Here is a 109,292-nt window from a genome sequence, read left to right as displayed (position 1 = left end):
CTCGATCTTCTCCTGCGGCAGCGAGCCGCGCCGCACCGACACCATGCGCCCGGCAAGGCCGGCTTCATCGTGTACCGCGGGGCGGTCCCCGCGTCCGACCAGCACGTAGTCCACGTCGCGCAGCGCGGCCGACCATTTCAGCGGCAGGCGCTCGTTGCGCGCCAGGCCGGCCGCGGCCAGATGCGCCCGGCCGTCGATGACCGCGCGCAGCATCTGGGGGAGGTCGGGATAGACGATGAAGTTCACCGGCACTTCCAGCCGTTCGCCGAGCTGCAGCAGCAGGTCGTGTTCGAAGCCCGAGCTGCCCTCGTCGCCCTGGCGGAAGGCGATCGCGTCCTGCCGGGTGGCCACGCGCAGTTCGCCGAGCGTGCGGTAGTCGGCGATGCGCGGCGTTTCCTCCGGCGTACAGCCGGCGAGGATGGCGGCGAACAGGGTCAGGATCGGCAGTCGCACAGATATCACATCCGGATGAAAGGCGACGCGATTGTCCACGAGCAGCGCGCTACGGGCAACCTCCAAAATCAAATTTACGCCACGCCGCAACGCGGAACCGGGCACTCGTTCGCGACCAGTGGTAAATTAGCATTTTCTTAAGTAGTGGAGATCTCCCCATGTCCGGCAAGTCCTTCGTCCAGATCACCAACGACGTTTCCAAGGGGCTCGAAGCCTTGCGCAGCGAGGTGCCCGAAGCCATGCAGGGCTTCGGCGCCATGGCCAAGGGAGCGCTGAAGGACGGGGCGCTGTCGGCGCTGCACAAGGAACTGATCGCGCTCGCCATCGGCGTGGCCTCGCGCTGCGACGCCTGCATCGGCTTCCACGTGAAGGCGCTGATCCGCCTCGGCGTGACCCGCGAGCAACTGATGGAAACCCTGGCCGTGTGCGCCTACATGGGGGGCGGGCCGACGCTGATGTATGCGGCGGAAGCAGTGCGCGCCTACGACGAACTGCTGGTGCGCACCGCCAAGCCGGCCGTGGCCGCCTGAGCGCCTGGCAGATGGCCGGACTGGTGCATTCCGCCACGCATGTGCGTATAATGCGCCCTCCCGGAAACGCCGTAGCGCCGGGAAGCGGAGAGGTACCGAAGCGGTCATAACGGCGCCGACTCGAAATCGGATGGTCAGGGAAACCTGGCACGGGGGTTCGAATCCCCCCCTCTCCGCCAGCAACAAAAGCTTTGAAAAGAGCTTGACGAAGCAGAATCCGCTGCTAAAATCTCGCTTCTTTCGCAAGCGCCCGTAGCTCATCTGGATAGAGTACCTGGCTACGAACCAGGGGGTAGGAGGTTCGAATCCTTCCGGGCGCGCCAAATACCAAGGGTCGCAGAGATGCGGCCCTTTCTTTTTGTGCTATTCGTAGCGCTACGTGCTATTCAGCCCACGCCTTTTGCCGGCTTGACTACCTCGGCGCGGCGCCGATAGATGCGGTTCGTCGTGCGGCTGTCGGCGTGCGAGAGCAGGGCGCGGGCACGCTCCAGGCTCTCCGCGTCGCTGGCGCACTTGGCGCGCAGGTCGTGCTCGGTGAAGCGTTCCTTGACCTCGGTCTCGTCCAGCACGCGCGCCATGAACCGCTGCCACATACTGTCCCAGCCGTGGCACTCGCCGGTCTCCTCGTCGAAGTAGCCGGCCCCAGTGCGCCGACAGAACAGGAACGGTGAGAGGGCAGGACGGACGGATTTGGCCGTCTCCACCGCGGTGCGCAGCTCCGGTGTCCATTCGTAAATCGTGCGCTTGCCCGTGCTGTGGGCGGTCTTGTGGCGCTGAATGTGGATGCCGTCGTCGCGCAGGTTGGCGGCCGTGAGTCGCAACAGGTCGGAGCGTGATAGGCCGGTCATCAGCTTGATGCGGATGTAGGCCTGGATCGCCAGCACGCTGCCCTTCTTGCGGCGCGATTCGAGCGCCAGGGCCTCGATCACTTCCCAGTCTTCCACGTACCTGTCCCGCGACTTCTCGCCCTGCAGGCGCACCTCGCCCTTGAACGGATGGCGGGCGATGTAGCCCCACTCCACCGCCTTGGTGTAGGCGTGCGAGAGCACTTCTGTCTCTCGATGGGCGACGATCCGGCCGCCGTGGCCCTTGTCGTCCTTTCGGCTGCGCCGATCCACGTACTGGTAGACCATCTGCGGGGTGATCGCGGCAAGCGGCAGGGCGCCGAACACGGCAATCAGCTTCGTGATGTAGCGGGCGTTCTCGGTGCGGCTCTTCGGCGCTTTGGTCGGGACGACCTCCAGCGCGTAGCGCTCCAGCAGGTCACGCACGGTGCTGGCCGCGTCCTGCTGGCCCAGTCGGTCGGCCCACGTTCTATATGCCTCTGGCAGGCTCTTACCGAGGCGGAATTTGCGCTTGCCGTCCCACAGGGCCTCCAGTCCCGGCGGCACCTGGTAGTAGTAGGCGCCGTGCGTGTGCTGCCAGCGGCGGGGTAGGCCGGCGTTCTCCGGGTTGCGCCTGCGCGGCATCAGATCGCACTCCAGTTCGGCTGCGGCTCGCGCTTCGGCCTGGCGGTTGGCGCAGCGAATTGCTGCTCGACGTGCGTGCGCAGCACGGCCACGGTGCCGTCCGGGCGCACGCGGTGTTCGATGCCCATGCCTCGGAGCGCACGTGCCTGGGCGCCGTGCCGGATGCGGCCGGTGAGTTCGCGCAACTCATCTGGCGTGAGGAAGAGGGGCTGCTGGCCGTGCATCGGGCGCTCTCAATTCTCGTCCAGCACGCGCATTGCGCGCCGGGTAACGTCCTCCGCAGCCGGGGCCTCTGCTGGAACAGCGGCCACAGGCGCGGGTTGTTGGACGGCAGCGCCCTCGGCGATGGAGTCGGGGAGATTGTCCGATGCGCTGCTGCCGGTGTTGTTGAGCCCGCCTTCGGCTGGGGCTGCGCCGTCGCAGCGCGGGTGTTCGTTCGCGGTCATCCGTGCTTCGATAGCTGTCCATGTCGGCTCGTACTCCGGCCAGTCATGCTCGACCACTACGCATTGCAGGCACGACTTTCCTGCGCCAATCCGGCCGAATTCGACACGCTGAGCGATCTCGTCAAGAAGGTGCTGATCTTGCGCATCGAGATATTCGCGTGCGTCCTTGATCTTGATGACTAGATAGCGCTCCTCGCGCACGAACGATGCGGCCATTTATGCGACCCTCAACTCACTGCCCAGCACCTCCACCAGCGCCGGCAGCAACTGGCGCAGTTCGCCGGTCATCAGTGCGAAGCCGGCATCGAACAGCACCTGGGCGTCGGTGTCCTTGTCATCGAGCTGCTCCTTGACCACGTCCAGGAAGTCCAGGCGCTTGATCTCGGTCTTCTCGGTCAGCACGAAGCTCACCCGGTCGTCGAAGGTCAGCGCGAGGCGCGTGGGCAGCTTGCCGGCCGCCAGGTGGGCGCGTACATCCTCGCCGTCCAGGGCGTGGCGCACGTAGCGCACGGCGGCCTTCTCGTCGGCCACGGAGCGCAGTTCGCAATCCTGGTCGATGGTGAAGTTGCCCGCCGCCTCGCCGCCGGCCAGCCAGTCGGCCATGGCCGCCACCGGGTTGCGCTCGGTGCGCACGAGCGCCAGCGGCAGGCTGTCCAGGGTCTGGCGCAGCACTTCCAGCAGGTCCTCGGCGCGGGTCTGGCTGGGAGCGTCGATGCCCAGCCAGCCGCCCTCCGGATCAATCCAGGCGTACATCTTGCGGCGGCGCGTGAAGGCGCGCGGCATCAGCTCCTGTTGCACCGCTTCGCGCAGTTCCTTCATCTGCTTGCGGCCCGGCTTGTAGCCCTGCTGGGCGGCGATTTCCTCGGCGCGCTCGTCGGCCACCTGGCGCACCACCGAGGGCGGCAGCAGGCGCTGTTCCACGCCCAGACTGATGAGCCACTGGCCGCCCACGGCATGCACCAGCCGGTCGTCACCGGTGGGCGAGACCCAGCCGCGGGACTCCGGGTCCTGGCTGCCGCAAGGCGCGAAGCGCCGGCGGGCGAGCTGTTCGTCGAGGGTGTCCGCGGTGATGTTCCACGGGGCGGGGAGGCGATAGATCTGCAGGTTCTTGAACCACATGTTTAGGATTCCTTGGTATGGGTGCCGGATTCTCTCCATCCGGCGTAAGTCACGCCTGCTTCCCCACGCGGCTTTCCGGCGAACGGGCGTTCTCGACCTGATACGTGCGTGGCGTCCAGCCGTCAGCGGTCCCTGGCTGGCATTCCGGAGTTGATTCGACCGCGGAAAATTCTGAATCACATGTTCAATCTTGAATCTGACGCCAGCCTTCGGGCGTGTATTCGCGCTGCCGACGTACCTCGAACACGCCCGGAGGGATGGCAATGGTCTCGTGCGTGTCGTAGCTGCGCAGGTGCTCCAGCAGCGTTTCGGCGGCGTCCGTCGCTTCGACCACTTCCAGGTAGCTCACCATCGGATCGCCGGTCGTGTAGAGCTTGACGTTCGGCCGCTCGGCGATGATGTGGTTGTGGCCGGTTTCGCTGTGGGCGACGACGAACTTGCCGTCCTCGGACTGGATCGGCGTGGCCCCGGCCGGGATGGCATTGATGCGACGAATGAGCAGATCGCCTTGGGCGGCGCAGTCGGTGAAGGTCTTCATGGGGGCTTCTCCTTTTCAGGTACGAACTTCGGGGGTGAATTCGGCCGGATTGAGGCCATATGTCCAGGCGTTCGACTGGATTGCGGTTTTCATCTCGCGGGGTACAGGTAACGCGAATTGCCGGCCCGTACCACAACGCACAACCAGAAACCGCTCAGGCCCAGAGTCGGGGATGTGCGCTTCAACAAGCGTGCCGATTTCCGGGTCGCCGTCCTCATCAATAACGCGTGCGTCCAGTTCGCGCAGGATGTTGGCCCAGCCGACAATTTCGCAGGCTGCTCGGCGCTGTTCGATGTTGGGCCACGTCAGAGCGTCCTTGGCCGAGGGAGGATTGCCGGTCACCCACTCTCCGGGGATCGACACACCATGCCAGTGGTACAGCGCCCAGCCGTCGCGCCAACGATGTGACGGGCCGTTCTCGCAGTGCGGACGGTTTTCCGCGTCGATCTTGATGATCTCTGGACGGTCACTGACGATGCAGAACTCCTCGTGCATGACACGGAATCCGCCCTCGATGGCGCACGATTCCCATGCGCTGAACTTCTCGTGCTCGGGCAGTACGAGGCCGATCACATCGCGGAATGCGGCCAGATAGCAGGCCCACGCAGACCACATGTTTCCGCCCTGATACATGCGCGACCAGTTACTCGCGCAGCGCAGCATGAATACCGGATTGGCGCCGAACTCAGCACCGATTGCGAGCGCGAGCGAAGCGAAGCGCTCGTCGGTGGCGGCGTAGGTGGCGGCGCGGGTGGCGGCTTCGGTGGCGGCGTAGGTGGCGGCGCCGGTGGCGGCTTCGGTGGCGGCGTAGGTGGCGGCGTAGGTGGCGGCGCGGGTGGCGGCTTCGGTGGCGGCTTCGGTGGCGGCGTAGGTGGCGGCGTCGGTGGCGGCGCGGGTGGCGGCGCGGGTGGCGGCTTCGGTGGCGGCGTAGGTGGCGGCGTCGGTGGCGGCGTAGGTGGCGGCGCCGGTGGCGGCTTCGGTGGCGGCGTAGGTGGCGGCGTAGGTGGCGGCGCCGGTGGCGCTGCCGAATGCCAGCCCATCGCGCAGCGCCTTCGCATTGTTCTTGCGCGCCCACAAAATCGCCGCCGCGAAACCGCCGGCAAACGCCATCACCACCGGACTCGGCACGATGACGACGCGCGGCGCCTTCATGTCGGCAGCGGCGTACAGCGACTTGATGGCAGGCACCAGTCGATCAGGATCAACCGGATCGGTGCGCAGCGCGTTAGTGGTCCATTTCGCTGCGTGTGCGTCCAGCACAACCTTCTCTGCTTCCGTGATGCCACCCAGGGCCTTTCTGGGCGTGCGGACGATATTGGTCATGTCGATGTTCTCCTCAATCGGCAGCCGCGAACGTCATGCGGCGATAGATGTTGCGGGCGCGAATGACGTCGCCCTCGCAGTAAGTTGCAACGTCGGCGATGCGGCCGGCTTGCACGAAATCCCACACGCGGCTGCCGTCGATCTCGTCTTCGATCTCGCTACCCTTGGCCGAGAGTCCGAGCGCAGAGCAGAGTTTGTCCATGCTCACGCGGTTGCCGACGCCGGCCCACGACGTCATCGTGTCGAACACGGACTCGTCCCAGGGGCGGGCAGAAAACGGGATGAAGATCGGCGGCCGGACTCCGAGCACGACGCAGCGCTGGAAGATGAAGCGCAGGTCGAACCCGACGATGTTGTGGCCGACGAACACGGGGCGCGTGCCGCTGGACTCGACGGCGGTGTTCAGGTAGGTGAAGAGGCTGCGCAGGACGAAGGGCTCAGCGCCAGGGTCATCCCAGTCCTTGCGCCAGAACGAGACCGGTTCGGCATCGTTGATCGCGACCGCAGCGACCGCGATCTGCCCGCGCGCACCGTCGAGCGCGGTCTTGCGCATGCGCTCGTCGGCCGAAGCGTTGATCTCGGCATGCTTGGCGGCGATGTACTCGGCGATCTTGGCCGAGTCCTTGTAGTTGGCCGGCGCGGTGACCGCGGCTTTCTCGGCGGCGGCTTCGGCGAGCAGGGCGTCCAGTACTGCAGGCGACCTGCTGGGGATCGTCTCGATGTCCAGGGTGATGATCATGTGGTGACTCCTCATGCGGATGCGAGCGCGGCTTTTTCCAGTTCCTGGACAAGGATCTGGATGCGGGAATGCTCTTCGTTTGTTGATGCCTTCCGGTATGCACTTCGCGCGCGCTGCTTGACCTCGTCGATGGTCTGTCCTTTGCTGATCCAGGCCAGCGCGGCGTCCAAGTCGAACGGCTTCTGAGCCTGCGGCGGCGCGGGTGGCGCAGCCGACTTGTTCTTGCCCGAGGCGGCGTTTCCGTCGTCGTCTTCCGGCGCGATGCCGCATGCGGCCATCAACGAGTAGCGGCGGGCGTAGGTCAGCGCGGAGCCGTACCCCTGCGGGTCCGCCTTGGATGCCGGCACGTGCAGTTTGCCGGCATCCATGGTCTCGCCGGACTCATGCACGAATACGGTCTCCACGATCACGCCGTCATCGCATTCGTGGCAGCGCTGCATCAGCGCGATGCCTGCACCGTTCAGCGCATCGACTACCGCCTCGACGCAGGCCGCGAGATCGGCGTACTTAGAACGGAAGTGCGGGTTCGAGCTGGTCTTGAGCGCAGGGGCGAAGTTCTTCTGCGCCTTCACAAGCGCGGATGCGATGTTCTTCATGGATTCCCTCTTCTTGCTGTCCGGCCTGCTGGAACCACTGCAGGCCGCCGTCGTTGTCATCGTCGTACATGGTCAGTACCCGGCCAGGCGCAGCGCGATCACCGGCAGCGCGCCGGCCACCATGACGGCCATCACGATCCGGTCGGCCGACACCGGCCGACACCGTTTGGCGCGATTCGCAACGAGGTCCAGTTCCCGCTCGATTTCCGCGATCTCGGCGAGTTTGCGGGCCTCGCCGGCCGGCCAGTCGAGCGTCAGGATCGTGTCGAGGTCAGCCATGGCGATGCGCAGGCGCAGACGGAGCCACGCGCGGTAGATGTAGAGGATGGCTCGCATGATCAACTCTCCGTCTGCGAGCGCGAGTCTTCCGCTGCGTCCTCGCGCTCCATGCGGTCGATCTGCTGCCGGGCGCGCTCCATGCAGTCTGCGAGCCAGTAATCCCGGACCCGCTCTTCCAGCACGCGGCCGAACTGCTCGACGTTGCCGGCGGCCAGTTGCGCCAGCTCGGCAATCTCGTCGTCGTCCGCGGTGCCCATCACTTCGGTGATTCCCTCGCGCAGCCGGTCGGGCCGGACGAACTCCGGCTTGCCGGGCATGGCGATGCGCTTGCGCCAGATCAGATCTGCGGCGGCTTCGATGGCCTCGTTGCGGCGCTCCGTTTCGTCATCGCGCGCCAGGTGGGCGTCGATGGCCGTGAGGTTGTGCGCGATGACAATGCGGCTCAGTTGTTGCGGCGTGATGCTCATTACACGCCCTCCGCCTTGGCGAGGACGGCGCGGGCACGCTCGAACTGCTGCGCGACCTCGGTAGCGTCGAGAGCCCCGGCGGACACCGCCTCGTCGATGAAGGACAGCGCGTTGCGGAGTTCGGACAGCAGATCCGGCGCGGCCGCGATCAGGCGGGCGTTGGCGTCGCGTTCTTCCCGACTCACCTGCCAGTAGCTCGGGATATCCGCAACAAGGGCTTCCCAATTCCCATTGGACTCCAATCCCGAGACGACGCTGCGGCCGTCGAGGGACCAAGGTCCCGGTGTGTGCTTTTCCACGTTCGACTCTCCTCGTTCGATAGGTACTGCCTGCCAAGCCCCGTGCGGTCTCTCCGTAGATATGCCGCTTCACTGTGCCCGCTTGGACTTGCGCTGCTTCGCGCCGGGCTGCCGGGTCGCAGCGGTGTACTGCGATGGGTGTAATTTAGCGCAACGCGAACATCCGAGTCAATAGCGTTACGCGAAAATTTCGCGCAATGCGTTTCCTGCGTTCGACATGTGGGCGCAAAAAAGCCCGCTCAAGGCGGGCAATGGAAGGGGGGGCGAGAGGCTGCTAGAAATAGTCGATCTGTGCCGGCTTGGGGCTACCGCTGGACGGCACGGGAGGCAGGCGCGGGGCGCTCTTTGCTTCTCCTACGCACTGATACACGATCCGATAGGTCTTCGACCAGCACGGACTGATACCCTGGGCGTGGCAGACCACTTGAACCGGGAAATCGTCGCGGAACGTTTCCGCTCCTGTATATCCCCAATTCTTGCATCGCCGTTCGGCCTCTGCATTTGCCTGGTGCTCATCCCATTCGACGAGCGTTTCCCGAACTCCCATCTTCGCGGGAACGTCGATGCCGAGGATCACCGCGCCGTCCGCCTTGCTGCCGCCAACGGCAACCCAGCGCATCTTCTCCGTGGTGCTGCAGGCGGATGTCAGTGCCGCGAGCAGTGCGGCGGATAGCAGTCCAGCGGTTCTTGCCATCGCGGCTACTCCTTTCGCTTGAAGTAGGTTTCGCGGACGATCTTGCCCGCCCCATAGTTCGCGAAAACAGACCGCTCTTCGAGTCGGGCGTCTTCGCGCTGTGCATGTGCCTCGCGGCGGTCGTGGTATCGCCGCCACGCATTGCGGTAGGCGAGCACTCCAGCCCATGCCGATACCAACAACAATACTGGCCACAGGCCGACCCACGCTCCCCAGTGCTCATAGGCCGGGGACTCAACCTTGCGCCAAGGAAGTGCGATCACGGCAGCGAGGATGCCGGTTGTGAAATAGATAACCCATATCGTGCTCATCTGTACCTCTTCACAGATTCCCGCACCACGCCGACGATGGTCGAGTCGCCCAGCGGCTTGATGGGATAGCGGGGGTTGAGGGGCTTCAAGTATAGGTCTGCACCATCGCGCACGAGTTGCTTGAATGTAGCTTCCTGGTCGCCATTCTTCGCGATCACGTAGTCGCCGGGCTGGGCCGCGATATCTGGTTCCACCACGAGGATGGTGCCAGCCATGAACTCCGGCTCCATCGAGTCCCCTTCGACACGTAGCGCGAACGTGTGCGCGCGAACCGGCGTACTGGTGTCGATCCACTCATAGGCGTCGCCCGGCTGAAGTAAGTCCGCCGCGGAGGCGAATTCGCCAGCACGCACCCAGGAGATCAGCGGCACGCGGCCGGTGCGCTCCAAGGCCGGCGATGTGTTGCCGTCTTCACCGTGATCTTCGTCCAGCCAGCCGGGCGGTTTCCCGGCCCCGGCCTCTATTTTACGGGCGGTGTCCTTCCGCATGCCGCGTGGCTTTCCTGTCTTGCTGTCCGCAGCACCAGCTCGCAGGTTCGACCACTGTGCTTGCGACATCTTGACGAGCGCGGCGGCGGCTGTCGGGCCGCCAACTTCTTGCTCGATTGCGGTCATGTTGTCCCGGCGGATTTGATCGATGTCTTTCATGCGTCCCATTAAATAGCAAAACGCAAACGCACGGAATGCGCGCAACGCTATTGCTTTAACGTTCGCGTTTCGCTAGTCTGTAGGGGAAATTAATCATCCCTACGCTAATGGACCTCAAGACCTACTGCATCAATAGCGGCCCCGGCACGGCAGCTTCTCTGGCGCGACAAATCAACGTTTCGCCGGTGCTCATCAGTCAGTGGAGTGGAGTACGGCCTGTGCCGCCCGTCCGCGCCGTCGCTATCGAGCGCGCCACCGGCGGCGCTGTGACCCGCCGCGACCTGCGACCGGACGACTGGCAAAAAATTTGGCCGGAACTGGCCGATGCTCCGGCGGATGATGCCCAGCCCGCTACCGCGAGCGAGGTGCGGTGATGATCTCCTACGACGAGTTCATCCGCCGCAAGGAAGTGCGCGCGCCGCTGGCCGGCATGGATCGCGTGCCGGACTTGCCCGCTCACCTCTTCCCGCACCAGCGCGATACCGTGGAATTCCTGCTGCGCGCTGGCCGTGGCGCCGCATTCCTGGACACTGGACTCGGCAAAACGGTTGTGGAGCTGGAGTACGGCCGGCGCGTGGTGGAGCACACGAACCGGCCCGTGCTGATGCTGTCGCCGCTGGCGGTGGGCAAGCAGCACATCCGCGAGGCGGAGCGATTCGGGGTGGATGCGACCATCGCCCGCGACCAGTCCGACGTGACAGGGGCGCGGGTGTATGTGGCGAACTACGAGCGGCTGCACTTGTTCGACCGGCACGCGTTCGGCGGGCTGATCCTGGATGAGTCCTCCATCGTCAAGAGCTTCACCGGCCGGACCTCGCGTGCGCTGATGAACTTCGGGCGCGACATGCGTTGGAGGCTGGCGGCCACGGCCACGCCGGCCCCGAACGACCACATGGAGCTCGGCCAGCACTCGCAGTTCTTGGGCGCGATGGATTCCTCCGAGATGCTGGCGCGCTGGTTCATCGCCGACCAGTCCGAGATGGGCCGCTACCGCCTGAAGCGCCACGGCGTCAAGCCGTTCTGGTCTTGGGTGGCGAGCTGGGCCCGGTGCGTCTGCAAGCCGTCCGACCTGGGCTATTCGGACGACGGCTTCGAGCTGCCGCCGCTCAACATCCATCAGCAAATCGTCGAGACGGACATGTCGGCCGGCGCTGACGGGATGCTGTTCCGCATACCCGATACGTCGGCCACGGCGATCCACATGGAAAAGCGCCTCACCGCGAACGACCGCGCCGCCCGGATTGCCGAGATTGTGCATGGCGAACCTGGCGAGCAGTGGATGGTGTGGGTGGAGACCGACTACGACGCGGACGCGATCATGGCCAGTCTGCCGGGCGCGGTGGAAGTTCGTGGATCTATGCGGACGGAAATGAAGGAAGAGCGACTCGACGCATTCACGCGCGGCGACATCCGCATCCTCGTCAGCAAGCCGAGCATCGCCGGATTCGGCCTCAATTGGCAGCGCTGCTCGCGCACGGCCTTCGTCGGGTTGTCCTTCTCCTACGAGATGTTCTACCAGGCAGTCCGCCGTTTCTGGCGCTTCGGGCAGAAGCGGTCGGTAGATTGCCATGTCGCGATGGCGGAGACCGAGCTTGCCATCTGGCAGACGATCCAGCGCAAGAAGGCTGATCACGAGGCGATGAAGCGCGAGATGTTCGAGGCCATGCGCCGCGAGGTGCTGGTCAAGCATGTGAAGCACGCCTACCAGCCGACGAGCGCCGCGCGCTTGCCGGCATGGCTGCAAACTGAGGAGATGGCATGAACAACATCATCGAGCAGGCCTTCGGCGAAGGCTGGGCCGCCTACAACGCAGACTGCGTGAAGTTCGCACAATCCCTGCCGGACAACTCGATCGACATCAGCGTGTATTCGCCGCCGTTCTCATCTCTCTACGTGTATTCGGAGTCGGTAGCAGACATGGGCAACGTGGCAAGCGATGAGGAGTTCATCGAGCAATACCGCTACTTGGTGCGCGAGAAATTCCGCGTGCTGCGCCCCGGCAGGCTGACAGCGATCCATGTGAAGGATCTGGTCTTCTACCAGAATGCCAGCGCTGATGGCTCCGCCGGCCTGCGTCCGTTCTCTGACCTCTGCACGCAACTGCATCTTGAAGAGGGCTTCACATTCCACTGCCGGATCACGATCTGGCGCGACCCGGTACTGGAGCGCGCGAAAACGAACGCACACGGGCTGTTGTGGAAGACCTTCCAGCGTGATGCGAGCTTCTGCCGCGTGGGGATGCCGGAGTACCTGCTGGTGTTCCGCAAGTGGGCGAAGCCGGGCGAGGAGGATCTGGTTCGGCCGGTAGTGCATCCGAAGAGCCGCGTGCCGCTGGAGGCATGGCAGGAACTGGCATCGCCGGTGTGGAACTACCAGCCTGGCCAGTCCGGGCGCGGAGACTTTGACCTGCCGGCCACGGACGTGCTGAACGCGAAGCAGGCGCACGATCCGGACGCGGAGAAGCACCTTTGCCCGATGCCGCTGAACATCACGAAGCGGGCGTTGGCGCTGTGGAGCAACGAGGGCGAAGTGATGTTTTCGCCATTCGGCGGGATCGGATCGGAAGGCGTCGCGGCGCTTTCGATGAACCGCAGGGCGATACTCACCGAACTGCATCCGGCCTACTACCAGCAGGCCGTCAAGAACCTTTCCGCCGCCGAAACGAGCGGCCATCAGGCCGACTTGTTCGGTCTGCTGGACATCGCGCCGCCGCCTGCCGCACTCGAAGCCGAGGCAGCGTGATGCGCACGGTAGCCGTCCTCTTCGCTCGTGCAGACAGCATCTACAAGACGCTGCCCGGCTGCGACGTGTGGGATGCGGAGCGGGAACACACTCCGCCAGCACTGGCCGAGTGGCTCTGCGAGGTCGCGCGGCGGTCTTCTGTCGGTGGCCGTAGGGAGGTCGCATAGTGTCCGGCGGCATCGACTGGTTCCGCTGGCACCACGGCAGCGTGACGGACCCTAAATTCCGCGTCATCGCGCGGCGGTGTGGTCATTCGCTGGCAACCGTCATCGCCGTGTGGGCGGCGATGCTGGAGTGCGCGTCAGCATCTTCTGAGCGCGGGACGCTGGTCGGGTGGGACGACGAGGATGCCGCCGCCGGGCTGGATATGGATGCCCAGGCTGTTTCAGCCATCAGGGAGGCAATGCAGGGCAAGACGCTGGACGGATTGAGCGTCACCGGATGGGGTAGAAGGCAGCCGAAGCGGGAGGATGGATCTGCTGCACGTGCCAAGGATTGGCGCGAACGCAAGGCGCTTGAAAAGGCAGCCTCTTCCGAAGAGCGAACGCAAACGAACGCAAACGAACGCACCCCGAACGAAGAGCGAACGCAAACGAACGCTAGAGAAGAGGAGAGAAGAGTAAACCCCCTCCCTTCGGTCGGGGGTGCAGGGGGTGTGCAAGCCGACCTGCTGACCGAACCGCCCGATGCGTCGCCTCCGGCTCCGCCCCTCGACGAGGACGAGCTTCCTTTCGCTGCAGACCACTCCGCCGGGTATGGACCTGGCGCAGAGGCTGCACCGCCCCTGCAGGGTATGGACCCGCCGCGGCGAACACGAGGAGCACGCCTACCTGCCGACTGGGCGTTGCCGAAACCATGGGGCGAATGGGCGCTGGCCGAGCAGCCGACATGGACGCCGGAGCACGTGCGCTGGGTGGCCGACAACTTCCGCGACTACTGGCTCGGCCGAGCCGGAAAGGACGCCGTGAAGGTGGATTGGCAGGCGACCTGGCGGACCTGGGTGCGAAAGGAAGCGCCGCTGATCAACGGCGCCCGTGCGTCTCCCGGCAGGCCTGGGCGACGGAGCTTGCTGACGGAAATGGGGCTGATCGGAGGAAGCCATGGGCAGTGAAAAAACCGCGGAGCAGAGGGCAAACGAGGTCATCGCCCTGCTGGACGCCGTGACGATGGGCGCGGTGACGAACCGCATCCAGGACGAGGGGGTGCTGGCGAACGTTCGCAGGGTGTGGGGCGAAGAACTGTCCTCGCTCTCCGCGCAGCAGTACGCCCTGCTGCTGCGCCGCATCCGCACCGATATCCGCGGGCATGGCGTGCCAACCCTGGGCGACATCATCGCGCTGGCGCGCTCCGTGTTCGACGGGTGCGTGCAGTGAGCCGGGCGCTGGACCTGCTGTCTCGCCGCCGACACGCCGGGCAGAAGCCGTCGTGCGTGTTCGTCACGCTGGCCGATGCGCCGGAGGCACGGCAGTGGCCCGACTCGTTCCCGGACGTCGTTGTGCGCCCGACCGCGGCCGCGCTGCGGCTTGACTGGCGTGCGCTGGTCGGGTGCGCCGTGGTGCTGATCGCTGACGAGCGCACGGACCTGCTGCGCCGGCTCGCGGAAAAGCTCTGCGCGCTGGCCAACTCGGTGATGGTGTCGATCATCTCCGAGCTGCAGGACGGGCCGGGGTTCATGTGGGTGCGCGGCGCGGGTTGGAGGAGGGTCTGATGGCGAGCTTTATCCCCGACGACATCGACTTCTCGGCCTACGCGGACTTGACCGAGCACGACCAGCGAGTCATCTCGTCCGGCGAGTATGCCGATGATGTGGTGGGCTACTTCTGGGATGACTCGAAGCCGCGCGGCGAGGCGTTGCCGTGGGATCGCACTGACGGCAAGCTGCTGTTCCGGCCGGGAGAAGTCACGCTGTGGGCCGGGTACAACGGCCACGGCAAGAGCCTCGCCCTGGGGCAGTTCGCCGTCGGGCTGGTCGCGCAGGCCTCGACGTGCTGCGTTGCCTCTCTGGAGATGAAGCCGGTCGTCACGTTGGCGCGAATGTGCCGGCAGGCCTTCGGGACGAGCAAGCCGGACCCGGACAGCATCCGCATGTTCCACCAGCTCACGGATCGGCGCATCTGGATGTACGACCAGCAGGGCACCGTCTCCGCGGACAAGATGATCGGCGTGATGCGCTACGCCGCGACGGTGAAGCAGTGCGCGCACTTCGTGCTTGATTCGCTCACGAAGTGCGGCTTGGGTGAGGACGACTACACCGCGCAGAAGATCTTCGTGGATCGCATCTGCACCGTCGCCAGGGACACCGGCCTGCATGTGCATCTTGTCGCCCACAGCCGGAAGGGGAAGGACGAGAACAGCCCGCCAGGGAAGATGGACGTGAAGGGTTCCGGTGCGATCACGGACCAGGTGGATAACGTCCTCACATGGTGGCGAAACAAGGCCAAAGAGGACGCCATCCGAAAGGGCGGCGACTTCTCCGAGCTGGACCCGGACGCCGTGCTGATCTGCGACAAGCAGCGCAATGGCGACTGGGAGGGCCGCGTCGGCTTCTGGTTCGACCCGGCGAGCATGCAGTTCGTCGAGACCTCAAGCCGCGCACCGATGAACATGCTGCAGCCGAGGTTCCAGCCATGAGCCTGACCGATCAACTGGCCGCGTGCGCCGCTCGGGCCGACATCGCAGAACGTGCCGCTGGCATGGAGCAGTTCCGCGCCGACTTCAAGTCCGTCTGGCGCTGGCGGCGCGAGTGCGGGGAGATCAGCGCTGCGGAGTTCGAGTCGAGCTACGCGCAGGCGAGCGAGGCCGTGCGGGAGCACGCCGGGGACGCCGAATGGATGCGGTGCGCGATGGCCGACTACCGGCAGCAGGCCCTGCAGCGGGAGCGCGACACCGAACGTGCGGAGCGCATCCGCGCCGCGGTGCGCGCTGAGAATGAAGCGAAGAGGAGGAAAGCCGCATGATCATTCTTCCGTACCCCATCAGCGCGAACCGGTACTGGCGCGTGTTCGGCGGCCGCGTCGTGCGCAGCGCCGAGGCGGTCCAGTACCGCAAGGACGCCGGGTTCCTGTTCGCGCTCTCGCGTCGCCGCCCGCTCGCAGGCCCTGTCAGTGTGCATCTGGCGCTGCACCCGCGGGAGAACAAGGACGGCACGGCCAGCCGGTCGCGCCTTGACTTGGACAACTGCATCAAGGTCGCCCTGGACGCATTGAACGGTGTCGCCTACCTGGACGACAAGCAGGTCGTGAGGCTGTCCGCGGTGATCGCCGAGCCGATCCAGCGCGGTGGGCTGGGCGTGATCGTGACCGAGGAAGAGCGCAAACGGAATGCGGAGCAGAACCGCTTCTACTGGGGCCCGGTACTCACGACCATCGCAGAGCAGGCCTGGGTGAATGGCCGGCGTTTCGACAAGGACGTGTGGCACGAGCACTACGCGCGCCTGTTCGGCGTGATGGAGGAGATCGTGCTGCCGTCCGGCGAGATCGTCACGCGCAGGAAGAGCACGACGCAGATGACGGTGGGCGAGTTCAGCGAGTACCTGGACCGCGTGCAGGCCGATGCGTCGCAGGAGATGGGGGTGTGCTTTGAGTAACGGAGGCAGCATGAGGCGAGGCAGCAAACACGGCATCGACTGGCGCGAGTATCTTTCGCGCGTCCATGAATTCACGAAGCGCGGCGAGGACTTGCCGCAGTCGAAGCTCAATGCGGAGATCGTGCGCAAGTTGCGGGAGACGACATGGGTCATTCCGGCTCACGAATGGGCGCGGCGGTTGGGTGTGAGCAAGTCGGCCATCGAGCGGGCCCGGCAGGGCGAGACGTGGAGGCATGTGGTATGAGGCGGGGCTATCGCGTCGGCGAAGCACACCCGCGGCACGTGCTGACCGATGCCGAGGTGGATCAACTCATCAAGGACCGCGGCCCGGAAGAGGCGCCGAAGATGAGCTACGCGAAGCTCGCCGAGCGGTACGGGGTGAGCAAGTCCTGCGTGCGGGATATCCTGTCCGGCCGCCGCCGCGGTGGCGTGACGCCACAAGGCCATGCTGAGCCTGTGCGCGTGGTAGAGAAAGTCCGTGCGACATTCATGCTGTCCCTGCCCGCCCGCGCAAAGATTCATCGAATGGGCGGCGCGGCGTGGCTGGAGCGCGTCGTGCGGTTGAGCAATGCCGAACCATGCGCACGCGGGAAAACCATGCGCACCACGAACGGCAGTAACGGTGCGCGGTCTGATCGCGACGTGTCGAGCGGTGCGCATGATTGATGTTGATTTGGTGAATCCATGAGAGGACTGACTCCGAAGCAAGCCAAGTTCGTGGGCGAGTACCTGATCGACCTGAACGCGACGCAGGCGGCCATCCGTGCCGGCTACAGCGCGAAAACGGCAGATCGGATTGGCGCGCAACTTCTTGGGAAAACTTGGGTTGCGTCAGCGGTTGCCGAGCGCATGACGGCCCGCGAGCGGCGCACCGAGGTCACGCAGGATCGCGTGCTGCTCGAACTCGCCCGGCTGGCCTTCTTCGATCCGCGCCGGCTGCTCAACGATGACGGCACGCCGAAGCAGGTCACGGAACTGGACGATGACACCGCGGCAGCAATCGCCGGGATGAAAGTGCGCACCGTCGCAAGCGCAGACGGCACGACCGCGACCGTGACCGAGTACAAGATCGCAGACAAGGGCCAGGCGATCACGAACGCGATGCGCCACCTCGGGATGTTCAGCGACAGACTGGACGTGAATCTCGTCGGCCCGCTCGCTGAACGCCTGGCGAGGGCGCGCGCCCGCAATGGCTGACCCTGATGCAGAGCTGATCGAGCTGGCTGCGGAGTGCTCGCGCGACCCGCTGCGATGGGTAGGCATGGCGTATGACTGGGGAGTCGGGGAGCTTGCTGACCACCCAGGCCCACGCGCGTGGCAGGCGGAGATGCTGGCGGAGATTCGAGACCACTTGCAGAGCCCGGTGACACGATTCCAGCCGCTGATGATCGCGAGGGCGTCCGGGCACGGCATCGGCAAGTCTGCCGCCATCGGCATGGTGGTGAATTGGGCGCTCTCGACGTGCGAGGATGCCAAGGTCGTCATCACGGCCAACACGGACACGCAGCTTCGCACGAAGACCGCGCCCGAGGTGGGCAAGTGGCAGAGGACGTCGATCACGTCGCACTGGCTGGATGTCCAGGCCACCAGCGTAGCGGCGATGGACAAGGATCACGCAAAGGCGTGGCGCGCCGACTTCGTGCCATGGTCCGAGCACAACACCGAGGCATTCGCCGGCCTGCACAACAAGGGCAAGCGTATCGTCCTGATCTTCGACGAAGCGTCGGCCATCAGCGACAAGGTGTGGGAGGTCGCCGAGGGCGCGCTGACCGACGAGGATACCGAGATTATCTGGCTGGCGTTCGGCAACCCGACGCGCAACGCCGGGCGCTTCCGCGAATGCTTCCGTCGCTTCAAGCACCGCTGGATGACTCGTCAGATCGACAGCCGCACTGTCGAGGGCACGAACAAGGAGCAGATTGCCAAGTGGGCGGCTGACTACGGTGAGGATAGCGACTTCTTTAAGGTTCGCGTGCGCGGCATGTTCCCGTCGATGTCTGCGCGGCAGTTCATCGGCGAGGCCGACGTTTCGGCCGCCTACGGCCGCGTGCTGCGGCCTGAGCAGTACGACTTCGCACCGAAGATCCTCACTTGCGATCCGGCGTGGGAGGGCGACGATGAACTTGTGATCGGCCTGCGCCAGGGCCTGGCATTCCGCATCCTCCATGTGATGCCGAAGAACGACAATGACCTGGTGGTGGCGCAGAAGCTGGCCCAGTTCGAAGACGATGAAGGCGCGGATGCCGTGTTCGTCGATGCCGGCTTCGGCACAGGCATCGTGTCCGCCGGCCAGGGCATGGGCCGCAGTTGGACGCTGGTGTGGTTCGCGTCTGCCTCTGGCGATCCTGGCGCGTTCAACAAGCGTGCCGAGATGTGGAAGGCCGCGCGGGACTGGCTCAAGTCAGGCGGCGCCATCCCGGAAGACCCGCAACTTCGAGATGAACTTCAGGCCCCGGAGGTCGTGCCGCGGGTAGATGGCAAGGTGCAGATCGAAGCGAAGAAGGACATGAAGGCGCGCGGCGTGCCAAGCCCGAACAGGGCAGATGCGCTGGTACTCAGCTTCGCCTTCCCTGTGATCAAGCGACATCCGCCGGGCGTTCCGCAGGGTCAATCCTCGAACGACTACGACCCATACGCAGCCCTGAGGTAGGGCGTGTGCGTGAAGCGCGCCGCAGGGGCGAGGCTACTCCACCCCGGCCGCACGTCGCGCGAGCGCCAGGCGAGAGCGCAGGGTGGCCACGGCATTGCTCACCGAGCCCGACGAGACACCCACCCGCGCCGCGGCCTTGGTTTGGCTGAGTCCCTCGACCATCACCAGCCGGGCGGCCTCCTGGGCCGCAGGGCTGCGGGTCTGATGCAGGGCGGCGAGGGCGGCGAATGCGTCGGGAGTGAGACGGTCGGGCGTCATTGCTCTACCCAGGGGTCGAGGCACGGGATTGCCGCTACATGACGGTATTTCCCGGGGAGGGTGATCTGCAGGCCGGCACGGGTCCAAACCGCGACCGAGAAATTGCCGCCCTGGTCGGCGTCCGGCAACAGCCGGTCGGACTGCTCGACAGAGAGATGCAGGCAGTACGGCGAGTCGGAGCGGTCCTCGAACAGCAGCTCGATACCCTCCCGGCCGCCCTGCCCGGCCCAGGGGCCGCGGCTGACGATGACGTATTGCGCGGGCTGCATCTCGCGGACATCGCCGGCCATCGCATCGGGCAGAAGAAGCCGCCCGCAGCCCGCATTCCAGGACAGATAGCAGTACCCGCGCTGGGCGGGCGCGCTGTCCCAATAGTTTGTCCGCACTAGGTGCGGGCCGTCGTTTTCGATGGTGATCATGTCAGGTCCCAGCATGGATCAAATAGGCGTCGCGGCCCATCTCATCGACGAGGACACGGAGATCTCCGTCCATGTAGCCCCACCCCCTGACGGTTTCGGTGCGACCGGAGTCAGTGAGGATACGGCCGATCCCGTCTGCCCATGTACGGGCATCGACAGCGCCGACCTGGGAATGCTCCAGCTAACCCATTTCGATCAGCCCGCGCTGCACGATGCGGGCGTCCGAACCGCCGACAACGACAGTGTGTGACCTGCCGCGTTCGTCCCGATAGCTGTAGAACACCGGTTTGCCGCCGACAGTTTCCGCGGACAGCCGGAAGGAGCCGCCCCCGTTTTCATACACCGCAATCTGCTTACCGTTCAGCGCGCAGCGGCCCAGGAACTTGACGAACTTACCCATTTTCTTACTCCTGGTTTACTTCAGATTGTTCAGCTTAAGCACGATCGACCGCGAGTCTTCGCCATGGAAGAACGATTCCGGCTGAGCTTCTGCCTTGGCGAGATATTCCGCCACCATCGCTTCACCCTTTGCGCGGGTCTCGGCGTCAGGGGCCTTGGTCAGGCGGAACTCAAGCATCTCCCGGATGGACCTGATGAGCTTGGCTTTCATTTTCTTCCCCTGCAAGCCCCGCTACCGGGAGGCGCCGGCGGTAGCGTCATCGCCACCGTGACTATATGATATACACGATATATCGTGTAGTCAACGACTTTTCATAAGTTGCGGATGATCAACTCGACGGCTCGCCGCCTCGCCGCGCACGGCTCTCGTGGCACGCTGCCCAGCCGGTCAGGTATGCGCGCTCGATGTACCCGGCAACGCCGTCATAGACGCTGACCTCTCCCGACTCGCTTACGCGGAAGCGATATTCCTGCATCGGTTCGGTGCTGAAGGCTTTCGCGCGAGCGGTGATGATTTTTTCGGACTGGCTCATTTTCTTACTCCCGATTGCTTAGGCATTTTCGCGCTTGGCGGCGAGAGCCAACTCGATTTCGGCGCGCCACTGTTCCGGCGTGAGGTTCCATTCGGCGCAGTCGGTGGCATCGGCCTTGCCGGCGAGCGCTTGTTCGAGCTCGGTGACGCTGTTCTGGTTGAAGCAGGCGGCCGCGAAGGTGTTTTCGGTGATGGTGGTCATTTTCTCTTCTCCCGTAAGCCCCGCTACCGGGAGGCGCCGGCGGTAGCGTCATCGCCACCGTGACTACATGATACACACGATATATCGTGCAGTCAACAACTTTTCACCAGCTGCAGATGATCAACTCCCCGGCCGTCGCCGTGCCGGCCTTATCGCGTGCTACCGCAGTGCGCGTGGTTTGCGCCGGTCGCGCTACGGTGCGCGGCATGGAGCACACCGACATCCGCCCCCTGACCGTCGCCGAGTTCGAGCAGCAGCCGAACCTGGGCGAACTGTTCGCGCAGTACGCCGAGGAATCAGCCATCCCCGAGCTGGGCGAACACATCGTGCAGTTCGACACCTACCGCGCAATGGAAGCGGCCGGCGCGCTGATCGTGCGCGGCGCCTTCCGTGGTGGCGAGATGGTCGGGTTCATCGTGCTGATCGTGAGCGTACTGCCGCACTTCGGCGTGCGCACGGCCACGACGGAGTCCTTCTTCGTCGTGCCGGCCGAGCGCCGCGGCGCGCTGGGCGCGCGCTTGCTGTACGCCGCTGAAGCCGCAGCGCGCGAGGCCAGTGCCGTGGGCCTCTTCGTGTGCGCGCCGGCTGGTGGCCGGCTGGAGCGCGTGATGGCTGCGCGCAGCGACTACCGGCAGACCAACGCCGTGTTCTTCCGGGGGCTGGAATGAGCCTGCCTGCTGTCGCCCCGCAACTGCCGCCAATGAGCGGCGAGGCCGTCGCCAAGGTGCGCCGGCTGGAGCGCATCACCAGCGCAATGCCCCAGGTCGAGATCGACACGCGGCATCTTTTCCACGCCGGCATGTACGCCCGGACGATTCACATCCCGGCCGGCGTGTGCCTGACCGGGGCGCTGATCAAGCGCGCCACGTTGCTGATCTTCAGCGGTCGCGCGACGGTCTTCGCCGGTGGCGAGGTCATCGACCTGATCGGCTACCACGTCATCCCGGCCAGCGCGCACCGCAAGCAGGTGTTTCTTGCGCACGAGGACACCGACCTGACCATGATCTTCCCGACCGAGGCCGGCACCGTGGAGGCCGCGGAGGCGGAATTCACGGACGAGGCGGAGCTGCTGCTGTCGCGCCGACAGGGCGGAAACACCACCGGAGAATCGCAATGTCTGGAGCAGTGACGGCCGTCGCCATCGCAGGGGCCGCGGCATCTATCTATTCGAGCAACAAGCAGGCGAAGGCCCAGGCCAGCGCGCAGAAGGCGCAACAGGCCGCCCAGCGCCAGCAGATGCAGTTGCAGCGTGAGCAGATGGCCGCGCAGCAGGAACAGTTCGCGGCCCAGCAGACCCTCGCTCAGCAGCAGTTCGAGTCCCAGAAGGCGGCGACCGCAAGGGCCGAGCAGGCGGCGAAGGACCAGGCCGCGAAGCAGGAGCGCGAACTGAAGAAGGCGAGCCAGAAGGCGCCGGATGTGGGCGATCTCCTCACCGGCAACGCGCAGCGCGAAGGCATGGCCGGGACCATGCTGACCGGCCCATCCGGCGTGGATGAATCCTCGCTGACGCTGGGCCGCAGCACGCTACTGGGGGGCTGACGTGGAGGCGATCCCGAAGCCGCAGAGGCGGGATTTTGTTGGTGGACCTGGCGGAATCGGCGCGCGGCAGTACCGGGAGGCGCTGGCTGAGTGGGAGAAGTACGAGGCTGCGCGCGTCGAGTATGCGGCGGTGCAGGCTGAGATCGAGCGCGAGTCCGCCGCATTTGCCGCCGAGCAGGAGCGGTTCGCGGCCGAGCAAGAAGCCTTCAAGGTGGCACAGGCGGCGATGCAGGCGCAGCAGAAGAAAGACGCGCGCGGCCTCAAGAAGCTGAACCAGAGCCAGCCGCAGGGCGGCGCGGAGCAGCCGGCCGGCATGGTCTCGACCAGCCCCGATTCATTCGGTGGCGCGACGATGCTCACATCGCCGCCGCCGGCCGCACCCACGGCGCTGAGCACGATCCTGAGCAACCTACTTGGCCGGTGACATGGACCAGACACCCCACAGCCGCATCCTGACCCGCTGGAGCGCGCTCAAGTCAGAGCGATCCTCGTGGCAGGACCATTGGCGGGAGATCAGCGAATACCTGCTGCCCCGCTCGGGGCGCTTCCTCGTGGCCGACCGCAACCGCGGCGAGAAGCGCCACAACCACATCTACGACAGCACGGGCACCAGGGCGCTGCGCGTGCTGGCCGCCGGCATGATGGCCGGCATGACCAGCCCGGCGCGGCCGTGGTTCCGCCTGGGGACGGCCGACCCGGAGATGATGGCGCACGAGCCGGTCAAGGTGTGGCTGCACGACGTGACGCGGCTGATGCTGGACGTTTTCGCGTCGAGCAACACATATCGCGCGCTGCATTCGATCTACGAAGAGCTTGGCGCATTCGGCACCGCGGCCACCATCGTGGCCGATGACTTCGACAGCGTGATCCACCACCACACCCTCACCGTGGGCGAGTACGCGGTCGCGGCCGATCACCGCGGCGGCATTGGCACGCTCTACCGCGAGTTCGAGCTGACCGTCGGCCAGATGGTCGAATGGTTCGGCCGCGACAAGGTGAGCCTCACCGCGCGCAACCTGTACGACCGGAACAGCCTCGACACCTGGCTGCCGGTCGTGCATGCCATCGAGCCGCGACACGACCGCGACGCGGCCAAGCGCGACAACCTCAACATGGCATGGAAGTCGGTCTATCTGGAGCCGGGCGAGCGCGATGGGCGGTATCTCTCCGAATCCGGCTTCGAGCAATTCCCCGCGCTGGTGCCGCGCTGGTCCGTAGCCGGCGGCGACATCTACGGCAACAGTCCTGCGATGGAAGCATTGGGCGACATCAAGCAGCTACAGCACGAGCAACTGCGCAAGGCCCAAGGCATCGACTTCATGACGAAGCCGCCCCTGCAGGCGCCCACGGCGCTGAAGAACGCGGGGGTGAACACGCTGCCCGGTGGGGTGAGCTACGTTGATCTGGCGAGCCCCACCGGCGGTATCCGCAGCGCATTCGAAGTGCGTCTGGACCTGCAGCACCTGCTCTACGACATCCAGGACGTGCGCGAGCGCATCAACGGCGCCTTCTACGCGGACCTCTTCCTGATGCTCGCCAACAGCGACCGCACGCGCATGACGGCCACCGAGGTCGCCGAGCGGCACGAAGAGAAGCTGTTGATGCTCGGGCCGGTGCTGGAGCGGCTGCACAACGAGCTGCTGGACCCCTTCATCGAGATGACCTTCGCGCGCCTGGTGCGCGCCGGTGCGCTGCCGCCGCCTCCGCCCGAACTGCAGGGCATGGACATCAACGTGGAATTCGTCTCGATGCTGGCGCAGGCCCAGCGCGCTGTCGGCACAAACTCAGTGGATCGCTACGTGGGCAACCTGGGCGCAATCGCGCAGATGAAGCCGGACGTGCTGGATCGCTTCGACGCCGACGCTTGGGCGGAAATCTACGCCGACATGCTGGGTGTCGATCCGCGCCTGATCGTGGCCGATGACCAGGTGGCCTTGATCCGAGAGCAGCGCGCCCAAGCCGCGGCGCAGCAGCAGCAGGCAGAGCAGATGTCGCAGCAAGCGCAGACCGCCCGCAACCTCGCCGCGGCCGATATGTCCGGCGACAACGCGCTCACGAACGTCGTACAGATGTTCAGCGGCTACAACACGTGAGGACGCCATGACCAATCTAATCAGCATGAAGCTGGACAAGCAGGAAGCGAGTCTGCTCGCCGAAGCGCACGAAGTCGGCGCGCAGGAGTACCCATACGGCCTGTGCCTCAATCTGGACGACGCAGCGCTGCGCAAGCTGGGCATCGACCTGCCGGAAGTCGGCAAGCAGTTCGAGATCGCGGCGCGCGCCGTGGTGACCTCGGTCAGCTCGCACGAGCGCAAGGACGACCAGCCCGAGCGCTACGTCAGCCTGCAAATCACCGACCTCGCGCTGCAGGACCAGGCTGCGCAGTCGTCCGCGCAGCGCATGTACCCGAACAGCGGCATGGCGTGAGGGGTGCGCGTGGTTTTGAGCGTGGGCGGTAAGGTCCGCCCATGACGCAATTTGACCCATTCGACCTGCGCGGGCAGGAGCGCAAGCAGCGGCGCGATGAAGAACGCGCGCAGTTCCGCAGCCAGCGCGACCGCGATGACTTCGAATGGCTGATGAATGACAAGCGCGGCCGGCGCATCGTGTGGCGCCTGCTGGAGCGCACCGGGGTATTCAGGTCGAGCTTCACGGGGAACAGTGAAACGTTCTTTCGTGAGGGCGAACGCAACGTGGGCCTGCTGCTGATGGCGATGATCCACGAGTCGGCCCCGGAGCAGTACGCAACGATGCTGGAGGAAGCGAAGCATGGATCAGGAAACGATGATGACGGAAGCCCCAACGACCACTGAAGGCGCCGCATCGCAAGAGGCTGCCGCTGCCCCTGAAAAGGGCCAGCAGGCAGCCGGTGAGCAGCAGACCCAAGGCGAGCAGCAGGTCCAGCAACCCGAAGCCAAGCCCGAGCAGAAGGAAGTCGCGCCCGAGCAGTACGCCGACTTCACCTTCGAGGAAGGCGCGGCGCCGCTGGATGCCGAAGTCGCGGCCGACATCAAGGCCACGGCCAAGGAACTGGGCCTGAGTCAGGAGAAGGCGCAGAAGCTGGCAGACCTCGCGGTGAAGCGTACGGCGGCAGCGCAACAGCAGCAGGTGGAACGCCTGCAGCAGGCGCGCACCGAGTGGGCGGACACCGCGCGGGCGGATCAGGAATTCGGCGGCGAGAAGCTGAACGAGAACCTGGCCGTGGCCCGCAAGGCGCTGGACGCCTTCGGCTCGCCCGAACTGAAGTCGCTGCTCAACGAGTCCGGCCTGGGCAATCACCCGGAGTTCATCCGGCTGCTGTACCGGACCGGGAAGGCCATCAGTGAAGACCGCATCGTCACCGGCGGCGCGCCCACCGGCCCGAAGGATGCGGCCAAGACCCTTTTCCCCGACATGAACTGAAGGAACAACAGCCATGAGCACTCTCGCAACCGCGAATCCTACCCTGCTGGACGTGGCGAAGCGCACCGATCCGGACGGCAAGATCGCCACCATCGTGGAAATCCTCAACGAGGAAAACGCCATCCTCGAAGACGCCACTTTCGTGGAGGGCAACCTGCCCACCGGCCACCGCACTACGGTGCGCACCGGATTGCCCGAACCGACCTGGCGCAAGCTGTACGGCGGCGTCCAGCCGACCAAGAGTTCGACCCGGCAAGTCACCGACTCGTGCGGCATGCTCGAAGCGTACGCCGAGGTCGACAAGGCGCTGGCCGACCTGAACGGCAACACGGCGGCCTTCCGCCTCTCGGAAGACCGGGCGCACATCGAAGGCATCTCGCAGGAACTGGCGACGACGACCTTCTACGGCAACGAAGGCACGAAGCCGGAAGCCTTCACCGGGCTGGCCCCGCGGTACAACTCGCTCTCCGCGGAGAACGCCGACAACATCATCAACGCGGGCGGGCAAGGCGACGACAACACATCCATCTGGCTCGCGGTGTGGGGTGAATCGACCGGGCACTTCATCTACCCGAAGGGCAGCAAGGCCGGTCTGCAGATGAGCGACAAGGGCCAAGTGACCATCGAGAACGTCGATGGCAACGGCGGCCGGATGGAAGGCTACCGCACGCACTACCGGCAGGACGCCGGCCTGGTGATCCGCGACTGGCGGTACTTCGGTCGCATCGCGAACATCGATGTGGGCGACCTTGACACGCTGGCGAACACGAAGAGCCTGATTACCTGGATGATCCAGCTCTCCGAGCGCATCCCGAGTCTGGGCAAGGGCCGCGCGGTCTGGTACGTCAATCGCACCATCCGCGAGAAGCTGCGCCTGGGCATCCTGGAGAAAGTCGCAAGCAACCTCTCGTGGGAGACGGTCGCCGGCAAGCGCGTCATGACCTTCGACGACATCCCGGTGCGCCGCTGCGACGCCATCATCAACACCGAAGCCCTCGTGGCGTAAGGAGCCCGACATGATTATCGACGAACGCAACGAATTCGCGGACGCGACCGCGCTCTCCACCGCAGGCACTGGCCGCGCGCTGGTGGGCGACGTGATCGACCTGGGCGCGGTGCCGGGCGACATCGGCAACGGCGAAGACCTGTATCTCGTGATCCAGGTCGATACCGCCGTGACGTCCGGAGGCTCGGCCACGGTCGCATTCGAGCTTGTGAGCGACGAGCAGGCCGCCATCGCCGCAGACGGTTCGGCCACGGTGCATTTCGCCACCGGCGCCATCCCGAAGGCGAGCCTCGTGGCGGGCTACGTGGCCGCTGCGGTCAAGCTGCCGCTGGGCACCTACGAGCGCTACCTGGGCGTCATCGCCAACGTGGGCACTGCGGCGCTGACGGCCGGAAAGATCAACGCCTTCCTGACGCCGGAAGTGGCGAAGTGGCAGGCCTACGCCGATGCGGCGTAACGGGAGCGTGACATGCGCGTGATCGCAACCGCAGTCGGGTTCCACGGCGGATCGCTCCACAAGCCGTGCGATGGGTTCGACGTTCCGGACGGCAGCAAGGCGTCATGGTACGTGCCGGCCGACAAGGCGGACGTCGCGCCGCCCAAGACGCGCCGCAAGGCGGCCGGCCCCGAAACCCTTTCCGACGTCACCAAGGCCGACAACGAAGCCCTCGGGGCCGGCCTGGTCTGATCTCCTCCGCCGCGTGAAGTGGCTTCGGGGCGCGGCGCTACAACGTCGCGCCCCGTTTTTCTTGGAACGTGCCGATGGCATCCGAAATCGACATCGCAAATCTCGCGCTGGGCCACCTGGGCGACGACGCCACGGTATCCAGCCTGTACCCGCCGGAAGGATCTGCGCAGGCGGAGCACTGCGCGCGCTTCTACCCCGTCGCTCGCGACACGCTGCTGTCAATGCACCCATGGCACTTCGCTGCGAAGCGTGCGCAACTGGCGGCGTTCGCCGGTGACTGGGGCGCCTGGGCGTACGCCTACGCGGCGCCGGCGGATTGTGTAACGGTGCTGGCGGTGCTGCCGCAGGATGCGGCCGATGACATTGATACGCAGGACTACTTGCGCGAAGTCGGGCCGAACGGTGCGGGCGTCATCCTGACGCAGCAGCCGGCGGCCGTGCTGCGCTACCGTGCGAGGGTGACCGACACGACGAAGTTCTCCCCGCTCTTCGTCGATGCGCTGGCCTGGCTGCTGGCGAGCTACCTGGCCGGGCCGATCATCAAGGGCGACGCCGGCATGAAGATGTCCCAGCAGTGCTACGGCGTGGCGCTGCAGGTGCTCGCCCGCGCCACGGCAGAGGACGCCAACCAGCAGAAGGTCACGCTACCGCACACGCCCGGCTGGGTGGCGGCGCGCGGCCACATCGAACCGGGTTCCTGGGGGCGCTGATGCCAAACATCCGAACCTTCCAGCGGTCGTTTGGCGGCGGCGAAGTCACGCCGGAATTCTTCGGCCGCATCGATGACATCAAGTACCAGACCGGCCTGGCGCTGTGCCGCAACTTCATCGTGCTGCCGCACGGGCCCATCGCCAACCGGCCGGGGTTCGCCTTCGTCCGCGCGGTGAAGGACTCGACGAAGAAGACGCGCCTGATCCCCTTCACCTACTCGACCGACCAGACCATGGTCATCGAGCTGGGCGCGGGCTACTTCCGCTTCCACACCCAGGGTGCCACGCTGCTCAATGGCGGCGCGCCCTACGAAGTGGCGAACCCCTACGCGGAAGCCGACCTGCCGGACATCCACTACGTGCAGTCGGCCGACGTGCTTACGCTTGTGCATCCGAACCACGCTCCGCGAGAACTGCGCCGGCTGGGGGCGACGAACTGGCAGCTCGCGGCCATCTCGTTCGCGTCCTCACTCGCGGCGCCTGGCGGCCTGTCCGGATCGGCCACCGGCGGCACCGGCACGACCTACCGCTACAAGGTGACTGCCGTCGGCGAGTACGCCATCGACGAATCGCCGGCATCGTCCGCGGTGGAGATCAGTGGCGATCTGCTGGAGCCGGACGCCTACAACACGATCAACTGGGGCGCGGTGACCGGCGCCAAGCGCTACAACGTCTATAAGCAGAGCAATGGCCTGTACGGCTACATCGGGCAGACCGACGGACTCGCATTCAATGACGACAACATCGCGGCGGACATCTCGCGCACGCCGCCTGAAGGCACGAACCCGTTCAGCGGCGCCGGCAACTACCCTGGCGCGGTGACCTACTATGAGCAGCGCAGGTGCTTCGCGGGCACGAAGAACGCGCCGCAGAACTTGTGGATGACGCGCTCCGGCACGGAATCGAACATGACCTACTCGATGCCGTCGCGCGACGATGATGCGATCAGCTTCCGCGTGGCCGCGCGCGAAGCCAACACGATCCGGCACCTCGTGCCCCTTGGCGCACTGGTGCTGCTCACCGCGTCGGCCGAGTGGCGCGCAGGCGGCGCGGACGCAATCATGCCCTCCACGGTCTCGGTGCGCCCTCAGTCCTACGTGGGCGCGAGCAACATGCAGCCGGTCATCGTGAATACCAACCTGCTCTACGGTGCGGCCCGCGGAGGCCACGCCCGCGAACTGGCCTATAACTGGCAGGCCGGCGGCTACATCACAGGCGACCTGTCACTGCGTGCGCCGCACCTATTCGACGGGCTGGAACTGGCCGATGTCGCCTTTCAGAAAGCACCGACGCCCATCGGATGGTTCGTGTCGTCATCCGGCAAGCTGCTGGGCCTGACATACGTGCCCGAGCAGCAGATCGGCGCATGGCACCAGCACGTCACCGATGGCACGTTCGAATCGGTGTGCTGTGTGTCCGAGGGCACCGAAGACGCGGTGTATGTCGTGGTGCGTCGGGTGATCAACGGACAGGCCGTGCGCTACGTGGAGCGCATGGCGCCGCGGCTCTTCGGTGAGCAGGAGAACGCCTTCTTCGTCGATTGCGGGCTGACCTACCAAGGCGCACCGGCAGACGAGATCAGCGGGCTCTCGCACCTGGAAGGCTGCACGGTGTCGATCCTGGCAGACGGCGCTGTGCATCCGCAACGCGTCGTCACGGGCGGGCAGATCGTGCTGGAACACGAAGCGAGCATCGTGCATGTCGGCCTGCCATTCGAGGCCGATGCGCAGACCCTGCCGCTTGCCTTCGAGACGGCCGGCTTCGGACAGGGGCGGCAGAAGAACGTGAATAAGGTCTGGCTGCGCGTCTATCGGTCGTCCGGCATCTTCGCTGGCCCCTCGTTCGATAGCCTCACGGAAACGAAGCAGCGCACGACCGAGCCCTACGGCACGCCGCCCGCGCTCAAGAGCGAGGAGATCGCCATCATGGTCACCCCGTCGTGGGGCGATGGCGGGCAGTTGTGCATCCGCCAGCACGATCCGCTCCCGCTGACTATCGTATCGATGAGCATGGAGGTTTCCATCGGCGGGTAACATGGCGGGATGCACAACTGGTTGAACGCCATCATCTGCCGCTGGACCCGCCACCGCTGGCGGTTCGTGCGCATCAACGCCGAAGGCGAGAAGGTCTTCGAGTGCCGTCGATGCGGGCGGCACTTCATCGCGCCGCGCCGGTAGTGCGCGTGGTTTGCTGGGTGCGCCGCAGAATGGGCACGTCCAGTACGCAGGCGCACCCATGGCAACTTTCTCCGCTATCAGCCCCTTCGGCGCGCAGCCGACGCTGTTGGCCGGGCCGAACACCAGCAACGTGATGGGCCTGTCCGCGTCGTCCGCACCGGCATCGTCCGGTATCTCCTTCGGCGGCATGGCGCTGTCCGTGACCGGGGCCGTCACGCAGGCCGTTGGCGCGTGGTACAGCGCGCAGTCGGCCAAGAGCGCGGCGAAGCACGCGGCGACCATGGCGAAGGGCCAGATGGAGATGAACCTACTGGCCGTCGAGCAGGCCAAGCTCACCCGCAGCCAACAGGTACTCGCCACCGAGTACCAGATGCGTACGCAGAAGCTCTCCCTCGGCTACCAGGCCACCATCGCGGACGTGAATGCCCGCCTGTCCGAGCTGGCCGCACGGTCCTCGCTGCTGCAGGGCGAGCGGCAGGAGCAAGCAAGCCGGCTCTCCACTGCGCAGATGAAAAGCAGCCAGCGGGTGGCGCTGGCCGCCAACGGCGTCGATCTTGGCAGCGCCACGTCGCTCAACATCCTGACCAGCACGGACGTGATGGGCGAGATCGACGCCAACACGATCCAGGCCAACGCGGCCCGCGCCGCTTGGGGCTACCGCTCGCAGGCCGTTGATGCCGAGAACCAGGCGATGCTTGCACGGGCCGCCGCGGAGAACATCGATCCCGAGAAGGCGGACCTGTACGTGAGCCCCTACGCAGTCGATCCGAACCTGATCCAGGCCGACATGTCCGGCTACTACAGCCAGACCGCGAGCGCGATCAGCCCGGTGGGCGATGCGCTGATGTCGCTGGCCGGCTCCGCGCCAGCCATCGCGGAGAAGTGGCGCGCCTACCAACAGAAGAGGGCCTGACCGGTGCCACGCGTCCCAAGCTACGACAACTTCCAGACCGCGCCCGGCGCCATGCCCGGCGTGCAGTTCTCCGGCGGTGGGGTGCAGGCTGACCCGCGCGTCGAGCAGGCCATCTCCCGCGCACCGCGCCCGCCGTCCACGCCTGCGCTAAACGTGGCCGATCCTGGCGCCGCTGCCCAACGCACCGGGCAGGCGCTGCAGCGGATCGGCGACGCGCAGGCCCGCGCCGAGCTGGAAGCCGCGCAGCGGGTGAATGCGACGCGGATCAACGCAGCGCTGAACCAGGCACTCGAGATCGAGATGCGGCTGGCCTACGACAAGGACGTGGGCTACACGAACCAGCGTGGCATCTCCGCTTTGGAGCGCCAGAGCGGCAAACCGTTGGCCGAGGAGTACGCCGAGACCTACGGGAAGGAGATCGAGCGCATCGCCGGCACGCTGGGCAACGAGTTCCAGCGCACCGCCTTCATGGACGCCAGCACGAAGCGCCTCGCGCAGTTCCGCGCGAGCGCGATGAAGCACGAGTCGGACGAGTTCCGCACCTACTCGCTGTCGGTCAATGACGGCGTGATTACCAACCGCATGAACCTGATCGGGTTCAATTACAGCAACCCGAAGGTGGTGGATGGTGCTGTGCAGTCCATCCGCGCCGCTACCTACGAGTCCGCGCAGTTGCTCGGAAAGTCCGCCGAGTGGGCACAGGCCCAGTCCGCCAAGGCGGTGTCGGATGCGCACAAGCTCGCGCTCGCTACCGCCGTCGAGAAGAACGACATCACCTACGCCGACGCCTACCTGCGCCGCTACGGCAAGGACATGGAGCCGGACGACCTGCTGCAGGCGCAGGGGTTGATCACCAAGGAGATGGACCTGCGCGTGGCGACCAGCGCAGCGGCGGAGGTCATCGAGCGCGCCACGCCACGAATCGTGCCGGGCGACTTCGACCGCCTCGCCAACATCGTGATGGGCATCGAATCCGGCGGCCGGCGCTACGGCGAAGACGGTGCGCTGCTGGAATCATCCAAGGGCGCCAAGGGCGAGATGCAGGTCCTGGACACGACGAACCGCGATCCGGGCTTCGGCGTGCGGCCGGCGGCCGATGACAGCCCTGAAGAGCGCGCCCGCGTCGGGCGCGACTACCTGGGCGCGCTGCTCAAGCACTACGGCGGCGACGTGCCGAAGGCGCTGGCGGCCTACAACTGGGGGCCCGGGAAGCTGGACGACGCCATCAATGAGCACGGCGAAGGCTGGCTGGACCACGCGCCGGCCGAGACGCAGCGCTACGTAGAGCGGGGCGCACGCGAGTTCGGCGCCGGTGGCGGTGCGGTGCGCGCCACGCTGGCTGATCTGAAGGCCGAACTGCGCGAACGGCCAGACCTCGCGAACAACCCCAGCCGGATGAAGCAGGCGGAAACTGCGCTGGAGTCCCGGTACAAGGACATCGAGGCCGCGAAGCGGCAGACCGAAGACGATGCCCTGGATGCAGCCTACCGCGGCCTCTACGAGAACGGCGGCCGGCTGGACGCACTGCCGCCTTCCGTGCGGCGGATGATCCCTGGCGACAAGCTGGGCAGCGTGATGGTCTTCGCCGAGAAAATGGCGAAGAATGGCGGTGCGGTGCATCGGCCGGAGGCCTGGGCGACGATCCTCTCCCTGCCGCGCAGCGAGTTGGCGAAGATGACGCCCCTGCAGTTCTTCCAGCAGTTCCGCCCGGTGCTGGACGACCAGCACCTGGAGAAGGGGTACGCCCTGCTCGCCGATGCCCAGGGCGCGGCCGGCGACAAGCACCTGGAGGTCATCACCACGGCGAACCGGGTGAAGCGTGCTGCCGAGGGCGCCGGCATCCTGCCTGCGGACGGGAAACCAAATGACGGCGAGAAGCTGGCCTTCGCGCAGTTCGAACAGGTCATCGACGAGCGCGTGCGCGAGTTCGAGCGCACCGACCTCGCCGGAAAGCGCAAGGCGAATAGCGAAGAGTTGCAGCGGATCATCGACAACACGCTTGCGGATCAGGCCTTCGTGCCTCGCTTCCTGCTGACCGACCGGCAGCGGCCCATCGCCCTGATGGCGCCCGAACAGCAGGGCCGGGCGTACGTGCGCGTCGGCGGCGAGGAGGTGCCCCTGTCGGCCATCCCGGCCGGCCAGCGCTTGACCATCGCTGGCAAGCTGCAATCACGCGACTTGCCCGTGACTGAGCAGCGCATCGCCGAATTGTGGGTGGCCGCTGGCCGGCCGCAGTAACCCGGAACCGACCATGCCCGACATCTATGACACGCTACTCGACCAGCAGGCCGACGCCACGGAGCCGGCCGCCCCGCCGACCCTCGACATCTACGACCAGATTCTCGACCGCGAGCGAGACGACGCGCAGCGCGCGGTGCAGAGCACGCTGGACCGGGCGCTCAAGATCGCCCCCCAGCGCGCCGCCACCGTGCAGCAGCTCGCCGAGCGTACCGGCCTGCCGGCCGATCTGGTGGAGCGCAACTTCGAAGACATCGAGCGGCGCGACCGCGTGCGCGAAGTGCAGCGACTGGCGGCCAGCTCGCCCATCCTCGCCCGGCAGTTGTTCGACCCGCAATTCGCTGCGCTGGCGCACCAGGACGTGGAGCAACTGGGCATCGCCGAACGCATCGCGCGCCAGCTCGCTGGCGGCGCACTGGAGGCGCCCGGACGCACGATCTCCGGCACCGGACATCTGCTCGACGTAGCCCAGCGCAACACCCTCGGCGGACTGGCGGCCATGGTGCTGCCGACGCCTCGGGCTGGCGGCGCGCCCACGGCCGAATCGCTGGTCGGGCCGCTGATGGGCGAAGGCTGGCGGCAAGCGGGCAGCGGCCTCAAGGACTACGCGCGCAACGAACTGATGCTGCCGGCCGCGCAGCGCACCTTCTTCGACGACGTGATGGCCGGCCTCGGGCAGGTGGGCGCGCAGATCGCCATGCTTCCCTTCGACCGCGGTGCGGGGCTCTACGCCCAAGGCGCGGACGTGATGGCTGAGCGCGTCGCCGGTGACCAGGCAGGCCAGGGCCTGAAAGACCTCGCCATCCTGGGGGGCGCTGCCGTGACCGGGATCACCGAGCGATGGGCGCTGGATCGGATCATGGGGCCGCTGGCCGTGCCGGTGAAGAACAAGATGGCCGCCGCGCTGGCGCGTATCGGCATCGCGGGGGTGTCCGAGGGCGCGCAGGAGATGGCCGAGAACATCCTGCACGACACCCTGCGCATCGGGCTCACCAATCCGGAGCACACCTACGACTGGCAGGAAACCGGCTACGAGGGTGCTGTCGGCGCCACGGTAGGTGCGCTGGCGCGAAGCTTCGTCGAGGCGGCCTTGCACGTGCGCACACGCGGCGCGCGGCGCGAGCAGCAGGCCCAGCAGGCAGAAGGCACGGCCCAGCAACTCGCGCAACTAGGCGACCTCGCGCGGGCGATGTCGATGACGCAGCACAGCCCGGACACGTTCCAGCAGTTCCTGGACGCGGCGCTGGAAGACGGCCCGGTGCAGGATGTGCTGGTGAGCGGCCAAGTGCTGATGCAGTCCGGCATCGCCGAGGACCTGGCTCGCATCTCGCCGTCGGTGGCAGCGCAGCTACAGGAAGCCGTGCAGACCGGCGGCGACGTGCGCATCCCGGTATCGGAGTTCGCAGCGAAGATCGCGCCGGCCGGGCTGGATGCGGCACTGCTTGACCACCTCAAGACCGACACCAACCCCATGAGCCGGGCGGAAGCCGGCGAGTACCTGCAGCGCCAGGTGGAGGAACTGGGCCGCGACGTGGGCGACGCGCTTACCCAGGTGGAGGCGCAGGTCGAGGAGCGCATGGCCATCGACGACGTGCGCGACGCCGTGCTGACCGAACTCAACGCCGCCAACCGCTTCCGGCCCGACGTGAATACCGCCTACGCCACCCTGGTGGGCGAGTTCTTCGGCGCGCTGTCCAGCCGCACGGGACTCGCACCGCAGCAACTCTTCGAGAAGTACCGCCTGCGTGTGGTGGCCGAGAGCGTCGCGGGCGGGCAGCAGTTCGAACAGTCGGACGACAACGCACCCCGCACGACGGAAGAGCTGCTGGCCTTGTTCAGAGACCTCGAAGCGGATAGCATTGAAATCACCGCGCCGGGCATCCGGCCGATGACCGAAGAAGAGGCAGATCATGCCGAGAGTGTTTTCCTATCCTCTCGCCCTGCGGGAGAAACGACCTACAGCCGGAAATCCGGAGTTCTGCGCCGAATACGCCGCGCGTCCGAAGCAGCGGCCGATGAACTCCGAGGCGAAGCGGAAACAGCACGAGAAGTTGCTGACAGCGCCCTGGGGCCGTTTGAAGGATACCGCGTAGAAGCGGACATCATCCCGCCGGGCGAATTTCGTCCGGGCGGGATCAAGGTGCGGGTATATGGCCGCGAACAGATCGACGCCGGCCTGACGAACGACCCCGCGCTGACATTCCTCGTATCGGCCGACGGGGAGTTGACGGTCAATGGCCCTCCGGAAGACAGCGAGACGTTCCGCGAATTCCAGCAGCGCGGCTGGGCGGATACCGCATCCGCGGCCGATGGCGTGCAGGTGCATGGCTGGACCGTACTGCGCGACCCTGCGAACCCCGACAAGCCGCTCCCCGTTTCCCAGTTGATGCCGCTGCTGGCCGACGTGCATGCCCGCGTGCGCGAATGGCGCGGCGAGGATATGGTCGGGCTGCACTGGTCCCGTGCAACCGGCGCCATGGGCGGTACCTACGACCTGGGGCACGCCTTCAACGGCGCGGCGGTGTTCTTCCAGGGCGCAGGCGCGGCGCGCGGCGGTCTCAACCCCGAGACGCTCACGATGGCGCTGCTCAAGGGCGCCGACCTCTCAACCTTCCTGCACGAGTCGGGGCACTTCTTCCTGGAGGTGATGGCCGACGTAGCGGCCACCGCGCGCAGCTACGACACGGCGCAGATGACCGACGGCGAGCGCGCCATCATCAACGATGTGGGCGTGCTGATGCAGTGGTTCGGCCTGCCAGACCTGGACACTTGGCACGCCCTGCCTTTCGATGAGAAGCGCGCCTACCATGAGAAGTTCGCCGAGTCCTTCGAGCGCTACCTGCTGGAAGGGCAGGCGCCCAGCATCGAACTGCAGCCGCTCTTCAGCCGCTTCCGCGCGTGGATGCTCAGCGTGTATCGCTCGCTCAAGGACTTCCTCGCGCGCAACTCGGCGGCCGGCAAACTGTCGCCCGAGGTGCGCCAGGTGTTCGACCGCATGCTCGCCACGGACGACGCGATCCGCACTGCCGAGCAGGCCGGCAGCCTGCGCCCGCTCTTCGATGCTGCGGAATCCGCCGGGATGGACGCGGAGGCCTTCGCTGACTACCAGGCCCTCGGGCAGCAGGCCACCGACGTGGCGCAGTCCGACCTGTCCGCCCGTGGTGTGCGCGACATGCAGTGGCTAGCCGGCGCGCGCAGTCGGGCACTGCGCAGGCTGCAGAAAGAGGCCAAGGTGCTGCGCGACGAGATGGAGATCGAAACCCGGCGCGAGGTGATGAGCCAGCCCGTCTATCAGGCGTGGCAGTTCCTGACTCGCCAGGTCGAGGCGACCGACACGCTGCCCGTCGTCGAGCGCAGGAAGAGCGACCCGGATACGGTTGATCCGACCGTCGATTCGCTCTTCACCGCTATCGCCAAGCTGGGCGGCCTGGACCGCGCGCAGCTCGAAAGCGAATGGGGCCTGGACGCCAAGGAGAAGGCCGCCCCGCCGCTCTTCGGCAAGCACGTCCTGCGCAGGAACGGCGGGCGCGGCATCGATGAGATGCGTGGCCTGCTGGTGCAGTACGGCTACCTCACGCCGGAACGGGCCGGCGCGGACTTCGATCCGCGCGAGTTCGAAGACCTGTTCTTCGAGGAGCTGGGCGGCGCGCCGGTGTATTCCACCAACGCGGACTACGACTACCTCGCGCAGCTTCGCCAGCGGCCCGGTGACCAAGTGGCGAACCCGGCGGCACTGCTCGCCGGCCGACTGGACCGGGCGGCGCTGGCCAATACCAGCGCGTCGCCCGAGCAGCTTGAAGTGCTGCGCGCGCGGCGCATGACGGCCCGCGACGGGCTGCACCCCGACATCGTGGCCGAGCTGACCGGCTTCGATTCTGGCGACGCGCTGGTGCAGGCGCTTGTGGCGGCCCACCCCCCCGAGGTCGAGATCGAAGCGCTGACCGATCTGCGCATGCTGGAGCGCCACGGCGACCTCGCCACGCCCGAGGCGCTGGAGCGCGCCGCCGACCGCGCCGTGCATAACGACGTGCGCGCCCGCATGGTGGCGACCGAACTCTCCGCACTGGCGAGGGCGACCGGGCAGCGGGCGGTGATGACGCAGGCCGCGCGCGAGTACGCCCGGCAGATGGTTGCGCGGCTCAAGGTCCGGCACGTGAAGCCGACCCAGTACAGCCGTGCGGCGGCGCGGGCGAGCACGGCGGCCGAAGCGGCCCTGCGGGCGGGCAACCGCGAACTGGCCGCGGTGGAGAAGCGTAACCAGTTGATCGGGCTGCAGGCCACACGGGCTGCGCATCAGGCGCTGGGGGAGGTGGAGTCCGGCCTGCAGTACCTCGCCAAATTCAACAGCGAGGGCACGCGCAAGTCGGTTGATCCCGACTACCTGGAGCAGATCGACTCGATGCTGGAGCGCTTCGACCTGCGCGCCGGGCAGTCGCTCAAGGCCATCGACAAGCGCACCTCGCTCGCCAAGTGGATCGCCGCGCAGGAAGAGGCCGGCATCGAGCCGGACATCCCTGACTGGATTCAGGTGGAGGCCGCGCGCGAGCACTACAAGAACCTGACCGTGGAGCAGTTCCGCGGGCTGGTCGATTCCGTGAAGCAGATTGAGCACCTGGGGCGCCTGAAGCACAAGCTGCTCACCGCCCGCGACAAGCGCGCACTGGACGCCATCGTGGCCGAAGTGCGGGATTCGATCACCGCGGCGGCCGGCGGCCGGGTGGTGGGCAACGAGCGGCGCAACACCCTGGGCAGCCGGGCCGAGCACATGGCGCGCGGCTTCATGGCGGCGCACCGCAAGCTCGCGAGTCTCGTGCGCGAGATGGACGGCATGCAGGACGGCGGCGCACTGTGGGAATACCTGGTGCGGCCGATGAACGAGGCCGGCGAGCGCGAGGCGACGATGCGCGCCGAAGCCGCGCAGCGGCTGCACGACCTCGCCAAGCCGTTGCTGGCCGACGGCGAGCGGATGGGCGGCACGGGGCGGCACTTCCCGAGCCTGGGACGTGCGCTCAACCGTGGCGAGCGCATTGCGCTGGCGCTCAACTGGGGCAACGCCGGCAACCGGCAGCGGCTGTTGGATGGCCGCGGCTGGACTCGGGCGCAGGTCATGCCGGTGCTGCAGACGCTCACGCCGGCCGAGTGGCAGTTCGTGCAGGGCGTGTGGGACTTCTTCGAAGGCTACCGGCCGCAGATCGCGGCGAAGGAGCGGCGCGTCGCCGGCAAAGAGCCGGAATGGATCGAAGCCGAGCCCTTCACCGTCACGCCGGCCAACGGGGCGCCTATCGCGCTGCGTGGCGGGTACTACCCGGTGAAGTACGACCCGGCCCAGTCCGGCGAGGCTGCCGCGCACGCCGATGCGGAGAGCGCCAAGCAGATGATGCGCGCGGCCTACACCGCGGCCACCACGCGGCGCAGTTTCACCAAGAGCCGTTCGGAGCGCGTCGTGGGCCGGCCGCTGCTCTTGTCCTTCGATGGCATCTACCAGGGCGCGAACGAGGTCATCCACGATCTGGCATGGCACGAATGGCTGATCGACGCCAACAAGCTACTGCGCAGGCTGGATGCGTCAATGCGGCAGGGCTTCGGCGCGGAGAAGGTCACGGCCATCAAGAAGGCCATCGAGGACATTGCCCGCGGCGACGCGCCGGCCCAGCATATGGTGGAACGCGCGCTGAACCATCTGCGCACCGGCGCGACCATCACGGGCCTGGGCTGGAACCTCACTACCGCGCTGCTGCAGCCGCTGGGCTTCACCAACTCCATGGTGCGGATCGGTCCGGCATGGGTGGCGCGCGGCATGCGCGAGTTCTACGGTTCGCCATCGCGCATGCTGGAAAAGGCCGAAGAGGCGCAAGCCAAGAGCGAGTTCCTGCGCAACCGGGCGCGGACGATGAACCGCGAGATCAACGACGTGCAGAACCGCCTCGAAGGCGACAAGGGCGACATCCGCCTGGCGCTGGAGGCTAGCTACTTCATCCTGATCCAGAAACTGCAGGCTGCGGTGGATTACCCGACCTGGTACGGCGCCTACGAGAAGGCGATGGCCGACCCCGCCAACCTGCGCGAGGGCGGCACGGCGGACGAGGTGCGCGCCGTGGCGATGGCGGACCAGGCGGTCATCGACGCTCAGGGCGGCGGGCAGATCAAGGATCTGGCGCAGGTCCAGCGTGGCAGCGCGGCGTGGAAGCTCTTCACCAACTTTTACAGCTACTTCTCGGTCACACTGAACCTCGCCGCCGAGCGCACGCGCGCTACCAATTTCCGCCGGCCGCACGACGTGATGCGCCTGGCCGGCGATTACCTGCTGCTCTTCACCGTGCCGGCGGTGCTGGGCTCGCTGCTGCGCGACGCGCTCAAGGGCGAGGACGACGAAGACGAGCTGGTGCAGAACATGGCGGCCGAGCAGATCAGCTTCCTGATGGGGCTCTTCGTGGGCGTGCGGGAACTCACCGGTGCGGCGCAGGCCCTGGCCGGCGTGGGCAAGCCCTTCGGCTACAGTGGCCCGGCCGGCGCGCGGTTCTTCGGCGAAATGCAGAAACTCAGCCAGCAGATCGACCAGGGCGAACTGGACATGGCGCTCTTCAAGGCCGCCAACAACACGGCGGGGATTCTCTTCCACTACCCGGCGGGCCAAGTGAATCGCACCGTCGAGGGCGCCGCGGCGATGCTCGAAGGGCGCACGGCGAACCCGCTCTCAGTCGTAGTCGGCCCGCCCCGCTGACGGGGTGCGCGTGGTTTCCGCCTCCGGGGATAGCCTTGCGCCATCCTCGGAGGCTCCCGCATGACCGTCAGCTCTACTACCCGCAAGGCCGGCCCTTACGACTGCAACGGCGTGACGGTTGCCTTCCCGTTCGAGTTCAAAGTCTTCAGCGTCAGCGACGTGCGCGTAGTGCTGACCGACCCGGACGGCGCCGAAACCGACCTCACGCTGACCAGTGAATTCACGGTCGCGCTCAACGCCGACCAGAACGCCAGCCCGGGCGGCACGGTCACAACGCTGACGGCCTACGCCGCAGGCTACAAGGTCACGCTCACCAGCAAAGTACCGCTCCTGCAGCCGACGGACATCACGAACGCGGGCGGGTTCTACCCGCACGTGATCGAGGATGCGCTGGACCGGCACGTCATCCAGATGCAGCAGGTCGCGGAGGAAGTTGATCGCTCGCTCAAGTCGGCGATTTCGGAGCTGAAGAGCGGCGAAGAGTACCTGGACGAAGTTCTCGAAGCGACGGCGACGGCGGAAGCGAACTCCGCGGCCGCGCTCTCCACTGCGAACGCTGCGTCGGCCACGGCCGCCAGCGCTGCTGGGGATGCCGCCGCCGCAGTCGCCACTGCGAACGCTGCAAGCACCGCGGCCGGGAACGCAGTGGCGACGGCCGACGCCGCGGCGTCCAGCGCGGCGTCCAGCGCGGCGTCCAGCGCGGCGGCAGCGAGCGATGCAGCCTCCGCGGTGAGCGTTGCGAACAGTGCCGCGAGCGATGCGGCTGCGGCGGTGAGCACAGCCAACGCGGCGAGCGCCGCCGCCAGCAGTGCGGCAAGCGATGCAGCCTCCGCGGTGAGCACAGCGAATGCTGCGAGCTCTGCGGCGGCCACTGCCGCGAGCGACGCGGCCTCCGCTGTGAGTACGGCGAACTCAGCCGCTGCAGACACGGACGAAGCGTACGCCATCGCGACTACGGCTATCGGACAGTCGGCTGCCGCAGAGGCCGCTGCATCGGCCGCGAGTGACGCAGCGTCCAGCGCGGCGTCCAGCGCGGCGGCTGCCGCAGACGACGCGGCAGCAGCCGTCGCAGCGCTCGCCGGCATCCAGGATGATCTGGATGCGCTGGTCGGCGAGGACTTCTCCGGGTTCATGCAGACCAATGAGAACCTGTCCGGCTTGACGGACCTTGCCGCCGCGCGGACGAACATCGGCCTTGGCGACGTGGATAACACCTCGGACGCGGACAAGCCGATCAGCACCGCGGTGCAGTCCGCGCTGGACGACCTGGCGGCCGACGTCGCAAGTAAGCTCGACGCGGACGACCCGAGCGTGACCAACGCCCGCGAATGGACCGCCGACACGGTGAGCCAGGCCGAGGCGGAAGCCGGCAGCGCGACGACTCGCCGGGCCTGGTCGGCGCTGCGCGTGTTCCAGGCCATCTCCGCGTGGTGGAACGCGTCGTCGGCGAAGACCAAGCTCGACGGGATCGAGGCCGGTGCTGAAGTCAATGCGGTGACCAGCGTCGCCGGAAAGACCGGCGCCGTGGTGCTGGCCGCCGGGGACATTCCCACGCTGAACCAGAGCACCACGGGCAACGCGGCCACCGCGACCGCGCTTGCGACGGCGCGGCAGATCAACGGCACCGACTTCGACGGCAGCGAGGCCATCACGACGGCCAAGTGGGGCACCGCCCGCAATCTCACCGTCGGGGGCACGGCCAAGTCGGTGGATGGCTCCGCCGCGGCGTCGTGGTCCCTCGCGGAAATCTTCAGTGCGAACCAGACCGCGAAGTACGTGCTGGCCGCGCCGAACGGTGCAGCAGGCGCTCCGACCTTCCGCGCTCTGGTCGCCAGCGATTTGCCCGCCGGCTCCACTTCCGCCGCAGGCGTCCTGCAACTCACGACGGCGACGAACTCCACCAGTACGTCGCTGGCGGCGACCGCATCGGCAGTCAACGCCATGCGCGACGTGCCGTACAACACCACGGCCGGCGGCGTGGATGGCGAGGTGACGGGGATCACGGCCAACTTCACCCTCAACACCGGGCTGACAGCCGGCACCGTGCGCAACTTCTACAACAACTCTTCGACCGCGAAAACCATCACGCAGGGCAGCGGCCTGACGCTGCGCAAGGCGGGCACAACGACGACCGGCAACCTGACCCTGGCGCCTTACGGCATGGTCTCCGTGTGGGCGATCACCACCACCCAATACATCGTGTCGGGGCATCTGCAATGAGCGGCGCCCTGTGTCTGATGATGGGCACCTGTGCGGCCGGTGGTGCCGGCGGCGGGGGCGCCACTGTCACCGGCGGCACCGTCACGGAGTCCGGCGGATACCGCATCCACACCTTCAACTCGTCCGGGACGCTGACCGTAAGTGGCGGCAGCAAGACGGTGGATCGCATGATGGTGGCCGGCGGCGGCGGCGGCGGCGGCGCCGACAATTCTATGTCAGACACGTTTGGCGGCGGCGGCGGTGCGGGGGGCATGATCGTATCGGCGGGCGTCGTCCTGGCCGCGGGCAGCTACACGATCACGATTGGGGCGGGTGGTGCAGCAGGTGCTCTTCGTGCCCGTGGCACATCAGGCAGTAACACCAGCATGACTGGCGCCACTACTGTCGTTGGCGGCGGCGGAGGCGGCGGCGCGAGCAACTCACAAACCCTATCCGGCCTGTCCGGCGGCTCCGGCGGCGGTGGCGGTGGCGACTTCTACTACGGTAACGGCTCATCTGGCGGCGCAGGCACATCCGGGCAGGGTAATGCCGGCGGGAACACCGCGGGTGGTGGTGGTGGGAGGGGGTCGGCAGGGTCTGATGGAGGCCCTGCGGGTTCAGGGCTGGCAAACACTTACACCGGCTCCAGCGTGACCTACGCCATCGGCGGCGAGGCAAACGGGTCGAGTGCCCAAGCCGGCGCCGCAAACACAGGGCGGGGCGGCACGGGTGGCTCCGACTGGGGTGACGGCACGCAGTTCGGCGCAGCCTCTGGCGGCTCCGGCATCGTCGTCATCCGCTACCCAATCTGATCAACTCATCAGGAACGAATCATGAACGACATTTACATCTTCGCGCTGATCGGAATCGCATTCGTCGCCGTCTTCGTGTGGCAGAGGAGGAAAGCCAGGGAGGAGAAAGCGACGGATGCCGCTGAGCGTGCCGAAGCTGAGCGCCGGGCACGAGAGGACTACGCCAACCACTACGCCAACCCGGACAGCCCCAACTACGACCCCGAGCGTGTAGCACGGGAAGAGGCTGAGAACCAAGCGGAAGAGTGAGCTATGGCGCACTTCGCACAAATCGACGAGAGCAACACCGTACTGCAGGTCCTCGTGGTGCCCGACGAACAGGAGCACCGCGGCGCTGAGTTCCTGGCCGACGACCTGGGCCTCGGCGGTACATGGGTCCAGTGCAGCTACAACGCCAGCATCCGCAAGCAGTTTCCCGGCGCGGGCTTTGCCTACGATCCTGATGCCGACGTGTTCGTTGCGCCGCCGCCGTTCCCGTCCTGGGTGCTGGACGAGAACCACGACTGGCAGCCGCCGGTGCAGCGCCCGGATGAGGGCCGGTGGCGGTGGGACGAGGCGACGGTGAGCTGGGTGGAGGTCGCATGAGCGACTGGCTCTCCCGCGCCTTCCGCGACATCGAGACGGCTGCCATGTTCGCCGCCGTCGGGGCGTTCATCGGGCTGGGGCAACTGCTGGCGAGCCAGGAGCGCATCACGGCGCGGATCATCGTCGGCCGCTGCATCTCGACCGCGGGCATCGCCACGGCCGCGGGCTCAGTGCTGGTGTTCGTGCCCAGTCTCTCGCCCGTGGGGCAGATCGGTATCGCCGCGGCGCTGGCAAGCCTGGGCACGTCCGGGCTGGAGCGGCTGTTCCAGCGCATCGTCGGCGGGAGGAGCGAGCCATGACCTGGGCGGATGTGGTGTGGATCGGCGTGTGCATCGTCGCGGCGGTGCTCGGCGCGAAGCTCACGGCCTGCGCGCGGCATGACCTGGAAGCGTCGCACCGGCGACGGAAGGGGGATGCGTGATGGACTTCGACGAAGCTTTCGAGCGGCTGATCGGCCATGAGGGTGGATTCGTGGATCACCCGGACGATCCGGGCGACGCCACGAACTGGGGCATCACCGAGCGCGTGGCCCGCGAGCAGGGCTACACCGGCCAGATGCGCGACATGCCGCGCAGCACCGCGCGCGAAATCTACCGGCGCGCGTACTGGCAGCGGGCGCGGGCCGACCAGTACGACCCTGCCATCGGCTTCCAATTGTTCGACGCTGCGGTGAATCATAGCATCGGCACGGCCATCCGCTTCCTGCAGCGCGCCGTCGGGGTGGCCGATGACGGGGCGGTCGGCCCGGTCACGCTGCAGGCCATCGCGGCGATGCCGGTCCCCGACGTGCTTGCCCGGTTCAACGCCGAGCGGCTGGAGTTCTACACGGAGCTCTCCACCTGGCCGTCATTCGGGAAAGGATGGGTGCGGCGCGTCGCCGGCAACCTGCGGTATCAGGCGGAAGACGCATGATCGCCTGGCTGAAGACCAATGCGCTGCTCGCGGCCCTGCTGGCACTCGCGGTTGTGGCCTCCGCGGCTGGCGTGCAGACCCTGCGCCTCGCCGGTGAGCAGCGCGATCACGCCGACACGTTGCGCCGGCATGCGCAGGAGCTGGCCGCCCTGGGCGATGCCGCCCGCCAGGCCACAGAGGATGCTCGCGCCGAGGAGCGGCGCCGCTACACCGCATTGCAGGAGATCGTTGATGGAACCCGCACTGAACTCGATGCGGCGCGCGCTGATGCTGTTGCCGCTGCTGCTGCTGGCGAGCGGCTGCGCCAGCGTCTCGCCGCCATCACCGCCGGTTGTCGTGGAGCCGGCAGCGATCCCGGCGCTACCGCGGGAGGCCCGGCAGCCAGCTCCGCCGCCGATCTGCTCGCCGACGTGCAGCGCAGGCTTGATGCGGCTGCGGACGGAATTGCTCGACATGCTGATGCAGCCGAAGCAGCCGGCCGGGCCTGCGAGCGGGCCTACGACGCGTTGAAATGACGTGCTATTCGCGCCTGTGCCCGCCCGCCAAATCAAGCCGTTACAGCGTACGCGCTGGGGGATGAATAGCGCAGTTGGCGCTTCGCAAGCACTTGGGCCAAAACAAGAAAGCGCCCCCTGGTGCGTCTGGCTACGAACCAGGGGGTAGGAGGTTCGAATCCTTCCGGGCGCGCCATACACAACGAAACGGGCACCTTCGGGTGCCCGTTTCGTTTTCCGGTGCCGGCCGGCCTTTCAGTGGCTGGCGAACACCGCGGTCCGGCCCTGGCGGTCGAAGCTCACCACGTCGTAGCGGTCGGCCGGGAAGGGGCCTTCCATGCCGGGCGACCCCTGGGGCATGCCGGGAGCGGAAAGCCCCGTCACGGCGGGCTTGTCTGCGAGCAGGCGCTTCACGTCCGCGGCTGGCACGTGGCCTTCGACGACATAGCCGCCCACCAGGGCGGTGTGGCAGGAGCCCAGCGCCTGAGGCACGCCGGACTGGCGCTTGACCGCGCCCATCTCCCGGGTGGCGACCTCCCTGACCTTGAAGCCGTGGGTGCGCATGTGCTCGGCCCACTTGCCGCAACAGCCGCAGTTCGGGTCCTTGTACATGGTGACTTCGTCGTCGGCGGCGACGGCCGGCGGCAGGGCGGCCGCGGCGAGGGCCAGGGCGGCGAGCAGGCGGGGCAGGGATGGGACAGGCATGGGAGGCTCCTGGGGTTGAGTCAGCGGGATTCCGTAGTGCGGGCCAGCGGCAGGCGCAGGCGGAAGGCGGTGAACCCGTCGGCTGACGACACGTCTACCGTGCCGCCGTGCAGTTCCACGATCGAGCGCGTGATCGCCAGGCCCAGCCCGGCACCTTCGCCGTGCTGCCGGCGTGCGGTGGTGGCGCGGTGGAAGCGGTCGAAAATCTGCGACAACTGTTCCGGCGGGATGGTTTCGCCGCGGTTGCCCACGGTCAGCGTGGCATCTGCTTCGCCATGGGCGATGGCGATGTCCACCGTGCTGCCGGCCTCCGCGTGGCGCAGGGCGTTCGACAGCAGGTTGGCCAGCGCCCGGCGCAGCATCAGGCGGTCGCCGGTCACGGCCGCCTCGCCTTCCACCGCGATGGCGACTTCCTTCTCGTCGGCCAGCGCCTCGTAGAACTCGGCGAGTGCCCGGGCTTCCGCAGCCAGTTCCACGGTCTCCACCGGGCGCGGCAGGCGGCCGTTCTCGGCCTGGGCGAGGAAGAGCATGTCGCTCACCATGCGGGCGATGCGCTCGTATTCCTCCATGTTGGAGGCCAGGATGTCCCGGTACTCGTCGGCGCTGCGGGCGCGGGAGAGGGCGACCTGGGTCTGGGTCATCAGGTTGGAGACGGGCGTGCGCAGCTCGTGGGCGATGTCCGCGGAGAAGTCCGCCAGGCGGCGGAAGGAGGCTTCCAGGCGGTCGAACATGCCGTTGAGGGCGTCGGCCAGTTCGCGCACTTCCGCGGGCGCGTCCTGCTCTGCGAGCCGTTCGCCGAGCTGTTCGGCGGACAGCCGGCGGGCGGTGGCGGTGACCCGGCGCAGGGGCGCCAGCCCCTTGTAGGCCGCCAGCCAGCCGAACAGGGCGGCCACCACCGCGGCCAGGGAGATGCCCAGCCACAGGCGGTTGCGCACCTGCTCCAGGAAGTGGGCGTGGTGGGAGATGTCCAGCCCGACCGCGACCCGCAAACCGGCGTCCGGAGCGGTGCCGGGCAGGGGCATGAAGGTTTCGCGGCCGATGTACTGGTGCCCGTCCTTTTCCCACAGCGCGGCACCGGCAGGCAGGGCCGCGCCGTCCAGTTGGGCGGGCGGGAAATGGCCGGGCTGGATGGCGTGCACGATGGCGCCGTCCGCGTCGCGCAGCAGCACGCCGACCAGGTCGTGGCCGACGAAGGCGTCGTCCAGGCGCTGGCCCAGGGAGCGGGGGTCGCCCGTGCCCTGCAGCAGGTTCTGGATCAGCGTGAGCTTGCCGGCGAGTTCGTGCTGGTCCAGCTCGCGGAAGTGGGCCTCCACCGCGCGCCCCAGCACGGCGCCGACCACGATCAGCAGGCTCGCGGTGAGCAGCGCGAAGAGCAGGGCGATGCGGGCGGTGAGCGACACCGGGCGTGCCATTCAGCCGGCCTCCGGCGTTTCCAGCACGTAGCCCATGCCGCGCACGGTGTGGATCAGCTTGGGCTCGAAGGGTTCGTCCACCTTGGCGCGCAGCCGCCGCACGGCTACTTCGATGACGTTGGTGTCGCTGTCGAAGTTCATGTCCCACACCTGGGAGGCGATCAGCGAGCGCGGCAACACCTCGCCCTGGCGGCGCAGCAGCAGTTCCAGCAGGGCGAATTCCTTGGCCGTGAGGTCGATGCGCTGGCCGGCGCGGGTGACGCGGCGGCGCAGCAGGTCCAGTTCCAGATCGGCCGCGCGCAGCACCTCCGGTTCCCGCGCCCGGCCGCGGCGCAGCAGGGTGCGCACGCGGGCGAGGAGTTCGGAGAAGGCGAAGGGCTTGACCAGGTAGTCGTCCGCCCCCAGTTCCAGGCCCCGCACGCGGTCTTCCACCTGGTCGCGGGCGGTGAGGAAGAGTACCGGTGTCTCGCGCCCGCCGCGCCGAAGGGTCTGCAGGATGCCCCACCCGTCCAGGGAGGGCAGCATCACGTCAAGCACGATCAGGTCGTACTCGCCGCCCAGCGCCAGATGCAGGCCGTCCAGCCCGTCGCGGGCGAGATCCACGACGAAGCCCGCCTCGGCGAGGCCCTGGCGCAGGTAGTCGCCGGTCTTGGGTTCGTCTTCGACGATGAGGATCTTCATGGCCCGCATTGTGCCCGCGCCGCGGCCCGCGGGCACGCGGATTACAAAGATGTAATGCGCCGGTCAGGCTGGCGACGGCGCCGGCCCGCCATACTCCGCCGCATCCACTCCCCGCTCCGGAAAAACGCCATGAAAGCATCTGCCGCCCTGCTCGCCGTTGCCCTCGGCTTCGCCATCCTGCCGCCGCTCCATGCCGCCGAAGGGCATGGAAGTCACAGCCACGATCACGGCCCCGCCGCCGCGACCGCCGGTGCCCGCTCCGCAGGCACCGTGCGCAAGGTGGATGCCGCCGCCGGCAAGCTCACCATCCAGCACGGTCCGCTGGAAAACCTGGGCATGCCGCCCATGACCATGGTGTTCGTGGCTGCCGATCCGGCGCTGCTCGACGGCGTGAAGAGCGGCGACAAAGTGCGCTTCGTGGCCGAGAAGGTGGGCGGGACGTTTACCGTCACGGTGCTGGAAGTTCAGCCCTGACCATGCTCCCGCGGCCGGACTGCTCGCTGTGAAGACTTCCATCCTCCGTTTCGCCCTGCTGGCCGCCGTGCTGGCGTCTTCGCCCGCCGCGCAGGCGGACGGGGCAGCGCTGGGCGCCAGCGTCGCCGGCCTGCTCGACTACGCCCGCAGCCGCAACCCGGACTTCGCCGCCAGCACTCTGGAAGCCGGCGCCGCCCAGGCGCGCGTGGATGCCGCCGGGGCACTGCCCGATCCGCGCTTCCAGGTGGAGCTGATGGACTTCACCAACACCATGAACGGGCGTTCGACTTCGCTGCTGCCCGGCCAGGTGGGCGAGACGCGCTACCGCGTCATCCAGCCGCTGCCCGGCTGGGGCAAGCGCGACCTGGCCCGGCAGGCCGCGGAAGCCCGTGCCGGGCAGGCGGATGCGCAGCGGGAGACGGCCTGGTCCGAACTGTCGGCCGAAATCGGTGCGGCTTGGCTGCGCTATTACGGGGCAGACCGGGAACTGGGCCTGCAGCGGGATGCGCTCCTGGTACTGCAGGGGCTGGAGGAGACCGCATTGAGCCGCTACCGGCTCGGGCAACTGCCGCAGCAGGCCGTGCTGCGGGCGCAGCGGGAGATCACCGCCCAGCGCATCGCGCTGCTGGCCGCGGAGCAGCGCCGCAAGGGGCTGGCCACCGCCCTCAACGGCCTGCTGGCCCGCGTGCCGGATGCCGCGCTGGCCGAACCGGCCGATCCGCCAACCCTGCCGGAGAGACTGGATTTCGCCGAACTGGTGGAGCGGGCCCGGCAGCGCAACCCGGGCGTGCTCACCGAAACGCTGGGCGTGGACGTGGCGCGCGCCCAGCGCGAGCAGACCTACCGCGAGCGCTACCCGGACTTCAGCGTCGGCTTCACCCACAACCGCCCTGACGAGGGCAAGGCGTCCTGGGATCTGATGTTCGAGGTCATGATCCCGCTGCAGCAGGGCAGCCGGCGGGCGCAGGAGCGGGAGGCCGAATACATGCTGAGCGCGGCGGACGCGCGCCGCGCCGCGGTGGCGAACCGCGTGGCCGCCGAACTGGGCGCGGCCTGGGCGGCCTACGCCAGCGGCCTGGAGAGCCTGCGCCTGCTGCGCGGCACGTTGCTGCCCCAGGCCGAGGCGACGCGGGATGCCACGCGGGCAGCCTTCGCCGGCGGACGGGCGGATTTCGACGGCGTGCTCGAAGCCGAGCGCCAGTGGATCGAAGCCCGCACGGCCCTGCTCGGCGCGGAGGTGGACGCCCGCATGGCCTTGAACGACATGGAAAAACTCGCGGGGGAAACCAAGTGACTTCCGGTATTCGACTGATCGTCGTGGCAACGGCCGTGGCGCTCGCCCTCGGCGCGGGCTACTGGGCGGGGACGCGCCACGGTGCGCCGGCCGGCGGCGAGGCGGAGCGCGGCACGCCCGCGGCGCAGGCCCCCGGCAGCGGGCGCCAGATCCTCTACTACCGCAATCCCATGGGCCTGCCGGACACCTCGCCGGTGCCCAAGAAGGACTCCATGGGCATGGACTACATCCCCGTCTATGCGGACGACCGGCCGACGGACGAAGGCGTGGTGGCCGTCAGCCCGGCACGCGTGCAGACCCTGGGGGTCAAGACCGTGCTGGCCGGGTTGCGCCCGCTCGACGCGGCGCTACGCGCGAGCGGGCGCGTGGAGGTGGACGAGCGGGCGCAGGTGGTCATCGCGCCGCGCTTCGAAGGCTGGATCGAACGCCTGCATGTCAGCGCGGTGGGCGATCCGGTGCGTCGCGGCCAGCCCTTGTTCACCGTCTACAGCCCAGACCTGCAATCGGCGGGGGACGAACTGCGCATCGCCGAACGCCTGCAACGCGACAGCGCCGCGAGCGACCCGGTGGCCGGCGAGGCCGCGCAGCGCCTGGCCGAGGCCACGCGGGCACGCTTGCGCAACCTGGAAGTAGCGGGGCAGGGCGCGGCGCGCCAGACCTTCCACGCCCCCGCCGACGGGGTGGTGCTGGAGAAGAACGCCGTGCAGGGCGCGCGCTTCATGCCCGGCGAAGCGCTCTTCCGCATCGCCGATCTGTCGCGGGTGTGGGTCATCGCCGAGGTCTTCGAGCACGATCTGGGGCGTGTCGAAGTCGGCCAGCAAGCCAGCGTGACGCTGGACGCCTTCCCCGGGCGGCGCTTCGAGGCCAAGGTGGCCTATCTCTACCCGACCCTGAACGCCGCCACGCGCAGCACGCCGGTGCGCCTGGAACTGGACAACCGGGACGGCCTGCTGCGCCCGGGCATGTTCGCCCAGGTGGAACTGGCCGGCGGCGGTGGGGCCCGCCTGACCGTGCCAACCTCCGCGGTGATCGATGACGGCGACCGTCAGGTGGTGCTGGTCGCCCTCGGTGAAGGCCGCTTCAAACCGCAGGCGGTGCGCCTGGGTGAGCGCGGCCGGGAATTCGTCGAAGTGCTGGAGGGCCTCGCCGAGGGCGAACGCGTGGTGGTGTCGGCCAACTTCCTGATCGATTCGGAGAGCCGGCTCAAGGCCGCGCTGTCCAATCTGGGCGACGCGGAAGAGGCGGCGGCCGAACGCTACGGGGCGGCGGGCAGTTTCGAAGCCTACGACGCCGCGGCGGGCAGCGTGACCCTGAGCCATGGCGAAATCCCTGCGCTGCAATGGCCGGCGATGACCATGGATTTCGGCCTGGCGGCCCCCGGGCTGATCGAGGGCCTGGCGCCGGGCACGCCGGTCCGCTTCGAGTTCGAGCAGCGCGCCCCCGGCGAATTCGTCGTCACCCGCATCGAGCGCGCCGAGCCGGACGGACACCATGGGCACTGACATGAACGTCCCCGATGTCGCCCCGGCGCACGTCGGCCTGCTCGACCGCCTCATCGAGTGGTCGGCGCGCAACGTCTTCCTGGTGCTGCTGGCCACCCTGTTCCTGATCGGCGGCGGCCTGTACGCGGTGCACAAGACGCCGCTGGATGCGCTGCCGGACCTGTCCGACGTGCAGGTCATCGTCTACACCGACTACCCCGGCCAGGCGCCGCAGGTGGTGGAGGACCAGGTCACCTATCCCCTCGCCACGGCCATGCTGGCGGTGCCGCGGGCCAAGGTGGTGCGGGGCTTCTCCATGTTCGGCGCGTCCTACGTGTATGTGATCTTCGAGGACGGCACCGACATCTACTGGGCGCGCTCCCGTGTGCTCGAATACCTCAGCGCCGTCGCCGGGCGCCTGCCCCAGGGCGTGGCGCCGCAGATCGGGCCGGACGCCACCGGCGTGGGCTGGGTGTACCAGTACGCCGTCACCGGGCGCGGCCTGTCGCTGGCCGACACCCGCAGCCTGCAGGACTGGTACGTGCGCTACCAGCTCACCAAGGCGGAGGGCGTGTCCGAGGTGGCGAGCATCGGCGGCTTCGTGCGGGAGTACCAGGTCACCGTGGACCCCTACCGGCTCGCCGGCTTCGGCATTCCGCTGGACGAGGTGGGGCGGGTCATCCGCGAATCCAACCGGGACGTGGGCGGCCGGGTCATCGAACTGGCCGAGCGGGAGTACATGGTGCGGGGCCGCGGCTACCTGCGCGGCGTGGAGGACATCGAGGACCTGGTGCTGAAGAGCGAGGGCGGCACGCCGGTGCGCATTGCGGACGTGGGCCGCGTGGAACTGGTGCCGGCCGAGCGGCGCGGGCTGGCCGAACTCAACGGCGAGGGCGAGGTGGCCTCCGGTATCGTCATGGCGCGCTTCGGCCAGAACGCGCTGGACGTGATCCGCAGCGTCAAGGAGAAGATCGCCGAGATCGCCCCCGGCCTGCCGGAAGGCGCGGAGATCGTGCCGGTGTACGACCGTTCCGCACTGATCGAACGCGCCATCGACAACCTGCAATGGACGCTGCTGGAGGAAAGCCTGATCGTCGCCGCGGTGTGCGTGGTCTTCCTGCTGCACGTGAGGAGCGCCCTGGTGGCGATCATCACCCTGCCGCTGGGCATCCTCTTCGCCTTCATCGCCATGCGCGCCCTAGGACTGGGCAGCAACATCATGAGCCTGGGCGGCATCGCCATCGCCATCGGCGCCATGGTGGACGCGGCCATCGTGATGATCGAGAACGCCCACAAGCGCCTGGAGCACCTGCCGGATGAGGCCACGCAGCGCGAGCGCGGGTTGGCGATGATCCGCGCCTGCCAGGAGGTCGGCCCGGCGCTGTTCTTCTCGCTGCTGATCATCACCGTGTCCTTCCTGCCGGTGTTCACGCTGGAAGGGCAGGAGGGGCGGCTCTTCAGCCCGCTGGCCTTCACCAAGACCTTCGCCATGGCCGGCGCGGCGCTGCTTTCCGTGACCCTGGTGCCGGTGCTGATGCTGTTCTTCGTGCGCGGGCGGATCATGCCCGAGCAGAAGAACCCGGTTAACCGCTTCCTGATCTGGGCTTACCGACCCATCATCCGCGGCGTGCTGCGTTTCAAGCTGCCCACTCTGCTGGCGGCGCTGGCGGCGCTGGCGCTCACGGTGGTGCCCGCGCGCCAGCTCGGCAGCGAGTTCATGCCTACGCTGAACGAAGGTTCCATCTTCTATATGCCCGCGGCGCTGCCCGGCATGTCGGTGACCGAGGCCGGGCGGCTGCTCGCCACCACCAACCGCATCATCAAGACCTTCCCCGAGGTCGAATCGGTGTACGGCAAGGCCGGGCGCGCCAACACCGCTACCGACCCGGCGCCGCTGGAGATGTTCGAGACCGTCATCAACCTCAGGCTGCAAAGCGAATGGCGGCCCGGCATGACGGTGGACAAGCTCATCGCCGAGATGGACGCGGCGCTCAAGTTCCCCGGCCTGGCCAACTCCTGGACCATGCCCATCAAGGCGCGCATCGACATGCTGTCCACCGGCATCCGCACGCCGGTGGGCGTGAAGGTGTTCGGCAAGGACCTGGAGACGCTGGAGAAGGTGGCCGGAGAGGTGGAGGCCGCCGTGCGCGCGGTGCCCGGCACCAGCAGCGCCTACGCCGAGCGCGTGGCCGGCGGCTACTACGTGGACATCGAGCCGCGCCGCGACCAGCTCGCGCGCTACGGCCTCAGCGTGGACATGCTGCAGGAGGTCATCAGTACCGCCCTGGGCGGCGACATGGTGACCACCACGGTGGAAGGGCTGGAGCGCTACAACGTCAGCGTGCGCTACCCGCGTGCCCTGCGCGAGGACCCGCAGCGCCTGGGCGCGGAAGTCCTGGTGCCGACGATGAACGGCCCCATCCCCCTGGGCCAGCTCGCCGAGGTGCGGCTGACCCGCGGCGCGCCCGGCATCCGCACCGAGAACGCGCTGCTCGCCGCCTACGTGTACGTGGATACGCGCGAGGCCGACATCGGCGCCTTCGTCAAGCGCGCCCAGCAGGCCGTGGCCGAACGGGTGAGCTTCCCGCCGGGCTACTACGCCACCTGGAGCGGCCAGTTCGAGAACATGGAGCGGGCGAAGGCGCGCATGGCCATCGTGGTGCCCCTGACCCTGGCGCTGATCTTCGTGCTGCTCTACCTGAACTTCCGGCGGCTCACCGAAACCCTGATCGTCATGCTCTCGGTGCCCTTCGCGCTGGTGGGCGGGGTGTGGCTGATGTGGTGGCTGGACTACCAGATGAGCGTGGCCGTGGCGGTGGGCTTCATCGCCCTGGCCGGCGTGGCGGCCGAAACGGGCGTGATCATGCTGATCTACCTGGACCACGCGTGGAAGGCGGTCTGCGCCCGGCGGCAGGCCGAGGGCCGCGAGGCCGGCGTCGCCGACCTTTACGAGGCCATCATGGAAGGCGCGGTGGAGCGCGTGCGGCCCAAGATGATGACCGTGGTGGCGATCATGGCGGGTCTGCTGCCCATCATGTGGAGCAGCGGCACGGGTGCGGAGGTCATGAGCCGCATCGCCGCGCCCATGGTGGGCGGCATGGTGTCGTCCACGGTGCTGACGCTGGCGGTGATTCCGGCGCTGTACGCGCTGGTGAAGCAGTGGGAGTTGCGGCGCTGCGTACGTGCCTGAAGCCGGGCGGCGGCCGTGCCGCTATGATGGCGGCTTTCCCGCCGGCCTGTCGTTAGGGAACAGGCCGCGCCACTCGCCAAGACGGGAGCATCCCATGCGGACCCTGCGCCTTGCCACACTCGTTTTCCTGATCCACTTCCCCGGCGCCGCCGGGGCCGATCCCCTTGCCGATCATGAACTCACTTGCGAGGAGATGCGTGCGTCCCCTGCGAGCATATTCGGCACCGACATCGACCTCGGTTCCGGCCACGGCTCCCCGAACAAGGTCGACTTCCATTGTCCTGAAAGCCTCGCTTCGCTGCCTTTTCTGGAGGAGATCCATCACCTTGCCGAAGGAATTCGCGGCGAAGAGCCGGGGAGGTGTACCGGCAGCATCGTTTATGCCTCGTGGCGTTACTACCATTTCCGTCTGCTGCGCGCCGGTTTCGCGCCCACCTTGCTCCAGTCGGAAACGGCAGCACAGGAACAGAGGCGCCAGGACTACTTCGCCTGGTGGGCGCACGCCAGCCCGTCCAATCACCGCCTTTACCTGCGCTTCATGGGCGAACTGCGGCGTGTCCGCCCCATGCTTGCGGAGTATTACCGGCAGCGGCTGGCGCTCCCGGCCGGGCAGGCGGAAGAGGCCGCACGCACGGCCCTGGCGCTGTTCGCCGACCGGGCCGCGGGCGCCTTCCCCGGCTCCTCACCCTTTTCGGACACGCAGGCGGCCAGGCTCTCCGACCTGGCCCGGCTGACCGGCGCCCGGCCCATCGACCTCGCCGCCCTCGAAGCCCGGCTGGCGGGCGGCCCCGCCGACGCCGAGCTCGACCAAGCGCTCAAGGCCGCCCTGCTCGCAGGCCAGGCGGACGGGGTGATCGACCGTCTCATCGGCGTGCTGCGGAACGTCGATCAGGGGGACGAGTCGGCGCTGTTCTTCGCCTTGGACCACCGCGGGCACGTGGAACGCCTGCTCGCCAGGGGCGCGGCGGTCGACTACGCCAACGGTTTCGGCAAGACGCCGCTGTTCTATGCCGTCGAGCACGGCGACCACGCGCTGGCGGCCTTGCTGCTGCGGCATGGTGCCGATCCCAACCACGCCTACAAGAGCGAGGATGAACTGCGCGGCGACTGTCGGTATGGCCTGCGCCATTCCCGCAAGACGCCGCTGATGCACGCCGCCCAGCACGCCGATCCCGCCATGCTCGAACTGCTGGTCGCCCACGGCGCCCGTTTGCAGGATGTGGACGACGCCGGATTCAACGCCCTGGACCATGCACTGCAGGCCAAGCAAGCGGCAAACGCCGCCTTTCTGCGCGGTGCCGGGCTCACTCCCGGCCTGGCGCGGCCCGCCTGAGGGCGGGATGACAAATTTGTCATGCTCCCGCCAGACTCTGGTCAGGCGTATCGGTGCATGCTGGGAACAGGCCGGAGACGGGCACTCGCCACCGTGCCGCACTATCCTGATACAGCGGCGGCACGGCTAGGGTCCGGTGCGCCGCGACCAGGCCGGGAGCCTGCCATGCGCCACGAACACATCCATCGGCACGACGATGAAGCGGCCCGTGCCGAACCGCACATCCCTCATGGCCACGATGCCCATGCCGATGCAGGCACGGAGAAGGACCCGGTGTGCGGCATGACGGTGCAGCCGGATTCACCTCACCGTGCCCGCCATGGCGGGCACGAATACCGCTTCTGCAGCACGCATTGCCTCGCCAGCTTCCAGACCGATCCACAGCGCTACCTCGCCCCGGCCGCGGCGAGAGAATCGCCCGCCGCGGCCGGCACCGAATACACCTGCCCGATGCACCCCGAGATCCGCCAGTTCGGCCCCGGTACCTGCCCGAAATGCGGTATGGCGCTGGAGCCGGTGATGCCGGTGCTCGAAGCCGAAGGCAGCCCGGAACTCACCGACTTCCGCCACCGCTTCTGGCGGACGCTGCCGCTTACGGTGATCGTCACCGCCATCGCCATGTCCGGCGGCCTGTTCGATCCCTTGCTCGGCGCCGCCCGCCCCTGGGTGGAAATGGCGCTCGCCACGCCGGTGGTGCTGTGGTCGGGTTGGCCCTTCTTCGTGCGCTGCGCGCAGTCCATCCGCCGCCGCAGTCCCAACATGTGGACGCTGATCGGCCTCGGCACCGGCGCAGCCTACCTCTACAGCGTCGCCGCCACCGTCGCCCCCGGCCTGTTCCCTGCCTCCTTCCGCATGGGCGGGCACGTCGCAGTCTATTTCGAGGCGGCGGCGGTCATCATTTCGCTGACCCTGCTCGGGCAGGTGATGGAGCTGAAGGCGCGCTCCGAAACCGGCGCCGCGATCAAGGCGTTGCTCGGCCTCGCCCCCAGGACCGCGCGCCGCATCCGCCCCGACGGCGGCGAGGAGGACATCCCCCTCGCCCACGTCCATCCCGGCGACCACCTGCGCGTGCGGCCGGGCGAGAAGGTGCCGGTGGACGGGGCGGTGGCCGAGGGCGAAAGCGCCGTTGACGAATCCATGCTCACCGGCGAGCCCATCCCCGTGACCAGGCGGCCGGGCGACAAGCTGATCGGTGCCACCCTCAATACCAGCGGCGCGCTGGTGATGGTGGCCGAGAAGGTCGGCGCGCAGACGGTACTGTCGCAGATCGTGCAGATGGTGGCCCAGGCCCAGCGCTCCCGCGCGCCGATGCAGCGCATGGCCGACGTCGTCGCCGGCTGGTTCGTGGTCGTCGTGGTGTTGATCGCGCTGGCCACCTTTTTCGCCTGGGGCCTGTTCGGACCGCAGCCGAGCTGGGCCTACGGGCTGATCAACGCGGTCGCCGTCCTCATCATCGCCTGCCCCTGCGCGCTCGGGCTGGCCACGCCGATGTCGGTGATGGTGGCCACCGGCAAGGCGGCGACCCACGGCGTGCTGTTCCGCGACGCCGCCGCCATCGAATCGCTGCGCCGGGTCGATACCCTGATCGTGGACAAGACCGGCACCCTCACCGAAGGCCGCCCCGCTTTCCACGGCCTCGCCGCCGTGGCGGGCTGGACGGAGGAGGAAGTGCTGCGCGTGGCCGCCAGCCTCGACCAGGGCAGTGAACACCCCCTCGCCCACGCCATCGTCGCCGAGGCACGCCAGCGCGCACTGACGCTGGACACGCCGGAGCGCTTCGAGTCGTCGTCCGGCATCGGCGTGCGCGGCATCGTCGGTGGCCGCCGTGTGGTGCTCGGCAACACGGCCCTGATGGATGATGAACACATCGACTGGCAACCGCTCGCAGCGCGCGCCGAAGCACTGCGGCTGGAAGGCGCCAGCGTGATGCATCTCGCCGTCGATGGCGCGCTCGCGGGCTTGGTCGCCGTCGCCGACCCGATCAAGGTTTCCACGCCCGATGCGCTGCGGATGCTGCGCGCGAGCGGGCTGACCCTCGTCATGGCCACCGGCGACGGCCTCACCACCGCGCGTGCGGTGGGCGCGCGGCTCGGCATCGACGAGGTTCACGGCGAGGTCAAGCCCGCCGACAAGGATGCGCTGGTGGCCGGATTGCAGGCCCGGGGTCGCATCGTCGCCATGGCCGGCGACGGCATCAACGACGCCCCGGCACTGGCGCGCGCCAACGTTGGCATCGCCATGGGCACTGGCACCGACGTGGCGATGAACAGCGCCCACCTGACGCTGGTGAAGGGCGACCTGCGCGGCATCGCCACGGCGCGCAACATCTCGCTGGCCACCGTGGCCAACATGCGCCAGAACCTGCTCTTCGCGCTGCTCTACAACGCGCTCGGCGTGCCCATCGCCGCCGGCCTGCTCTACCCCCTCTTCGGCTTGCTGCTGTCGCCGATGATCGCCGCGCTGGCGATGAGCTTCAGCTCGGTATCGGTCGTCACCAATGCGCTGCGCCTGCGCCGGGCGCGGGTCTAGTCAGGCAAGGAGAACCATCATGACTTCCATGCACGACCATCGTCCTCCGCCCGCCGGGCACGGCAACGGGGCACCACGGACGAAATGGGTGTTCATCGCTTTCGCAGCGCTGGCCGCCTTCTTCCTGCTGGCCGAACACCGTGCCCACGTGTTGGGCCTGTTGCCCTGGCTGTTCCTGCTCGCCTGCCCGCTGATGCACCTGTTCATGCACCACGGCCATGGCCATCACGGCGGCCACGATCACGGCAGCCGCGCATCGGAGGCGGAGAAGAAAAAATTCTGATACCCCGGCCTACGGCCTGTGGCCGCTGGTCGAGTTCGGCGAGGCCTACTGCGCGTGGATGGCGCGCACGCCGGCATTCGTTCCGCGAAGGGGGCCATTGCGGGGGCCGACATGACTGAAGCGAGTTCCGGCCGCGCCGGAGTTTCAGTCCTCGCGTTCCGGGAAGGCCGGTACCACCGTGTCGATCAGCACGTGCATGGCGGCGCGCACCTGCGCCTCGCTGCAGCCCATCAGCAGCGCGTCTTCCATGATGTCCCGCACCGTCTGGCGCAGTTCGGCATGGTTCTCGTTGAGCACCTTGATCTTTTCCAGGCAGGAGACCGGCGCGCCGCTGGGTTTGCGCCAGACGATGATGGTTTCCGGTTCGGTCATCTTGGTAAGGGAAGGGCTGGGGATGCGTTGCATCTTACCGGAAGCGCCGTCCCTCCGCAGCAAGGTGGGCAGAAAGCACGACGGCCCATCCACCCGCCGGGGTGAATGGGCCGTTGCAGCGGCGGTGACAGTCGCTTACGCGCTCTTGCGCGCGGCCTTGGCAGTGCTGCCGACGGCCTTCACCGCGGCGTTGGTGGCCGTGGTCACGTTGGCTTCGGCGATGTCCACCACCTGGCGGGCAGCCTTGCTGACGCTGTCGTAGGTGGAGTTGGCGGCGGCCAGCGCGCTCTTCACCGCGGAGATGGCGATGTCGGAGCCGGCCGGGGCGGACTTGGCGGCATCGTCGAGGGCGGTGTTGAGGTTCTTGTTCAGTTCGGCGAACTGGGTTTCCAGCAGCTTGGTGATCTCTTCCTGGTTCTGGGTGGCGATTTCGTACACGCCGCGGTAGTAGGCCACCAGTTTCTCGGTGCCCGGCTGCACGAAGGAGCCTTGCAGCGCGGCGAAGGCCTGCGGATCCTTGGCTTCGGCCAGCGCCTTCAGGTTGGCGAGGCTGTCTTCGATCAGGCTGCGGGCGGTGTTCAGGTTGAGCGCGGCCAGGCGTTCGGCGGACGACAGGGCGGTGGCGCTGACGTTGAGCAGGGATTCGACGGCGACCTTGTTGCTGGCGGCGATCTTTTCGGGGGTGATGGTCATGGTGGACTCCTGATGGCGAAAGGGCGAAAAGTGGTTTGTGTTGCGGTGCACAATCACCAGTGTAAGGGACAAATTCCCCGTGTCAAGCACAATTTGTGCGCTGCAACAAAACAGACTTGATAAGCCCGTGCCAAGAAAAACGGTGGGCCGGCGGAGCCCGAAGTTCCTGCCGGCCCGCCGCTATGGACGGGGATGGAGTCCGCTTACTTCTTGCGCTGGGGCGGCAGGTCGGTGCAACTGCCGTGCGCCACTTCTGCCGCCATGCCCACCGTCTCGCCCAGGGTCGGGTGCGGGTGGATAGTTTTGCCGATGTCCACCGCGTCGGCACCCATCTCGATGGCGAGGCAGACCTCGCCGATCATGTCGCCGGCCGACGGGCCGACGATGGTGCCGCCGATCACGCGGTGGGTTTCCGCGTCGAAGACCAGCTTGGTGAAGCCGTAGTCGGCACCGTTGGCGATCGCCCGGCCGCTGGCCGCCCACGGGAATTTGGCCACCTCGACCTTCCTGCCTTCGGCCTTGGCCTGCGCCTCGGTGTAGCCGACCCACGCGACCTCCGGGTGGGTGTAGGCCACGCCCGGGATCACGGTGGCGTCGAAAGCGGCCTTGTGACCGGCGGCGACCTCGGCGGCGACGTGCGCCTCATGCACCGCCTTGTGGGCGAGCATGGGTTGGCCGACGACGTCGCCGATGGCGAAGATGTGCGGCACGTTGGTGCGCATCTGCACGTCGACCGGGATGAAGCCGCGCTCGCCGACCACCACGCCCGCCTTCTCGGCGCCGATCTTGTTGCCGTTGGGCGCGCGGCCGGCGGACTGCAGGATCATGTCGTAGCGCACTGGCTCGGTCGGGGCGCCTTCGCCTTCGAACCTCACCCACAGGCCGTCGTCCTTCGCCTCGACGGCGACGGTCCGGGTCTTGAGCATGACCTTCTCGAAGCGGCCGGCGTTCTGCTTCTCCCACACCTTGACCGCGTCGCGGTCCGGACCCTGCATCAGGCCGTCGAGCATCTCGACCACGTCGATGCGCGCGCCCAGGGTGGAATACACCGTGGCCATTTCCAGGCCGATGATGCCGCCGCCGATCACCAGCATCTTGCCCGGCACCTGGCGCAGTTCGAGCGCGCCGGTGGAGTCGACGATGCGCGGGTCCTGCGGGATGAAGGGCAGGTGCACCGCGGCGCTGCCGGCGGCGATGATGCAGTTCCTGAACTTCACCACCTTCTTCGCGCCGGTCCTGTCCTGGCCGCCGCCGCTGGTTTCCTCGACCTCGATGTGATGCGGGTCGAGGAAAGTGCCGTAGCCGCGGATCACGTCCACCTTGCGCGCCTTGGCCATGCCCGCCAGGCCGCCGGTGAGCTTGCCGATGACGCCGTCCTTGTGCTTGCGCAACGCGTCGACGTCCACCGACGGCTTGGCGAAGCTGACGCCGGCGCCGCCGAGGTGCCCGGCTTCCTCGATGACCGCGGCGACGTGCAGCAGCGCCTTGGACGGGATGCAGCCGACGTTGAGGCAGACGCCGCCCAGCGTCGGGTAGCGCTCGATGACCGCGGTCTTGAGGCCGAGGTCGGCGGCGCGGAAGGCCGCCGAGTAGCCGCCGGGGCCGGCGCCGAGCACCACCATGTCGTATTCGGCGTCGGCGCCGCCGGCATGCGACGCGGCTGCGGGCGCGGCGACCGGGGCAGCCGCCGGCGCGGCAGCGGGTGCGGCCGCCGCAGGGGCGGGCGCCGCCGTCGCGGCCGCGGCATCGGCTTCGACCTTGAGCAGCAGCGTACCTTCGCCGACCCTGTCGCCGACCTTGACCAGCACTTCCTTGACCACGCCGGCGGCCGAGGACGGCACGTCCATCGTCGCCTTGTCCGATTCGAGGGTGACGATGGCGTCGTCCACCTTGATGCTGTCGCCCACCTTCACGAACAGCTCGATCACCGGCACCGAGTCGAAATCGCCGATGTCCGGAACCTTCACTTCCACGAGGCTCATGGCGATCTCCTTACAGCATGACCCGACGGAAGTCGGCCAGCAGTTGGGCGAGGTAGACGTTGAAGCGGGTGGCGAGCGCGCCGTCGATCACGCGGTGGTCGGCGGTGAGCGACATCGGCAGCGTCAGCCGCGGCACGAAAGCCTTGCCGTCCCAGACCGGCTTCATCACCGATTTGTTGACACCGAGGATGGCGACTTCCGGCGCGTTGACGATGGGCGCGAAGTAGGTGCCGCCGATGCCGCCGAGCGACGAGATCGTGAAGCAGGCGCCGGACATGTCGGCAGGCCCGAGCTTGCCGTCGCGCGCCTTCTTGGCGAGCGCGCCGGTTTCCTCGGCGATCTGGAACACGCTCTTCCTGTCGGCGTCCTTCACCACCGGTACGACCAGGCCGTTGGGCGTGTCGGCCGCGAAGGCGATGTTGAAGTACTTCTTGTAGACCAGGCTCAGTTCACTACCATTCGCGTCGAGCGAGGTGTTGAACTCGGGGAATTCCTGCAGCGCGCGCACCGAAGCCTTGATGATGAAGGCGAGCATGGTGAGCTTCTTGCCGGACTTTTCGTTCTCCTTGTTCACCTGCACGCGGAAGGCTTCGAGGTCGGTGATGTCGGCGTCCTCGTGGTAGGTCACGGCCGGGATCATCACCCAGTTGCGGGCGAGGTTCTGGCCGGAAATCTTCTTGATGCGCGACAGCGGCTTGACCTCGATCTCACCGAACTTGGCGAAATCGACCTTGGGCCAGGGCAGCAGATCAAGGCCGCCACCCAGGCCGGCGCCTGCCGCCGCGGCGGGGGTCTTGCCCGGTACGACGCCGGTGGTGAGCGCGCCCTTGATGAAGGCCGTGACGTCTTCCTTGAGGACACGGCCCTTCGGTCCCGTGGCCTTGACCTGGGCGAGATCCGCGCCCAGTTCCCGGGCGTAGGCGCGCACCGAGGGGCTGGCGTGCACCGTGCCGCCCAGCTTGACCGCAGAGGGCGCAGCGGGCACCGCCGCAGCCACGGCCGGAGAGACCGACGCGGTGGGCGCCGGGCCGCCGTCCACCAGCGGGGCGTACGTCGATGCCTCGACCACGGGCGTGGCCGGGGCCGAGGCGGTCTCCACCCGGATCAGCAGGTGGCCCTGGGACACCTTGTCGCCGAGCTTGACCAGCACTTCCTTGACCACGCCGGCGGCCGAGGACGGCACGTCCATCGTCGCCTTGTCGGATTCTAGGGTGGCGATGGCGTCGTCCACCTTGATGGTGTCGCCGGCCTTGACGAAGAGTTCGATCACCGGCACGTCGGAGAAGTCGCCGATGTCTGGCACCGCCACTTCGACGATGCCGCCGGCGGTTTTCGCTCCTCCCCCTTCAAGGGGGAGGCTGGGAGGGGGATGGGGTAGGTCCGCGGCGGGCTTAGACCCATCCCCACCCCGGCCCTCCCCTTGAAGGGGAGGGAGAGAGGCCGCAGCAGCCCCTGCGGCTTCCAGCTTGATCAGCAGGCTGCCTTCCGACACCTTGTCGCCCACCTCGACCAGCACTTCCCTGACCACGCCGGCGGCCGAGGACGGCACGTCCATCGTGGCCTTGTCGGATTCCAGCGTGGCGATGGCGTCATCGACGGCGATGGTGTCGCCGACCTTCACGAACAGCTCGATCACCGGCACCGCGTCGAAATCGCCGATGTCCGGAACCTTCACTTCAATGAGTTGGCTCATGTTCCTGTCTCCCTCGGCGCTCAGACGGTCAGCGGGTTCGGCTTGTTCGGGTCGAGCTGGTACTTCGCCAGCGCGGCCGCCACCTTGTCGCGCTCGATGGCGCCTTCATCGGCCAGCGCCTTGAGCGCGGCGAGCGTGACCCAGTGGCGATCCACCTCGAAGAAGTGGCGCAGTTGCTCGCGGGTGTCGGAGCGGCCGAAGCCGTCGGTGCCCAGGGTCACGTAGCGGCCCGGCACGAAGGGACGGATCTGCTCGGAGAACAGGCGGATGTAGTCGGTCGCGGCGATCACCGGGCCCTGCGCGCCGGCCAGCTTCTGCGCCACGTGGGACTGGCGCGGCGCTTCCAGCGGGTGCAGCAGGTTCCAGCGTTCGGCGTCCTGGCCGTCGCGGGCCAGTTCGTTGAAGCTCGGGCAGCCCCAGATGTCGGCCTCCACGCCCCAGTCGTTCTTCAGCAGATCGGCGGCGGCGATCACCTCACGGAAGATCGTGCCGGAGCCCAGCAACTGCACGCGCGGGCCGGTCTTGTCGGCGCCCTTGCGGAAGGCGTACAGGCCCTTGAGGATGTCAGCCTCGGCGCCGGCGGGCATCTCGGGATGTTCGTAGTTCTCGTTCATCACCGTGATGTAGTAGTAGATGTCCTCCTGTTCGGCGAACATCCGGCGCAGGCCGTCCTGCACGATCACGGCCACTTCGTACTGGAAGGTGGGGTCGTAGGACACACAGTTGGGAATCAGGTTGGCGAGGATCAGGCTGTGGCCATCCTCGTGCTGCAGGCCTTCGCCGTTGAGCGTGGTGCGCCCGGCGGTGCCGCCGATGAGGAAGCCGCGGGCGCGCTGGTCGCCGGCCGCCCAGGCCAGGTCCAGGGTGCGCTGCAGGCCGAACATGGAGTAGCAGATGTAGAACGGCACCATCTGCACGTTGTGTACGCTGTAGGCGGTGGCGGCGGCGATCCAGTCGGCCATGGCGCCGGCTTCGTTGATGCCTTCCTGCAGCACCTGGCCGGTCTGGGACTCCTTGTAGAACATGAGCTGGTCATGGTCTTCCGGCACGTACTTCTGGCCTTCCTGGTTCCAGATGCCGTACTGGCGGAACATGCCTTCCATGCCGAAGGTGCGCGATTCGTCCGGCACGATGGGCACCAGGTGGCGGCCGATCTGCTTGTCCTTGAGCAGGTTGTTCATGATGCGCACGATGGCCATGGTGGTGGACAGCTCGCGCCCTTCGCCGGAGGCCTTCAGCAGCGCGTCGAAGCTGTCCAGCCCCGGCACCGCCAGCGGCTCGGCCTTGCGGCGGCGCTGCGGCAGGAAACCGCCCAGCGCCATGCGGCGCTCCATCATGTACTTGCATTCGGGCGAGCCTTCCTCGAACTTCAGGTAGGGCAGTTCGGCCAGCTTGTCGTCCGGCACCGGCAGGCCGAAGCGGTCGCGGAAGCGGCGCACCGCGTCGATGTCCAGCTTCTTCTGCTGGTGGGAGATGTTCATGGCCTCGCCGGCCTGGCCCATGCCGAAGCCCTTGATGGTCTTGGCGAGGATCAGCGTCGGCTGGCCCTTGTGCTCGGTGGCGGCCTTGTAGGCGGCGAAGATCTTGAAGAGGTCGTGGCCGCCGCGGTTCAGCGCCCAGATCTCGTCGTCGGTCCAGTCGGCGACCAGTTCCTTCAGTTCGGGCGTGTTGAAGAAGTACTCGCGCACGTAGGCGCCGTCCTTGGCCTTGAAGGTCTGGTACTCGCCATCCACGCATTCCATCATGCGCTTCTTCAGGATGCCCTTCTTGTCGCGGGCGAAGAGCGCATCCCAGTGGGTGCCCCAGATCACCTTGATGACGTTCCAGCCGGCGCCGCGGAATTCGGCTTCCAGTTCCTGGATGATCTTGCCGTTGCCGCGCACCGGGCCGTCCAGGCGCTGCAGGTTGCAGTTGATGACGAAGACCAGGTTGTCCAGCTTCTCGCGCGCGGCCATGCCGATGGCGCCCAGCGATTCGACCTCGTCCGTCTCGCCGTCGCCGAGGAAGGCCCAGACCTTGCGCTGCTCGGCGCGCGCGGCGTCGATCAGGCCCCGCGAGGCGAGGTACTTCATGAAGCGGGCCTGGTAGATGGCCTGGATCGGGCCGAGGCCCATGGACACGGTAGGGAACTGCCAGAAGTCCGGCATCAGCCAGGGGTGGGGGTAGGACGAGATGCCCTTGCCCGACACTTCCTGGCGGAAGTTGTCCATCTGCTCCTCGGTCAGGCGGCCGAGCATGAAGGCGCGGGCATAGACGCCGGGCACCGAGTGGCCCTGGAAGAAGATCATGTCGCCGTCGTGGTCGGCGGAGGGGGCGTGCCAGAAGTGGGAGAAGCCCACGTCGTAGAGGGCCGCGGCCGAAGCGAAGGAGGCGATGTGGCCGCCCACGTTGGTGTGCTTGTTGGCGCGCACCACCATGGCCATGGCGTTCCAGCGGATGTAGGAGTGCAGCTTGATTTCCAGGTCCGGGTCGCCGGGATACTTCGGCTGCTGTTCCACCGGAATGGTGTTGATGTACTGCGTGTTGGCGGAATAGGGGATGTCCACTCCCTCTTCGCGCGCGCTTTCGATCAGTTTCTCGATCAGGTAGTGGGCGCGCTGCGCGCCTTCGTTCTCGACGACTGCGGCGAGCGCCTCCAGCCATTCCTGCGTTTCCTGCGCGTCCGGATCGGCCTGCAGCAGTACGTTCGATTTCCCGGTCATGGCTTGTCTCCTCATGACTTGCGGTTGGCGAATCCCGCCCGGCGGGGGTGGAACCGGGCGGGGCGGTTCTTGTTGCGCGCGTGACCGTTCCGCGCCGGCGGATGGCCATCTTTCCGAACTATAAGACGACTTTTCGTAATGTGCAATACCGTTTCGCCTGTCGCAAAATGCGGGCGGGCGGGGCACGCTCGCGGTCCACGCAAGAACGCCCGTCTGCGGGGCAGCGCGGGCGTTCGATGGACGGAGCGGCGGGGAAAAAAATCGGCCGGGAGATGAGGGAGGGAGGGAGAGATTCTCCCGGCCGATCGGGAAAGCGGAGGCGGCGCCGGGGCTTCATTGCCGTGCTGCCCGGCGGCGGTCGTCCTCGTAGGCGAAGACCACCTGCCCGTTGCGGACCTCGCCCATGGAGATGTCCCCGGTATCGGTGATCGTCTCGTGGCTGGTCCTGGAGAAGGGGCGATCATACGTCATGATCACGCCTTCCACCGGGGCGCGCAGGTCTTCCAGTGCCTCACGGATGCGGTCTCCGTCGGTGCTGCCGGCCTGTTCGATGGCGGCGGCGAGGAGCAAGGCCGAATCATACCCTTGTGCGGCCGCCGGTGGCACCGGAATGCGCTCCGTTCCCGTTTTCTCGCGCCAGGCCTTGAGGAAGGCGGCGCGGCGCGTGGTGGTGGGTTCCTGGATGAAGGTCTGCGGCATGCGCGCGCCTTCGGCGTTGGGTCCGGCGTTGTCGATGAAGTTGGACATGGCCAGCGTCCAACTGCCGATCAGCGGCGCGTGCCAGCCCATGCGCGCCATGCCGTTGGCGATCTGCGCCAGTTCCGGACCGATGCCGTAGGTCAGGATGGCCTGCGCGCCGGCGGCCCGCGCCCGGCGCAGCGGCGTCAGCATGTCCGCCTGGCGCAGTTGGAAGCGTTCCACCGCCACCGGCTGGATGCCGTGTTCGGTCAGCGCCCGTTCCAGGTCCTCGCGGCCGAGCTGGCCGTAGTTGGTGGCGTCGTGGAAGATCGCCACCCGGGTCAGGCCGCGCCGCGCCACCGCCTCCTCGACGATCATCGCCGCCTGCAGCGTGTCGCTGGCGGAGATGCGGAAGACGAAGTTCTCCGGATGCTGGGGCGGCAGGAACTGCTTGGTGATCAGCGAGCCGGTGGCCACCGAGGTGATCACCGGGATGCGCGCCTGCTGGTAGAAGCGCTGGCTGGCGAGCGCCACGCCGGTGTTGACGATGCCCAGCCCGGCGACCACGCCTTCCTTGATCAGCTCCTGCACTACCTGGGCGCCGCGCTCGTTGCGGGCCTCGTCGTCCCGTTCGAGCAGCACCAGCGGGCGGCCGAGCACGCCGCCGCCGGCGTTGATCTCGTCCACGGCGATGCGGATGCCTTCGCGCATCGATACGCCCATGGGGTTGGAGCCGCCGGTGAAGGGGCCCGAGACGCCGATGCGGATCGGCTCCCCGCCGGGGGCTGCGGGGGCCGCCGGGGTCAGGGCGATCAGGAGCGCTCCCAGGGCGAGGCGCAGGAGCCGGAGCGGGACGGGGCTGGACATCCCCGGACTCTATGCCGCGGGGCAGGGGGGCTGAATTGGCGAAAACCCCAAGCGCTGCGCGCACGGTAAGGGAAAGACCGGATGCCGGCCGGACGGCGGTCCGGGAAGAATGCATACTGCTGCCGCCGGCACCGCTCGCCCCGTGCTGCAACCCGCGACCCGACTCCATCCGAATCCCGCCCCGATGCCCGACTCCGCCGACCACGGCCGTCTTGCGACCCCGCGCTGGTACTGGACGGCCCCCTACGTGGCCGTGGTGCTGTTCGCCGTCGCCATGCTGGCGCTGGTGTGGCTGCTGCAGGAACGCGAGGTGGCCAGCCAGCGCAGCGCGGTGGTGCGGGACGTGCAGTGGGCGGAGCAGACCATCCGCCTGCACATGCAGGGCACCGAGGAATTCCTCGGCGAACTGGCGCGGGATCTCGCCGTCGGCGCCCTGGATCCGGACGCCTTCCAGTTGCGCGCCAACCAGCACATCGCCAACAACAGCGAACTGGTCAACGTGGTGTGGGTGGGCACGGACGAACTGGTGCGCTGGTCGGCGCCCTTCGATACCACCGAGTGGCTGGCGGGGGACGCGCTGAGCGGGCGGCAGATGGAAGCCTTCACCCGCGCCCGCGACCTGGGCGGGCCGAGCTACGGCCTGCCCTACGTGAATCCGCGCGGCCAGACGGTGGTGGAGGTCTACCTGCCGGTGCGGCGCGGGCGCGAGTTCCTGGGGGCGATCGCCGCGGTGTATTCGGTGGAGCGCATGGCGCGCCACATGTTCCCCGCCTGGTTCGTGGAGAAGTACCGCCTGGCGCTGATGAGTACGCAGGGGGAAACGCTGGCCGCGAGTTCCGGCGTCAGCGAACCGGACGAGAGCGTGTCCTTCCAGATTCCCCTCGATCCGCCCGGCAGCGGCCTGCTGCTGCGCGCCACCGCCCTGCGCAGCACCGGCGCGCTGCCCACTGCGCTGCCCACCATCGTCATCATCGGCCTGTCGGTGCTCGTGCTGTGGAGCCTGTGGCTGCTGCGCACCCACGTGCTGCGCCGCGTGCAGGTGGAGCGGGAGCGGGACCGGCTGTTCAACCTGTCCCTGGACATGCTGTGCGTGGTCGGCCTGGACGGGCGCTTCCGGCGCTGCAACCCGGCCTTCGAGCGCATCCTGGGCTACGAGCCGGAGGAGCTGTCGGGGCGCGCGCTGCTGGACCTGGTACATGCCGAGGACGTGGCCATCACGGTGGACCACCTGCGCCTGCTGGAAGGCGGTCAGGCGGTGAGCTTCGAGAACCGCTGCCGCTGCCGCGACGGCAGCTACAAGTGGTTGGTGTGGAGCATCAACCCGGTGCGCGAGGAAAAGCTGGTGTATGCCGTGGCCCACGACATCACCGGGCGCAAGGCGGCCGAGGACGCGCTGCGGGCCGAATCCGCCTTCCGCAAGGCGATGGAGGAATCGGTGCTCACCGGCCTGCGCGCCATCGACCTCAGCGGGCGCATCATCTATGTGAACTCCGCCTTCTGCCGCATGGTGGGCTTCTCCCAGGACGAACTGGTGGGCGCGGAGGCGCCTTTCCCGTACTGGCCGACCGAAGACACTGCCACCTGCCAGCGCAACCTGGACCTGACCCTGGCCGGCCAGGCGCCGTCCACCGGCTTCGAGATGCGCATCCGGCGCAAGAACGGCGAGCGCCTGGACGCGCGCTTCTACCTCTCGCCGCTGATCGACCTCACCGGCAAGCAGACCGGCTGGATGGCCTCGGTGACCGACATCACCGAGCCCAAGCGCGTGCGTGCCGCGCTGGAGGCGGCCCACGAGCGCTTCGAGGCCGTGCTGGACGGCCTGGACGCGGCGGTGTTCGTGGCCGATGCGCGCACCGACGAGATCCTCTTCGCCAACCGTGCCTTCAAGACCATCCACGGCTTCGACGCAGTGGGCCGCACCGTGCGCGGCGTGGCCGTGCCCCAGCCCGAGCGCGGCGACTACCGCGTGGACCCGCGCGGCCTGGCGCCGGCCGACGTGCCGCGGGAACTCTTCGACGGCGAACTGCAGCATCCCCTCTCCGGGCGCTGGTACCACGTGCGCGAGCAGGCCACGCGCTGGGTGGACGGCCGCGTGGTGCGCATGGGCATCGCCACCGACATCACCGACCGCAAGCAGACCGCCGAAGTCGCGCGCCAGCAGGAAGAACGCCTGCAGCGCACCGCGCGCCTGATCACCATGGGCGAGATGGCCTCCACGCTGGCCCACGAGCTGAACCAGCCCCTGTCGGCCATCGCCAACTACTGCATGGGCTGCGTGACCCGCCTGCAGTCGGGCAACTGGAAGCAGGAGGACGTGCTGGCGGCCATGCAGAAGGCCAGCTTCCAGGCTGAGCGCGCCGGCAAGATCATCCGCCGCGTGCGCGAGTTCGTGAAGAAGAGCGAGCCGCGGCGCAGCGCCGTGCAACTGGCCGACGTGCTCGACGACGCCATCGGCTTCGCCGAGATCGACGCCCGCCGCATGGGCATCCGCGTGGAGGAGGAGGTGCCGGCCGACCTGCCCGCCGTGTACGCCGACCGCATCATGATCGAGCAGGTGGTGCTCAACCTGGTCAAGAACGGCCTCGACGCCATGCACGACAACCCGCCGGAGGACAGGCTGCTGCGCGTGCGCGCCCGGGCGCTCAACCCCCTGAGCGTGGAAGTGGCGGTCATCGACCGCGGCCACGGCATCGGCGAGGAGGAGCGCAAGCGCCTGTTCACCCCCTTCTACACCACCAAGGCGGAAGGCATGGGCATGGGGCTCAACATCTGCCGCTCCATCATCGAATTCCACGATGGCCGGCTCACGGTGGACTCCAACCCGGAAGGCGGTACCATCTTCTCCTTCACACTGCCCACGGAGGCCGCGAGTGAACGCCTTGCCCGCCGAGCCTGACCAGATCATCTACATCATCGACGACGACGAGGCCCTGCGGGACTCCCTCGTCTGGCTGCTCGAATCCAACGGCTACAAGGTGCTGGCCCACGAATCGGCCGAGGCCTTCCTCGACGTCTACAACGAAGACCTCACCGGCTGCCTGGTGCTGGACGTGCGCATGCCCGGCATGAGCGGGCTGGAGCTGTTCGAGGAACTCGGCCGCCGGCGCTGCACGCTGCCGGTGATCTTCATCACCGGCCACGGCGACGTGCCCATGGCCGTGTCCGCGCTCAAGAAGGGCGCGGTGGATTTCATCGAGAAGCCCTTCTCCGACCGGGACATGCTGGGCCTCATCGAGCAGTGCCTGGCCACCGAGCGCGAACACCGCGGCAAGCGCCGCCAGGAGGCGGACACCGCGCGCCGCCTGGCGCAGCTCACCCAGCGCGAGCGCGAGGTGCTGGATCTCATCATCCTGGGCAAGCTCAACAAGCAGATCGCCGACGTGCTGGGCATCAGCATCAAGACCGTGGAAGTGCACCGGGCGCGGGTCATGGAAAAAATGGGCGCCCATTCCCTGGCCGAACTGGTTCAGCACGTGGTGAGCGCGGAGCCGGCCGCCCAACGCTGACCCCGCCGCCTGTAGGAGCGGGCTTGCCCGCGATGCGGCCTCATTGGCACGGAGAACCGCCCCATCGCGGGCAAGCCCGCTCCTACACGCAGGCTCCATGGCCTGCGGTTGACTTCGATCAATAGCCAATAATTGACCGACCGGTAGGTTAACGCCCTTTGTCCGCAGCGATCGGAGAGTCAGTCCATGGGAGCACCCCTGCCCGCGCCGGCCGCCAGCCGGCTCTTCCTCTCGGGTAACGAAGCGGTGGCGCGCGCGGTCTGGGAGGCCGGCTGCAAGGTGGCCGCCGCCTATCCGGGCACGCCGTCCACGGAAATCCTGGAGGAGCTGGCCCGCTACCCGGATCTCTACGCCGAGTGGTCGGTGAACGAGAAGGTCGCGCTGGAAGTGGCGCTGGGCGCCTCCATGGTGGGCGCGCGGGCCTTCTGCGCCATGAAGCACGTGGGCCTCAACGTGGCCGCCGACGCGCTGATGACGCTCACCGTGACCGGCACCGAGGGCGGACTGGTGATCGCCGTGGCCGACGACGTGGGCATGTCCTCGTCCCAGAACGAGCAGGATTCCCGCTTCTGGGGCCGCTTCGCCCACCTGCCGGTGCTGGAGCCGGCCGACGCGCAGGAAGCCTACGGCATGACGAAGGCGGCCTTCGAACTCTCCGAACGCCACCACTGTGCTGTGATTCTGCGCCTGACCACCCGCATCTGCCACGTCAAGGGCCGGGTCGAGGTGGGCGAGCGGGTTGCCGCGGAACCCGCCGGCTTCGTCAAGGACGCGCGCCGCTGGGTCATGGTGCCGGGCAATGCCAAACCGCGCCTGCCGCTGATGTTCGAGCGGGAGGCGGCGCTGGCGGCCGAGGCGGAAACGAGTCCGCTGAACGTCCTCAGCGACGGTCCCGACACGGCGCTGGGCTTCATCGCCTCCGGCCCTGCCTTCATGCACGTGCGGGAGGCCTTCCCCGACGCGCCGGTGCTGAAGCTGGGCCTGTCCTGTCCGCTGCCGCTGCAGCAGATCCGCGCGCTGGCCGATCGCGTGCGCCATCTCGTGGTCGTCGAGGAAACCGAGCCGCTGCTGGAAACCGAACTGAAGGCCGCCGGCATCGCCTGCCACGGCAAGGACATCCTGCCGCGCATCGGCGAACTGGCCCCGGACGTGCTGCGCCCGGCCGTCGCCCGCTTGCTCGGCAACGCGCCGCCCGTGCCCGCCCATGCGCCGGAGCAACCCGTCTTCCCGCGCCCGCCCACCATGTGCGTGGCCTGTCCGCACCTGGGCGTCTATTACACGCTTTCGCAGATGCGCAACGTCATCATCTCCGGCGACATCGGCTGCTACACGCTGGGCGCGGGGCATCCGTGGAACGCGCTGGATACCTGCATCTCCATGGGCGCTTCCATGGGCATGGCGCTGGGCATGGACAAGGGCAGGGGAGAAGCGGACGCCGGCAAGAAGGTGGTGGCCGTGATCGGCGACTCCACCTTCCTGCACATGGGCATGCAGGGCCTGCTGGACATCGCCTGGAACCGGGGCAACGTCACCGTACTGCTGCTGGACAACCGCGCCGTGGGCATGACCGGCGGCCAGGACAACCCCGGCAGCGGGCGTGACATCCACGGGGAGGAGGCGCCGCGCGTCGATTTCGCCAGGCTGTGCGAGGCGCTGGGGGTGAAGAAGGAACGCATCCGCGTCGTCGATCCCTACCAACTGCCGGTGCTGTTCAAGGCCCTGCGGGAGGAAACCAAGATCGAGGAACCGTCGGTCATCATCACCGACCGCCCCTGCGTGCTGATCGACCACTACCAGCCGGCCCCGTCCTACCGGGTGGAGGAAGAGCGTTGCACCGGCTGCGGCAACTGCGTGGAGGTGGGCTGCCCGGCCATCCATGTGACCCGGCGCGAAACCGCCGTGAAGCCCTCGGGCAAGGAAGTGGAGCTCGCCTTCGTGCGCATCGAGACCACCGCCTGTACCGGCTGCGGCCTGTGCCTGCAGCCGTGCGCGCCGGAGGCCATCGTCCATGCGGCACCGGAGGCTCCGCTGCAGTTCCAGCGCAAGCAATGAGAGATGGGGCAAGCATGACCGCAAGCAGCAAGACGACCAACATCCTGGTGTGCGGCACCGGCGGCCAGGGCGTGATGACCGCCACCGAGATCCTCGCCGAAGCGGCGCTGTCCCTCGGCTTCGACGCCAAGAAGACCGAGGTGGCCGGCATGAGCCAGCGCGGCGGCGTGGTGACTTCCCACCTTCGCTTCGGCGAACGCGTGCTGTCGCCCCAGATCGTGCCGGGCGAGGCCGACCTGCTGGTGGGCTTCGAGGCCGCCGAGGCGCTGCGCTGGGCGCACATGCTGCGCCCCGGCGCGGCGGCGCTGATGAACGTCGGCCGCATCGTGCCGCCGGTGGTGAACCTGGGCCTGTTCGACTACCCGGACGATCCCGTCGCGCAAATGCGTGCCCTGGGCCTGGAAGTGCACGCCTTCGACGCCAGCGCGCTGGCAGCGGAACTGGGCAACATCCGCCTGGGCAACACCGTGATGCTCGGCGCCATGGCCGACCGCCTGCCTTTCCCGGCCGAGGTGCTGCGCGACGCGGTGCTGGCCCGCTTCGCCAGCCGCAAGCCGGAACTGGTGGAGATGAACCGCCAGGCCTTCGAACTGGGCCGCCGCGCGGTGGCTGCGGAGGCGCTGGCGGCGTAGGCCGCCGACACCGCGCGCGATCTGTTCCTCCCCCTTCAAGGGGGAGGTTAGGAGGGGGATGGGTTTCGGTTCCGTGCGCCGACAAACCCATCCCCACCCCAGCCCTCCCCTTGAAGGGGAGGGGGCATCCATGTCCCGGGTCGCCGCCCTTCGCACAAGCCCCTGATGCTGCGATAAAATCACCCGTTTTTCCGAAGGCCATTCCCATGACGGCACGCATCATCGACGGCAAGGCCCTGGCGGAGCGGGTGCGCGGCGAGATCGCCGCCCGCGCGGCCGGACTCGCCGCCCGCGGCGAGCAGCCCTGTCTCGCGGTCCTGCTGATCGGCTCCGATCCCGCGTCCGCGGTTTACGTGCGCAACAAGGTGGCCGGCTGCGAGAAGGCCGGCATCCGTTCGCTCCGCTTCGACTATCCGGCCGACGCGGCGCCGGAGGTGGTCATGGCCAAGCTCGCCGAGCTGAACGCCGACCCGGCGGTGCACGGCATCCTGGTGCAACTGCCGCTGCCGCTCCAGTTCGACGAGGCCGCCGTGCTGGAGGCCATCAGCGTGGAGAAGGACGTGGATGGCTTCCACGCCGAGAACGTCGGGCGGCTCTCCCAGAACCAGGAAGCCTTCATCCCCTGCACGCCCCACGGCGTCATGAAGATGCTGGAATCCGAGCACGTGCCGCTCTCCGGCGCCGAAGCCGTGGTGATCGGCCGTTCCAACATCGTCGGCAAGCCCATGGCCATGCTGCTGACCAACGCGGGCGCCACGGTCACCGTGTGCCATTCGAAGACGCGTGATCTGGCCTTCCACACGCGCCGCGCCGATGTGCTGGTGGCTGCCGTGGGCAAGCCGCGTTTCGTCACCGGCGACCTCATCAAGCCGGGCGCTACCGTCATCGACGTAGGCATCAACCGTCTGCCGGATGGAAAACTCTGCGGCGACGTGGATTTCGATTCCGCCGCGGCAGTCGCCGGCGCCATCACCCCGGTGCCGGGTGGCGTGGGGCCCATGACCATCACCATGCTGCTGGAAAACACCGTCATCTCCGCCGAGCGCGCCGCGCGCCGCAAGGGTCTCTGACATGAGCGCGAATCCCGTAGTCGGCATCATCATGGGGTCGAATTCCGACTGGCCCACGATGAAGGCCGCCGCCCAGGTGCTGGAAGAGTTCGGCGTGCCCTTCGAGGCCCGTGTGGTCTCCGCCCACCGCACCCCGGACCTGATGTTCGAATACGCCGAAACCGCACGCAGCCGCGGGCTCCAGGCCATCATCGCCGGCGCCGGCGGCGCGGCCCACCTGCCGGGCATGGTCGCCGCCAAGACCACCGTGCCGGTGCTGGGCGTGCCGGTGCAGAGCAAGGCCCTGTCCGGCAAGGATTCGCTGCTCTCCATCGTGCAGATGCCCAAGGGCGTGCCGGTGGCCACCTTCGCCATCGGCGAGGCCGGCGCTGCCAATGCGGGGCTGTTTGCCGTGGCCCTGCTCGCCAATACGGACGCCGCGCTGGCTTCGAGGCTGGACGCCTTCCGCGCCCGCCAGACCCAGGCTGTGCTGGACATGAAACTGGATTGATCCGTCCGATGATCCTGCCCCCCGCCACCCTCGGCATGCTCGGCGGCGGCCAGCTCGGCCGCTTTTTCGTCTCCGCCGCCCACGAGATGGGCTACAAGGTGTGGGTGCTGGACCCGGACCCGGCGAGCCCCGCCGGCCAGCTCGCCGACCGCCACCTGGTGGCCGGCTACGAGGACTACGCCGCCCTCGACCAGCTCGCCGCCGAATGCGCCGCGGTGAGCACGGAATTCGAGAACGTGCCGGCCGGCACGCTGGATTACCTCGCCAAGTTCATCCCCGTGCACCCGTCGGCCGCCGCGGTCGCCGTGTGCCAGAACCGCATCGCGGAAAAGACCTTCCTGGCCGACAACGGCCTGCCCCACGGCCCCTTCGCCGCCATCCACAGCGACGAGGACGTCGCCGCGGCCAACGCGGGGCTCTTCCCCGGCGTGCTCAAGGTGGCGCGCTTCGGCTACGACGGCAAGGGCCAGGCCCGCGTGGCGAGCCGGGAGGAAGCGCTCGCCGCCTTCCACAAGTTCAACCGGGAAGCCTGCGTGCTGGAGAAGCTGCTGCCCCTGGACTACGAGGTTTCGGTGGTGCTCGCCCGCAGCGAGTCCGGCGCCGTGCGCGCCTTCCCGACCGCGGAGAACCGCCATCGCCACGGCATCCTGGACGTGACCATCGCCCCGGCGCACGCCTCCGCCTGTCTCGCGGACAATGCCCAGCACGTGGCCGAGCAGATCGCCGAAAAGCTCGGCTACATCGGCACGCTGGGGGTGGAGTTCTTCGTCACCCGCGGTGAACTGGTCGTAAACGAAATGGCCCCGCGCCCCCACAACAGCGGCCACCACACCCTCGACGCCTGCGTCATCAGCCAGTACGAGCAGCAGGTGAGGGCGCTCGCCGGCCTGCCCCTGGGCGAGGCGCGCCAGCATTCGGCGGCGGTCATGGTGAACCTGCTCGGCGAACTGTGGTACGAGGGCGGCACCCACGAGGGCAAGTACCGGGAGCCGGACTGGTCCGTGCTGCACGCCGTGCCCGGCCTGCGCCTGCACCTCTACGGCAAGCACCACGCCCGCCCGGGCCGCAAGATGGGCCACTTCACCGTGATCGGCGACGATCCCGCCGCCGTGCTGGAGCGGGCCCTCGCCGCCCGCGCGGCCATCGGCATCCACGACGAATGAGTACCCGCCTGCCTCCGCGCGGCACCATCGCGCCCGCCACGCTGACCGCCATCCGGCAGGCGGCCCAACTGCTGCGCGCCGGCGACATCGTCGGCATGCCGACCGAGACGGTCTACGGCCTCGCGGCCGATGCCCGCAACCCGGAGGCCGTGCGCAAGATATTCGCCGCCAAGGAACGCCCCGCCGATCATCCGCTGATCGTGCATCTGTCCTCCGCCGACCAGTTGCCGCGCTGGGCGGCCGACATTTCGAAGGACGCCGCCGAACTGGCCCGCGCCTTCTGGCCCGGCCCGCTGACGCTGATCCTCCCCCGCGCGGCGGGCGTGCCGGATGAAGTCACCGGCGGGCAGGACACGGTGGGGGTGCGCGTGCCGTCCCACTCCATCGCGCTCGCCCTGCTGCAGGAATTCGGCGGCGGGCTGGCCGCCCCCAGCGCCAACCGCTTCGGCCGCATCAGCCCCACCACCGCCGCCCACGTGCAGCAGGAACTGGGCGACAAGGTGGCCCTGGTGCTGGACGGCGGCCCCTGCGCCGTCGGCATCGAATCCAGCATCGTGGACTGCTCCCGCGGCGAGCCGGAAATCCTGCGCCCCGGCGCCATCACCGCGGACGCCATCACCCGCGTCCTCGGCCGCCCACCGAAGGTGCGCGCCGAGCCGGCCGCGGCCGAATGGACAGAAGAGCCCGCCGCCCCCCGCGTCTCCGGCTCACTGGCCGCCCACTACGCCCCCGCCACCCCGCTGCGTCTGCTGCCCGCCGCCCTGCTGGTGGAGGAGGCGGCCGAACTCGCCGCCGAAGGCAGCCGCGTCGCCGTGCTCGCCCACGCCTGTCCGGACCCCGGCGACAGCCGCCTCACCTGGATCGCCGTCGGCGCCGATCCGGCCGCCTACGCCCACGCCCTCTACGCCCGGCTGCGGGCGCTGGACGCCCTGGGGGCCGACTTCATCCTCGTGGAAACCCCGCCCGCCGACCCCGCCTGGGCCGCCGTCACCGACCGCCTCGGCCGCGCTGCGGCCGGCTCCGGCGAGGCGGACGAGACCTGAAGCAGGGAAGAAAAGGGGCTTCCCAAGCACCGGGGGCGTGGCTATAATTCGCCCCCTCTAAGGGCCGATAGCTCAGCTGGGAGAGCGCTGCGTTCGCAATGCAGAGGTCGGGAGTTCGATCCTCCTTCGGTCCACCAGACACTAAAGCCCGGACGCGTTCCGGGCTTTTTCACGTCTGCAGGGAGCACAACCCATGGATGATGCTCTACGCTCCGCAGCCCAGCGCGCCGCCGACCTGATCGCCGGCGCCGACGCCCTCATCGTCACTGCCGGCGCGGGCATGGGTGTCGATTCCGGCCTGCCGGACTTCCGCGGGCCGGAGGGGTTCTGGAACGCCTATCCGGCCCTGGGGCGGGCGCGGCTGTGCTTCGAGGAGATCGCCAACCCGCAGGCCTTCGAGGACGATCCCCGTCTCGCCTGGGGCTTCTACGGCCATCGGCTGAATCTCTACCGGCAGACGGTGCCCCACGAGGGCTTCCGCGTCCTGCTCGACCTCGCCGCCCGGCTTCCCCACGGGGCCTTCGTGTTCACCAGCAACGTGGACGGCCAGTTCCAGCAGGCCGGCTTCGACGAGGCGCGCATCGTGGAGTGCCACGGCTCCATCCATCACCTGCAGTGCCTGCATACCTGCGGCGGGTACATCTGGTCCGCGGACGATCTGCGGCCGGTGATCGGCGAAGAGGATTGCCGCCTCGTCTCGCCCCTGCCGGAGTGCCCGCTGTGCGGCACGCTCGCGCGGCCCAACATCCTCATGTTCGGCGACTGGGGCTGGGTGGACACGCGCTCCTACGCGCAGCAGCAGCGCTTCCGGCGCTGGCGGCAGGAGGCCGGGCGGCCGGTGGTGATCGAGATCGGGGCCGGCCTCACCGCCCCGTCGGTGCGCCATTTCGGCGAAAGCCAGCGCTGCCCGCTGATCCGCATCAACCCGCGGGACTGGCCGGTGCAGGGTCGCGATCAGGTGGCCTTGCCCATGGACGGGCTTGCCGGCCTGCAGGCCATCGCCGGTCTGCTTTGATCCCGGCTTGTGGTGAGACCGTAAAAGGACTAGATTCAGTCCGGTCTGCATATCGAGAGCACGGCCATGCGCTACTCAACCCAGGTCAAACCGATCAGCTATCTCAAGGCCAATGCGGCCGAGGTGCTGGCGCAGCTCGCGGAGCAGCGCGAGCCGCTGGTGATCACGCAGAACGGCGAAGCGAAGGCCGTCCTGCAGGACGTGGCTTCGTTCGAGGAAACCCAGGAAACATTGGCGTTGCTGAAGATTCTGGCGCTTGGCAATGAGGATGTCGCGGCGGGCAAGGTCAAACCGGTGGCCGACGTCGTGGCCCGTCTGCGTGCCAAGCGTGTAAAGGCTTGATGGCCGGCAAGCCTTCCAGGTTTGAAGTTCTCCTCACCGAGGGGGCGGAACAGGACCTGGAGTCCATCCACGACCACATCGCCGAGTTCGACTGCGTGGCCAACGCCAATCACGTGTTGGACCAGTTGATGGAAGTCGTGGAGAGCCTGTCGCGTTTCCCGGAACGCGGGAGCTATCCTCGGGAACTGGTTGCGCTGGGCATCAAGGAGTACAGGCAGACCGCGTTCAAGCCCTATCGCGTGATCTACCGGGTCGCAGGCAGCCAGGTCGTCATCTACCTGATTGCCGACGGACGCAGGGACATGCAGTCCCTGCTGGCGCGCAGACTCCTGGGCGCCTAGCCTCCTGCCCGGCAGTGCCCGCGACCGCGATGGAAAAGCCCAAGCGCTGGTCGCAGCAGGTCACCGCCACCAGCCACGCCCTCGATCTCGAACCCGGCGTGTTCACGCTGGCCGATCCGCGGGAGATCGCCCTTTCGCTGCAGCGCTCCGCCGAGGCCAGCCGCACCCGCAAGGCCGATCCCTTCCGCTCGGCCATGTCTATGCTGTGCTTTTACATCAACCGCGCCGGCCGCATGCTGCCGGATGAACGGCGGCGCTGCCTGGAGGCCGCCAAGGCGGAACTGCGGGCGCTCTACGGCCGGACCCCTCAGTGATCCTCGGTGCGCGGCACGCCGCCTTCGGCGGGCAGGCCGGTGTCCGGGTCGATCCAGTCGGCGATGCCCACTTCGTCCTCGGCTTCCTCCAGGCTTTCGCCCACCTCGACGCCGTTGCCCACGGCTTCCATGTCGGCGACCGCTTCGAGCAGGGTGGCGAAGGGGCCGAATTCCTCGCCGCTGTCCCTGTCCTGCCAGTAGAAGCCGTCGGGCCGCTCGATGACGCGGGTGCTGTCGTAGTTGGCCGGGGTTTGCGGAATCACGGATGACATGGTCCTCTCCTCTCGTGGCGCAGCGTCTACATTAAGGATAGACGGGGCCGCGGCCGCCGCCCCGGCAGTATTCGACGCGGCAGGGAGGATGGATGGCGTGGCAGACCTTCGCGCACGAGGCCGACGTGGGCGTGCGCGGCATCGGGGCGACCCCGGCTGAGGCCTTCGCCGGCGCGGCGCAGGCGTTGACCGCGGTGATCTGCGATCCGGCCACGGTGGCGGCGCGGGAGTCGGTGGCGATCGCCTGCGCGGCGCCCGATCCGGAGCTGCTGCTGGTGGATTGGCTCAACGCGCTGGTGTTCGAGATGGCCACGCGGCGCATGCTGTTCTCCCGCTTCGAGGTGGAGATGGCCGGCAACCGCCTGCGCGCGACGGCCTGGGGCGAAGCGGTGGAGGTGGTCCGCCACCGGCCCGCGGCCGAGGTCAAGGGGGCGTCCTTCTGCGAACTGAAGGTCGGGCAACGGCCCGACGGGCAGTGGCTCGCCCAGTGCGTCGTGGATGTGTGAGGAACGATGATGGAACCCGGCAGATTCCGCCAGCGCGGACCCTTCGAATGGGAGCTGCCCGCGAGCGGGCGGATGCGCGTGCCCGGCGTGGTGTTCGGCTCCCGCGCGTTGATCGAGGCGATGGACGACAAGGTCGGCGAACAGCTCGCCAACGTCGCCAGCCTGCCGGGCATCGTGGATGCCGCCTACGCGATGCCCGACGCCCACTGGGGCTACGGCTTTCCCATCGGCGGCGTGGCGGCCTTCGACGCGGACGAGGGCGGCGTGGTGTCGGCCGGTGGCGTGGGCTTCGATATCTCCTGCGGCGTGCGCCTGCTGCACACCGGCCTCACGGCCGCCGAACTGGAAGCGGACAAGCAGCGCCTGGCCGATCTGCTCTACGCGCGCATCCCGGCCGGTGTCGGCAGCACCGGCGCGCTGCGCCTGTCGGCGGCGGGCATGGACGCCATGCTGCGGGGCGGCGCGCGCTGGGCGGTGGCGGAAGGCTACGGCAGCGTGGCGGACCTGGCACACATCGAGGAGGGCGGCTGCATGGCCGGCGCGGACCCGGCGGCCGTGTCCGACATGGCCAAGCGCCGCCAGCGCGACGAGATGGGCACCCTGGGTTCCGGCAACCACTACCTGGAGGTGCAGGTGGTGGACGAGGTGTTCGACGCGGCGCTCGCCGAGACCTATGGCCTGGCCGCGGGCGAGGTGGTGGTCAGCATCCACTGCGGTTCGCGCGGTCTGGGCCACCAGATCGGCACCGACTACCTGCGGGAGATGGTCATCGCCGCCCAGGAGGCCGGCATCGATCTGCCGGACCGGGAACTGGCCTGCGCACCGCTGAAGTCCGCCCTCGGCCAGCGCTATCTCGGCGCCATGCGGGCCGGCATCAACTGCGCGCTGGCCAACCGGCAGATCCTCACCCATCTGGCGCGGGAGGCCTTCGCCGAGCTCTTCCCCCAGGCCCGCCTGCCGCTGCTCTACGACGTGTCCCACAACACCTGCAAGGAAGAGACCCATCGCGTCGGCGACGGGCGCCGCCGCCTGTTCGTGCACCGCAAGGGCGCCACCCGCGCCTTCGGCCCGGGCCACGCCGAGCTGCCGCCGGAATACCGCCAGGCCGGCCAGCCGGTGCTGATCGGCGGCAGCATGGGCACGTCCTCCTGGGTGCTCGCCGGCGCCGCCGGCACCGGGGAGCGCGCCTTCGGCTCCGCCTGCCACGGGGCGGGGCGCGCCATGAGCCGCCACGAGGCGCTGCGCCGCTGGCACGGGCGCAACGTGGTGGACGAGCTGGCCGCCCGCGGCATCCTGATCCGCAGCCCGAGCTTCCGCGGTGTGGCCGAGGAGGCGCCGCTCGCCTACAAGGACGTGGGCGCGGTGGTGGATGCGGCCGCCCACGCCGGGCTGGCGGAAAAGGTGGCGCGGCTGGTGCCGCGGGTGTGCATCAAGGGGTGAAGCGCGGCCATGTCCGGCCGCCTATCCGCCCGCCATCGCCTCGCCGCAATGCTCGGCGATGGCGGCGCGGGCCGCGTCGCGCAGGGCGAGCAGATCATGCCAACTGCTGCCCTGGGGCGTGAGCGGCGGGCAGACGGTGACCGCCAGCCGCGCCGCATGGGGGCGCCAGTCGCCATCGGGCATCAGCGCGCGGGTGCCGGCCAGCGCCACCGGCACCACCGGCACGCCTGCCAGCGCGGCGGACTGGAAGGCGCCCAGGCGGAAGAGGCGCAGGCCCGGCGCGCGCTCGAAAGTGCCTTCGGCGAAGAACATCAGCGGCGGCGCCTCGCGGGCGCTGTCGGCCAGCGCCTGGGCATCGGCCACGCTGCGGCGCGCGTCCAGGCGTTCGACGAAGCGCGCTCCCAGCCGGGTGAGGAAGGCGGTGAGCAGGCGGTGTCCGGTCAGTTCGCCTTTGGCGACGAAGCGCACCGGCCGGGGCAGGGCGGCCGCCAGGATCATGCCGTCCAGGTAGCTGGCGTGGTTGGCGAGCAGCACGCAGGGGCCGGGGGGCAGGTGCTGCAGGCCGGCGACGCGCAGGTGGTAGCCGGACAGGCGCAGGCAGGAGCGCGCCAACAGCCGGCACACCGCCCAGCGCTGCCCCAGCCGTGGCAGCAGCGCCAGGGCGGCCAGGGCCGGTGGCAGGTGCAGGCCCAGCATGGCCCAGCCCCACCAGCCGCGCAGGCGGTCGGCCACCGCGGCACCCGCCGCCCGCAGCCGGCCGGGCAGGGCGGCCGCGGCCAGGCGCAGGACCTGCAGCCAGGGCGCGCGCTGCGCCTGGGCCAGCGTACCGGCGAGATAGCGCGTGCGCAGTTCGGCGCGCCGCACCTTGCCGCTGGAAGTCTTGGGGATGGTGTGGGGCGGTGCCAGCACCACCTCGTCGGGCGGCAGCTCCATGAGTTCGCTCGCCAGTTCGGCGATGTGCAGCGTCAGCGCGGCCCGCGCCGTGGGGTCGGTCTCGCGGGTCTCGGCCACAACGATCAGGCGCTCGCCGTCGGATGCGCCGGGGTCGCCGATGCCGAAGGCCGCCACGCAGCCCTTGCGTACGCCGGGCAGTTCGCCCGCGGCCTGTTCCAGCTCGTAGGGGTAGAGGTTGCGCCCGCCGCGGATGATCAGTTCCTTGGCGCGCCCGCAGATGAAGATCTCCCCGTCGGCGAGGTAGGCATAGTCGCCGGAATCGAGCCAGCCGTCGTGGAACAGGGCGGCGCTGGCGGCCGGGTTGCGGTAGTAGCCGTCCGTGGCGGAGGGGCCGCGGAAGTGCAGCAGGCCGACGCGGCGTTCCTCCAGGGGGCGCTCCCGGGCGTCCACCACGCGTACCTCGTGGCCGGACAGGGGTGGGCCGCAGGCCACGAAGCGCAGGGTGTCGGCGTCCTGGGGGCCGGCCGGTTCGGCCCGCCCGGCCTCTGCGAAGGGCGTGCGGCGGATGCGGTCGATGCGCGGACCACGGCCGGGCGGCGGCACGCCGAGGCCCACGGTGCACTCGGCCAGCCCGTACACCGGCGTCAGGGCTTCGCGGCGGAAGCCGTAGGGGGCGAAGGCGGCGGCGAAGCGCTCCAGGGTGTCGGGGTTGACCGGCTCGGCGCCGTTGGCGGCTAAGCGCCAGCAGGACAGGTCCAGCCCGGCCAGCTCCTGGCCGGCCAGGCGGCGCACGCACAGGTCGAAGGCGAAGTTGGGCGCGGCGGTCACCGTGCCCCGGTGGCGGTGGAGGGTCCACAGCCAGCGTTCCGGGCGGGCGAGGAAATCCAGCGGCGACATCATCACCAGCGGCAGGCCGTGGTAGAGCGCGCCCAGCCAGGCGCCGATCAGCCCCATGTCGTGGTAGAGGGGCAGCCAGCTCACGCACACGTCGTCGGCCTTCAGTTGGACGGCCTCGCCCCAGGCGCGGATGTTGGCGAGCAGGTTGGCATGGGTGAGGGCCACGCCCTTGGGCTCGCCGGTGGAGCCGGAGGTGTACTGGATCAGCGCCAGGTCGCCGGGCGCCGGCGGGGCCGGCACCATGCCGGCGGGGGCGGGCGCCTGTTGCAGCTCTTCCGGCGTGAGCACGTCGCGCAGCGTGGGCGTGAGGCCCCGCAGCAGGCGTGCCAGCGGCCGCACCGCGTCGAAGGCGATCAGCAGCGCGGCTTCGCAGTTGCGCAGGATGCCGGCCTGGCGGCGCAGGTGGTCTTCCAGCAGCGCCGGGCGTGACGGCGGGTAGAGCGGCACCGGCACCGCGCCCGCCTCCAGGATGCCGAGGAAGCAGCGGAAGAAATCCAGCCCCGAGGGCAGCATCAGCGCGACGCATTCGCCGGGCCGCACGCCGCGGGCGCGCAGGACGGTGCCGATGTGAGCGGCGGTTTGCGCCAGGGTGCGGTAGCTCAGCGGCTCCTCGTGCTCGTCGTCATGCTGGAACAGGACGTGGATGCGGTCGGGCTGGCGTTGTGTGTGCCACTGCAGCACCTCGTTCAGCGTGCGCGCGGCGGCGGGCGGCTGGACGTCGGTGGGGGTGGAGACGGCCACGGGCGGCGGGGCCGGGGGAGCGGCAGGCGATGCGGCGCCACAGCGCTGCAGCGCTTCGAACAACTGGCGCGGGGTTTCGGCGATGTTCAGCGTGTCGTCGGGCAGGCGCACGCCGAAGCGCTGCTCCACGCGGGCCAGCAGCTCCACGCGGGTGAGGCTGTCGAAGCCGAGATCCCGGTCGAAGCGGCTGTCCAGACCGGCGGCCGCCCGTCCGCCCGCGTGCAGTTCGGCGGCCAGGGCGTCTATGCTGGCGAGCAGGGCTTCGGCGGAGACCGGGACGGGCGGCGTGTCCATGGGGGCAATCTGGCCGTCAGCGCCCGCTTTGGCAAGGGCGCTCAGCCGCCCAACTGGGCGAGCTGAAAGCGGTTGCGCAGGAAGGTCTGGAAGGTCTGCACCTCTTCCAGGGCGAGCCGCAGGCGGCCTTTCTCGATGCGGTTGAGGTGGTCCAGGGGCAGGTGGTTGCTGGGTTCGCGCCCTTCCTCCAGGGCGAGCAGTTGCGCGCGCAGGCGCAGGCCGACGAGGAAGTCGAAGGCGGCGACGATGTTCTCGGCTTGCTGGCTATCCAGCACGCCGGCTTCGCACAGGCCCAGGATGCGGTCGCGGGTGCCGCCGTCCACGATGCCGGCGCGCAGCGCCATGGCCTTGACGCCTTCGGTGATGGCGAAGATGCCGGCCTTCTTCACGTCCATGGTGCCCCGGTGGGGGCCCTGCTTCTCCGCCACGATGCGGCCGAACCAGCCCAGGGGCGGGCGGAACTTGACCACGTTGGCCGCGCTGCGGGCGAGGAAGAGGTCGTTGGCGCGCAACTGGGCGGTGATGTAGCGCTTGAGTTCGCGCTCGTAGTCCGCGTGGCCGTGCAGCGTGCGCAGGTCGAAGAACATGCTGCCGGACATGATGTTGTCCGGTGTGGGCGTGCGCAGCCAGCGGTCCAGCACTTCCTTCCATTCGCCCAGGCTGCGGCGCCAGATGTCGTTCTTCGCCATGATGCCGCCGGGGCAGGGCGGCACGCCGATGCCGATCAGGGTGTCGATCAGGTCCACGCTGAATTCCCGCAGGCGGTCGAGTTCGGCGGGCGTGAGGTCGTCGGCGTGGATGATGGCGTTGTCCTGGTCCGTGACCAGGGTCTGTTCGCCGCGCCCTTCGCTGCCCAGCACGACGAAGGCGAAGCGGCGGGTGAGGTCGGGATAGCGTTCGGCGCGCACCAGCTCGATCAGGCGGGCGAGGATGCGGTCGTTGAGGTGGGCCACGGTCTGCACCAGGTCGCGTGTTTCGATGCCGGTGCCGACCAGATGCACGACCAGTTCCTCCACCTTGCGGTGCAGGGTCTTCAGGGTTTCGGCGCTGGCGGCTTCCTCGATTTCCAGCATCAGTTGCTGGGGCGAGCGGCTCTGCAGGCGCAGCACGTCGGAATCGGTGAGGATGCCGCTGAGTTTGCCGTCGGCATCGACCACGCACAGGCGGTGGATGCGGTGCCGGCTCATCAGGAACAGGGCCTCGAACAGGTATTCGTCCTCGCCTATGGTCACCAGCGGGCTGTTCATGACGTCGGCCACGCGCAGGCCGTGCGGGTCCAGCCCCTGGGCGACCACCTTGTTGCGCAGGTCGCGGTCGGTGACGATGCCCACCGGCCCGTCGGCATCGCAGGCAATGACGCTGGAAATGCCCCGTTCGCGCATGGTCGCGGCGGCTTCGACGAGGGCCTGGTCCGCCGCGCAGGTGGCGACTTCGCGCCGGCACAGGGCGCCGACCGGGATGAAGAAGACGTTCTCGGCAGCCATGGCGGGCGACTCCCCCTGCGTTCGTATCGTTATCCTGGCGGACTATATACGCTCGGCCTGTCGTCGTGGGTGCGCCGGGCGCCGATCCGGGGGAAACTTGCGCACTGGCGCACACGAGCGCGGGAGAGGGGAGATGAACGACACCACACGGCCGGCGCGGCTGGCCTTCGACACGCCGCTGGGTCGCCTGGTGGCCCTGGCCGTGCCGCAGGGTTTGCTGGGCCTGTACTTCGACGACCAGCGCGATCTGCCGGACGCGGCCGGCTCGGACGAGGCGCCGGAGCATCCGCTGCTGCAGCAGGTGCGGCGCGAGATCGGCGAGTATTGCGCCGGCGTGCGCGGCGTGTTCACGCTGCCCCTCGCTCCTGCGCCCACGCCCTTCCAGCAGCGCGTGCGCGAGGGTCTGCTGGCCGTCGGCGCGGGGCGGACCACCACCTACGGCGACCTGGCCCGCGCCATCGGCAGCCCGCGGGGTTTCCGCGCCGTGGCGCAGGCGCTGGGACGCAACCCGCTGATCATCGTCGTGCCCTGCCATCGGGTGCTGGCCCACGGCGGCGCACTGGGCGGCTTCTCGTCCGGCGGCCCGGCGCGCAAGCGCGTGCTGCTGGGGCACGAGATGCGTTACTGGCCGCCGGAACTGCTGCGGTAGCGCGCAGTGGGTGGACGGGGTTCGGGTCAGAGAAGAAGCTGCCGCGTGCCGCGCAACTGCACGTCGTCCAACTGCACCGTGGCCGATCCGATGTTGAGGCCCAGCAACTTGAGCAGGGGGTCGAGCAGGAGGTCGCCGACCGCGCCCAGTATCTGGCCCAGTAAATAGAGGACCGGTTCCAGTATTCCAGCGAGGATGTTCCCGAGGAGGTCCGATCCGAGAACCTTGATCCGCAGGTCGGCACCCGTCAGCGCATTGCGGAGGCTGTCGCCCAGGCTGCTCGTGACCCCCTCGGACTGGGGCAAATGCTCGGCCACGGGATGGGCGACGGAGAAGTCCAGTTGTTGCCCGTCCGATTCGATCTTCAGGGTCAGGCCCAGTCCGAGCACCTCGCCGAGAATCTTGGCCATGGCCTCCGGGTCGTCGGAAGAGCCCAGAGAAATGCGGGCGATGCCGGGCGTGGTGAGGATGTCGACCCCCGTCGCCCCGTCCTCACGCCGGATGTCTTCCAGGCTGGCCTCGGACTGTGCGACTTCGACGTGCAGCCCCAGGTCCGCGATGCCCAGGTCGAGCTTGAGGCTGAGCTGAACCTGCGCCGTCCTGGCAACCGTGCACCCTGGTGGCCCTACCGCGAGTTGGGGCGGCTCGACGATGCCGAGATAAATCTCCGCCACGCCGGGTATCCCAAGATCGAGTCTGACCGCCTCATCCCCGCTTGCGACCATCACCGCGGCGGTGACGAGCTCCAGTACGTTGAGCCCGACGTTTGCGGCAGCTTCCTGGGCGGGGGCGGCTACGTTGACGATATCGCCCAGATGCAAGCCCAGGTTGCTGACCGCCAGACCGGCCAGGGTGTGGCCGGCGACCTTCGCTTCCACCGATGCCACCGCGGAGTTGTCGAGGGCGTCGGCGACGAGTTGCAGGACTTCGGCCAGGGAAACGTCGGCGGACAGCAGTTCGTCCACCGTGCCCACGTCCGCGCTGACCTTGAGCAGGTCGTAGAGACTCAATTGCGCACTGGCCAGCCCCTGATAGGACAGGACATCGAGTGCCACCGGCCTTCCCAGGATGGCCGTGAGGAGCCCGTTGAGAAGCCCCTGTTCGGCCACTCCCACGGTGGTGCTGCCCAGCCGGAACGCCGCGACCGGCGGATCGGCCGCCGCCACCGCCTCAGCGCGCAGCGTGGTCTGGCGCCCCAGCCAGCCGCCCGCGACGATGCTGGCGTTCACCGTGTGGGTTACGGCCACGCGCACCGCCGTGGGATTTCCCCCGGGGACGAAGCTGCGCACCCCGCCGGCGCCCGTCGTGGTGGTGCCGAGTTCCACCGCGTTGGGGGCGGCGCCGAGGTTGCCGGTGTAGCCGTTGCGCAGCGCCGTGGCCTGGGCGGCGGCCCTCACCGTGGCGACGTCCACGGTGCAGGCGATGTGCTGGCCCGCCTCGATGGCGGCCAGGTCGGCCACGGTCTGCAACTGGCGGTTCAGGAACCACAGGCGCCCGGCATCCACCACCAGCGCGGTGAACAGCACCGCCAGGCCGAGCGTGAGCGCGCCGAACAGGCCGATGGCGCCGCGCTGGCGCCGCCGGTCAGCGAGACTCGCTGCGCGGATCGAGTTCATCCGGGACCGGGTGGGCAAAGCTCTCGAGGTAACGTTCATAGACCTTCTCCATGACCTCGCCGGACAGGGGCTGCGGTTGCGCGGAAGCGGCCGCGCCGCTGCGCTGCAGCGCGAGCCAGGCGCGGGTGGGTTCGGTGGCGGCAGCCGCCGGGGCGGCTTCGTTCGCCGGAGCGGATTGGGGGTGGGGCGCGACCGGATGGGCGGTGGCGACGGCCGTGGTGTCGGCCGCAGCGGCGGCGAGGGGTAGGGCGAGGGCGAGGAGGGCGCCGGGCAGGGAAAGTCGGCAGCGTTTCATGGTGTGACTCCAGACGAAGGCAGGGGCGGCGCGGCCGTCTCGCGCGGGGCAGCCGGGGCGGGTCCGAGGACGGGGCGGGCGTCGTCCGGCCAGGCGGGGCCGGCCTGGGCCGCGCGGCGGCGTACCGCCGCCACGTCCGCGGGGGACAGGCCGGCCTGGTGGGCGAAGGCGGCAACCTTGTCCTCGTCGCCGGCGCGCACCAGCACGAACAACAGGTTCAAGGCCGCGCGGCGGTCGTCCGCGCCCAGTTCCATGGCGGTGAGGAATTCGTGCACCGCCTCGTCCCGTTCGCCCCGCGCGAGCAGGGCTTCTCCGTAGTCGTTGCGGATGGCCGCGTCGGTGGGGAGGGCGAGGCGGGCACGGTGCAGGTGCTCGGCGCTCTCGTCGAGGCGGCCGGCGCGGCGCGCGATCAGGCCCAGCCCCTGGTGGGCGAAGCCCGCCAGGCAGGAGCCGCGCAGCGCCTCGTAGAGCTTCGCGGCGGCATCGGCGCGGCCGGTCTGGCGCAGGGCGTCGGCGCGCAGCAACTCGGCCTCGGGCGCGTCGAATGCGGCCTCGTCGAGATAGGCGAGGGCGGCATGGGGGCGCCCGGCGGTGAGCGTCTGCCGGATCATGGTGAGCCGGGTGCCGTCGGCGGCGGGCAGTTCGCGGCAGGCGGCAGCCGCTTCGGTTCCCGTGCGTGGCGTGCCCCCGGCCGCGCAGCCGGCGAGGGCGAGCGCCGCGAGTGACCCGGCGACCAGATATGCGACACCGTTCGCCCTGAGCCTGTCGAAGGGCGGTTGCGCGCACCGGGCTTCGACAGGCTCAGCCCGAACGGTTCCGAGTCTCCCCATCAGCCAGAATGGTTTCATGGTCGATTCAGCCACCGATGCCTCCCCGCAAGGCCTTGGCAAGCCCCACGAAACCGGGGCCGGCGACGAAGATCAGCAGCGCCGGGAAGAGGCAGGTCACCATCACCACCGTCATCTTGGCGGAGAGCTTGCTGACGTATTCCCGCAGGCGGTCGATGTGGCGCTCTTCCACCGCCTGGGCGTAGTTGGCCAGGGAATCGCGGATGTTGCCGCCGTAGCGGCTCACCTGCCGCAGCATGGCGACGGTGTCGCTCAGTTCGGGCACTTCCAGCGGGGCGGCCATCATGCCGAGGGCATCGGCCCGGTCGTCGCCGGCCTGGATGCGGCGCACGGCGAATTCGATCTCGGGCGCGAGGGTGGGGATCTGGGCACGGCCCTGCTCGACGATGACGTTGAGCGCGTGTTCGAGGGAGAGCCCGGCGTCGAGGAGCATGCGCAGCATGTAGATGAAGGGCACGACCTCCTGCCGCATCGCCTGCCGGCGGCGTGAGGCGAGCCGGGCCAGGATGCGGCGCGGGGCGACGAAGCACAGCGCGAAGGCGAACAGCGCTGCGGCCAACACGGTGGCCGGGGGTTCGCCTTCCGCGAGCGCCAGCACCGCCGTGACGACCGCCGCCGCCACCGGCAGCGCCGCCATCAGCGTCCAGGCGATGAGCCGCGCCCGCGGTCCGCGCCAGCCGCACCGGGTGAGCAGGCGGTCGAAATGCTCGCGGTCCTCGCCGAAGGGCGTGAGGCCGCGCCGGGCGAGCCGTTCGAACAGGCCGGCTTCATGCCCGCCGAAAAGCTGCAGGACCTCTTCGCCGCCGCCCAGCGCGGCGGCGAAGCGGCGTTCCATCCTCCGGTCGTAGCGCGGCAGGCTGGCCACGACCAGCGCCCCCGCCCCGAGCAGCGCCAGCAGGCCGGCGCCCAGCCACCACCAGTTCATGATCCGTCCTCACACACTGCGCATCATCCGCCACAGGATCAGCACGCCCAGCACCTGCAGCCCTGCCGCCACGGCAAAGGTCAGCCGCCCGGTCGGGTCGTCGAGCATGGCGGCCATATAGCCGGGGTTGGTGAGCGCGATGTAGGTCGCCACGCCGACCGGCAGCAAGCCCAGCACCCAGGCCGAGATGCGCGTCTCGCCGGTCATCGCGGCCAGTTCGCCGCGCGCGCGCTCCTGCTGGCGGATCATGGTGATCACCGACGCCAGCATCTCCTTCGGGCTGGTGCCGAAGTGGTAGCTGATCTTGAGGCCCATGGCCACCAGCCCGATCTCGGGAATCTTCCGGCTCTCGGCCACGTTGCGCAGGGCTTCACCCAGGTCCACGCCGAGTTCCGATTCGCGTCTCACCCGCATCATCAGTTCGCGCAGCGGGTCCTGCGATTCCTCGGTTGCGAGGCGCAGCGCCGAGTGCACGTCGCGGCCGGTGGCGAGCGCGCGCAGCATCAGGTCGAGGAAGACCGGCAACTGCGCCACCAGGTGTGCGCGCTGGCGTGCCAGGCGCATGCGCAGCACCAGCACGGCGGCGGCGAGGATTCCCGCCGGCACCAACGCGGCGCCGGCAACGCCCTGCCACGTGCCGCCGAGCACGGCAGCCGCGGCAAGCGCCGCGGGCCACAGCACGAGGTCGCGGCGGCGGAACTGGTATCCGAGCGCCCCGCCGAGCCGGGTCCGGGCGCGTTGCCACCACCGTGCCTCGCCGGGGCGCGGTGCCGTGACGGCGGCCTGGGCCTCGCCGGGAATGATGCCGGCGAAGTGGCGCTCGACCTTCTCGCGCACGCGGGCCTGCCGCCCCGACACGAAGGACCAGCCGGCCAGCGCCAGCAGCAGGCCGGCAAGAAACAGCGCGAGCGCGAAATAGGGATTCATGCGAACCCTCCCGGCCCCAGGCGCAGGTCGTCGAGCTTGGGCGACACCGGACGTGCGTTGCCGGACTCGAAACGGTCGGTGGCCGCGTCGTGGCGGCAGAGTTCGTTGAGCACGAACTGCCCGTCGCGCACGCCGACCAGTTCGACCACCGCGAGGATGCGCCGCTTGCCGTCGGCGAGCCGGCCGATCTGCACCACCAGTTCGATGGAGGCGGCGATGGTCTGGCGCAGGGTCTGCTCCTTGCCCTGGAAGCCGGCCAGCCCGGCCAGCATCTCCAGCCGCAGCAGCGCGTCGGCGGAATTGTTGGCGTGCACCGTGCTCATGCAGCCGTCGTGGCCGGTGTTCATGGCCTGCAGCAGCTCCATGACCTCGTTGCCGCGCACCTCGCCCAGCACGATGCGGTCCGGGCGCATGCGCAGCGCGTTGCGCACGAGGTCGCGCGCGACCACCGAACCCATGCCGTCCACGTTGGGCGGGCGGGTCTCGAGGCGCACCACGTGTTCGTGGCGCAGTTGCAGCTCGGCCGCGTCCTCGATGGTGACGATGCGCTCGTCGTCGCTGATGAAGCGCGACAGCACGTTGAGCAGCGTGGTCTTGCCCGCGCCGGTGCCGCCGGAGACGAGGATGTTGCAGCGGCGCTTGACGGCCGTGGTGAGAAAGGCGAGGAGATCGGTGTCGAAGGTGCCGTAGGAGAGGAGGTCGCCCGCCTGCAGCGGGTCCTGGCGGAACTTGCGGATGGACAGGCAGGGACCGTCGAGCGCGATGGGCGGCACCACCGCGTTGACCCGGCTGCCGTCGGGCAGGCGCGCGTCCACCAGCGGGCTGGATTCGTCGATGCGCCGCCCCAAGGGCGCCAGGATGCGCCGGATCACGCGCACCACGTGGTCGTCGTCGATGAAGCGCAGCGCGGTGCGTTCCAGCTTGCCGTCGCGCTCGACGAAGATGGCGCGTGCGCCGTTGACCAGGATGTCGTTGATGCGGTCGTCCTTGATGAGCGTTTCCAGCGGGCCGTAGCCGGTGAGCTCGTCGACCATCTCCTCGGCGAGGCTGTCCAGGTCGTAGCCGCTCACCGGCAACTGCTTGTCGAGCAGGTAGCGCGACACGGTGTCGCGCACATAGACCGCGAGTTCGGCCGGGCTCATCTCGGCGAGGTTCAGGCGGTCGCGCTCGATCTCGCCGATCAGGTGGCGATGCAGGCGGAACTTGAGATCCTGGAAGTTCTCGGCCTGCTTGAGGCCGTATTCGAAGCCGAGCAGCCGCAGGTCCACGATCAGGCCCCCGCGCCGCGCAGGCGCGCACCCAGGCGCCCGAGCCAGCCCGGGCCGCGCTCGGCGGCGTCGGTGCGCTCACCGACGAGGCGCTGGGCAAGGTGGCGCACGCCGACGGTATAGGGGTCCTTGGGCGCGATCTCGAACAGGCTCTCGCCACAGTTCATGGCGGTGAGCCGCGTGAAGCCCGAGGGCGGCAGCGTTCCCCACAGGGGCAGGCCGAACGAACGCGCGATGCCGTCGGCGTCGGGCGGGATGCGCGTGAGGTAGCGGTCGACCACCAGCCCGGCATGCGCCAGGTCGATCTTGTTCTCGCGCAGGTACTTGAGCAGGCCGATGTTCTGCTTGCAGCTCGGCACGCTCTGCTCGGCGAGCACCACCATGTTGTCCACGTTGCTCAGCATCAGCAGCAGGAACTCCGAACGCACCAGCCCGCCCAGGTTGATCACCAGGTGGGCGAAATGCCAGCGCAGCGCACAGAGCAGCAGGTATACGTCGGCCGAGGTCATCTGGCCGATGGACCACGGCTCGTCGGGCATCGCCAGCACCGACAGGCCCGAGCGGTGGCGCGCGAAGCCGGTCTCGATCAGGGTCACGTCCAGGCGCCGCAGACTGCGCACCGCATCGACGAAGCTGTAGGAGGGCTGCAGCCCCAGGTACATCAGGGTATCGCCGTGGGGCATGCCGAGATCGAGGAGCAGGGTCGGCTCGCGCTCCTGGACCGCCAGCGCCAGGTGCAGCGCGAGCATGGGCGCGTCGCTGCCGGGGCGCGCACTCACCACCGCGGTGACCTTGCCGCGGCGTTCGCCGGGCGTGCGTTGGCCGCCGTTCTCGCGCGGCTTGATGCGGCGCACCATGGAGAGCAGCTCGCTCTGCTGCGCCTTGAGGGTGATGAAGTCGCGCGCCCCGGCGCGCATGGCCGCGAGCAGCAGCACGTTGTCCATGCTGTCGCCGATGGCGAGCACCGGCAGGAAGGGCTTGGCCGCCACCAGGCTCTCGATCAGCACCGCCTCCTGGCGCAGGCCCTCGGCGGTGAGATGCACGAATATCTCGGAAGCGCCGGCCAGATCGGCAAGCTGCAGGATGCGTTCCAGCGAGGGGCTCTCGGCCTCCAGCACCTCGCCTTCCTCGCGCAGCGCATTGGTGAGCCAGGCGACGCAGTCGGGCCGCTGGGTGACGACGATGAAGCTGTTGCGCTCGTTCATGCGGCTACTCGCCTGTCGCTGAGTCGGTGGTGGTCTGGGCCGCCACCGGGGCGGTCTGGAAGAACATCTCGAAGAAGCTTGGCTTGTATTCGTGCTCGGCCGCGCCGGGCAGGGGCGGCATGCGCGCATCGCGCGCGAGCGGGCGCACCAGGTGTGCGGTCACCACCATCATCAGTTCCTTGTCGTCGCGGTCGAAGCGGGTGGAGCGGAAAAAGGCGCCGATGAGAGGCAGGTCGCCCAGGCCGGGGAACTTGTCCACCTGGCTCAGAGTGTTGCGGCTGATGAGCCCGCTGATCACGAAACTCTCGCCGTTGCCCAGCGAGAGGCTGGTGTCGGTGCGGCGCACCGTGAGCCCCGGCACGCTGAAGCCGCCGATCTGCACGCCATTGACGAAGTCGAGCTCGCTCACCTCGGGCGCCACCTTGAGCCAGATGCGCTCGCCGTCGAGCACGGTGGGCGTGAGCGCCACACGCACGCCGTATTCCTTGTACTCGATGGTGACGCTGCTGCCGTCGCCGCTGCCGGTGCGCAGCGGAATGGGAATCTCGCCGCCGGCGTGAAAGCGCGCGGTCTGCCCCGACAGGGCCACCAGCGAGGGCTCGGCCAGGGTGTAGGCGAAGCCGTTCGCTTCCAGTGCGGAAAGCGTGGCCAGCAGCCCCGCCCCGGCGTTACCCCAGGCGAAGTTGAAGGCGTCCTGGTTGGAGAGGAAGCCGGTGGCGCTTTTCACCGTCCAGCCACCGTTGCTGCTCTCGATGCTGTCCAGCACGCCGCGCCCGGACAGCGCGGCCAGCCTGCCGTGGCGGTTGTTGCGGCCAAAGAAGAAAGCCGCGTCCATCAGGCTCTGCCGGCTCACCTCGACCACCTTGATGTCGATCTGCACCTGGCCGTCGAAGGCACTGCGGCTGGCGTCGAGGGGCGTCGCGCCTTCGCCGCCACCACGGGCGAGCAACTGGCGGCTGCGCCCGTGCGCTTCAAGGGAGGGCGCCTCGCCCTGCAGCACGAGTTCCCGGCCGGCGGGGGCGGGCGCGAGCGTGCCGGCGCCGTCGCCCCCCGGCAGTACCGCGAGCGTATAGCGGCGCGCCGGGCTGCCCGCCGTGCCTGCACCCCATACCAGGAGCGAGGTCGCCCCGGTGCGCTTGCCCGTGATCAGCAGCGTGCGCGCGTTGAGCACCATCACGCCGGCGAGTTCGGGATCGCCGATCGCCCAGCGCACGATGGGTGCAGGCTGCACCAGCACCTCCTGCTTGCCCGCCTCGACGGCGAAGGTTTCGACCGCACCGCCCTCTGCCCGGGCGATTCCCGCCACGACCAGCATCAGCACCGCCGCGAACGGCCAAGCTCTCCGGATCCAGTTCTTCATCATCTGCCTCACCGTGCCCCCACGGAAACCACTTCCACCTGTTCGCCGCGGTGTCCGGTCACGCGGTGGCCGGATTCGACGCGCCGCGCTGCCGTGCGCGGCGCCTGTGTGCCGCCCGTCCGTGCCGACGCGTCCTCGCCGCGGGCGAGTTCATCCAGGCGCAGCGGGCGGGCAGCGATGGGCGCCGTGCCCGCTGCTGCCATCTCGGCATTGCCGCGCAACGCCAGGCGCAGGGTGCCGCCGGAGGCCGCGAGCATCAGCCGCGCCGCCTCGGCCGCCGGCACCGCGAGCACCACGGCGCGGGTCGCACCGGCCTTCTTCTTCGCGTCCTCGCGCGAGTCGCCCGAGCTGCGTGAAACCAGTCCGTCCTTCCCGGACGCGGCCTCGGATGCGCCAGCCGGCTCGGGCGATTCCGGCACCAGTTCGCCCACCGCCAGCACGCGCAGGTTCTCCAGTGCGACCTGGGCCGAGGCGCGGTTGTCGGTCTCGCGTTCGGCGCGCAGGTAGAGCAGCACATCGACGCGGTCGCCGGGACGCAGGAAGCCGCCCACCGCCACGACGTCGTCCACCTTCACCGCGACCGCCCGTTCGCCCGCCCCGAGCAGCGGCGTGACCGCCCCCTGCTGGGCCAGATGTCCCGGAAGCACCGCCTCGCCCGACGCCACGTGCGCCACCGCGAGGCGCCCGACCACCGCCTCCACGCGGCCCACGCCCTTGGGTGCCGGTTCCTCGACGGCTCCGAGCGTCACATCCTCCGCGCCGATGAGCTGCCCCGGTGCGATGGGCCGGGCGGCGAGCACGGCCGGCGCCATGACCGGAACGTGCGCGGCGGGCGGCGCGGCTTCGGGTTCGGCCGGTTCCGAGCCGAGGCGGTAACCGAGCCAGGCCGCGAGCAGGGCACCCGCCGCGAGCACGCCCGCCAGGCTGCGCAACACGATGCTGTTCAAGATGGAGAACCTCCGCGTTCAGGGTGAGGGAACGAGTTCCACTACGGCCTGCCCCTCCAGATCTTCGGGCAGCCGGGGAACCGGGCCGATGAGCGGTACCACGAGTACCGGCAGCAGCGGCTGGGCGGCGTAGTCCGGATAGCGCACGCGCACGGTGAGCACGCCCGCACCGTAGGCCACCCCGACGTTGGTGTTGCCTTCGCCCAGCACTCGGGCCTTGGCCGCCGGGGGTAACCAGTCGAGGGAGCGCGCCACGCTCTCGCGCACCCGCGGCGCCACGCCTTCTGCGATGTAGGTCCCGCCGCTGAAGGCGCCGGGGTCGACCGCGATGGCGGCGCGGGCACCGCCCAGGGCGGCGTGTTCGAAGCCGGTTACCATCAGCATCGCGATCGCATAGCTCACGAGGGCGTAGAAAAGCACGAAGAAAAGCAGGAAGAGCAGGGCGAACTCGATCGCGGCCGCCCCGCGCTGACGCGGCGGCGGACAGATGCGACAGGATGCGGGGCCGCGGGGCATGGGAATACGCATCAGCGGCCTCCCGCGACGAGTGCCGCCAGCATGCCGACCGCGAGACAGGTGCCGAAGGGCAGCGGGCGGCGGCAGTCGACGCCAGGGTGATAGAGGAAGGTCGGCACGCGCACCAGCACGCCCAGCGCGAGCGCCCCGGCTGTCAGCCCGCCCACGGCGAACGTGATCAGCACCGCTTCGAGGCCGGACAGACAGGCGAAGGCGAGCAGGAACTTCGCGTCGCCCGCCCCCAGCCTCCCGGTGAGCCAGCCCGGCACGGTGAGCAGGAGCGCGATGGCCGCGGCGCCCGCCACATTCCACGGCTCACCGCCGAGCAGCGAGCGGCCGTCGAGGGCGAGGACGACGAGGGCTGCGGCACACACCCCGAGCGTGAGCGCGTTGGGAATCCTGCGCCAGCGCGCATCCGACAAGGCGATTGCCACCGCCCACGCCGCCACCAGCCAGCGTGGGTCCATGAGGAAACGTCCCCGCCGATTATTCGAGCGCGCCCTGTATCTGCTCGAAAATGGCCGTAACCGCTTCCCTTATGGGAGTGACGAATGCAACGAGGGCAACCGCGACCATCGCGGCAATGAGTGCATACTCGATGGCGCTGGCGCCTTCCTCTTCGCGCACGAAGCGCGCAAGCAGTTGTGTGACGGACATGCTGTTCTCCCGATGAAAATTTATGAATTCTTGATCTGGAGCAAAGAGTGTCACGGTGCCGGCTGTCGGATTTTGATGGGTGTCAACGTCAGGGGTTTCCCGTACGAGGCATGCCGAAGTCAGCGTGAAGTACGTCACGAATCAGATAATTCTTATAACTACTATCGGAAATATCCTATCTTCTCCGAACCTGAACCGAGGTCCGATTGGTGGATGTTCGCGCGCGCTACATAATGTTGTTGCATGTATTCGCGCGTCCTTCCCCCATGTCCCGTTCCACTCCCGCCCACATGTCTACCTCGCCTGCGCCTGCCCGTGCGGGCCGTCTGGCGTGGGCGGCGGTCGCTGGGGGGCTCGTGCGTGCTGGTCCGGTGTGGGGTTCCGGGGCGGGGGAGGGCGGCCTTGCCCCGACAGTCGTGGCTGCGGGTTTCCTTGCCATCGCGATGGTGGCCGCGACCATCGTCGTGGTCCGCTACGTAGGCCGGCTGCGCCGTCGCGCCGCAGCGCTCGATGCGGCCTGCGCGGCCGATCCCGGGTTCGTGTTCGTGTTTCGTCGCACTTCTTCCGGAGCGCCGCGCTGCGTCTACCGCAACCCGGCCGCCAAGCGCCTGTGCAGCGAGAGCTTCACTGCCGATCCGCTCCGGTTCGCCGCAGAGCTCGTCGCGGCAGCGTTCGCCGACGGGCAGGCACACAGCAACGAGAGTGCGCTCGACACGGCGGCCGGGCGGCGCACCGTGCGCTGGAGTGCCTGCGCGGTCGCCGATGCGGTCAGGCCGATCCGTCGTGTGACGCTCAGGGGGCGTGATCGCACCGAGGCGCGCGACGACGAGGCGCAACGCCAGCTCGCCACCGCAGTGCTCGCCCAGACGCGCGACTGCGTGCTGGTGACCGACGCGACCGGGCGCATCGTCCTGGTAAACCAGGCCTTCTGCGACACGACCGGCTACCGGCGCGAGGAAGTGATCGGCCACTCGCCCAGCCTGCTCGCTTCGGGGCTGCACGAGCGCAGCTTCTTCCGCGCCATGTGGGAGGCGCTGGAGCACGAAGGAGCATGGCAGGGGGAGGTCTGGAACCGGCGCAAGAACGGCGATTTATTCGCCGAGGCACTGTCGATCACGGCCTTGCGCGACGAGACGGGACGGGTGAGCCACTACGTGGGGGTGTCCTCGGACATCACTGCGCAGAAGGCGCAGACCGAGCAACTGCAGCACCTCGCCCATTACGATCCGCTCACGCATCTGGCGAACCGCGCGCTTTTCCACGACCGTCTCGGCCATGCCGTCTATCGAGCCGACCGCACCCAGGGGCGCATCGGGGTGATGTTCCTCGACCTGGACGGCTTCAAGGCGGTCAACGACAGCGCCGGCCACGACGCCGGCGACCATCTGCTGCAGGAGGTGGCGCGGCGGCTCGTGGCGAGCGTGCGCAAAGCCGACACCGTGAGCCGCCTGGGTGGCGACGAATTCACCATCCTGGTCGAGCCGGTGCTGGAGGTGAACCAGATCGTGGCGGCGGCCGAACGCATCATCGCCGCCGTCAACCGTCCGGTCACGGTCGGCGAGGAGACTTTCCACGTCGGTGTCAGCATCGGGATCGCCGTCTATCCCGATCACGCGACGTCGGTCGACGGCCTGCTCGAGTGCGCCGACCACGCGATGTACCAGGCCAAGCAGCAGGGCAAGAACCGCTACGTGCTGCATGCGTCGGGAGCAGCCTGAACGACGGGGCATCGCCGCGCGCGCAGCAAAAAAGAAAACCCCAACCGCGGGGGCGGTTGGGGTTCGGTGACTGGTGGGCCGGGGGCCATTGAACTATCTCGATATCACCTTTAATAGCAAGGAATTCACAACTGCCGTTCTGATAGTTGCCCCCAAAGTTGCCCCCAAGCTCACATGATGACACCCTGCTGTCTTCACTTGGCCTGCAGGCTGTCGGTCGCAGCTTCCCCGAATCTCTCTGGAAACCCAAACCGCCGATTTGGCGGTTTGCTCCTCCGCGCTCCTGCATGGCCTGCAACCGGACGTCCTTCCAGAAACGGCTTCCCCGCCGCGACCAACCCGAAATTATCGGGGATGTGCAGAGATGGGGTGACGTTTCACCACCTCACAGAGGCGCCAGAGGCGCCAGAGGTGGCAGGGTGGCCTGCTGGTAGGCAGCAGGTTGGCTAAGAAACCTTGCTGTTGCGGGAGAATGGGGCGGCCTGTTGCTGCTCGACAGGCGCCCAAAAGAAAACCCGCCACGCGGGCGGGTCTGGTGCTGGTGGTGCTGGCCTGTTGCTCGGTGTCAGGCGGGGGCTTCCTCCGCGTCGTCGCATCCGACACGCCTTGCAATGTCCCGCGTGCGGCTCACTTCGTCGCCGGTAGCGCTCATCGCGGCCCTTGCCAGCTCCCTGATGCGCAACGCCAGGCCGCGCACGACAAGGTGCTCCATGTCATCGTTCGGGGCCACGGCATTACGCAGCGTGTTGCACAACGCTTCGATCTCCCACGCTGCTTCCAGCGCCACGAGCTGCCGCCCCTTGGACATGGTCACGACGCCGTCGCGCTCTTCCAGGTCGGTGCCTTTCTGTTCTTGGCTCATCACTTCGTCCTCTCAAGGTTGTGCACGCTCCCATACTTCTCGCTGATTTCCCTGGCGAGGCTCAGACACAGTTCGGTGCAATCGGCTGTCACGCTCTCATGGACACCGAGATGAACTTCGGCCGAGGCTACAACCATGAGTTCGAGCAGGCCTTCAAGCTGGCACATCGCGCGGAAGATGCTTTCGTCGTTCGCTTGGATCACGGCTTCACCTCCTGTTGTTTGGCGTGTTGGGTCACCGACGGCCAGAGCAGGCGGGCCGTGGGGATCAGGGCGTTCATGCTGTTTCTCCTTCGTGGAGGTTTGCGATGTACATGCCAACGGCCAGCAGGCGGGCCGTGGCGCAGTCGGCCAGTTCCATCCCGGCCTGGCAGTGGTGCTTGAAGTCGTCGAAACAATCGAGCAGTTCGGAGAAGGCTTCGGGCTCGATGTTGGCAAACCCTTCGGCGAGTTGGGCCGGCGCGGCCTTGGCTTCGAGTTCCTGCCAACGCTTGACCACTTTCATGCGCGCCACGGGTTCATAGCCCAACAGCAGGGTAAGGCACGTGTCCTTGTCGAGTTCGTACTGCTCGTACTCCTGACCGTTCTCGCCAATGTAGGTTGTTGTTTTACAAAAAGGATTCAGATTTGAATCCCGCTTGAGAGCTTCCAACATGCTGCGGATGTCGCGCATCACGTTGCCATTGCTCATGCCTGGCCCTCCGACGCTTTCTTCATCCGCAGCTCGTTCAAGTGGAAGGTCGCTTCGTCACCCACTTCAACCATTGCCGCGATGGTGTCGAACGAATGCCCCAAAGCCCACAACAGCCCGGATACCTCGTCTGAATCCCGGAAGCTACCCGCCATGGGACTGTTGTCGCCGTCTGAGGAGATCAGGCACCCAAGGCTTTCGCAGATGGCAGCAAGGCGGCGCGCTTCGTCGGCCGCCGAGTCGGTGAGGTTCGCAACCTCTTTCATGTCTGCGTCGTCCATGCTGCGCTTCGCGTGCTCGAACAGGTTCATCATCACGTTCTGCATCGTGCTCATGCTCAAGCCCTCCCCTGAGCGGCGCGCTCCGCGTCAAGGGCCGTGCGCGCCCCTTCGATCAGTTCCATGGCAAAGCCGGTGGCCGTGCTCAGAGTGGAATCGCAAAGCCCTTCGATGTCCCCGGTACTGGCGAGAGTGAAGATCAGATCAAGGATGGCGTTGGCGTGGCCGAGCGCGGGGTCGACTTGATCCATGTCGTCCTCGGCGGCGGTGCGTTGCTGTGCGGTAGCCTTCATGCTGCACCCCCTTCTGAAGCGGCATGGGCAACGGGCAAGGCTTCAATCCGTTTGGGAAGGCAGTGCGCATCTAGGCGACGATCTGAGGCCTCGTCCTGGTTCTCGCAGCCGACATCCTCGGCCTCGCAGCCGATGATTCCCCGGATGTCGTCGGCTTTCTCCCAAATGGCGCGTAGCGCTTGGGCGATCAATTCAGGAAAGGTATAGGGGTGCGGCGTCTCCATCGCCGCCAAGGTGAGCCTGGCAATGGCCGAGATTTCGGAAAGCCCGTGATGCGCCGCGCTATCCATGTTGTTGATGGCATCCGTCAGGTTGCGGATACGGTCGCCAGATACCTCGACGGGCGTTGGCTTCTTGGCGGTGCTGGGCGCGGTCGCGCCTTGTGTGGTGCGTGCCATGGTCATGCCTCCTTGTTCGCGTTGGTGGTGCCGCCGTGCGCCGGGTACATCGCCGCTTCGCCGGCATCGATCAGCACCAGGATCTGTTTGTTCAGGCTGCGCTTCTCGCGCGCTGCCAGTTCCTTGAGCCGGTCGCGGTGGCCGGGCTGTTCGAACCGCAAGATGTACTTGTCTTCATTGCGTGTGCTCATTCGTGCTTCTCCTTGTGCATGGCCTATCGCCATGCGATTAACGATATGGCCTCAGGCCATGATCCGCCAAGGCAAAATATGGCCTGAGGCCATCAATTGTTTTTATGGCATCAGGCCAGCAGAATCCGCACATGAGCAGAAAGCCCCAAGATTCCGAGTCGCGTCACGCCGACAAGTACATCGTCCGTTTCCCCGGCGGGATGCGCGACCGCCTGAAAACCGCAGCCGAAGCGGCCGGCCGCTCGCTGAACGCCGAAATCGTCTTCCGCCTGGAGCAGTCCTTCAGGCTGGAAGCGGCCGGCCTTCTGGTGCCCGTGGTGGGCAGCCAAGTAGCGGAGGAGGTGCCGGCCTATGAGGGCGGTCAGGCAGCCGGACCCAGCGCGCGAGTGCAGGGTCTGATCCGCACGGTGCGGCAGCTCGAAGCGGAGTTGCTGGCGCTGCAGCGCGAGGCTTCTGCTGGTGGTGATCGGTAGGTCTGGCATGGCGTGATCCTCGGTCGTCGCAATGGCGACCAAGGTACGCGGGGTGGACACAGGTGTTCGCAATGCCTCCGCAATGGTTCGATGCCCTGCGACAGCATGAGCCGCAGATAGGCCCTTGACCGCTGGCCGGCGCAGCGGTGATCCATCACCAGAGAGTCGTCGCAAGTACGGCCTTGACTGATGTAATCGAACGATTACAATGCGGCCATGTACACGATTCGCCAACTCCCGGAATTCGCCGCATGGTTGTCTGGCCTCAAGGACGGCATGACGCGGCTACGCCTGGCCCGGCGGCTGGAGAAGGTCCAGCGCGGCAACTTGGGCGACGTGAAGCCGGTGGGCGAAGGGGTGTGGGAGATGCGCGAGTTCTTCGGACCGGGCTGGCGCATGTACTACGTGCAGCGCGGCGAAGTGTTGATCGTGATGCTGGGTGGTGGCGACAAATCCACACAGGCCACCGACATTGCCAAGGCCATCACGTTGGCCGCGAAGCTGGAGGATTGAACCATGACCAGGAAGATCAAGGTTTCCGAACTGCCCGAATTCGACATGGCCGAGCATCTGCCGGACGAACAGGCCATCGCCGAATACCTGACCATCGTGCTGGAAGAGAACGACCCCGCGGCGCTTGCCGACGCGCTCGGCACGGTGGCGCGCGCCCGCGGCATGTCCGACATCGCCAAGGCTTCGGGCATCACACGCGAGGCGTTGTACAAGGCGCTGCGCCCCACCAGCCAGCCGCGTTTCGAGACTATCAGCCGCGTGTGCGCGGCCCTGGGCGTGAAGCTGGTCGCGGTGCCGGTGCATGGCGAGCGCGCCCATGCGTAGAACGTGGGGGCAATGACGATGGACGAAATCCGCCGCGGCGAGCGTCAGCCGTCCCGCGAGTTCGCCGTCGATGCGCTGCAGGTCAAGGAAATCCGCAAGGCCACCGGGCTGTCGCAGGCACGGTTTGCCAGGGTGATCGATGTGCAGGTGGGCCTCCTGCGCAACTGGGAGCAAGGGCGCCGCGAACCCACCGGCCCGGCCAAGGCGCTACTGCGCGCCATCCACAACGATCCGGAACACGTACTGCGGGCGCTGGCCGGGTGAGTAGAAACACGCCGCCGATTCGTGCGCTTACATACCCGTGATTCCGGGTATCTTGGCGGGACCGCAGAGGGGTGGTCTACGTGAATTTCGTGCGTACCGGCCTGCGTACCAGGGTGCGTACCAGTGTTCTCACGACGCGGTTTCCTTGGAAACTCGCCTGGAAACCTCAGACTTGGAAACCAGTTCATCGGCTTTGGCGGTCTGTGCGTACCTACCGCAACCAGCTCCACATACCCGATAGTTTCGGGTATCTCAGGGCAGCGCTAGCCAAGGTTTCAAATCGCGCCGTTGTCCTCGTGCTTGGAAGTCCTCACGAACTCAACCGTAATGCGCGCCTGAATCGGGCCACCATTCGGACCCGAGTGCGTATTGTCGATGCGGTCACGCCACAGGTCTGGGCGACGGTTCTTGAGCCAGAAGATTGCCGCCGTGGTATCCGGTGGGTAGTGCTCTGTGTAGTCCTCACGCACCACCTGGTTGGCGATGCTCATGATCTTGACGGCCGGATGCGAGTATCCAAGGGCGCGCTGATAGAGCCGATCAGCCACCTCGGCATCAGCGGCGGCCTTGCCCGCCTTTAGGGACTGACAAAATTCCTGATGCTCGGCCTTCCAACGGTTGATAGTCCGTGCATTCACTTCGAAGAAGTCCGCCAATTCCACGTCGGTCGCGCCGAGCCGGCAGAGCTTGCGCGCCTGCTCGGCGCACTCTTCGCGGTAGGCGGTAGGCCGCCCCCTCCTTGCTTTGGTTTCTCGTGTCATGTGGTTTTCTCAGCAGAGTCAGTGCACATTCGCGAAGGCGCCTTCCTCGCGTAGCCCTTCACGTTTACGGGTGAGGTAGATGCCATCCTTGATCTGTGCAGCATTGCGCATCTTGGCGCGATAGGCCTGTTGGAAGTGGGTGGGGCCGAGCGCGAATTCGGGATTCTGGCGGCTGAAGCGCTGTGCCGCCTGCACGGCTTCAGTCATCGCCGCGTTGTCGCCGGCCATGTTCGCCGCCACCCACATGTTCAGGATCTCCGAGCGCCGATCCTGCAGCCGGGCTTCGCGCCCCTTCACCGCGCTGCGGCCCTCGTACATCTCGGCCATGCGCGACGGCTGGAAGCCCAGCGCTGCCCCCACAATCTCGGCCGGCGTCAGGTCGATGCCGAGGTCGTCACCGCGCCAGGACCGCACACCCTCGTCGCTGAACCGATAGGCCTTCAGCGGGGCGCTGACGAACTTGGGCATCATGGCTTCCACGCCACGGGCGAACTTGCCTTCGTCGAAGGCCTGGGCGGCCGTGCCCATCTGGCCGGCGTAGCCCGCCACCGGGCCGAGCAGGGTGAGCATCCAGGCTTCCACCAGATCGCGGCCTTCGGCTTCCTTGGCCGGCGGGCGAATCCACAGATCCCCGAGCCCGACGCGGGAAGCCATGTCGACGTTGAGCAGCATGCGCAGCGGGCCGTGCGCGATGGCTTCGCCCGCTTCCACGCCGAACACATCGGCCAGCATCTTCCGGTACTCGGTTTCCCAGTCCCACGGGTCGTCCTCGTCGCCCATGCCCATCGAGAGCAATGCCAGCAGCGGCGAGATACCGAAGACGCCCAGCGGCAAGCCCAGCGTGCCGGCGGCGGTGAAGTGCATCGCCGCCACGCCCAGCAGCATCCGGCGCGCCTCCCGCTTCACCTCCTGGCTTTCGCCCTTCAGCGCCTGGTAGGCGTTCCGCCACAGCAGGTAGGTCATCTGCTGGCTGTACTGCCTGAACATCGTGATGACGCGCGTGAAATTGCCCTGCATGAAGCGCGCGCGGTTCGAGGCCGAGTAGTCGAAGTGCGTGCGGATCAGCGCCCCGCGTGCGGCTTCCACGGCGCCGGCATGGTCCCGGCCGTTGTCACGTGCGAGCCGGTAGGCGGCCAGCGCCGAGGCCTGCCGGTTGAAGACCTCCGGCACGTGGAAGGTCCAGCCGATGATTTTCATGGCCCGGTTGATCGCGAAGGCGCGCTTGCTCACCGTGCTGTCGGTGTTCGCCGTGCCGGCCAGGTCGTGGGCCTGGGTGAGGTTGATGAGCCCCATGTTCTCCAACTCACGGATGGCCTGCTGTTCGTCGGCGGTGAGCTTGGGATTGCCCGCCATCACGAAGCCTGACCACTTCTCCCACTTGCCGCCGAAGTAGTCGCGGCTAGCCTTCGTGAGCGCCGCGCTGGCCTTGCCGAAGCCGTACTTGGCACCAAGCCACGGGAAGGTCACGAACGGCGTCTGAGTCATGTTCACGATGCCGCTCGCCACCGATCCGCCCAGCGACATCACGAAGCCCACTTGCCCGGCTGCGGCAGCCACCGGATGGGTGTTCGGGCTCAGCATGGCGTCCAGCCGGCGGGAGAGTTCATTGACCACCTGCTGCTGCGCGGTCACATCGACGTTGCCGCCCGCGTCGCGGAGGTTCTTCTGCATCTCGTCGAGCAGCAGGGAGAGTTCGTGCGCGTGTCGAATCTTGGCGATGTGGTGCCCGGCGTGCTGCATGCTCGCCGCGAAGGCGCGCATGGCGTCGTTCGAGAAGCCGGGCACGCCCTTCCGGTGGCGGAAGTGCCGGCGGTAGCTCGCATCCGGCAGGGTGCCGATTGCCAACTGGTTCAGGTTGTCCATGAGGTTGGCTTTCTGCGTGGCCGGCAGGTCCAGGGCGTTGATCTTCTCCAGTACGTCGCCGATGAACTGGCCGGCCGCACCGTCGCGCGTGGCCGAGTACTGCGCCTTGCTGGTGGCCTTCACCGTCCAGCCGGCCAGGCGAAGTTGGCGCATGCGCAGCTCGCGCTGGGCGCTCGATTCGTAGGTCTCGACCATGCGCTCCTTGCCCTTGTCGGCGATCAGCACCAGGTCGCCGAAGCGCGCCAGCGGGAAGTAGGGGCCGTCCTTGAGGTAGTTGTCGAACTCCAGGCGGATTTGCGCGGCTACCCGGGCGCCGTTCGTGCCGGCGTTCTCGGCCCGGTCCGCGAGGCCGTCGCGGATCGCCAACAACGTGTCGCGGTAGGTGTTGCGCACGTCCCGATACAGCGTCTTGGCGGCCTCGGGCAGGCTGTCCCACAGCTTCTGCATGTCCTGCAGCTCGCCAGGTGGCAGGAGACTGTCCTTGTGTTCCGCCGGGTCGTACTTCGCCAGCGTCGCCCGGTGCATGAGGTCGGACATACGATCCGAGACCGTGGACGGCAACTGCCGCCAGCGCTCGATCAGGGCGTCGGCGCGCTCGGCGTTGCGCTGGCGCACGGTGTCCATCTGCCGCACGACTTCATCGAAGCGGCGCACGCCGGGCATGGTCTTGCCCCAGATGTCGGTGATCTGGTCGCGGGTCAGTGCACCGAGTGCCCAGCCGCGGTTCGTGCGCAGGGCGTGGGCGGCCCATTCGGCAGGGGTGAGACGCGGCGGAGCCGGGCTGTCGGCGTAGGGCGTGCCCTCTTCGCGCACCGGCATGGACTTGAGGCGGCCCTTCATGAAATCAGGCCCGGCCAGCACGCCGGCATCCATCAGGGAAAAGCCGTCCGCCTGCACCACGTCGGAGAAAACGCCTTCCTGCATCAGGGTCACGAAGTCGCTGACCTCGCCGTCCTCGGGCAGCACCAGGAAGCGGCGGCCACCGCTGCCGGTCTCTCGCGCCGCCCGGCGCACAACAGCCTTCAGCCGGGTGATTCCCTTCTGCGTGGCGTCCTTCAGCAGCGCGGCCGGCAGGTCCACCAGCAACTGCACGCGTCCCTTGGCGTCGGTGGTGATGATGGTCGCGTGGCCGTTGGGTACCTGCAGAATCTTGCCGATCATCGCCACGTCCTTGGGGCCGGAGAGCTTCACGCCCAACAGTTCGTGTTCGAGTTCGGGCCGGCTCTTGAAGTCGATGCCGGCGAGTTCCGGGGCCTTCACAACTTCCACGTCATCCAGGCGGCGGATGACCGCGTACTCGTTGTGGTCGATGACGACGTGGCCGCGGAAGGCTCCCGGGTGGGCGCGGAAGATGCTCTCCGTGATGCGGATGTCCGCCGACGAAGGGCGGGCATAGCCCGAGGGGTGGTTGTGCAGGACGTAGAAGCCGTCCGCATCGAAGCGGGTCATGTTCGCGCGGATGTCCGCGTCGAACACGTCCGCACGTGGAAGGGCAACGGCCGCCGGCATGCGCGAGGTCAGGCCGGTCTCGCCGACGATGCGGCCGTCCTTCACGTAGAAGGCGCGGAAGGTCTCGAAGCGCGGATCGCGATAGACCTGGGCGAGGCTCGCCAGGTCGGCCGGGCTGTCGATGCGCAAGCCGGTCAGTTGGTTGGCGCGGCCTACTACGAAACCTTCGTAGAGGGCCGAGCCGAGTACGGCGATTGGGCTTCCGTCAGGATGAGGCGATCGGGCAGTACGCGCACTGATGATCCGTCGGCGAAGGTCTCGGAGCGCAGCACGTCCGGTGTCGCGCTGGGCGTCGGTCGTGTCCGCGCGGGTGTCGATGGTGCGGTAAGGGTCGGGCTGGGCATCGGGGGCCTCCTGCTGGGTGGCCTGGTCGGGCTGGGTGCGGGTGCCGGGCATCGCTTCCGGTGCAGGGGCAAGCACGGCCGTCAGCCGCCCGCGTACTGCTTCGCTCAGGTCCGCCCACGCCTTCGTCGCCGCCCGCTTGGCGAGCACGTTGGGTTCGCCCGTCTTCGTGGTCCAGCCGGTGCGGGCGGCCAACGCCTGGCGCTGATCGACCGGCATGGCATCCCACTGGCGGCTGATGTTCGCGGGCGCTGCTTGCGTGCGCTGCACCTGCGGTGCGGGTGCAGCCGTACTCGGTGCCGCGGCGGGTGCCAGATCAACGAACAGGCTGTCCGCCGTCGGGTTGCCGGTGGCGACGGGGGCTGCCGTCTGCATCGCCTGCGCCAGCCGGTCCCGCAGGCCAGCGTTCAGCACCGTCCAGGGGATGCCCGGCACGTTCCTGCGCTGCACCGGGTTGAGCCCGGCGCGGTCGACCACCGCCTGGCGCTCGGCCGGGGTCATGGCGGCCCAGCGGGTGGCTGGCGGGGCGAGGTCGGCGAAGAGGCCGTCGGCGTTTCCTGGACCGATGGCGCCAGCTGCCGGCGCAGCGCCGGCAACGGCCGGGGCTTCGTTCCTGACGGGTGCTTGATCCGGCGCCACCAGCGCGGCCACGAATCGGCCTTCCTGCCGCGGATGCGGTATCGCCACCCACTCACCGCCGGAGCGCTCGCGGTTTCTCGCTGCAACCCGCTGCGCCGCATCCATCGTGCCGAGCGGGATACTCATGCGCTGGATGGCCGGCTGTGGGCGTGGCTGGAAGCGCGCCACGGCGGTGCGCTGCTCGGGCGTCAGTGCATCGACCGGCGCAATCCCGAAGCCGGTGCCATCCACGTTCGGCACGACCGCGACCGGTGTTCCGCCGGCCAGGCGCTGGGCGTTCTCCAGCGGGACGGGCGACTGGTTGGGCGTGAAGGCGGCGAACTCGCCGAAGTCCGGCGTCGGCAGCACATCGGCTTCGCCGCCTTCGCTGTCAGTCCCGGCTGGTGCCGTGTCGGGGATGGTGCCGACGGCCATCGGCTCGACGGCAGGCGCAGCAGCGCCGCTATCGACAGCGAGCGCCGCGGCGGCGGAGATCGGGCCGGCGTTCGGGTCCAGACCCATCTGCCGGGACGGCGGCAGGGTCTGTGCAAGCGCGGCCTCGACATCGAAATCCTCTCCCGGCAACTGCGCGGGCTGTGCGCCGCGCGTCGGCCCCACCGCAGCGCCAGCAAGGCCAAGGATGCCCTCGGCTGCGGCGTTGAGGGCCACGTCCTCCGTGAGGGGCTGGTCGGGCAGCGCGCGGCGCACGCCGACGTTCGAGGCCAGTTGCTCGACGGCCCCTTGCGAACCTTCATCCAGCACGCCGATGGCGGCATTCGCGATGCGGCCGTGGGCCGGTGCGACGCGCGCCGCCATCCCTTCCAGGCCGTACTTCCCGCCGAGCGCGCCGACGGCACCGGCCGCCAGGATCTCGGGGGCATTCCGCCCGAAGCTGCCTCCCATCTCCGCCTTGGCCTCGGCCTCGGTCATCGTCTGCCGCAGGCGGGCATACTCGGGGCTCGATGCCTGCAGCTCGGCATCCGGTGTGCTGTCGATCTTCTCGAAGATGTTGCCGCGCACTTC

The 109,292-nt window shown here is 68.2% G+C and carries 120 protein-coding genes and 3 tRNA genes (2 of these 123 running past the window's edge); 69 read left to right on the top strand and 54 right to left on the bottom strand.

The genetic code is table 11. The features are described from left to right. Positions 1 to 453: the 5' portion of a membrane-bound lytic murein transglycosylase MltF gene (gene mltF, locus E6O51_RS03355; RefSeq protein ID WP_136383547.1), read on the bottom strand. Its footprint begins 930 nt before the window's first position; only the first 453 of its 1,383 coding nucleotides appear in the window; it begins with the start codon at positions 451 to 453; the stop codon falls past the left edge of the window. A gap of 158 nt (positions 454 to 611) precedes the next feature. On the opposite strand from mltF, the gene E6O51_RS03350 reads away from it, so the two are divergent. The 3 genes from E6O51_RS03350 to E6O51_RS03340 all read left to right on the top strand — a co-directional run bounded on the left by E6O51_RS03350 (position 612) and on the right by E6O51_RS03340 (position 1,306). After that, the gene (locus tag E6O51_RS03350) at positions 612 to 983 is read left to right on the top strand and encodes a carboxymuconolactone decarboxylase family protein (protein ID WP_136383546.1); all 372 of its coding nucleotides are present in this window, start codon (positions 612 to 614) and stop codon (positions 981 to 983) included. Between the two features lie 86 nt (positions 984 to 1,069). Continuing rightward, positions 1,070 to 1,162, top strand: a tRNA-Ser gene (locus E6O51_RS03345). A 67-nt stretch (positions 1,163 to 1,229) separates the two neighbouring features. Beyond that, positions 1,230 to 1,306, top strand: a tRNA-Arg gene (locus E6O51_RS03340). Positions 1,307 to 1,369: 63 nt separating this feature from the next. On the opposite strand, the gene E6O51_RS03335 is transcribed toward E6O51_RS03340, so the two are convergent. From E6O51_RS03335 to E6O51_RS03270, 14 genes are all read right to left on the bottom strand, one after another. Then, complete coding sequence (locus tag E6O51_RS03335; RefSeq protein WP_136383545.1) at positions 1,370 to 2,452, bottom strand: site-specific integrase; 1,083 nt, start codon at positions 2,450 to 2,452, stop codon at positions 1,370 to 1,372. Further along, on the bottom strand, positions 2,452 to 2,676 hold the full coding sequence (locus tag E6O51_RS03330) for a DUF4224 domain-containing protein (protein ID WP_136383544.1): 225 nt from the start codon (positions 2,674 to 2,676) through the stop codon (positions 2,452 to 2,454). The genes E6O51_RS03335 and E6O51_RS03330 overlap by 1 nt, the downstream gene beginning before the upstream one ends. Positions 2,677 to 2,685: 9 nt before the next feature. Beyond that, positions 2,686 to 3,114, bottom strand: coding sequence for a hypothetical protein (locus E6O51_RS03325; protein WP_136383543.1), 429 nt, complete (start codon positions 3,112 to 3,114; stop codon positions 2,686 to 2,688). Further along, positions 3,115 to 4,017, bottom strand: coding sequence for a recombination-associated protein RdgC (locus E6O51_RS03320; protein ID WP_136383542.1), 903 nt, complete (start codon positions 4,015 to 4,017; stop codon positions 3,115 to 3,117). Positions 4,018 to 4,201: 184 nt separating this feature from the next. Then, positions 4,202 to 4,555 carry a hypothetical protein gene (locus E6O51_RS03315; protein WP_136383541.1) on the bottom strand — a complete coding sequence of 118 codons (354 nt, stop codon included), beginning with the start codon at positions 4,553 to 4,555 and terminating at the stop codon, positions 4,202 to 4,204. 15 nt (positions 4,556 to 4,570) lie between these two features. Beyond that, positions 4,571 to 5,878, bottom strand: coding sequence for a DUF6745 domain-containing protein (locus E6O51_RS22025; protein ID WP_211091313.1), 1,308 nt, complete (start codon positions 5,876 to 5,878; stop codon positions 4,571 to 4,573). A 13-nt stretch (positions 5,879 to 5,891) separates the two neighbouring features. Next, a complete protein-coding gene (locus tag E6O51_RS03305; RefSeq protein ID WP_136383540.1) occupies positions 5,892 to 6,617 on the bottom strand; it encodes a 3'-5' exonuclease family protein in 726 nt (241 codons plus the stop codon). 11 nt (positions 6,618 to 6,628) lie between these two features. Then, complete coding sequence (locus tag E6O51_RS03300; RefSeq protein ID WP_168735172.1) at positions 6,629 to 7,213, bottom strand: ERF family protein; 585 nt, start codon at positions 7,211 to 7,213, stop codon at positions 6,629 to 6,631. A gap of 72 nt (positions 7,214 to 7,285) precedes the next feature. Continuing rightward, a complete protein-coding gene (locus E6O51_RS03295; RefSeq protein ID WP_136383538.1) occupies positions 7,286 to 7,549 on the bottom strand; it encodes a hypothetical protein in 264 nt (87 codons plus the stop codon). Positions 7,550 to 7,551: 2 nt separating this feature from the next. Then, positions 7,552 to 7,959 carry a hypothetical protein gene (locus E6O51_RS03290; RefSeq protein WP_136383537.1) on the bottom strand — a complete coding sequence of 136 codons (408 nt, stop codon included), beginning with the start codon at positions 7,957 to 7,959 and terminating at the stop codon, positions 7,552 to 7,554. Continuing rightward, positions 7,959 to 8,144 carry a hypothetical protein gene (locus E6O51_RS03285; protein WP_136383536.1) on the bottom strand — a complete coding sequence of 62 codons (186 nt, stop codon included), beginning with the start codon at positions 8,142 to 8,144 and terminating at the stop codon, positions 7,959 to 7,961. The genes E6O51_RS03290 and E6O51_RS03285 overlap by 1 nt, the downstream gene beginning before the upstream one ends. A 388-nt stretch (positions 8,145 to 8,532) precedes the next feature. Continuing rightward, positions 8,533 to 8,952, bottom strand: a complete 420-nt coding sequence (gene yecR / locus E6O51_RS03280; protein WP_136383535.1) for a YecR family lipoprotein — start codon at positions 8,950 to 8,952, stop codon at positions 8,533 to 8,535. 5 nt (positions 8,953 to 8,957) lie between these two features. After that, complete coding sequence (locus tag E6O51_RS03275) at positions 8,958 to 9,263, bottom strand: hypothetical protein (protein ID WP_136383534.1); 306 nt, start codon at positions 9,261 to 9,263, stop codon at positions 8,958 to 8,960. Further along, positions 9,260 to 9,910, bottom strand: coding sequence for a LexA family protein (locus tag E6O51_RS03270; protein ID WP_211091312.1), 651 nt, complete (start codon positions 9,908 to 9,910; stop codon positions 9,260 to 9,262). The genes E6O51_RS03275 and E6O51_RS03270 overlap by 4 nt, the downstream gene beginning before the upstream one ends. A gap of 107 nt (positions 9,911 to 10,017) precedes the next feature. Between E6O51_RS03270 and E6O51_RS03265 the strand changes: the two genes are divergently transcribed. From E6O51_RS03265 to E6O51_RS03205, 13 genes are all read left to right on the top strand, one after another. Further along, positions 10,018 to 10,284 (top strand): transcriptional regulator, encoded by a 267-nt coding sequence (locus E6O51_RS03265; RefSeq protein ID WP_136383533.1) that lies wholly within the window; start codon positions 10,018 to 10,020, stop codon positions 10,282 to 10,284. Continuing rightward, the gene (locus E6O51_RS03260) at positions 10,284 to 11,672 is read left to right on the top strand and encodes a helicase-related protein (protein ID WP_136383532.1); all 1,389 of its coding nucleotides are present in this window, start codon (positions 10,284 to 10,286) and stop codon (positions 11,670 to 11,672) included. The genes E6O51_RS03265 and E6O51_RS03260 overlap by 1 nt, the downstream gene beginning before the upstream one ends. Continuing rightward, positions 11,669 to 12,652, top strand: a complete 984-nt coding sequence (locus E6O51_RS03255; protein ID WP_136383531.1) for a DNA-methyltransferase — start codon at positions 11,669 to 11,671, stop codon at positions 12,650 to 12,652. Before E6O51_RS03260 ends, E6O51_RS03255 begins: the two co-directional genes overlap by 4 nt. Before the next feature lie 166 nt (positions 12,653 to 12,818). Continuing rightward, positions 12,819 to 13,763, top strand: coding sequence for a hypothetical protein (locus E6O51_RS03250; protein ID WP_136383530.1), 945 nt, complete (start codon positions 12,819 to 12,821; stop codon positions 13,761 to 13,763). After that, entirely contained in the window at positions 13,753 to 14,025 is a 273-nt protein-coding gene (locus E6O51_RS03245) for a hypothetical protein (protein WP_136383529.1), read from the top strand. The genes E6O51_RS03250 and E6O51_RS03245 overlap by 11 nt, the downstream gene beginning before the upstream one ends. Positions 14,026 to 14,081: 56 nt before the next feature. Beyond that, complete coding sequence (locus tag E6O51_RS03240) at positions 14,082 to 14,360, top strand: hypothetical protein (protein WP_136383528.1); 279 nt, start codon at positions 14,082 to 14,084, stop codon at positions 14,358 to 14,360. Beyond that, positions 14,360 to 15,283 (top strand): AAA family ATPase, encoded by a 924-nt coding sequence (locus E6O51_RS03235; RefSeq protein WP_136383527.1) that lies wholly within the window; start codon positions 14,360 to 14,362, stop codon positions 15,281 to 15,283. The genes E6O51_RS03240 and E6O51_RS03235 overlap by 1 nt, the downstream gene beginning before the upstream one ends. Further along, positions 15,280 to 15,609, top strand: a complete 330-nt coding sequence (locus tag E6O51_RS03230; RefSeq protein ID WP_136383526.1) for a hypothetical protein — start codon at positions 15,280 to 15,282, stop codon at positions 15,607 to 15,609. The genes E6O51_RS03235 and E6O51_RS03230 overlap by 4 nt, the downstream gene beginning before the upstream one ends. Then, a complete protein-coding gene (locus E6O51_RS03225; RefSeq protein ID WP_136383525.1) occupies positions 15,606 to 16,238 on the top strand; it encodes a RusA family crossover junction endodeoxyribonuclease in 633 nt (210 codons plus the stop codon). Before E6O51_RS03230 ends, E6O51_RS03225 begins: the two co-directional genes overlap by 4 nt. 10 nt (positions 16,239 to 16,248) lie before the next feature. After that, entirely contained in the window at positions 16,249 to 16,482 is a 234-nt protein-coding gene (locus tag E6O51_RS03220; protein WP_136383524.1) for a hypothetical protein, read from the top strand. Positions 16,483 to 16,520: 38 nt separating this feature from the next. Continuing rightward, entirely contained in the window at positions 16,521 to 16,904 is a 384-nt protein-coding gene (locus E6O51_RS03215; RefSeq protein ID WP_211091311.1) for a hypothetical protein, read from the top strand. An 18-nt stretch (positions 16,905 to 16,922) separates the two neighbouring features. Beyond that, positions 16,923 to 17,435, top strand: coding sequence for a terminase small subunit (locus E6O51_RS03210; protein WP_136383522.1), 513 nt, complete (start codon positions 16,923 to 16,925; stop codon positions 17,433 to 17,435). Then, positions 17,428 to 18,888 carry a terminase gene (locus tag E6O51_RS03205; RefSeq protein WP_136383521.1) on the top strand — a complete coding sequence of 487 codons (1,461 nt, stop codon included), beginning with the start codon at positions 17,428 to 17,430 and terminating at the stop codon, positions 18,886 to 18,888. The genes E6O51_RS03210 and E6O51_RS03205 overlap by 8 nt, the downstream gene beginning before the upstream one ends. A gap of 33 nt (positions 18,889 to 18,921) precedes the next feature. On the opposite strand, the gene E6O51_RS03200 is transcribed toward E6O51_RS03205, so the two are convergent. From E6O51_RS03200 to E6O51_RS03175, 6 genes are all read right to left on the bottom strand, one after another. Continuing rightward, positions 18,922 to 19,146, bottom strand: a complete 225-nt coding sequence (locus E6O51_RS03200) for a helix-turn-helix domain-containing protein (RefSeq protein ID WP_136383520.1) — start codon at positions 19,144 to 19,146, stop codon at positions 18,922 to 18,924. Continuing rightward, positions 19,143 to 19,565, bottom strand: coding sequence for a hypothetical protein (locus tag E6O51_RS03195; protein WP_136383519.1), 423 nt, complete (start codon positions 19,563 to 19,565; stop codon positions 19,143 to 19,145). Before E6O51_RS03195 ends, E6O51_RS03200 begins: the two co-directional genes overlap by 4 nt. 181 nt (positions 19,566 to 19,746) lie before the next feature. Next, complete coding sequence (locus E6O51_RS03190; RefSeq protein WP_136383518.1) at positions 19,747 to 19,965, bottom strand: hypothetical protein; 219 nt, start codon at positions 19,963 to 19,965, stop codon at positions 19,747 to 19,749. A gap of 15 nt (positions 19,966 to 19,980) precedes the next feature. After that, positions 19,981 to 20,175, bottom strand: coding sequence for a hypothetical protein (locus tag E6O51_RS03185; RefSeq protein ID WP_136383517.1), 195 nt, complete (start codon positions 20,173 to 20,175; stop codon positions 19,981 to 19,983). 118 nt (positions 20,176 to 20,293) lie between these two features. Beyond that, entirely contained in the window at positions 20,294 to 20,497 is a 204-nt protein-coding gene (locus tag E6O51_RS03180; protein ID WP_136383516.1) for a hypothetical protein, read from the bottom strand. Positions 20,498 to 20,515: 18 nt separating this feature from the next. After that, positions 20,516 to 20,698, bottom strand: a complete 183-nt coding sequence (locus E6O51_RS03175; protein ID WP_136383515.1) for a hypothetical protein — start codon at positions 20,696 to 20,698, stop codon at positions 20,516 to 20,518. A 206-nt stretch (positions 20,699 to 20,904) separates the two neighbouring features. On the opposite strand from E6O51_RS03175, the gene E6O51_RS03170 reads away from it, so the two are divergent. The 25 genes from E6O51_RS03170 to E6O51_RS03060 all read left to right on the top strand — a co-directional run bounded on the left by E6O51_RS03170 (position 20,905) and on the right by E6O51_RS03060 (position 45,115). Beyond that, a complete protein-coding gene (locus E6O51_RS03170) occupies positions 20,905 to 21,366 on the top strand; it encodes a GNAT family N-acetyltransferase (RefSeq protein ID WP_168735171.1) in 462 nt (153 codons plus the stop codon). Next, on the top strand, positions 21,363 to 21,827 hold the full coding sequence (locus E6O51_RS03165) for a hypothetical protein (RefSeq protein ID WP_168735170.1): 465 nt from the start codon (positions 21,363 to 21,365) through the stop codon (positions 21,825 to 21,827). The genes E6O51_RS03170 and E6O51_RS03165 overlap by 4 nt, the downstream gene beginning before the upstream one ends. After that, complete coding sequence (locus tag E6O51_RS03160) at positions 21,812 to 22,237, top strand: hypothetical protein (protein ID WP_136383513.1); 426 nt, start codon at positions 21,812 to 21,814, stop codon at positions 22,235 to 22,237. The genes E6O51_RS03165 and E6O51_RS03160 overlap by 16 nt, the downstream gene beginning before the upstream one ends. Before the next feature lies 1 nt (position 22,238). After that, positions 22,239 to 22,661, top strand: coding sequence for a hypothetical protein (locus E6O51_RS03155; protein ID WP_136383512.1), 423 nt, complete (start codon positions 22,239 to 22,241; stop codon positions 22,659 to 22,661). A 1-nt stretch (position 22,662) separates the two neighbouring features. Beyond that, the gene (locus tag E6O51_RS03150) at positions 22,663 to 24,330 is read left to right on the top strand and encodes a portal protein (protein ID WP_136383511.1); all 1,668 of its coding nucleotides are present in this window, start codon (positions 22,663 to 22,665) and stop codon (positions 24,328 to 24,330) included. 7 nt (positions 24,331 to 24,337) lie between these two features. Further along, positions 24,338 to 24,664 carry a capsid staple protein gene (gp10, locus tag E6O51_RS03145; RefSeq protein WP_136383510.1) on the top strand — a complete coding sequence of 109 codons (327 nt, stop codon included), beginning with the start codon at positions 24,338 to 24,340 and terminating at the stop codon, positions 24,662 to 24,664. 41 nt (positions 24,665 to 24,705) lie between these two features. Then, positions 24,706 to 25,050 (top strand): Bbp19 family protein, encoded by a 345-nt coding sequence (locus E6O51_RS03140; RefSeq protein ID WP_136383509.1) that lies wholly within the window; start codon positions 24,706 to 24,708, stop codon positions 25,048 to 25,050. After that, the gene (locus E6O51_RS03135; RefSeq protein ID WP_136383508.1) at positions 25,007 to 25,639 is read left to right on the top strand and encodes a hypothetical protein; all 633 of its coding nucleotides are present in this window, start codon (positions 25,007 to 25,009) and stop codon (positions 25,637 to 25,639) included. Before E6O51_RS03140 ends, E6O51_RS03135 begins: the two co-directional genes overlap by 44 nt. 13 nt (positions 25,640 to 25,652) lie before the next feature. Continuing rightward, positions 25,653 to 26,645: a major capsid protein gene (locus tag E6O51_RS03130; protein ID WP_136383507.1), complete on the top strand. Its 993-nt coding sequence runs from the start codon at positions 25,653 to 25,655 to the stop codon at positions 26,643 to 26,645. 10 nt (positions 26,646 to 26,655) lie between these two features. Beyond that, complete coding sequence (locus E6O51_RS03125) at positions 26,656 to 27,102, top strand: Bbp16 family capsid cement protein (protein ID WP_136383506.1); 447 nt, start codon at positions 26,656 to 26,658, stop codon at positions 27,100 to 27,102. Between the two features lie 12 nt (positions 27,103 to 27,114). Beyond that, positions 27,115 to 27,333 (top strand): hypothetical protein, encoded by a 219-nt coding sequence (locus E6O51_RS03120; RefSeq protein ID WP_136383505.1) that lies wholly within the window; start codon positions 27,115 to 27,117, stop codon positions 27,331 to 27,333. 74 nt (positions 27,334 to 27,407) lie between these two features. Further along, positions 27,408 to 28,043: a hypothetical protein gene (locus tag E6O51_RS03115; RefSeq protein ID WP_136383504.1), complete on the top strand. Its 636-nt coding sequence runs from the start codon at positions 27,408 to 27,410 to the stop codon at positions 28,041 to 28,043. After that, positions 28,043 to 30,076, top strand: coding sequence for a hypothetical protein (locus E6O51_RS03110; RefSeq protein WP_136383503.1), 2,034 nt, complete (start codon positions 28,043 to 28,045; stop codon positions 30,074 to 30,076). The genes E6O51_RS03115 and E6O51_RS03110 overlap by 1 nt, the downstream gene beginning before the upstream one ends. A 9-nt stretch (positions 30,077 to 30,085) precedes the next feature. Beyond that, on the top strand, positions 30,086 to 30,220 hold the full coding sequence (locus tag E6O51_RS22370; protein ID WP_269140096.1) for a hypothetical protein: 135 nt from the start codon (positions 30,086 to 30,088) through the stop codon (positions 30,218 to 30,220). Between the two features lie 58 nt (positions 30,221 to 30,278). After that, complete coding sequence (locus E6O51_RS03105; RefSeq protein WP_136383502.1) at positions 30,279 to 31,133, top strand: hypothetical protein; 855 nt, start codon at positions 30,279 to 30,281, stop codon at positions 31,131 to 31,133. A gap of 3 nt (positions 31,134 to 31,136) precedes the next feature. Then, positions 31,137 to 33,371, top strand: a complete 2,235-nt coding sequence (locus E6O51_RS03100; RefSeq protein WP_211091310.1) for a transglycosylase SLT domain-containing protein — start codon at positions 31,137 to 31,139, stop codon at positions 33,369 to 33,371. A 13-nt stretch (positions 33,372 to 33,384) separates the two neighbouring features. Beyond that, positions 33,385 to 40,092 (top strand): hypothetical protein, encoded by a 6,708-nt coding sequence (locus E6O51_RS03095; protein ID WP_136383501.1) that lies wholly within the window; start codon positions 33,385 to 33,387, stop codon positions 40,090 to 40,092. A gap of 60 nt (positions 40,093 to 40,152) precedes the next feature. Continuing rightward, positions 40,153 to 42,312 carry a hypothetical protein gene (locus tag E6O51_RS03090; RefSeq protein ID WP_136383500.1) on the top strand — a complete coding sequence of 720 codons (2,160 nt, stop codon included), beginning with the start codon at positions 40,153 to 40,155 and terminating at the stop codon, positions 42,310 to 42,312. Further along, positions 42,309 to 43,103 (top strand): glycine-rich domain-containing protein, encoded by a 795-nt coding sequence (locus tag E6O51_RS03085; protein WP_136383499.1) that lies wholly within the window; start codon positions 42,309 to 42,311, stop codon positions 43,101 to 43,103. The genes E6O51_RS03090 and E6O51_RS03085 overlap by 4 nt, the downstream gene beginning before the upstream one ends. A gap of 21 nt (positions 43,104 to 43,124) precedes the next feature. Further along, entirely contained in the window at positions 43,125 to 43,352 is a 228-nt protein-coding gene (locus E6O51_RS03080; RefSeq protein WP_136383498.1) for a hypothetical protein, read from the top strand. A gap of 3 nt (positions 43,353 to 43,355) precedes the next feature. Continuing rightward, on the top strand, positions 43,356 to 43,688 hold the full coding sequence (locus tag E6O51_RS03075; protein WP_136383497.1) for a hypothetical protein: 333 nt from the start codon (positions 43,356 to 43,358) through the stop codon (positions 43,686 to 43,688). Further along, positions 43,685 to 43,987 (top strand): phage holin family protein, encoded by a 303-nt coding sequence (locus E6O51_RS03070; protein WP_211091309.1) that lies wholly within the window; start codon positions 43,685 to 43,687, stop codon positions 43,985 to 43,987. Before E6O51_RS03075 ends, E6O51_RS03070 begins: the two co-directional genes overlap by 4 nt. Then, entirely contained in the window at positions 43,984 to 44,109 is a 126-nt protein-coding gene (locus E6O51_RS22365) for a hypothetical protein (protein WP_269140095.1), read from the top strand. Before E6O51_RS03070 ends, E6O51_RS22365 begins: the two co-directional genes overlap by 4 nt. Continuing rightward, on the top strand, positions 44,109 to 44,600 hold the full coding sequence (locus E6O51_RS03065; RefSeq protein WP_136383496.1) for a glycoside hydrolase family 108 protein: 492 nt from the start codon (positions 44,109 to 44,111) through the stop codon (positions 44,598 to 44,600). Before E6O51_RS22365 ends, E6O51_RS03065 begins: the two co-directional genes overlap by 1 nt. Then, entirely contained in the window at positions 44,597 to 45,115 is a 519-nt protein-coding gene (locus E6O51_RS03060; protein ID WP_168735169.1) for a DUF2514 family protein, read from the top strand. The genes E6O51_RS03065 and E6O51_RS03060 overlap by 4 nt, the downstream gene beginning before the upstream one ends. A 234-nt stretch (positions 45,116 to 45,349) precedes the next feature. On the opposite strand, the gene E6O51_RS03050 is transcribed toward E6O51_RS03060, so the two are convergent. The 3 genes from E6O51_RS03050 to E6O51_RS03040 are packed head-to-tail and all read right to left on the bottom strand — an operon-like array spanning position 45,350 to position 47,892. Then, positions 45,350 to 45,799 carry a DUF411 domain-containing protein gene (locus tag E6O51_RS03050; RefSeq protein ID WP_136383494.1) on the bottom strand — a complete coding sequence of 150 codons (450 nt, stop codon included), beginning with the start codon at positions 45,797 to 45,799 and terminating at the stop codon, positions 45,350 to 45,352. Between the two features lie 20 nt (positions 45,800 to 45,819). Next, positions 45,820 to 47,211: a heavy metal sensor histidine kinase gene (locus E6O51_RS03045; protein WP_136383493.1), complete on the bottom strand. Its 1,392-nt coding sequence runs from the start codon at positions 47,209 to 47,211 to the stop codon at positions 45,820 to 45,822. Continuing rightward, positions 47,212 to 47,892, bottom strand: coding sequence for a heavy metal response regulator transcription factor (locus E6O51_RS03040; RefSeq protein WP_136383492.1), 681 nt, complete (start codon positions 47,890 to 47,892; stop codon positions 47,212 to 47,214). It lies immediately after the preceding gene. Positions 47,893 to 48,021: 129 nt separating this feature from the next. Here E6O51_RS03040 and E6O51_RS03035 point away from each other — a divergent pair, with 129 nt between their 5' ends. The 7 genes from E6O51_RS03035 (at position 48,022) to E6O51_RS03005 (ending at position 58,476) form a co-directional block, all read left to right on the top strand. Next, on the top strand, positions 48,022 to 48,366 hold the full coding sequence (locus E6O51_RS03035; RefSeq protein WP_136383491.1) for a copper-binding protein: 345 nt from the start codon (positions 48,022 to 48,024) through the stop codon (positions 48,364 to 48,366). A 28-nt stretch (positions 48,367 to 48,394) separates the two neighbouring features. Continuing rightward, positions 48,395 to 49,660 carry a TolC family protein gene (locus tag E6O51_RS03030; protein WP_330997883.1) on the top strand — a complete coding sequence of 422 codons (1,266 nt, stop codon included), beginning with the start codon at positions 48,395 to 48,397 and terminating at the stop codon, positions 49,658 to 49,660. Between the two features lie 14 nt (positions 49,661 to 49,674). Beyond that, a complete protein-coding gene (locus E6O51_RS03025; RefSeq protein WP_136383650.1) occupies positions 49,675 to 51,162 on the top strand; it encodes an efflux RND transporter periplasmic adaptor subunit in 1,488 nt (495 codons plus the stop codon). A 1-nt stretch (position 51,163) separates the two neighbouring features. Further along, positions 51,164 to 54,331, top strand: coding sequence for an efflux RND transporter permease subunit (locus tag E6O51_RS03020; protein WP_136383490.1), 3,168 nt, complete (start codon positions 51,164 to 51,166; stop codon positions 54,329 to 54,331). A 94-nt stretch (positions 54,332 to 54,425) separates the two neighbouring features. Next, positions 54,426 to 55,664: an ankyrin repeat domain-containing protein gene (locus E6O51_RS03015; protein WP_136383489.1), complete on the top strand. Its 1,239-nt coding sequence runs from the start codon at positions 54,426 to 54,428 to the stop codon at positions 55,662 to 55,664. A gap of 165 nt (positions 55,665 to 55,829) precedes the next feature. Next, positions 55,830 to 58,193 (top strand): heavy metal translocating P-type ATPase, encoded by a 2,364-nt coding sequence (locus E6O51_RS03010; protein WP_136383488.1) that lies wholly within the window; start codon positions 55,830 to 55,832, stop codon positions 58,191 to 58,193. A 19-nt stretch (positions 58,194 to 58,212) separates the two neighbouring features. Continuing rightward, complete coding sequence (locus tag E6O51_RS03005; protein ID WP_230976681.1) at positions 58,213 to 58,476, top strand: DUF2933 domain-containing protein; 264 nt, start codon at positions 58,213 to 58,215, stop codon at positions 58,474 to 58,476. A 144-nt stretch (positions 58,477 to 58,620) separates the two neighbouring features. Here E6O51_RS03005 and E6O51_RS03000 read toward each other — a convergent pair whose 3' ends face one another. From E6O51_RS03000 to E6O51_RS02975, 6 genes are all read right to left on the bottom strand, one after another. After that, positions 58,621 to 58,881, bottom strand: coding sequence for a hypothetical protein (locus E6O51_RS03000; RefSeq protein ID WP_230976680.1), 261 nt, complete (start codon positions 58,879 to 58,881; stop codon positions 58,621 to 58,623). A gap of 102 nt (positions 58,882 to 58,983) precedes the next feature. Further along, entirely contained in the window at positions 58,984 to 59,541 is a 558-nt protein-coding gene (phaP, locus tag E6O51_RS02995) for a TIGR01841 family phasin (protein ID WP_136383487.1), read from the bottom strand. A 203-nt stretch (positions 59,542 to 59,744) separates the two neighbouring features. Then, positions 59,745 to 61,523 carry a dihydrolipoyl dehydrogenase gene (gene lpdA, locus E6O51_RS02990; RefSeq protein ID WP_136383486.1) on the bottom strand — a complete coding sequence of 593 codons (1,779 nt, stop codon included), beginning with the start codon at positions 61,521 to 61,523 and terminating at the stop codon, positions 59,745 to 59,747. Between the two features lie 10 nt (positions 61,524 to 61,533). Further along, entirely contained in the window at positions 61,534 to 63,216 is a 1,683-nt protein-coding gene (aceF, locus tag E6O51_RS02985) for a dihydrolipoyllysine-residue acetyltransferase (protein WP_136383485.1), read from the bottom strand. A 20-nt stretch (positions 63,217 to 63,236) separates the two neighbouring features. Then, positions 63,237 to 65,918 (bottom strand): pyruvate dehydrogenase (acetyl-transferring), homodimeric type, encoded by a 2,682-nt coding sequence (gene aceE / locus E6O51_RS02980; protein ID WP_136383484.1) that lies wholly within the window; start codon positions 65,916 to 65,918, stop codon positions 63,237 to 63,239. 333 nt (positions 65,919 to 66,251) lie between these two features. Continuing rightward, complete coding sequence (locus tag E6O51_RS02975) at positions 66,252 to 67,463, bottom strand: ABC transporter substrate-binding protein (RefSeq protein ID WP_136383483.1); 1,212 nt, start codon at positions 67,461 to 67,463, stop codon at positions 66,252 to 66,254. A gap of 184 nt (positions 67,464 to 67,647) precedes the next feature. On the opposite strand from E6O51_RS02975, the gene E6O51_RS02970 reads away from it, so the two are divergent. The 13 genes from E6O51_RS02970 to E6O51_RS02910 all read left to right on the top strand — a co-directional run bounded on the left by E6O51_RS02970 (position 67,648) and on the right by E6O51_RS02910 (position 79,431). Beyond that, on the top strand, positions 67,648 to 70,359 hold the full coding sequence (locus E6O51_RS02970; RefSeq protein WP_136383482.1) for a PAS domain S-box protein: 2,712 nt from the start codon (positions 67,648 to 67,650) through the stop codon (positions 70,357 to 70,359). Next, positions 70,334 to 70,969: a response regulator transcription factor gene (locus tag E6O51_RS02965; protein ID WP_136383481.1), complete on the top strand. Its 636-nt coding sequence runs from the start codon at positions 70,334 to 70,336 to the stop codon at positions 70,967 to 70,969. Before E6O51_RS02970 ends, E6O51_RS02965 begins: the two co-directional genes overlap by 26 nt. 186 nt (positions 70,970 to 71,155) lie before the next feature. Beyond that, on the top strand, positions 71,156 to 73,021 hold the full coding sequence (locus tag E6O51_RS02960; protein WP_136383480.1) for a thiamine pyrophosphate-dependent enzyme: 1,866 nt from the start codon (positions 71,156 to 71,158) through the stop codon (positions 73,019 to 73,021). 14 nt (positions 73,022 to 73,035) lie between these two features. Next, on the top strand, positions 73,036 to 73,653 hold the full coding sequence (locus tag E6O51_RS02955; protein ID WP_136383479.1) for an indolepyruvate oxidoreductase subunit beta: 618 nt from the start codon (positions 73,036 to 73,038) through the stop codon (positions 73,651 to 73,653). Positions 73,654 to 73,859: 206 nt separating this feature from the next. Beyond that, complete coding sequence (gene folD / locus E6O51_RS02950) at positions 73,860 to 74,723, top strand: bifunctional methylenetetrahydrofolate dehydrogenase/methenyltetrahydrofolate cyclohydrolase FolD (RefSeq protein WP_136383478.1); 864 nt, start codon at positions 73,860 to 73,862, stop codon at positions 74,721 to 74,723. A 1-nt stretch (position 74,724) separates the two neighbouring features. Beyond that, positions 74,725 to 75,213: a 5-(carboxyamino)imidazole ribonucleotide mutase gene (gene purE, locus E6O51_RS02945; protein ID WP_136383477.1), complete on the top strand. Its 489-nt coding sequence runs from the start codon at positions 74,725 to 74,727 to the stop codon at positions 75,211 to 75,213. An 8-nt stretch (positions 75,214 to 75,221) separates the two neighbouring features. Continuing rightward, a complete protein-coding gene (locus E6O51_RS02940; RefSeq protein WP_136383476.1) occupies positions 75,222 to 76,376 on the top strand; it encodes a 5-(carboxyamino)imidazole ribonucleotide synthase in 1,155 nt (384 codons plus the stop codon). Then, the gene (locus E6O51_RS02935; RefSeq protein WP_136383475.1) at positions 76,373 to 77,419 is read left to right on the top strand and encodes an L-threonylcarbamoyladenylate synthase; all 1,047 of its coding nucleotides are present in this window, start codon (positions 76,373 to 76,375) and stop codon (positions 77,417 to 77,419) included. The genes E6O51_RS02940 and E6O51_RS02935 overlap by 4 nt, the downstream gene beginning before the upstream one ends. A 61-nt stretch (positions 77,420 to 77,480) precedes the next feature. Further along, positions 77,481 to 77,556 (top strand) — tRNA-Ala (locus tag E6O51_RS02930). Positions 77,557 to 77,612: 56 nt separating this feature from the next. Next, on the top strand, positions 77,613 to 78,434 hold the full coding sequence (locus E6O51_RS02925; RefSeq protein ID WP_136383474.1) for an SIR2 family NAD-dependent protein deacylase: 822 nt from the start codon (positions 77,613 to 77,615) through the stop codon (positions 78,432 to 78,434). A gap of 66 nt (positions 78,435 to 78,500) precedes the next feature. Next, positions 78,501 to 78,776 carry a type II toxin-antitoxin system Phd/YefM family antitoxin gene (locus tag E6O51_RS02920; protein ID WP_136383473.1) on the top strand — a complete coding sequence of 92 codons (276 nt, stop codon included), beginning with the start codon at positions 78,501 to 78,503 and terminating at the stop codon, positions 78,774 to 78,776. Continuing rightward, positions 78,776 to 79,117, top strand: coding sequence for a type II toxin-antitoxin system RelE/ParE family toxin (locus E6O51_RS02915; RefSeq protein ID WP_136383472.1), 342 nt, complete (start codon positions 78,776 to 78,778; stop codon positions 79,115 to 79,117). Before E6O51_RS02920 ends, E6O51_RS02915 begins: the two co-directional genes overlap by 1 nt. 29 nt (positions 79,118 to 79,146) lie before the next feature. Next, positions 79,147 to 79,431: a DUF3175 domain-containing protein gene (locus E6O51_RS02910; protein ID WP_136383471.1), complete on the top strand. Its 285-nt coding sequence runs from the start codon at positions 79,147 to 79,149 to the stop codon at positions 79,429 to 79,431. Here the strand turns inward: E6O51_RS02910 and E6O51_RS02905 are convergent. Next, the gene (locus E6O51_RS02905) at positions 79,425 to 79,703 is read right to left on the bottom strand and encodes a hypothetical protein (protein ID WP_136383470.1); all 279 of its coding nucleotides are present in this window, start codon (positions 79,701 to 79,703) and stop codon (positions 79,425 to 79,427) included. The genes E6O51_RS02910 and E6O51_RS02905 overlap by 7 nt on opposite strands. A 92-nt stretch (positions 79,704 to 79,795) precedes the next feature. Between E6O51_RS02905 and E6O51_RS02900 the strand changes: the two genes are divergently transcribed. Continuing rightward, positions 79,796 to 80,209 carry an archease gene (locus E6O51_RS02900; protein WP_136383469.1) on the top strand — a complete coding sequence of 138 codons (414 nt, stop codon included), beginning with the start codon at positions 79,796 to 79,798 and terminating at the stop codon, positions 80,207 to 80,209. Between the two features lie 9 nt (positions 80,210 to 80,218). Then, positions 80,219 to 81,649 (top strand): RtcB family protein, encoded by a 1,431-nt coding sequence (locus tag E6O51_RS02895; RefSeq protein ID WP_136383468.1) that lies wholly within the window; start codon positions 80,219 to 80,221, stop codon positions 81,647 to 81,649. A gap of 21 nt (positions 81,650 to 81,670) precedes the next feature. Here E6O51_RS02895 and E6O51_RS02890 read toward each other — a convergent pair whose 3' ends face one another. Together E6O51_RS02890 and E6O51_RS02885 are read right to left on the bottom strand one after the other, a co-directional pair. Continuing rightward, positions 81,671 to 84,475 (bottom strand): AMP-binding protein, encoded by a 2,805-nt coding sequence (locus E6O51_RS02890; protein ID WP_136383467.1) that lies wholly within the window; start codon positions 84,473 to 84,475, stop codon positions 81,671 to 81,673. A gap of 41 nt (positions 84,476 to 84,516) precedes the next feature. Next, positions 84,517 to 85,959 carry a putative nucleotidyltransferase substrate binding domain-containing protein gene (locus E6O51_RS02885; RefSeq protein WP_136383466.1) on the bottom strand — a complete coding sequence of 481 codons (1,443 nt, stop codon included), beginning with the start codon at positions 85,957 to 85,959 and terminating at the stop codon, positions 84,517 to 84,519. 133 nt (positions 85,960 to 86,092) lie between these two features. Here E6O51_RS02885 and E6O51_RS02880 point away from each other — a divergent pair, with 133 nt between their 5' ends. Beyond that, on the top strand, positions 86,093 to 86,608 hold the full coding sequence (locus E6O51_RS02880) for a methylated-DNA--[protein]-cysteine S-methyltransferase (protein ID WP_136383465.1): 516 nt from the start codon (positions 86,093 to 86,095) through the stop codon (positions 86,606 to 86,608). A 26-nt stretch (positions 86,609 to 86,634) separates the two neighbouring features. Here the strand turns inward: E6O51_RS02880 and E6O51_RS02875 are convergent, their stop codons facing one another. Genes E6O51_RS02875 through E6O51_RS02820 form a run of 12 tightly spaced genes read right to left on the bottom strand, consistent with a single transcriptional unit; the run spans position 86,635 to position 97,172 of the window. Continuing rightward, positions 86,635 to 88,224 carry a TadG family pilus assembly protein gene (locus E6O51_RS02875; RefSeq protein ID WP_168735168.1) on the bottom strand — a complete coding sequence of 530 codons (1,590 nt, stop codon included), beginning with the start codon at positions 88,222 to 88,224 and terminating at the stop codon, positions 86,635 to 86,637. Then, positions 88,193 to 88,519, bottom strand: coding sequence for a DUF3613 domain-containing protein (locus E6O51_RS02870; protein ID WP_136383647.1), 327 nt, complete (start codon positions 88,517 to 88,519; stop codon positions 88,193 to 88,195). The genes E6O51_RS02875 and E6O51_RS02870 overlap by 32 nt, the downstream gene beginning before the upstream one ends. Further along, complete coding sequence (locus tag E6O51_RS02865) at positions 88,516 to 89,367, bottom strand: tetratricopeptide repeat protein (protein ID WP_136383463.1); 852 nt, start codon at positions 89,365 to 89,367, stop codon at positions 88,516 to 88,518. The genes E6O51_RS02870 and E6O51_RS02865 overlap by 4 nt, the downstream gene beginning before the upstream one ends. 7 nt (positions 89,368 to 89,374) lie before the next feature. Then, entirely contained in the window at positions 89,375 to 90,292 is a 918-nt protein-coding gene (locus E6O51_RS02860) for a type II secretion system F family protein (protein ID WP_136383462.1), read from the bottom strand. A 9-nt stretch (positions 90,293 to 90,301) separates the two neighbouring features. Then, positions 90,302 to 91,219, bottom strand: coding sequence for a type II secretion system F family protein (locus tag E6O51_RS02855; protein ID WP_136383461.1), 918 nt, complete (start codon positions 91,217 to 91,219; stop codon positions 90,302 to 90,304). Further along, positions 91,216 to 92,487, bottom strand: coding sequence for a CpaF family protein (locus tag E6O51_RS02850; RefSeq protein WP_330997882.1), 1,272 nt, complete (start codon positions 92,485 to 92,487; stop codon positions 91,216 to 91,218). The genes E6O51_RS02855 and E6O51_RS02850 overlap by 4 nt, the downstream gene beginning before the upstream one ends. Before the next feature lie 2 nt (positions 92,488 to 92,489). Continuing rightward, positions 92,490 to 93,692, bottom strand: coding sequence for an AAA family ATPase (locus tag E6O51_RS02845; protein WP_168735167.1), 1,203 nt, complete (start codon positions 93,690 to 93,692; stop codon positions 92,490 to 92,492). 4 nt (positions 93,693 to 93,696) lie between these two features. Next, positions 93,697 to 95,055 carry a type II and III secretion system protein family protein gene (locus E6O51_RS22440; RefSeq protein ID WP_330997881.1) on the bottom strand — a complete coding sequence of 453 codons (1,359 nt, stop codon included), beginning with the start codon at positions 95,053 to 95,055 and terminating at the stop codon, positions 93,697 to 93,699. A gap of 5 nt (positions 95,056 to 95,060) precedes the next feature. Next, positions 95,061 to 95,999 carry a Flp pilus assembly protein CpaB gene (gene cpaB / locus E6O51_RS02835; protein ID WP_168735166.1) on the bottom strand — a complete coding sequence of 313 codons (939 nt, stop codon included), beginning with the start codon at positions 95,997 to 95,999 and terminating at the stop codon, positions 95,061 to 95,063. A gap of 18 nt (positions 96,000 to 96,017) precedes the next feature. Next, positions 96,018 to 96,527 carry a TadE/TadG family type IV pilus assembly protein gene (locus E6O51_RS02830; protein WP_211091307.1) on the bottom strand — a complete coding sequence of 170 codons (510 nt, stop codon included), beginning with the start codon at positions 96,525 to 96,527 and terminating at the stop codon, positions 96,018 to 96,020. After that, the gene (locus E6O51_RS02825) at positions 96,527 to 96,982 is read right to left on the bottom strand and encodes a prepilin peptidase (protein ID WP_136383458.1); all 456 of its coding nucleotides are present in this window, start codon (positions 96,980 to 96,982) and stop codon (positions 96,527 to 96,529) included. The genes E6O51_RS02830 and E6O51_RS02825 overlap by 1 nt, the downstream gene beginning before the upstream one ends. A gap of 19 nt (positions 96,983 to 97,001) precedes the next feature. Next, positions 97,002 to 97,172, bottom strand: a complete 171-nt coding sequence (locus E6O51_RS02820) for a Flp family type IVb pilin (RefSeq protein WP_136383457.1) — start codon at positions 97,170 to 97,172, stop codon at positions 97,002 to 97,004. A gap of 416 nt (positions 97,173 to 97,588) precedes the next feature. Between E6O51_RS02820 and E6O51_RS02815 the strand changes: the two genes are divergently transcribed. After that, the gene (locus E6O51_RS02815) at positions 97,589 to 98,890 is read left to right on the top strand and encodes a sensor domain-containing diguanylate cyclase (protein WP_168735165.1); all 1,302 of its coding nucleotides are present in this window, start codon (positions 97,589 to 97,591) and stop codon (positions 98,888 to 98,890) included. 565 nt (positions 98,891 to 99,455) lie between these two features. Here E6O51_RS02815 and E6O51_RS02810 read toward each other — a convergent pair. The 7 genes from E6O51_RS02810 to E6O51_RS02780 form a co-directional block, all read right to left on the bottom strand. Next, a complete protein-coding gene (locus E6O51_RS02810; protein ID WP_136383455.1) occupies positions 99,456 to 99,752 on the bottom strand; it encodes a hypothetical protein in 297 nt (98 codons plus the stop codon). Beyond that, positions 99,752 to 99,955: a hypothetical protein gene (locus E6O51_RS02805; protein ID WP_136383454.1), complete on the bottom strand. Its 204-nt coding sequence runs from the start codon at positions 99,953 to 99,955 to the stop codon at positions 99,752 to 99,754. Before E6O51_RS02805 ends, E6O51_RS02810 begins: the two co-directional genes overlap by 1 nt. Positions 99,956 to 100,028: 73 nt before the next feature. Further along, positions 100,029 to 100,442 carry a Rha family transcriptional regulator gene (locus E6O51_RS22020; RefSeq protein WP_211091306.1) on the bottom strand — a complete coding sequence of 138 codons (414 nt, stop codon included), beginning with the start codon at positions 100,440 to 100,442 and terminating at the stop codon, positions 100,029 to 100,031. Next, on the bottom strand, positions 100,439 to 100,777 hold the full coding sequence (locus E6O51_RS02795; protein WP_136383453.1) for a hypothetical protein: 339 nt from the start codon (positions 100,775 to 100,777) through the stop codon (positions 100,439 to 100,441). The genes E6O51_RS22020 and E6O51_RS02795 overlap by 4 nt, the downstream gene beginning before the upstream one ends. 2 nt (positions 100,778 to 100,779) lie before the next feature. Beyond that, a complete protein-coding gene (locus tag E6O51_RS02790; protein WP_136383452.1) occupies positions 100,780 to 101,013 on the bottom strand; it encodes a hypothetical protein in 234 nt (77 codons plus the stop codon). Continuing rightward, on the bottom strand, positions 101,010 to 101,411 hold the full coding sequence (locus E6O51_RS02785; protein WP_136383451.1) for a hypothetical protein: 402 nt from the start codon (positions 101,409 to 101,411) through the stop codon (positions 101,010 to 101,012). Before E6O51_RS02785 ends, E6O51_RS02790 begins: the two co-directional genes overlap by 4 nt. 2 nt (positions 101,412 to 101,413) lie before the next feature. Continuing rightward, a complete protein-coding gene (locus E6O51_RS02780; protein WP_136383450.1) occupies positions 101,414 to 101,602 on the bottom strand; it encodes a hypothetical protein in 189 nt (62 codons plus the stop codon). Between the two features lie 131 nt (positions 101,603 to 101,733). Here E6O51_RS02780 and E6O51_RS02775 point away from each other — a divergent pair, with 131 nt between their 5' ends. From E6O51_RS02775 to E6O51_RS02760, 4 genes are all read left to right on the top strand, one after another. Further along, complete coding sequence (locus tag E6O51_RS02775) at positions 101,734 to 102,075, top strand: Arc family DNA-binding protein (RefSeq protein ID WP_168735164.1); 342 nt, start codon at positions 101,734 to 101,736, stop codon at positions 102,073 to 102,075. A gap of 216 nt (positions 102,076 to 102,291) precedes the next feature. Then, positions 102,292 to 102,588, top strand: a complete 297-nt coding sequence (locus E6O51_RS02770) for a type II toxin-antitoxin system RelE/ParE family toxin (protein WP_136383448.1) — start codon at positions 102,292 to 102,294, stop codon at positions 102,586 to 102,588. A 3-nt stretch (positions 102,589 to 102,591) separates the two neighbouring features. Continuing rightward, positions 102,592 to 102,912, top strand: coding sequence for an addiction module antidote protein (locus E6O51_RS02765; RefSeq protein ID WP_136383447.1), 321 nt, complete (start codon positions 102,592 to 102,594; stop codon positions 102,910 to 102,912). An 18-nt stretch (positions 102,913 to 102,930) separates the two neighbouring features. Beyond that, positions 102,931 to 103,176: a helix-turn-helix domain-containing protein gene (locus E6O51_RS02760; RefSeq protein WP_230976679.1), complete on the top strand. Its 246-nt coding sequence runs from the start codon at positions 102,931 to 102,933 to the stop codon at positions 103,174 to 103,176. Between the two features lie 275 nt (positions 103,177 to 103,451). Here the strand turns inward: E6O51_RS02760 and E6O51_RS02755 are convergent, their stop codons facing one another. Further along, positions 103,452 to 103,937, bottom strand: a complete 486-nt coding sequence (locus E6O51_RS02755; protein ID WP_136383445.1) for a helix-turn-helix domain-containing protein — start codon at positions 103,935 to 103,937, stop codon at positions 103,452 to 103,454. Positions 103,938 to 103,955: 18 nt separating this feature from the next. Continuing rightward, on the bottom strand, positions 103,956 to 109,292 hold the 3' portion of the coding sequence (locus E6O51_RS02750; RefSeq protein WP_136383444.1) for a PLxRFG domain-containing protein. The gene runs 579 nt beyond the window's last position; the window shows 5,337 of its 5,916 coding nt (coding positions 580-5,916); its start codon lies off the right edge, out of view; the stop codon is at positions 103,956 to 103,958.

Source organism: Pseudothauera rhizosphaerae (assembly GCF_004801305.1).
Classification (GTDB): Bacteria; Pseudomonadota; Gammaproteobacteria; order Burkholderiales; family Rhodocyclaceae; genus Pseudothauera; species Pseudothauera rhizosphaerae.
The sequence above is the reverse complement of the archived record's forward strand: the minus strand, read 5'-3'. Positions and strand labels throughout refer to the sequence as shown.

Bases quoted from the DNA above. Each gene is read 5' to 3' on its own strand.
- E6O51_RS03165 (WP_168735170.1), top strand. From the start codon at position 21,363: ATGAGCCTGCCTGCTGTCGCCCCGCAACTGCCGCCAATGAGCGGCGAG.
- E6O51_RS03300 (WP_168735172.1), bottom strand. From the start codon at position 7,213: ATGAAGAACATCGCATCCGCGCTTGTGAAGGCGCAGAAGAACTTCGCC.
- E6O51_RS03330 (WP_136383544.1), bottom strand. From the start codon at position 2,676: ATGCACGGCCAGCAGCCCCTCTTCCTCACGCCAGATGAGTTGCGCGAA.
- E6O51_RS02905 (WP_136383470.1), bottom strand. From the start codon at position 79,703: ATGTCATCCGTGATTCCGCAAACCCCGGCCAACTACGACAGCACCCGC.
- E6O51_RS02875 (WP_168735168.1), bottom strand. From the start codon at position 88,224: ATGAACTCGATCCGCGCAGCGAGTCTCGCTGACCGGCGGCGCCAGCGC.
- E6O51_RS03150 (WP_136383511.1), top strand. From the start codon at position 22,663: ATGGACCAGACACCCCACAGCCGCATCCTGACCCGCTGGAGCGCGCTC.
- E6O51_RS02770 (WP_136383448.1), top strand. From the start codon at position 102,292: ATGTACACGATTCGCCAACTCCCGGAATTCGCCGCATGGTTGTCTGGC.
- E6O51_RS03245 (WP_136383529.1), top strand. From the start codon at position 13,753: ATGGGCAGTGAAAAAACCGCGGAGCAGAGGGCAAACGAGGTCATCGCC.
- E6O51_RS03140 (WP_136383509.1), top strand. From the start codon at position 24,706: ATGACGCAATTTGACCCATTCGACCTGCGCGGGCAGGAGCGCAAGCAG.
- E6O51_RS03265 (WP_136383533.1), top strand. From the start codon at position 10,018: ATGGACCTCAAGACCTACTGCATCAATAGCGGCCCCGGCACGGCAGCT.
- E6O51_RS03350 (WP_136383546.1), top strand. From the start codon at position 612: ATGTCCGGCAAGTCCTTCGTCCAGATCACCAACGACGTTTCCAAGGGG.
- E6O51_RS02865 (WP_136383463.1), bottom strand. From the start codon at position 89,367: ATGAAACCATTCTGGCTGATGGGGAGACTCGGAACCGTTCGGGCTGAG.
- E6O51_RS02970 (WP_136383482.1), top strand. From the start codon at position 67,648: ATGCCCGACTCCGCCGACCACGGCCGTCTTGCGACCCCGCGCTGGTAC.
- E6O51_RS03295 (WP_136383538.1), bottom strand. From the start codon at position 7,549: ATGCGAGCCATCCTCTACATCTACCGCGCGTGGCTCCGTCTGCGCCTG.
- E6O51_RS02895 (WP_136383468.1), top strand. From the start codon at position 80,219: ATGGAACCCGGCAGATTCCGCCAGCGCGGACCCTTCGAATGGGAGCTG.
- E6O51_RS03045 (WP_136383493.1), bottom strand. From the start codon at position 47,211: ATGGCACGCCCGGTGTCGCTCACCGCCCGCATCGCCCTGCTCTTCGCG.
- E6O51_RS03080 (WP_136383498.1), top strand. From the start codon at position 43,125: ATGAACGACATTTACATCTTCGCGCTGATCGGAATCGCATTCGTCGCC.
- E6O51_RS03085 (WP_136383499.1), top strand. From the start codon at position 42,309: ATGAGCGGCGCCCTGTGTCTGATGATGGGCACCTGTGCGGCCGGTGGT.
- E6O51_RS03115 (WP_136383504.1), top strand. From the start codon at position 27,408: ATGGCATCCGAAATCGACATCGCAAATCTCGCGCTGGGCCACCTGGGC.
- E6O51_RS03065 (WP_136383496.1), top strand. From the start codon at position 44,109: ATGGACTTCGACGAAGCTTTCGAGCGGCTGATCGGCCATGAGGGTGGA.
- folD (WP_136383478.1), top strand. From the start codon at position 73,860: ATGACGGCACGCATCATCGACGGCAAGGCCCTGGCGGAGCGGGTGCGC.
- E6O51_RS03225 (WP_136383525.1), top strand. From the start codon at position 15,606: ATGATCATTCTTCCGTACCCCATCAGCGCGAACCGGTACTGGCGCGTG.
- E6O51_RS03305 (WP_136383540.1), bottom strand. From the start codon at position 6,617: ATGATCATCACCCTGGACATCGAGACGATCCCCAGCAGGTCGCCTGCA.
- E6O51_RS03105 (WP_136383502.1), top strand. From the start codon at position 30,279: ATGGCAACTTTCTCCGCTATCAGCCCCTTCGGCGCGCAGCCGACGCTG.
- E6O51_RS03000 (WP_230976680.1), bottom strand. From the start codon at position 58,881: ATGCAACGCATCCCCAGCCCTTCCCTTACCAAGATGACCGAACCGGAA.
- E6O51_RS03160 (WP_136383513.1), top strand. From the start codon at position 21,812: ATGTCTGGAGCAGTGACGGCCGTCGCCATCGCAGGGGCCGCGGCATCT.
- E6O51_RS02810 (WP_136383455.1), bottom strand. From the start codon at position 99,752: ATGAGCCAAGAACAGAAAGGCACCGACCTGGAAGAGCGCGACGGCGTC.
- E6O51_RS03230 (WP_136383526.1), top strand. From the start codon at position 15,280: ATGAGCCTGACCGATCAACTGGCCGCGTGCGCCGCTCGGGCCGACATC.
- E6O51_RS03320 (WP_136383542.1), bottom strand. From the start codon at position 4,017: ATGTGGTTCAAGAACCTGCAGATCTATCGCCTCCCCGCCCCGTGGAAC.
- E6O51_RS03170 (WP_168735171.1), top strand. From the start codon at position 20,905: ATGGAGCACACCGACATCCGCCCCCTGACCGTCGCCGAGTTCGAGCAG.
- E6O51_RS22365 (WP_269140095.1), top strand. From the start codon at position 43,984: ATGACCTGGGCGGATGTGGTGTGGATCGGCGTGTGCATCGTCGCGGCG.
- E6O51_RS03190 (WP_136383518.1), bottom strand. From the start codon at position 19,965: ATGGGTAAGTTCGTCAAGTTCCTGGGCCGCTGCGCGCTGAACGGTAAG.
- E6O51_RS03130 (WP_136383507.1), top strand. From the start codon at position 25,653: ATGAGCACTCTCGCAACCGCGAATCCTACCCTGCTGGACGTGGCGAAG.
- E6O51_RS03260 (WP_136383532.1), top strand. From the start codon at position 10,284: ATGATCTCCTACGACGAGTTCATCCGCCGCAAGGAAGTGCGCGCGCCG.
- E6O51_RS03270 (WP_211091312.1), bottom strand. From the start codon at position 9,910: ATGAAAGACATCGATCAAATCCGCCGGGACAACATGACCGCAATCGAG.
- E6O51_RS03095 (WP_136383501.1), top strand. From the start codon at position 33,385: ATGCCCGACATCTATGACACGCTACTCGACCAGCAGGCCGACGCCACG.
- E6O51_RS03110 (WP_136383503.1), top strand. From the start codon at position 28,043: ATGCCAAACATCCGAACCTTCCAGCGGTCGTTTGGCGGCGGCGAAGTC.
- E6O51_RS03135 (WP_136383508.1), top strand. From the start codon at position 25,007: ATGGATCAGGAAACGATGATGACGGAAGCCCCAACGACCACTGAAGGC.
- E6O51_RS03060 (WP_168735169.1), top strand. From the start codon at position 44,597: ATGATCGCCTGGCTGAAGACCAATGCGCTGCTCGCGGCCCTGCTGGCA.
- E6O51_RS02885 (WP_136383466.1), bottom strand. From the start codon at position 85,959: ATGGCTGCCGAGAACGTCTTCTTCATCCCGGTCGGCGCCCTGTGCCGG.
- E6O51_RS03205 (WP_136383521.1), top strand. From the start codon at position 17,428: ATGGCTGACCCTGATGCAGAGCTGATCGAGCTGGCTGCGGAGTGCTCG.
- E6O51_RS03275 (WP_136383534.1), bottom strand. From the start codon at position 9,263: ATGAGCACGATATGGGTTATCTATTTCACAACCGGCATCCTCGCTGCC.
- E6O51_RS02920 (WP_136383473.1), top strand. From the start codon at position 78,501: ATGCGCTACTCAACCCAGGTCAAACCGATCAGCTATCTCAAGGCCAAT.
- E6O51_RS02935 (WP_136383475.1), top strand. From the start codon at position 76,373: ATGAGTACCCGCCTGCCTCCGCGCGGCACCATCGCGCCCGCCACGCTG.
- E6O51_RS02830 (WP_211091307.1), bottom strand. From the start codon at position 96,527: ATGCGTATTCCCATGCCCCGCGGCCCCGCATCCTGTCGCATCTGTCCG.
- E6O51_RS03200 (WP_136383520.1), bottom strand. From the start codon at position 19,146: ATGACGCCCGACCGTCTCACTCCCGACGCATTCGCCGCCCTCGCCGCC.
- E6O51_RS02960 (WP_136383480.1), top strand. From the start codon at position 71,156: ATGGGAGCACCCCTGCCCGCGCCGGCCGCCAGCCGGCTCTTCCTCTCG.
- E6O51_RS22370 (WP_269140096.1), top strand. From the start codon at position 30,086: ATGCACAACTGGTTGAACGCCATCATCTGCCGCTGGACCCGCCACCGC.
- E6O51_RS03075 (WP_136383497.1), top strand. From the start codon at position 43,356: ATGGCGCACTTCGCACAAATCGACGAGAGCAACACCGTACTGCAGGTC.
- E6O51_RS03255 (WP_136383531.1), top strand. From the start codon at position 11,669: ATGAACAACATCATCGAGCAGGCCTTCGGCGAAGGCTGGGCCGCCTAC.
- E6O51_RS02880 (WP_136383465.1), top strand. From the start codon at position 86,093: ATGAACGACACCACACGGCCGGCGCGGCTGGCCTTCGACACGCCGCTG.
- E6O51_RS02870 (WP_136383647.1), bottom strand. From the start codon at position 88,519: ATGAAACGCTGCCGACTTTCCCTGCCCGGCGCCCTCCTCGCCCTCGCC.
- E6O51_RS22025 (WP_211091313.1), bottom strand. From the start codon at position 5,878: ATGACCAATATCGTCCGCACGCCCAGAAAGGCCCTGGGTGGCATCACG.
- E6O51_RS03005 (WP_230976681.1), top strand. From the start codon at position 58,213: ATGACTTCCATGCACGACCATCGTCCTCCGCCCGCCGGGCACGGCAAC.
- E6O51_RS03185 (WP_136383517.1), bottom strand. From the start codon at position 20,175: ATGAAAGCCAAGCTCATCAGGTCCATCCGGGAGATGCTTGAGTTCCGC.
- phaP (WP_136383487.1), bottom strand. From the start codon at position 59,541: ATGACCATCACCCCCGAAAAGATCGCCGCCAGCAACAAGGTCGCCGTC.
- E6O51_RS03070 (WP_211091309.1), top strand. From the start codon at position 43,685: ATGAGCGACTGGCTCTCCCGCGCCTTCCGCGACATCGAGACGGCTGCC.
- E6O51_RS02915 (WP_136383472.1), top strand. From the start codon at position 78,776: ATGGCCGGCAAGCCTTCCAGGTTTGAAGTTCTCCTCACCGAGGGGGCG.
- E6O51_RS02785 (WP_136383451.1), bottom strand. From the start codon at position 101,411: ATGGCACGCACCACACAAGGCGCGACCGCGCCCAGCACCGCCAAGAAG.
- E6O51_RS03195 (WP_136383519.1), bottom strand. From the start codon at position 19,565: ATGATCACCATCGAAAACGACGGCCCGCACCTAGTGCGGACAAACTAT.
- aceE (WP_136383484.1), bottom strand. From the start codon at position 65,918: ATGACCGGGAAATCGAACGTACTGCTGCAGGCCGATCCGGACGCGCAG.
- lpdA (WP_136383486.1), bottom strand. From the start codon at position 61,523: ATGAGCCTCGTGGAAGTGAAGGTTCCGGACATCGGCGATTTCGACTCG.
- E6O51_RS22020 (WP_211091306.1), bottom strand. From the start codon at position 100,442: ATGAGCAATGGCAACGTGATGCGCGACATCCGCAGCATGTTGGAAGCT.
- purE (WP_136383477.1), top strand. From the start codon at position 74,725: ATGAGCGCGAATCCCGTAGTCGGCATCATCATGGGGTCGAATTCCGAC.
- E6O51_RS03090 (WP_136383500.1), top strand. From the start codon at position 40,153: ATGACCGTCAGCTCTACTACCCGCAAGGCCGGCCCTTACGACTGCAAC.
- E6O51_RS02825 (WP_136383458.1), bottom strand. From the start codon at position 96,982: ATGGACCCACGCTGGCTGGTGGCGGCGTGGGCGGTGGCAATCGCCTTG.
- E6O51_RS02910 (WP_136383471.1), top strand. From the start codon at position 79,147: ATGGAAAAGCCCAAGCGCTGGTCGCAGCAGGTCACCGCCACCAGCCAC.
- yecR (WP_136383535.1), bottom strand. From the start codon at position 8,952: ATGGCAAGAACCGCTGGACTGCTATCCGCCGCACTGCTCGCGGCACTG.
- E6O51_RS03020 (WP_136383490.1), top strand. From the start codon at position 51,164: ATGAACGTCCCCGATGTCGCCCCGGCGCACGTCGGCCTGCTCGACCGC.
- E6O51_RS03290 (WP_136383537.1), bottom strand. From the start codon at position 7,959: ATGAGCATCACGCCGCAACAACTGAGCCGCATTGTCATCGCGCACAAC.
- E6O51_RS02820 (WP_136383457.1), bottom strand. From the start codon at position 97,172: ATGTCCGTCACACAACTGCTTGCGCGCTTCGTGCGCGAAGAGGAAGGC.
- E6O51_RS03040 (WP_136383492.1), bottom strand. From the start codon at position 47,892: ATGAAGATCCTCATCGTCGAAGACGAACCCAAGACCGGCGACTACCTG.
- E6O51_RS03125 (WP_136383506.1), top strand. From the start codon at position 26,656: ATGATTATCGACGAACGCAACGAATTCGCGGACGCGACCGCGCTCTCC.
- E6O51_RS02955 (WP_136383479.1), top strand. From the start codon at position 73,036: ATGACCGCAAGCAGCAAGACGACCAACATCCTGGTGTGCGGCACCGGC.
- E6O51_RS03120 (WP_136383505.1), top strand. From the start codon at position 27,115: ATGCGCGTGATCGCAACCGCAGTCGGGTTCCACGGCGGATCGCTCCAC.
- E6O51_RS03210 (WP_136383522.1), top strand. From the start codon at position 16,923: ATGAGAGGACTGACTCCGAAGCAAGCCAAGTTCGTGGGCGAGTACCTG.
- aceF (WP_136383485.1), bottom strand. From the start codon at position 63,216: ATGAGCCAACTCATTGAAGTGAAGGTTCCGGACATCGGCGATTTCGAC.
- E6O51_RS03180 (WP_136383516.1), bottom strand. From the start codon at position 20,497: ATGAGCCAGTCCGAAAAAATCATCACCGCTCGCGCGAAAGCCTTCAGC.
- E6O51_RS02790 (WP_136383452.1), bottom strand. From the start codon at position 101,013: ATGAAGGCTACCGCACAGCAACGCACCGCCGCCGAGGACGACATGGAT.
- E6O51_RS03010 (WP_136383488.1), top strand. From the start codon at position 55,830: ATGCGCCACGAACACATCCATCGGCACGACGATGAAGCGGCCCGTGCC.
- E6O51_RS03235 (WP_136383527.1), top strand. From the start codon at position 14,360: ATGGCGAGCTTTATCCCCGACGACATCGACTTCTCGGCCTACGCGGAC.
- E6O51_RS03315 (WP_136383541.1), bottom strand. From the start codon at position 4,555: ATGAAGACCTTCACCGACTGCGCCGCCCAAGGCGATCTGCTCATTCGT.
- gp10 (WP_136383510.1), top strand. From the start codon at position 24,338: ATGACCAATCTAATCAGCATGAAGCTGGACAAGCAGGAAGCGAGTCTG.
- E6O51_RS03050 (WP_136383494.1), bottom strand. From the start codon at position 45,799: ATGCCTGTCCCATCCCTGCCCCGCCTGCTCGCCGCCCTGGCCCTCGCC.
- E6O51_RS03015 (WP_136383489.1), top strand. From the start codon at position 54,426: ATGCGGACCCTGCGCCTTGCCACACTCGTTTTCCTGATCCACTTCCCC.
- E6O51_RS02765 (WP_136383447.1), top strand. From the start codon at position 102,592: ATGACCAGGAAGATCAAGGTTTCCGAACTGCCCGAATTCGACATGGCC.
- E6O51_RS02845 (WP_168735167.1), bottom strand. From the start codon at position 93,692: ATGAACGAGCGCAACAGCTTCATCGTCGTCACCCAGCGGCCCGACTGC.
- E6O51_RS02940 (WP_136383476.1), top strand. From the start codon at position 75,222: ATGATCCTGCCCCCCGCCACCCTCGGCATGCTCGGCGGCGGCCAGCTC.
- E6O51_RS02755 (WP_136383445.1), bottom strand. From the start codon at position 103,937: ATGACACGAGAAACCAAAGCAAGGAGGGGGCGGCCTACCGCCTACCGC.
- E6O51_RS02795 (WP_136383453.1), bottom strand. From the start codon at position 100,777: ATGAGCACGATGCAGAACGTGATGATGAACCTGTTCGAGCACGCGAAG.
- E6O51_RS02860 (WP_136383462.1), bottom strand. From the start codon at position 90,292: ATGAACTGGTGGTGGCTGGGCGCCGGCCTGCTGGCGCTGCTCGGGGCG.
- E6O51_RS02975 (WP_136383483.1), bottom strand. From the start codon at position 67,463: ATGTCCAGCCCCGTCCCGCTCCGGCTCCTGCGCCTCGCCCTGGGAGCG.
- E6O51_RS03335 (WP_136383545.1), bottom strand. From the start codon at position 2,452: ATGCCGCGCAGGCGCAACCCGGAGAACGCCGGCCTACCCCGCCGCTGG.
- E6O51_RS02925 (WP_136383474.1), top strand. From the start codon at position 77,613: ATGGATGATGCTCTACGCTCCGCAGCCCAGCGCGCCGCCGACCTGATC.
- E6O51_RS22440 (WP_330997881.1), bottom strand. From the start codon at position 95,055: ATGATGAAGAACTGGATCCGGAGAGCTTGGCCGTTCGCGGCGGTGCTG.
- E6O51_RS03035 (WP_136383491.1), top strand. From the start codon at position 48,022: ATGAAAGCATCTGCCGCCCTGCTCGCCGTTGCCCTCGGCTTCGCCATC.
- E6O51_RS02900 (WP_136383469.1), top strand. From the start codon at position 79,796: ATGGCGTGGCAGACCTTCGCGCACGAGGCCGACGTGGGCGTGCGCGGC.
- E6O51_RS03325 (WP_136383543.1), bottom strand. From the start codon at position 3,114: ATGGCCGCATCGTTCGTGCGCGAGGAGCGCTATCTAGTCATCAAGATC.
- E6O51_RS03220 (WP_136383524.1), top strand. From the start codon at position 16,249: ATGAGGCGAGGCAGCAAACACGGCATCGACTGGCGCGAGTATCTTTCG.
- E6O51_RS02780 (WP_136383450.1), bottom strand. From the start codon at position 101,602: ATGAGCACACGCAATGAAGACAAGTACATCTTGCGGTTCGAACAGCCC.
- E6O51_RS02760 (WP_230976679.1), top strand. From the start codon at position 102,931: ATGGACGAAATCCGCCGCGGCGAGCGTCAGCCGTCCCGCGAGTTCGCC.
- E6O51_RS02890 (WP_136383467.1), bottom strand. From the start codon at position 84,475: ATGGACACGCCGCCCGTCCCGGTCTCCGCCGAAGCCCTGCTCGCCAGC.
- E6O51_RS02775 (WP_168735164.1), top strand. From the start codon at position 101,734: ATGAGCAGAAAGCCCCAAGATTCCGAGTCGCGTCACGCCGACAAGTAC.
- E6O51_RS02855 (WP_136383461.1), bottom strand. From the start codon at position 91,219: ATGAATCCCTATTTCGCGCTCGCGCTGTTTCTTGCCGGCCTGCTGCTG.
- E6O51_RS03175 (WP_136383515.1), bottom strand. From the start codon at position 20,698: ATGACCACCATCACCGAAAACACCTTCGCGGCCGCCTGCTTCAACCAG.